General features: G+C 48.9%; 92 protein-coding genes, 2 rRNA genes and 1 pseudogene (1 of these 95 running past the window's edge). 16 read left to right on the top strand and 79 right to left on the bottom strand.

The window, feature by feature from the left end; all coding sequences use genetic code 11:
- Positions 1-1886: the 3' portion of a 5'-nucleotidase C-terminal domain-containing protein gene (locus ABRS97_RS23815; RefSeq protein ID WP_367817999.1), read on the top strand. 265 nt of this gene lie to the left of the window's left edge; the window shows 1886 of its 2151 coding nt (coding positions 266-2151); its start codon lies beyond the left edge, outside the window; its stop codon occupies positions 1884-1886.
- Positions 1887-2011: 125 nt separating this feature from the next.
- Here ABRS97_RS23815 and ABRS97_RS23810 read toward each other — a convergent pair whose 3' ends face one another.
- Complete coding sequence (locus ABRS97_RS23810; protein ID WP_367817997.1) at positions 2012-2878, bottom strand: CheR family methyltransferase; 867 nt, start codon at positions 2876-2878, stop codon at positions 2012-2014.
- 14 nt (positions 2879-2892) lie between these two features.
- Entirely contained in the window at positions 2893-5601 is a 2709-nt protein-coding gene (locus tag ABRS97_RS23805; protein ID WP_367817995.1) for a CHASE3 domain-containing protein, read from the bottom strand.
- Between the two features lie 161 nt (positions 5602-5762).
- Between ABRS97_RS23805 and hisC the strand changes: the two genes are divergently transcribed.
- Positions 5763-6890, top strand: a complete 1128-nt coding sequence (gene hisC, locus ABRS97_RS23800; RefSeq protein WP_367817993.1) for a histidinol-phosphate transaminase — start codon at positions 5763-5765, stop codon at positions 6888-6890.
- A 260-nt stretch (positions 6891-7150) separates the two neighbouring features.
- Here hisC and ABRS97_RS23795 read toward each other — a convergent pair whose 3' ends face one another.
- The gene (locus ABRS97_RS23795) at positions 7151-8260 is read right to left on the bottom strand and encodes a LacI family DNA-binding transcriptional regulator (protein ID WP_367817991.1); all 1110 of its coding nucleotides are present in this window, start codon (positions 8258-8260) and stop codon (positions 7151-7153) included.
- A 138-nt stretch (positions 8261-8398) separates the two neighbouring features.
- Between ABRS97_RS23795 and ABRS97_RS23790 the strand changes: the two genes are divergently transcribed.
- Positions 8399-9607: an AGE family epimerase/isomerase gene (locus ABRS97_RS23790; protein WP_367817989.1), complete on the top strand. Its 1209-nt coding sequence runs from the start codon at positions 8399-8401 to the stop codon at positions 9605-9607.
- 106 nt (positions 9608-9713) lie between these two features.
- Here ABRS97_RS23790 and ABRS97_RS23785 read toward each other — a convergent pair whose 3' ends face one another.
- The 7 genes from ABRS97_RS23785 to ABRS97_RS23755 form a co-directional block, all read right to left on the bottom strand.
- Positions 9714-10109, bottom strand: coding sequence for a winged helix-turn-helix transcriptional regulator (locus ABRS97_RS23785; RefSeq protein WP_483312493.1), 396 nt, complete (start codon positions 10107-10109; stop codon positions 9714-9716).
- 719 nt (positions 10110-10828) lie between these two features.
- A complete protein-coding gene (locus tag ABRS97_RS23780; RefSeq protein WP_367817985.1) occupies positions 10829-11755 on the bottom strand; it encodes a glycoside hydrolase family 113 in 927 nt (308 codons plus the stop codon).
- 81 nt (positions 11756-11836) lie between these two features.
- The gene (locus ABRS97_RS23775; RefSeq protein ID WP_367817983.1) at positions 11837-12676 is read right to left on the bottom strand and encodes a carbohydrate ABC transporter permease; all 840 of its coding nucleotides are present in this window, start codon (positions 12674-12676) and stop codon (positions 11837-11839) included.
- Between the two features lie 2 nt (positions 12677-12678).
- Positions 12679-13557: a carbohydrate ABC transporter permease gene (locus ABRS97_RS23770; RefSeq protein ID WP_367817981.1), complete on the bottom strand. Its 879-nt coding sequence runs from the start codon at positions 13555-13557 to the stop codon at positions 12679-12681.
- A gap of 90 nt (positions 13558-13647) precedes the next feature.
- Complete coding sequence (locus ABRS97_RS23765) at positions 13648-14955, bottom strand: ABC transporter substrate-binding protein (protein ID WP_367817979.1); 1308 nt, start codon at positions 14953-14955, stop codon at positions 13648-13650.
- Positions 14956-15098: 143 nt separating this feature from the next.
- A complete protein-coding gene (locus tag ABRS97_RS23760; protein WP_367817977.1) occupies positions 15099-16613 on the bottom strand; it encodes a response regulator in 1515 nt (504 codons plus the stop codon).
- 31 nt (positions 16614-16644) lie between these two features.
- Positions 16645-18441 (bottom strand): sensor histidine kinase, encoded by a 1797-nt coding sequence (locus ABRS97_RS23755; protein WP_367817975.1) that lies wholly within the window; start codon positions 18439-18441, stop codon positions 16645-16647.
- A gap of 157 nt (positions 18442-18598) precedes the next feature.
- Between ABRS97_RS23755 and mscL the strand changes: the two genes are divergently transcribed.
- Together mscL and ABRS97_RS23745 are read left to right on the top strand one after the other, a co-directional pair.
- Positions 18599-19066, top strand: coding sequence for a large-conductance mechanosensitive channel protein MscL (mscL, locus tag ABRS97_RS23750; protein WP_367817973.1), 468 nt, complete (start codon positions 18599-18601; stop codon positions 19064-19066).
- Between the two features lie 146 nt (positions 19067-19212).
- On the top strand, positions 19213-20373 hold the full coding sequence (locus ABRS97_RS23745; RefSeq protein WP_367817971.1) for an FtsW/RodA/SpoVE family cell cycle protein: 1161 nt from the start codon (positions 19213-19215) through the stop codon (positions 20371-20373).
- A 113-nt stretch (positions 20374-20486) separates the two neighbouring features.
- On the opposite strand, the gene ABRS97_RS23740 is transcribed toward ABRS97_RS23745, so the two are convergent.
- A complete protein-coding gene (locus ABRS97_RS23740) occupies positions 20487-21245 on the bottom strand; it encodes a (S)-benzoin forming benzil reductase (protein ID WP_367817969.1) in 759 nt (252 codons plus the stop codon).
- Positions 21246-21375: 130 nt separating this feature from the next.
- Here ABRS97_RS23740 and ABRS97_RS23735 point away from each other — a divergent pair, with 130 nt between their 5' ends.
- Positions 21376-21810 (top strand): FixH family protein, encoded by a 435-nt coding sequence (locus ABRS97_RS23735; protein ID WP_367817967.1) that lies wholly within the window; start codon positions 21376-21378, stop codon positions 21808-21810.
- A gap of 10 nt (positions 21811-21820) precedes the next feature.
- Here ABRS97_RS23735 and ABRS97_RS23730 read toward each other — a convergent pair whose 3' ends face one another.
- The 8 genes from ABRS97_RS23730 to ABRS97_RS23695 form a co-directional block, all read right to left on the bottom strand.
- Complete coding sequence (locus ABRS97_RS23730) at positions 21821-22501, bottom strand: sulfite exporter TauE/SafE family protein (protein ID WP_367817965.1); 681 nt, start codon at positions 22499-22501, stop codon at positions 21821-21823.
- Positions 22502-22520: 19 nt separating this feature from the next.
- Positions 22521-24743: a heavy metal translocating P-type ATPase gene (locus tag ABRS97_RS23725; RefSeq protein ID WP_367817963.1), complete on the bottom strand. Its 2223-nt coding sequence runs from the start codon at positions 24741-24743 to the stop codon at positions 22521-22523.
- A gap of 133 nt (positions 24744-24876) precedes the next feature.
- Entirely contained in the window at positions 24877-25698 is an 822-nt protein-coding gene (locus ABRS97_RS23720) for a hypothetical protein (RefSeq protein ID WP_367817961.1), read from the bottom strand.
- Positions 25699-25711: 13 nt separating this feature from the next.
- Entirely contained in the window at positions 25712-25915 is a 204-nt protein-coding gene (locus ABRS97_RS23715) for a copper ion binding protein (protein ID WP_367817959.1), read from the bottom strand.
- 27 nt (positions 25916-25942) lie between these two features.
- Complete coding sequence (locus tag ABRS97_RS23710) at positions 25943-26266, bottom strand: metal-sensitive transcriptional regulator (protein WP_367817957.1); 324 nt, start codon at positions 26264-26266, stop codon at positions 25943-25945.
- Positions 26267-26336: 70 nt separating this feature from the next.
- Positions 26337-28553 (bottom strand): heavy metal translocating P-type ATPase, encoded by a 2217-nt coding sequence (locus ABRS97_RS23705; protein ID WP_367817955.1) that lies wholly within the window; start codon positions 28551-28553, stop codon positions 26337-26339.
- A 481-nt stretch (positions 28554-29034) separates the two neighbouring features.
- Positions 29035-30081, bottom strand: coding sequence for an adenosine deaminase (add, locus tag ABRS97_RS23700; protein WP_367817953.1), 1047 nt, complete (start codon positions 30079-30081; stop codon positions 29035-29037).
- Between the two features lie 219 nt (positions 30082-30300).
- Entirely contained in the window at positions 30301-30990 is a 690-nt protein-coding gene (locus ABRS97_RS23695; RefSeq protein WP_367817951.1) for a DNA alkylation repair protein, read from the bottom strand.
- 123 nt (positions 30991-31113) lie between these two features.
- Between ABRS97_RS23695 and ABRS97_RS23690 the strand changes: the two genes are divergently transcribed.
- The gene (locus ABRS97_RS23690; protein ID WP_367817949.1) at positions 31114-31911 is read left to right on the top strand and encodes a Cof-type HAD-IIB family hydrolase; all 798 of its coding nucleotides are present in this window, start codon (positions 31114-31116) and stop codon (positions 31909-31911) included.
- A 58-nt stretch (positions 31912-31969) separates the two neighbouring features.
- On the opposite strand, the gene ABRS97_RS23685 is transcribed toward ABRS97_RS23690, so the two are convergent.
- The 3 genes from ABRS97_RS23685 to ABRS97_RS23675 all read right to left on the bottom strand — a co-directional run bounded on the left by ABRS97_RS23685 (position 31970) and on the right by ABRS97_RS23675 (position 33158).
- On the bottom strand, positions 31970-32320 hold the full coding sequence (locus ABRS97_RS23685) for a DUF805 domain-containing protein (RefSeq protein ID WP_367817947.1): 351 nt from the start codon (positions 32318-32320) through the stop codon (positions 31970-31972).
- A 194-nt stretch (positions 32321-32514) separates the two neighbouring features.
- A complete protein-coding gene (locus ABRS97_RS23680; protein ID WP_367817945.1) occupies positions 32515-32958 on the bottom strand; it encodes a HEAT repeat domain-containing protein in 444 nt (147 codons plus the stop codon).
- Between the two features lie 14 nt (positions 32959-32972).
- Positions 32973-33158: a DUF3934 family protein gene (locus ABRS97_RS23675; RefSeq protein ID WP_367817943.1), complete on the bottom strand. Its 186-nt coding sequence runs from the start codon at positions 33156-33158 to the stop codon at positions 32973-32975.
- A gap of 243 nt (positions 33159-33401) precedes the next feature.
- On the opposite strand from ABRS97_RS23675, the gene ABRS97_RS23670 reads away from it, so the two are divergent.
- On the top strand, positions 33402-34253 hold the full coding sequence (locus ABRS97_RS23670) for an SDR family oxidoreductase (protein ID WP_367817941.1): 852 nt from the start codon (positions 33402-33404) through the stop codon (positions 34251-34253).
- A gap of 203 nt (positions 34254-34456) precedes the next feature.
- Here ABRS97_RS23670 and ABRS97_RS23665 read toward each other — a convergent pair whose 3' ends face one another.
- From ABRS97_RS23665 to ABRS97_RS23575, 19 genes and pseudogenes are all read right to left on the bottom strand, one after another.
- The gene (locus ABRS97_RS23665; RefSeq protein ID WP_367817939.1) at positions 34457-34777 is read right to left on the bottom strand and encodes a DUF2653 family protein; all 321 of its coding nucleotides are present in this window, start codon (positions 34775-34777) and stop codon (positions 34457-34459) included.
- 3 nt (positions 34778-34780) lie between these two features.
- Positions 34781-35410: a hypothetical protein gene (locus tag ABRS97_RS23660; protein ID WP_367817937.1), complete on the bottom strand. Its 630-nt coding sequence runs from the start codon at positions 35408-35410 to the stop codon at positions 34781-34783.
- Between the two features lie 148 nt (positions 35411-35558).
- Positions 35559-35684, bottom strand: a pseudogene (locus ABRS97_RS23655) (GntR family transcriptional regulator); the annotation flags it as partial.
- A gap of 83 nt (positions 35685-35767) precedes the next feature.
- The gene (locus tag ABRS97_RS23650; RefSeq protein ID WP_367817935.1) at positions 35768-36784 is read right to left on the bottom strand and encodes a sugar kinase; all 1017 of its coding nucleotides are present in this window, start codon (positions 36782-36784) and stop codon (positions 35768-35770) included.
- Positions 36777-37532, bottom strand: coding sequence for a 2-dehydro-3-deoxy-phosphogluconate aldolase (gene dagF / locus ABRS97_RS23645; protein ID WP_367817933.1), 756 nt, complete (start codon positions 37530-37532; stop codon positions 36777-36779). The genes ABRS97_RS23650 and dagF overlap by 8 nt, the downstream gene beginning before the upstream one ends.
- Position 37533: 1 nt before the next feature.
- Positions 37534-38637 carry a DgaE family pyridoxal phosphate-dependent ammonia lyase gene (locus tag ABRS97_RS23640; protein ID WP_367817931.1) on the bottom strand — a complete coding sequence of 368 codons (1104 nt, stop codon included), beginning with the start codon at positions 38635-38637 and terminating at the stop codon, positions 37534-37536.
- The gene (locus ABRS97_RS23635) at positions 38615-39715 is read right to left on the bottom strand and encodes an amidohydrolase/deacetylase family metallohydrolase (RefSeq protein WP_367817929.1); all 1101 of its coding nucleotides are present in this window, start codon (positions 39713-39715) and stop codon (positions 38615-38617) included. The genes ABRS97_RS23640 and ABRS97_RS23635 overlap by 23 nt, the downstream gene beginning before the upstream one ends.
- A gap of 83 nt (positions 39716-39798) precedes the next feature.
- Positions 39799-40650, bottom strand: a complete 852-nt coding sequence (locus ABRS97_RS23630) for a carbohydrate ABC transporter permease (RefSeq protein ID WP_367818014.1) — start codon at positions 40648-40650, stop codon at positions 39799-39801.
- Positions 40651-40689: 39 nt separating this feature from the next.
- Complete coding sequence (locus tag ABRS97_RS23625; protein WP_367817927.1) at positions 40690-41565, bottom strand: carbohydrate ABC transporter permease; 876 nt, start codon at positions 41563-41565, stop codon at positions 40690-40692.
- An 83-nt stretch (positions 41566-41648) separates the two neighbouring features.
- Complete coding sequence (locus ABRS97_RS23620) at positions 41649-42992, bottom strand: extracellular solute-binding protein (RefSeq protein ID WP_367817925.1); 1344 nt, start codon at positions 42990-42992, stop codon at positions 41649-41651.
- A gap of 97 nt (positions 42993-43089) precedes the next feature.
- Positions 43090-44649 carry a response regulator gene (locus ABRS97_RS23615; RefSeq protein WP_367817923.1) on the bottom strand — a complete coding sequence of 520 codons (1560 nt, stop codon included), beginning with the start codon at positions 44647-44649 and terminating at the stop codon, positions 43090-43092.
- The gene (locus tag ABRS97_RS23610; protein ID WP_367817921.1) at positions 44646-46442 is read right to left on the bottom strand and encodes a sensor histidine kinase; all 1797 of its coding nucleotides are present in this window, start codon (positions 46440-46442) and stop codon (positions 44646-44648) included. Before ABRS97_RS23610 ends, ABRS97_RS23615 begins: the two co-directional genes overlap by 4 nt.
- 151 nt (positions 46443-46593) lie before the next feature.
- Positions 46594-48324: a methyl-accepting chemotaxis protein gene (locus ABRS97_RS23605; protein ID WP_367817919.1), complete on the bottom strand. Its 1731-nt coding sequence runs from the start codon at positions 48322-48324 to the stop codon at positions 46594-46596.
- A gap of 139 nt (positions 48325-48463) precedes the next feature.
- Positions 48464-49495 carry a galactose/methyl galactoside ABC transporter permease MglC gene (gene mglC, locus ABRS97_RS23600; RefSeq protein ID WP_367817918.1) on the bottom strand — a complete coding sequence of 344 codons (1032 nt, stop codon included), beginning with the start codon at positions 49493-49495 and terminating at the stop codon, positions 48464-48466.
- Between the two features lie 19 nt (positions 49496-49514).
- The gene (locus tag ABRS97_RS23595; RefSeq protein WP_367817917.1) at positions 49515-51032 is read right to left on the bottom strand and encodes a sugar ABC transporter ATP-binding protein; all 1518 of its coding nucleotides are present in this window, start codon (positions 51030-51032) and stop codon (positions 49515-49517) included.
- A 147-nt stretch (positions 51033-51179) separates the two neighbouring features.
- Positions 51180-52262, bottom strand: a complete 1083-nt coding sequence (locus ABRS97_RS23590; RefSeq protein ID WP_367817916.1) for a galactose ABC transporter substrate-binding protein — start codon at positions 52260-52262, stop codon at positions 51180-51182.
- A 108-nt stretch (positions 52263-52370) separates the two neighbouring features.
- The gene (locus tag ABRS97_RS23585; protein WP_367817915.1) at positions 52371-53351 is read right to left on the bottom strand and encodes a substrate-binding domain-containing protein; all 981 of its coding nucleotides are present in this window, start codon (positions 53349-53351) and stop codon (positions 52371-52373) included.
- 12 nt (positions 53352-53363) lie between these two features.
- The gene (locus ABRS97_RS23580) at positions 53364-55091 is read right to left on the bottom strand and encodes a histidine kinase (protein WP_367818012.1); all 1728 of its coding nucleotides are present in this window, start codon (positions 55089-55091) and stop codon (positions 53364-53366) included.
- Positions 55092-55148: 57 nt separating this feature from the next.
- Complete coding sequence (locus ABRS97_RS23575) at positions 55149-56804, bottom strand: response regulator (RefSeq protein WP_367817913.1); 1656 nt, start codon at positions 56802-56804, stop codon at positions 55149-55151.
- A 338-nt stretch (positions 56805-57142) separates the two neighbouring features.
- Between ABRS97_RS23575 and ABRS97_RS23570 the strand changes: the two genes are divergently transcribed.
- Positions 57143-57313: a hypothetical protein gene (locus ABRS97_RS23570; protein WP_367817911.1), complete on the top strand. Its 171-nt coding sequence runs from the start codon at positions 57143-57145 to the stop codon at positions 57311-57313.
- 108 nt (positions 57314-57421) lie between these two features.
- Here ABRS97_RS23570 and ABRS97_RS23565 read toward each other — a convergent pair whose 3' ends face one another.
- From ABRS97_RS23565 to ABRS97_RS23555, 3 genes are all read right to left on the bottom strand, one after another.
- Positions 57422-57685: a zinc ribbon domain-containing protein gene (locus tag ABRS97_RS23565; protein WP_367817910.1), complete on the bottom strand. Its 264-nt coding sequence runs from the start codon at positions 57683-57685 to the stop codon at positions 57422-57424.
- Positions 57686-57719: 34 nt separating this feature from the next.
- A complete protein-coding gene (locus ABRS97_RS23560) occupies positions 57720-59573 on the bottom strand; it encodes a bifunctional diguanylate cyclase/phosphohydrolase (RefSeq protein ID WP_367817908.1) in 1854 nt (617 codons plus the stop codon).
- Between the two features lie 258 nt (positions 59574-59831).
- Positions 59832-60413: a DUF5317 domain-containing protein gene (locus ABRS97_RS23555; RefSeq protein WP_367817906.1), complete on the bottom strand. Its 582-nt coding sequence runs from the start codon at positions 60411-60413 to the stop codon at positions 59832-59834.
- Between the two features lie 273 nt (positions 60414-60686).
- Between ABRS97_RS23555 and hprK the strand changes: the two genes are divergently transcribed.
- From hprK to ABRS97_RS23540, 3 genes are all read left to right on the top strand, one after another.
- Positions 60687-61601 (top strand): HPr(Ser) kinase/phosphatase, encoded by a 915-nt coding sequence (hprK, locus tag ABRS97_RS23550; protein ID WP_367817904.1) that lies wholly within the window; start codon positions 60687-60689, stop codon positions 61599-61601.
- A gap of 217 nt (positions 61602-61818) precedes the next feature.
- A complete protein-coding gene (locus ABRS97_RS23545) occupies positions 61819-64842 on the top strand; it encodes an EAL domain-containing protein (RefSeq protein ID WP_367817902.1) in 3024 nt (1007 codons plus the stop codon).
- 84 nt (positions 64843-64926) lie between these two features.
- Positions 64927-65931 (top strand): hypothetical protein, encoded by a 1005-nt coding sequence (locus ABRS97_RS23540; RefSeq protein WP_367817901.1) that lies wholly within the window; start codon positions 64927-64929, stop codon positions 65929-65931.
- 186 nt (positions 65932-66117) lie between these two features.
- Here the strand turns inward: ABRS97_RS23540 and ABRS97_RS23535 are convergent, their stop codons facing one another.
- Together ABRS97_RS23535 and ABRS97_RS23530 are read right to left on the bottom strand one after the other, a co-directional pair.
- A complete protein-coding gene (locus tag ABRS97_RS23535; RefSeq protein ID WP_367817900.1) occupies positions 66118-66426 on the bottom strand; it encodes a hypothetical protein in 309 nt (102 codons plus the stop codon).
- Between the two features lie 681 nt (positions 66427-67107).
- Positions 67108-67278, bottom strand: a complete 171-nt coding sequence (locus ABRS97_RS23530) for a hypothetical protein (protein ID WP_367817899.1) — start codon at positions 67276-67278, stop codon at positions 67108-67110.
- Between the two features lie 268 nt (positions 67279-67546).
- Here ABRS97_RS23530 and ABRS97_RS23525 point away from each other — a divergent pair, with 268 nt between their 5' ends.
- A complete protein-coding gene (locus ABRS97_RS23525) occupies positions 67547-68302 on the top strand; it encodes a YheC/YheD family protein (RefSeq protein ID WP_367817897.1) in 756 nt (251 codons plus the stop codon).
- A 70-nt stretch (positions 68303-68372) separates the two neighbouring features.
- Here the strand turns inward: ABRS97_RS23525 and ABRS97_RS23520 are convergent, their stop codons facing one another.
- From ABRS97_RS23520 to ilvN, 5 genes are all read right to left on the bottom strand, one after another.
- Positions 68373-69893 carry a MerR family transcriptional regulator gene (locus ABRS97_RS23520; protein ID WP_367817895.1) on the bottom strand — a complete coding sequence of 507 codons (1521 nt, stop codon included), beginning with the start codon at positions 69891-69893 and terminating at the stop codon, positions 68373-68375.
- 977 nt (positions 69894-70870) lie between these two features.
- The gene (locus ABRS97_RS23515; RefSeq protein ID WP_367817894.1) at positions 70871-72853 is read right to left on the bottom strand and encodes a transglycosylase domain-containing protein; all 1983 of its coding nucleotides are present in this window, start codon (positions 72851-72853) and stop codon (positions 70871-70873) included.
- 139 nt (positions 72854-72992) lie between these two features.
- Positions 72993-76967, bottom strand: coding sequence for an exonuclease/endonuclease/phosphatase family protein (locus tag ABRS97_RS23510; protein WP_367817892.1), 3975 nt, complete (start codon positions 76965-76967; stop codon positions 72993-72995).
- A gap of 1 nt (position 76968) precedes the next feature.
- Positions 76969-79890: a hypothetical protein gene (locus tag ABRS97_RS23505; protein WP_367817890.1), complete on the bottom strand. Its 2922-nt coding sequence runs from the start codon at positions 79888-79890 to the stop codon at positions 76969-76971.
- Positions 79891-79996: 106 nt separating this feature from the next.
- On the bottom strand, positions 79997-80380 hold the full coding sequence (gene ilvN, locus ABRS97_RS23500; RefSeq protein WP_367818011.1) for an acetolactate synthase small subunit: 384 nt from the start codon (positions 80378-80380) through the stop codon (positions 79997-79999).
- Between the two features lie 49 nt (positions 80381-80429).
- On the opposite strand from ilvN, the gene ABRS97_RS23495 reads away from it, so the two are divergent.
- Positions 80430-80666, top strand: a complete 237-nt coding sequence (locus ABRS97_RS23495) for a response regulator transcription factor (protein WP_367817888.1) — start codon at positions 80430-80432, stop codon at positions 80664-80666.
- 578 nt (positions 80667-81244) lie between these two features.
- Here ABRS97_RS23495 and ABRS97_RS23490 read toward each other — a convergent pair.
- From ABRS97_RS23490 to ABRS97_RS23440, 10 genes are all read right to left on the bottom strand, one after another.
- Positions 81245-82069, bottom strand: coding sequence for a carbohydrate ABC transporter permease (locus ABRS97_RS23490; protein ID WP_367817886.1), 825 nt, complete (start codon positions 82067-82069; stop codon positions 81245-81247).
- 14 nt (positions 82070-82083) lie between these two features.
- Positions 82084-82971 (bottom strand): carbohydrate ABC transporter permease, encoded by an 888-nt coding sequence (locus tag ABRS97_RS23485; protein ID WP_367817884.1) that lies wholly within the window; start codon positions 82969-82971, stop codon positions 82084-82086.
- A complete protein-coding gene (locus ABRS97_RS23480; RefSeq protein ID WP_367817882.1) occupies positions 82968-84338 on the bottom strand; it encodes a sugar ABC transporter substrate-binding protein in 1371 nt (456 codons plus the stop codon). Before ABRS97_RS23480 ends, ABRS97_RS23485 begins: the two co-directional genes overlap by 4 nt.
- Positions 84335-85270: an amidohydrolase family protein gene (locus tag ABRS97_RS23475; RefSeq protein WP_367817880.1), complete on the bottom strand. Its 936-nt coding sequence runs from the start codon at positions 85268-85270 to the stop codon at positions 84335-84337. The genes ABRS97_RS23480 and ABRS97_RS23475 overlap by 4 nt, the downstream gene beginning before the upstream one ends.
- Positions 85251-85937 carry a PIG-L family deacetylase gene (locus ABRS97_RS23470; RefSeq protein WP_367817878.1) on the bottom strand — a complete coding sequence of 229 codons (687 nt, stop codon included), beginning with the start codon at positions 85935-85937 and terminating at the stop codon, positions 85251-85253. The genes ABRS97_RS23475 and ABRS97_RS23470 overlap by 20 nt, the downstream gene beginning before the upstream one ends.
- Position 85938: 1 nt before the next feature.
- On the bottom strand, positions 85939-86265 hold the full coding sequence (locus ABRS97_RS23465; RefSeq protein WP_367817876.1) for a DUF1806 family protein: 327 nt from the start codon (positions 86263-86265) through the stop codon (positions 85939-85941).
- 36 nt (positions 86266-86301) lie between these two features.
- A complete protein-coding gene (gene argH / locus ABRS97_RS23460) occupies positions 86302-87810 on the bottom strand; it encodes an argininosuccinate lyase (RefSeq protein ID WP_367817875.1) in 1509 nt (502 codons plus the stop codon).
- A 106-nt stretch (positions 87811-87916) separates the two neighbouring features.
- Complete coding sequence (locus ABRS97_RS23455; protein ID WP_367817874.1) at positions 87917-88471, bottom strand: OsmC family protein; 555 nt, start codon at positions 88469-88471, stop codon at positions 87917-87919.
- Positions 88472-88606: 135 nt separating this feature from the next.
- Positions 88607-89779, bottom strand: a complete 1173-nt coding sequence (locus ABRS97_RS23450; RefSeq protein WP_367817872.1) for an acyl-CoA dehydrogenase family protein — start codon at positions 89777-89779, stop codon at positions 88607-88609.
- A 479-nt stretch (positions 89780-90258) separates the two neighbouring features.
- Positions 90259-90735, bottom strand: a complete 477-nt coding sequence (locus ABRS97_RS23440) for a ferritin family protein (RefSeq protein ID WP_367817871.1) — start codon at positions 90733-90735, stop codon at positions 90259-90261.
- Positions 90736-91061: 326 nt separating this feature from the next.
- On the opposite strand from ABRS97_RS23440, the gene hcp reads away from it, so the two are divergent.
- A complete protein-coding gene (hcp, locus tag ABRS97_RS23435) occupies positions 91062-92354 on the top strand; it encodes a hydroxylamine reductase (protein ID WP_367817869.1) in 1293 nt (430 codons plus the stop codon).
- A 157-nt stretch (positions 92355-92511) separates the two neighbouring features.
- Here the strand turns inward: hcp and ABRS97_RS23430 are convergent, their stop codons facing one another.
- The 12 genes from ABRS97_RS23430 to ABRS97_RS23375 form a co-directional block, all read right to left on the bottom strand.
- Positions 92512-93948 (bottom strand): stalk domain-containing protein, encoded by a 1437-nt coding sequence (locus tag ABRS97_RS23430; RefSeq protein WP_367817867.1) that lies wholly within the window; start codon positions 93946-93948, stop codon positions 92512-92514.
- 126 nt (positions 93949-94074) lie between these two features.
- Positions 94075-94461, bottom strand: coding sequence for a carboxymuconolactone decarboxylase family protein (locus ABRS97_RS23425; protein WP_367817865.1), 387 nt, complete (start codon positions 94459-94461; stop codon positions 94075-94077).
- Between the two features lie 18 nt (positions 94462-94479).
- Positions 94480-96129 (bottom strand): thiamine pyrophosphate-binding protein, encoded by a 1650-nt coding sequence (locus ABRS97_RS23420; RefSeq protein WP_367817863.1) that lies wholly within the window; start codon positions 96127-96129, stop codon positions 94480-94482.
- A gap of 10 nt (positions 96130-96139) precedes the next feature.
- Positions 96140-98377: an EAL domain-containing protein gene (locus tag ABRS97_RS23415; protein WP_367817861.1), complete on the bottom strand. Its 2238-nt coding sequence runs from the start codon at positions 98375-98377 to the stop codon at positions 96140-96142.
- A 240-nt stretch (positions 98378-98617) separates the two neighbouring features.
- On the bottom strand, positions 98618-99820 hold the full coding sequence (locus ABRS97_RS23410) for an MFS transporter (RefSeq protein WP_367817859.1): 1203 nt from the start codon (positions 99818-99820) through the stop codon (positions 98618-98620).
- 21 nt (positions 99821-99841) lie between these two features.
- Positions 99842-100579, bottom strand: a complete 738-nt coding sequence (locus ABRS97_RS23405) for a gamma-glutamyl-gamma-aminobutyrate hydrolase family protein (RefSeq protein WP_367817857.1) — start codon at positions 100577-100579, stop codon at positions 99842-99844.
- A gap of 23 nt (positions 100580-100602) precedes the next feature.
- Complete coding sequence (gene opp4C / locus ABRS97_RS23400) at positions 100603-101451, bottom strand: oligopeptide ABC transporter permease (RefSeq protein ID WP_367818009.1); 849 nt, start codon at positions 101449-101451, stop codon at positions 100603-100605.
- Between the two features lie 84 nt (positions 101452-101535).
- The gene (locus ABRS97_RS23395) at positions 101536-102486 is read right to left on the bottom strand and encodes an ABC transporter permease (protein ID WP_367818007.1); all 951 of its coding nucleotides are present in this window, start codon (positions 102484-102486) and stop codon (positions 101536-101538) included.
- Between the two features lie 341 nt (positions 102487-102827).
- On the bottom strand, positions 102828-103835 hold the full coding sequence (locus ABRS97_RS23390) for an ABC transporter ATP-binding protein (protein WP_367817855.1): 1008 nt from the start codon (positions 103833-103835) through the stop codon (positions 102828-102830).
- Entirely contained in the window at positions 103832-104842 is a 1011-nt protein-coding gene (locus ABRS97_RS23385) for an ABC transporter ATP-binding protein (protein WP_367817853.1), read from the bottom strand. The genes ABRS97_RS23390 and ABRS97_RS23385 overlap by 4 nt, the downstream gene beginning before the upstream one ends.
- Positions 104843-104860: 18 nt before the next feature.
- Positions 104861-106273: an amidohydrolase gene (locus ABRS97_RS23380; protein ID WP_367817851.1), complete on the bottom strand. Its 1413-nt coding sequence runs from the start codon at positions 106271-106273 to the stop codon at positions 104861-104863.
- Positions 106274-106306: 33 nt separating this feature from the next.
- Entirely contained in the window at positions 106307-107965 is a 1659-nt protein-coding gene (locus ABRS97_RS23375) for an ABC transporter substrate-binding protein (RefSeq protein WP_367817849.1), read from the bottom strand.
- A 705-nt stretch (positions 107966-108670) separates the two neighbouring features.
- On the opposite strand from ABRS97_RS23375, the gene ABRS97_RS23370 reads away from it, so the two are divergent.
- On the top strand, positions 108671-110023 hold the full coding sequence (locus tag ABRS97_RS23370) for a cytochrome P450 (protein ID WP_367817847.1): 1353 nt from the start codon (positions 108671-108673) through the stop codon (positions 110021-110023).
- 4 nt (positions 110024-110027) lie between these two features.
- Here the strand turns inward: ABRS97_RS23370 and ABRS97_RS23365 are convergent, their stop codons facing one another.
- The 6 genes from ABRS97_RS23365 to ABRS97_RS23340 form a co-directional block, all read right to left on the bottom strand.
- The gene (locus ABRS97_RS23365; RefSeq protein ID WP_367817845.1) at positions 110028-110594 is read right to left on the bottom strand and encodes a response regulator transcription factor; all 567 of its coding nucleotides are present in this window, start codon (positions 110592-110594) and stop codon (positions 110028-110030) included.
- Between the two features lie 6 nt (positions 110595-110600).
- Complete coding sequence (locus ABRS97_RS23360) at positions 110601-112088, bottom strand: ATP-binding protein (protein WP_367817843.1); 1488 nt, start codon at positions 112086-112088, stop codon at positions 110601-110603.
- Positions 112089-112355: 267 nt separating this feature from the next.
- Entirely contained in the window at positions 112356-113564 is a 1209-nt protein-coding gene (locus tag ABRS97_RS23355; RefSeq protein ID WP_367817841.1) for an SEC-C metal-binding domain-containing protein, read from the bottom strand.
- Positions 113565-113673: 109 nt separating this feature from the next.
- Complete coding sequence (locus ABRS97_RS23350) at positions 113674-114741, bottom strand: FUSC family protein (protein WP_367817839.1); 1068 nt, start codon at positions 114739-114741, stop codon at positions 113674-113676.
- Between the two features lie 190 nt (positions 114742-114931).
- Positions 114932-115048 (bottom strand): 5S ribosomal RNA (gene rrf / locus ABRS97_RS23345).
- Between the two features lie 186 nt (positions 115049-115234).
- Positions 115235-115343: ribosomal RNA gene (locus ABRS97_RS23340) — 23S ribosomal RNA — on the bottom strand; the annotation flags it as partial.

The following is a 115343-nucleotide window of genomic DNA, read 5'->3' as shown; positions in this document are numbered from 1 at the left end:
CAGCCGCATTCCGCGATCTGGCCGATTGGCAAAAGCAAGCTGTTGCCAACGCGGTTGCAGCTAAACTCATCAGCGGCTTCGCGGACGGCTCTTTCCATCCGAATGCACCTGTAACGCGTCAAGAACTAGCAGAATTAATTGTTAAAGCCATAACTGGCGGCCAATTGCCCAAAGTGAACGAGAATGTGCTTAACTATTTTAAAGATAACCTCTCCATTGCTAAAGAATCTCGCCCTTATGTTGCTTATGCGGTTATTAGCGGTATTTTCTCTCCGACATTGGATGGAAACTTCAATCCAACTGCGGAAGTAACTCGCGATGAAGTGGCCAAAGCACTGAAACCGATTCTCTTTAAAGTTGTAGATATTTTGACGACTAACGATATTCACGGAAAAATCGAAGTCGGCTTCGATAAGAAACGAAACCAAGGTCAAGGGGGGATTGAGACGCTGGGCGGGATTGTAACTGATTTCCGTGCGGTAAATCCGGAAGGAACGGTTGTTGTTGACGGCGGAGATGCTTGGCAAGGCACGTTGATTTCCAATACAACCAATGGTCAATCCGTGATGGACACGATGGCGCAAGTTCAATACGATGCAGCTGCAATCGGCAACCACGAATTCGACTTCGGGCGCGACGTTCTGATCGGCAACATCAAGAAAGCCAAATTTCCTATTCTAGGCGCAAACATTATTGAAGATAAAACCGGTAAACGCGTGGATTGGACGCAACCATACGTAATCGTAGAAAAGGAAGGTCTCAAAATCGGCATTATCGGTTTCGCAACACCACAAACGACGACGACAACGAAATCTACGAATATTGAGGGCCTTACTTTCGCAAATCCGATTCCTTTAGCCAAAGAATTGTCCAAGGAATTGCGTGCAAAGGGCGTAGACATCATCATGGTGACCTCCCATTTGCCAGGTGAACAAAACCAAAAATCGCAAGAAATCATTAGCGAGCTGGCTGATCTGGCGAACGGGACAGGAAACGGCACTCTCGATGCTATCGTTGGCGGGCACTCCCATATGCGCGTTTCCGGCATTGTGAATGGCATCCCGGTTGTCGAGGCGCAAAGCTGGCTGTACGCAGTAGGTCACATCCAATTATTCGTTGATAAAACCACAAAGAAAGTGGTTTCCTCCAATGCCAGCCTGCTTGAAACTTACACGAACTTAACGACGGCTGACGAGAAGATTCATCAAACCGTTGAGGACTACAAAGCAAAAATCGCTGTAAAATCCGGTGAGGTTGAAGTCGTGGTTGCAGAGCCGCTTACACGTAAATCGTTCCGTTTCGCAGCAAATGGCGGTGTTGAACGCGATGGCGCTTCCCAGCTTGGAAACAGCATTACCGATGCCATGCGCGCTTCTGAGAAATCGGATGTTGCATTCACCAACATTGGCGGTGTTCGCGCTGATCTGGACAAAGGCGATTTGACTTACGGTAAAATGTTCGAAGTATTCCCTTTCGGCAACTACAATGTAACGGGCACGATGACGGCTGAGCAGATCAAAACAGCGATGGAAGTAACAGATAAATACTCGAAACTTCCGGCGATTCAGTTCTCCGGTTTGAAAGTAGAGTGGGATGCAACAAAGCCTGATGGTCAAAAATATGCTACAATTACGCTCTTGGACGGCACGCCGGTTTATGTGGATGGCAAGTTCAACACAAGCCGTACGTTCAAAGTGACAACCAACGATTTCATGGCAACAGGCAACGGCGACGGTTTCACCGTTTTTGGTCAAGTCAAAGACTGGAAAGATGGCGCCATCATGTTGGATGCATGGGTTAATTATGCGAAATCATTGAAAGCTGCCGGCAAAACATTATCGATCCCCGATGATGGCCGTGATGTGCGCTTGGATTTGAAGAAATAAATACTGTGAATCATTCATGGCACTAAATCGAAAGCCGGGCAATTTCACTATTCGCCGACCCTCGGGTAATCCACTCCAGCACTTCCCGTTTTCGCCCTCTTCGCTCGAAGAGGGCTGTTTGTCCATTATCTTTTTCTATAGATCTTCTCGCAGGCATCGAAAACATCATATTGCTGAAATGAATCGACATAAGTGAGAGACTCCTTGCTGCCCAGTCCCAAAAAGCCGTTAGAGCTGAGACTTTCACGGAAAAGCTCATGCACGCTATTTTGCAACCATAAATTAAAATAGATAAGTACATTCCGGCATAAAATGACGTGAAATTCGTTAAAGGAACGATCTGTAACAAGATTGTGTTGAAAAAAAGTGACATGCCTCATTAACGAAGCATCAAAATAGGCATGCTCATCATCGGTTACATAATAGCCGGAGAATTCACGGTTTCCCCCAGCTTGCAAGTAATTTTTCGTATAACACTGCATCCGCCCTAGCGGGTACGCTCGCGTTCTTGCTTTTTCAATGATGCCCTCATTCATATCCGTTGCAAAAATGCGCGCTTTATGAAGCACCCCCTCCTCTTCAAGCAAAATCGCCATGGACAGCACTTCTTCACCTGATGAGCAGCCGGCATGCCAAATTCGGATATCGGAAAGCTCCCTCAAATGGGGGACTACTTTGGCGCGGAAGGCTCGAAAAAAACTGGGATCCCGGAACATTTCAGTCACATTGATCGAGAAATCTTTCATTAATCGCCCGGCTACCTGCTCATCGTGCAGCGTTTTTTCCAATAGGGCCGTAATCGTCGGCAGCTTCTCTAAACGCATGCGATTCTGAATGCGGCGACGGATCGATGTTCGCACATAGCTCCGAAAATCATAGCCATACATCCGATGAATGCCCTCTAGCAGCAGATCGATTTCTAACGATTCTCTTTCCAGCTCCGCTGCCTCCTCGAATTCCACTGAAAACTCCGGGTTACTTGAAATCACCATTGCTCCGCCTTCCCCTACTTGGTTAACCATACCCTCATCAATGAAAACAACTGGTTTAGATGAAGCGGTTTGCTAATGTAATCGGAGGCCCCTGCCTCGAGGCAAATTTCCCGATCCTGTTTCATCGCTTTGGCGGTGAGCGCAATGATAGGGATTTCGGCATACCGGGCATCTTTCCTGATCAACCGCATGGCTGCATACCCATCCATCACTGGCATCATGACATCCATGAGCACCAGATCTATCGCCTCATCCTCTTGTAAAATGTCCATGCACTCTTGACCATCATGCGCCACGACGACCGAAATCCCTTCATTCTCCAGCGCATTAGTCAGGGCAAACACATTCCTCACATCATCATCAACTACGAGCACTTTTTTTCCCTTAAAAGCGTTGGTTTCTCCCGGACGGTCTGAATCGTCTACAGGTTGATCCTCATGAATTAGCGATTTCGTGTAGGCTGCTGCCGCTTCCTTCCGAACAGCGTAAAATTCGCTTATTTCCCTATCCAGCGAAGGCACGTAAAGTGTGAAGGTACTTCCTACGCCTTCCTCACTTTCCATATGCACACAGCCGCCAAGCAAGGCAGCAAGCTCACGGCTAATCGATAAACCAAGACCGGTCCCGCCGTACTTGCGATTCGTCGTGCCGTCTGCTTGACGGAACGGCTCGAAAATGAATTCGCTCTTTTCCTTGGCGATTCCAATGCCCGTATCGCTTACAGAGATAACCAGTACCGGTATGCCGACCGTGCTGGGCAGAAGTATAGCTGCTTGCATTGGATCACACATCGCCAGCTGGAGACGCACATAGCCCTCATGTGTAAACTTGAAAGCGTTGGACAACAAATTTTTTATAATTTGATAAAGCCTCCGCTCATCCGTATGAAAGATTTCAGGCACAAGCGGGTCGCTTTCGATTGTAAAAGCAATCGCCCTTTGGTCGGCTACTTTCTCAAACTGATTTCTTAGAATATTAGGCAGCTCCGTCAAATCCACACCGCTAATATGAACTTCCAATTTGCCTGCTTCAACCTTGGTCAGATCGAGGATATCATTAATCAATAGCAAAAGGTCATTGCCCGCTGAGTGAATGACTTGCGCGTATTTCTTCTCTTCATCTGTTAATGTGCCGCGTCCATTCTCCGCTAACATTTGGGACAAGACCAATACGCTGTTAAGCGGCGTTCGAAGTTCGTGCGACATATTCGCTAGAAACTCCGACTTATATTTCGAGCTCATCTCCAATTGCTTTGCATGCTCTTCCAGCGATATTTTCGCCAATTGCAACTCCTTCGATTTCACTTCTGCACATCGATTCTGCTCTTCCAATTGCTCATTGGTGATGCGCAATTCTTCTTGCTGAGTCTGCAGTTCTTCCGCCTGTGTTTGCAATTCTTCGGTCATCATTTGCGATTCTCTAAGCAGCCGCTCCACTTCGACCCGTGTCTGAACACTGTGGATGATCGTGCCCAGAACTTCGAGTATATCGTCAAGCAAATCCAGTTGAAGCGGTGTAAATACATCTAGACTGGCAAATTCCATAACTGCGATGACCTCATTGTTGTACAGAACCGGTACGATGAGAATGCTTTGCGGCTGCGCAGAGCCTAACCCCGACGAGATGGAAATATAATTATCCGGCACTTTGGTCATATGATACATCCGTTTTGTAACGGCGCTTTGACCAACCAAGCCCTCACCGATCCGGAACCGATAAACCCCTAGGTCTTCGCTATCCCCCATTGCCGCATACGAAGCCAGCTTCTGCATGAATATACTTCTCTCTTGTTGCATACGAAGATAGAAGATCCCATAGGAGGCAGCCAACAGATCCGCCGCTTTGCAAATAAAGGCTTTGCCCAAAGATTCCAAATCAGCGATTCCCTGCAGCATGCTGACAAGTTCCGTTAATTTCGTCTGCTGCCACTGGATCTCTTCATGACTCTCCAGCAGGATATTGGTCGCATCGGCAAGATCTTTCACTTCATCATTACGATTAACATGGACACGATGTGACATGTCCCCCTTGGATGAGGCCATCTTGAGAATTGCCCGTGACACCTGCCTCATCGTTCCAACGATTGATTGTGAAATCAATAAAGCAAGGGTCAAAGAGAAAATCGACACAATTGCCAGTATAGCAATTAAGGAGTTGCTTAACTCTTTATGTTGAGCATCCAGGTTTTCGGCTCTTTGCTTCGTAAGCCCTTTCTCAATCGTGCGGAATGTCTCGAATTGGGAACGGATTTCTTCGATATCATCTTTGCCGGGATTAGCCTGATACAGATTCAAAATATCTGCCGCCATATTTTTCTTTTTCATAGTAATGGAGGGCTCGCTAACCTGCTTGATCCAGTGCTCGATTGATACTTTAATGAGCTCAAGATTCCGCTGTTGACTAGAATTATCAGCAATAAGAACATTAAGACTGTTGTAGGATTCTCTCCATTTCAACTCGCTATTTTTATAGGGTTCCAGGTAGGCGGTGTCTCCGGTGAGCAAGTAACCTCGTAGCGCACTTTCCATATCCATGACAAATTTCTCGATGCGATTGGCCTCATCATGTACGGCAAAATCATGCTCCATAATGAAATTGCGATCTTCCATCATGGATCTGACCTGATTGCTAATTAAAGTAAAAGAGATCGCCAAACACATGATAATGAACACATAACCGAGCACTATTTTCAAGCGAATACCGAACCTTATTTTACCCAACATGCGGCGATCCTTCTCTCTATTAATTCTCATTATTTTCCTATTATACTATGCCCGTTAAAAGCGAGAATAGGGAATTATTCACATTTATCTTTACTATGTTAACGCGTTAATGTATTATTTAATTATCGCACTAAAGAATTAAACGAATAAGGAGACTACCCATGAAAAATACTGATTTCAAAACCATTCAACCCCGCCAGGTCCTATCGGTCATGAAGCCGTACTCTCCGGGCAAGCCGATCTGGGAAGTCCAACGAGAGCTCGGCATCGACAAAGTTACCAAACTTGCCTCAAACGAGAATCCGTTAGGCCCTTCTCCCAAAGCCATCGCGGCCATCCAATCCTATCTTGGAGAGATCCATCGCTATCCGGATGCAGACACTGTCGATCTGCGGCTTGCGCTTGCCAATCAATTGAAGGTTACTGCCGATCACGTGATCGTGACGAATGGCGCTGACGAGCTTATTACCCTGTTGTCAGAAACGTTTCTGGAACCCGAGGATGAAATTATCGTGCCCGCCCCCACATTCAGCGAATACGAATTCGGCGCCAATCTCATGGGAACCCGCGTCATCACAGTGCCTCTACGAGATGGCTATGCTTACAACGTTGAGGATTTGCTCGCCGTTGTGACCAAGAAAACCAAGCTGCTCTATATTTGCTCGCCGAACAATCCAACGGGCACTTACTTGAAGCGCGATGATTTACACCGGCTGCTGGATGCATTGCCGCCTCGTATTCTTGTCATTTTCGACGCAGCTTACAGCCATTTCGTAACTTCGGACGATTACTCGGACGGCTTGGAATTCGTTCGCTCGGGATACCCAATCATGGTCACACAAACCTTTTCCAAAATTTATGGTTTAGCCGGCATTCGGGTTGGCTATGGCATTGCAGCACCTTCGCTTATTCAGAGCATCCGTCAGGTCAAGGAGCCTTTCAATGTAAATGTCTTGGCGCAAGTCGGGGCGGTGGCTGCCCTGGAAGACGATGCTCACCTTGAAGCAACACGCAGCATGAATACGCAGGTCCGAGAACAGTTGTATGCAACCTTGGCGAAGTTAGGTATTCCTTTTACGAGGAGCATGAGCAATTTCGTCTTGGCGAAATTCGGTCGGAATGCCAAAAACGTGTATGACGAGTTAATGAAAAAAGGGGTTATCGTTCGCTATGGCGGCGGCTGGAATTTGCCTGAGCATTTGCGGATATCGATTGGAAGTCCTGAGGATCATGAGGCTTTGAGCGAAGCATTGGAAACTGTTATGGGCAAAATAAAAATTCTCGATTAAGTCATGTAAATTGGATATTTTAGCTATTTGTTAGTATATCTTGTGTTTGTTATGAAAATTATTGATTCAGTTATCTGATTATGTTAGCATCAGGACATTGGAAACTCATCCTCTAGAAGGAAGGTTCTTATGTGCCGATGGTTGACATGCGTTTCGGATAGCATCATGCAATTCATGCTGGAGCTATATAGCATTCGTCAAAACGAAGAACCCCTTTCTTGCCGTTATCGTTTACGGCAAAGCAAGGGGTTCATTGTCGGTTATACATTCGCCGGGTTGTTCACGTACGGCAAGTCATGAATGCGCGGCGAGAGCGCGGATTTCCTTACAATAATATCGCCGCGGATGAGAATTGTCTCGGCAGGCAAGTCGCGGTTGGCCATGCGCCAAAACAGCACATCCACGCCGCGCTTGCCGATCGTCTCTTTCGTTACGTTCACCGTGGTCAGCTCGGCGGTGTTCGGATATTCGGGTTCGATATTATCGAACCCTGTAACGGACACTTCGTCCGGCACCGAAACCCCTAGTGAACGGAGCGCATTCACGGCCGAGTACGCAATGCGGTCGTTCGCGCACACCAACGCGGATGGCAGCGACGTACGCCCGAGATGAGGCCTTATCGCTTCGCGAATCTGTTCTTCCTGGATCTGGGCTTCCAGATCCTCAAGATGCAGCAGCTTCTGGAACGGCTCTGGGTTATAAGCGATGCCGGCCTCCTCCAGCGCTTCGCGAAATCCGTGCCACCGCTCCCGAAAGCTTTTGGAGAAAGCGGTGTTCCCTACGAATTGGATGGCGCGATGGTCGAGGCCGAGCAAATACTGGACGACGCGATACGCGCTGTCGCGATTGTTCGCAAACACCTGATCCGCAGAAATGAACGGATCATCATGATCCAGCAGCACCAGGGGCAGACCAAGCCGATGCACTTCCAGCAGCAGCGGGCGGGATATCTCCCCGACGCCGATAACGCCGGCCAAGCTTTGCGGCCGCAAACTGCCATTCAGCCCCTCCGCTGAATTCAACGTTAGTGTCAGCATATCGGCGCCTTTGCTCTCGAGCTCCTTGGAGATGCCATCGAGAATTTTGCCCCAGTACATGGATTCTTTCGTCTGGTGCCTTATGTTGGGCATAAGCACAAGCACCGTGCTCCGCCCCTCTTCGGTCCCTTTGAAGTTCCATCGTTTATCCTGATCCAATTCAATAAGGGCCGGCTTCTTCTGGGCCAAATATCCGAGTTGCCCCGCCATTTGCATGACGCGCTGCCGGGTTGCGGCACTCACGCCAGATTTACCGGAAAGCGCCTTGGATACAACATATTTGGACACACCAAGTCGATCCGCGATATCTTGCATCGTAATTTTTTGCGACACGATCGTTCACTCATTTCGTTAGCATGGAGTTTATAATTTGGTTACATAATAACTGTTAGTATAATATTATCATAGCACAACAAGAATACACTATACCATTCGCGTACCTACCAAAAAAGATTGGAGACATGCCCCATTATGACCGATATTTTGACCCTAAAAACTTCCTTATCCGACAATATGCAAAAAGAACTTATCTCCATCCTTGCGTTCTGGGGAGACCATACCATTGATCACAAGCACGGCGGCTTTCTAGGCGCTATTGACAGCGATATGACTATTCAAGCCGAGGCTCCCAAAGGACTCGTTCTTAACGCCCGCATCCTGTGGACATTCGCCAAAGGTTATCGCTTGTTTAAAGATGAGCGTTATTTGCAATTGGCGGAGCGCGCTTATACGTACTTAACCACTTATTTCTACGACCCTGTCTACGGCGGTTATTATTGGTCTGTCGACTATACCGGGCAGCCACTGGAGCCGCGCAAACATATCTACGGTCAAGCTTTCACGTTGTATGGCTTGTCGGAGTATTACCTGGCATCGGGTTCAGCCGAAGCGCTCGAACGGTCAAAAAAGCTATACGCCGAGATGGAAGCCTATTGCTATGATCCCGTTCATAAAGGCTATCTGGAAGCATTCGCTCAAGATTGGTCTGTTCAAACAGGCGATGCCCGATTTAACATTTACACACAAAATGATGCCAAAACCATGAACTCCCATCTGCATATTATGGAGGCTTATACCAATCTGCTTCGCGCATGGGACTTCCCGCATCTGCGCGGCAAGCTGAAGGAAATTATCGAAGTGACGGTCGAACGGATTATCGACCATTCGAAAAGCAGCTTCGCGCTTTATTTCGACGCAGCATGGCATGTGAACTCGCATGAAATCTCTTACGGTCACGACATCGAGGGCAGCTGGCTGCTTGATGAGGCTGCTCACATTCTGGGCGATAAGGATGTCATCACAGCCGTCAAGCAAGTGGCCTTGGACATGGCTGAAGCCGTGTACCAGCATGGCCTGGACACAGACGGAGCCGTATGGAACGAAGCTGACGGCGACGGCAACATCATCGATACCGACAAGGATTGGTGGCCGCAAGCCGAGGCCGTGGTCGGGTTCGTGAACGCCTACACATTGTCAGGCGATGCAAAATTTCTTGAAGCAGCGGTGAAGGCATGGAACTTCATTGAGACGGCCGTCATTGATCGCGAACACGGCGAGTGGTTCGGCAAACTTTCCAAGGATCGCGTTCCTTACGCCGACCACCAGAAGGTGAACGCATGGAAATGCCCCTATCATAACAGCCGTGCGTGTTTTGAAGTAATTGAACGGTTTCAGGGGTAAGCGAAGACCCCTGCCGGTTATTTGAAAGAGGCTGCCTTTCGTAGGCGGCCTTTTCCTTATTTGACCGCATCAGCCATGACTCACGCTCCCACTACTCATGAAACTTCTACATGTGCAGCGTTTCGTTGTCCTCGAAACTTCCTTGATCGTATTCGTTTCTCGCTTGTAAAACCGAATCATAATTAGCCTCGGTCCATCGGTGCAGAACTCTCATTGGCTCAGTAAGCGTTGCACCCAAGGGGGTCAACGAATATTCAACTGTCGGGGGAACGGTTGGATACACGACACGTTTGACTAATCCGTCCCTCTCCAGCTGTCGTAACGTTTGAGTTAGCATTTTCTGCGACACGCCTTCGATTTGCCTCTTTAAATCGCTGTATCGTTTTATTCCGCTCTCCAGCCCATAGAAAATCAGAACTGTCCATTTATTAGCAACCAATTCAAGCGCGCGCCGATAATGGCAAGGCGATTCGTTGGGATCCGGCAGTATTCTATTACTCATTGTCCGCATTGCTCCTTTGTCGTCAAGGTTGCTAAACCGCTATAAAGTGCCTTCTTATAGCGGGACTCATTAGTAAAATATACCATAATTTAGGGCGTGTTGAATAATAAAAGCTTATGAAACTCGATTCGGAATTCATATCCATGAATGCCTTTGTTAGATTCCGGGTACATTTCGCCTCCGCAAGCTTCGCAAGAAAACCGAGGAGATACTGCCGGACCGCCAATTCCCCATGCACAGCGATATCCACGGAACTACAATGCCTTATTCCACGGCAACGTCCCTTTTCTCCCCCTGAAACGGAACTACCGTGCGTTAAATGAGTGAGACTGTGCCTAAGGCCCAGCATTTCCCGCTCATAACACACGGTAGTTCCGCAAAATGTCCCTACAACCGAAAATACCGCCGCATAACGCACCTACGTTCCGCTCACCCGTGCAAAAAGGCGATCTATCGCAGATCGATCGAGGCAGTATTTCAATGCTCCAAACCGCTGTGGCACTTCCGGATCTTCTACGTCCATCCTGTCAAATGCTCGTACCCCACGATGCGTGCGGAATCTCTCCGCTCTGCGCGCTCGTCACACGCAACCTGACGACACATGCTTTCCGGCGTGTTAGAATGGGTATCCCTAACGCTTTAGTTCTGTAAAGGATTTAACACACATTCTGTAAAAAAAAGAAACGGGCGCGCACAGCGCACACCCGTTTCTTCAATGATTAACGACGATAGAAGGCTTCAATCGTCTTCGCAGCCGACTTCTTGTACATGCAATAATCGTCGTTGCTTGCAGCCTCGGCCTCGCTGTACAGCTGAGCCGGCCAGTCCCACAGCATGAAACCGTGGAACCACGGCTTGCTGCCGATCTTCTCGAACATGACGCGGTAGTACGCGTCCTGCTCTTCCATGTTCGGTGCGCCTTCAAGCCCCCAGTCATTCGGCAGATCAGCCGAACCTGTACGGCTTGGGCAGCCTGCTTCCATGAAGAAGAACGGTTTGTCGTGCTTCGCGGTGAAGGCTTCCAGTTCCGCAACACGCTCATCCCATGAGCCAATAGGATAATAGCCGCTAGAGGTGATCACATCGACGGCGTCCCACCACGTGACATTCTCTTCTTGGTATTTGTCGCAGTTGTACGCCACGACACCTGTGTATACTTCGCGCACTTTGCCGATAAGCGCTCTCCATTCGTCTGCGCGACGGTCGGTTTGCACCATCTCGCAGCCAACACATAACATTTCGCATCCGGTTTCCTGAGCAATTCGCGCGTAATGAACAATGAATTCCGTGTAGCTCGCGAACCATTCGCTCCATTTTGGCTCACAAGGCACATCGACATCAAAGAAGTTGATATGCGCGCGCCAAACGCCGTTCGCACAGTTCACGACAGGTTTCAAACACACTTTGAGCCCTAAACCATGCGCTTTCTTAATGGCCCATACGACTTCTTCATCAGTAACCGTAGGTTCATTTTTATAGTTAATGCTAGTTGCTTGCGGATGATCTTGAAACGCCGAAAGCGCGATGGCTGTCCAGTTCACCCCAAGCTTAGCCATTTCTTCCATCGAAAAGTCAGCAGTTTCGCTTTTCCATGTGCCGCGTGTTCCTACCCAGCCCCATGTCATGCCATTGATATAATCCAACATCCACACGTCCTGTCCGTATTTTATCTTTATCTCTATTTGATCACTTTTGTCTTTTGGTCTCTGTGGTATCCTGATAAGTCTCTACTCTTTAACCGATCCGCTTACAATGCCGGAGAAAATAAATCGCTGCAAAATCAAATAAACGATAATCGTAGGCAGCATAACAATTAATATGGCCGCGCAAATGAGCTCCCAATGAGCGCTATTCGGACCAGCAAAACGCATCAGCGACGTTGAAACGACACCTAACTTCTGAGAAGGCATATACAGGTAAGGAATGTACATATCGTTGTAAATATTGATCGTTTTCAAAATAACGGCTGTAGCCGTAGCAGGTCCCAGCAAAGGGAAAATAATCGAACGATAAATCTTGAACAGCGAAGCACCTTCCATCATTGCGCTTTCATCCAGCGAATACGGAATTTTGTTAATGAACTGCAGATACAAGTAGATTTGAACCGCGTCCGTGCTCGCATATAACAAGATAGCCGCTCTCTTCGTATTAAATAAATCCAAGCCTTGAATAATGCTGAAAGTAGCTACTTGCGTCGTAATGAGCGGAATGAAAGTCGCGATTAAATAAGCGCCCAGGATCAAACCTTTTCCTCTAAAGTTGAAACGCCCTAACGCATAAGCAACCATCGTGCCTAATATAATGTTAATGGCAAGTGAAGAAACGACAATGATGCCTGTATTCGTGAAAGCTTGGCCCAATCTTCCTACTTCAAGCACTTTGGCGAAGTTTGCGAAATACACGAAGCTTTCCGGCAAGCTAAACGGGCTGGAGGCTGCGTATTCCTTGGCGCTTTTGAACGCGTTGACAACCACAACATAAGGTGGAACCAGAACAGTAAGCAGAGCAATCACAAGCGAAAGATACTTCAATATGCTTAAAATAGCAGCAGAGAGTGTATGTCTCATTCCTATTCCTCCCCGCGCAAAATAAATTTACGTTGAACTGTAATGACAACCGTTACAATGATCAAGAGGACAATGGCCATCGCCGATGCCAAGCCGATGTTATTAAACCTGAAGGCCACATCGTTTACCTTCGTGACGAACGTATCGCTTCCCGCCGCCGCTCCAGTAATAACATATGGAATATCGAAAACTTCAAGTGCGCCAGAAACTGTCAGCAACATATTCAGCTCGATAATTTTTCGAATATTCGGAAGCGTAATGTAAATCAAGGTTTTCCAAGAATTCGCACCGTCAATTTTAGCTGCTTCATACAGGTCACCGGGTATGGATTGTAAAACACCCAAATAAATAACCATATTAAAGCCCATGAATTTCCACAAGGAAACAGAAGCCAAAGAGATGTTCACAAGATCCGTGTTTCCGAGCCAGCTTTGCTTGTAGGCACCCAATCCAACCACATCGAGCAGCGTGTTTAAGGTACCGTGATCTGTATTGAAAATAAATTGGAACATGTAAGCTGTCGCTACGCTGTTAAGAATGTACGGCAGAAACAGGAAGGCCCGGAATATGTTACGTCCTTTTATCTTGGTGTTCAAAATAATGGCAAAATAAAGCGCAAGGATATTCTGGATAATACCTCCGATGAAATAGTACACATTGTGGCTAAACACGCCGAAAATATCTTTGTTCGAGAAGATTTCCTTGTAATTGGCTATCCCAATCCATTTGTACGACTGACTGATGCCGTCCCAATCCGTGAAGCTAAGCTGAATTAATCGAAGAGCCGGGTAGAACGTGAATGTCGCAAGCAGAATCAGCGGGATGGTCAAAAACGTAGACAAGATGATCAAACGCTGCGTTTTGTAATTTAGATTTAGCATAACAATCCCTTCTTTAATAAATGATTGGAATAAACCTCTATCGCGGCCAAACATCTCTGTTCGGTCGCGATAGAGGTATTGTCATTAGATTTACTGACCTACTGCCTTCTTAGCGTCTGCCCATTTTTTGTTCAGATCATCTAATCCTGCTTTGAAATCTTTTGAAAGAATTACCTTTTGGATATAAGCGCCAGCGAAGAAATCAATTTGCGCTTTATTCGCGATATTTCCGTAAAGATCCGGATCTGGTTTGCTTTCGAAAGTTTTTGGTTTTGTAGCCATAAAGTCTTTCAATTGCGCCAGTTTCGGTTCTTGTGTTTTGATTGGCGGGATGCTTCCGGCATAATCGGCAAAGTCGGATTCTTCAACCATGAATTTGACAAATGCTTTTGCTGTATCGATATTTTTACTGTTTTTTGCTACACCGTAAGTGTAATCAGCTCCCAAGTTTACATTCGGAGTTCCGCTATTGTCATAAGGAAGTGGAGCGAAGCCGATGTCTTCAGGTTTAGCGCCGTTTTCAATGATTTGCTTGATAACCCAGTTACCCAGGAAGTACATCGCAATTTTTCCGCTAGCAACATCTTTCTTGGAAGACTCCCAGTCTGTGGACATCAGGTCTTTTTCTGTATATCCTTTATCAATCAACGTTTTCAGGATTGTCAGGGATTTTTCATAAGGAGTGCCTGGACCGAATGGCGTATCTGTCTGTGGCAATTTCGCACGGAATTCAGAATCACCAGAAATTTCTGTTGCGATAGTATCCCACTCTTGCAACGGCCATTTATCTTTGAAGTTTGTAGCTACTGGAACAATGCCTGCCGCTTTCAGCTTTTCGCAAGCCGCCAAGAACTCGTCCATTGTTTTCGGGAAGGATGTAATGCCCGCTTTAGCAAACGCTTGCTTATTATACGCTACACCGTGAGTATTCACAGCGCTTGGAAGGCCGTATGTTTGTCCCTTATCTGATTTCCAATCGGAGTAGTATATCTTGTCATTTAGACCAAGATCATTCAGCGGCGCGTAGTACTCGCTCAATTTACCGTTGGGAACGCCATCAGGAATCATGTTTACGTCGCCAAGCTCACCTGTGGAAAGACGAACTTTCATTGTTGGGGTGTAATCCTTAATCCCTTCAACTTCAACATCCGTAACGGCAGGATATTTTTTCTTAAATTGATCTTTCCATTCTTTGAACTTCGTATCTACTAAATCTGTGCGATTGGTTACGACTGTAATTTTGCCTTTGATGTTTGCATTGCCGCTTGCAGTTGCAGCCGCACCGCTTGTTGCCGCTGGAGAAGCCGTCGATCCATTATCTGTCGAAGTTTTACCGCATGCTGCTGTTACGGACATAGCGAGTACTAACGCCATACCAGATGTTAGCCATTTCTTCAATTGAAATACCCCCTCTAAATGTTGAAAATCTAATTGATATCGCTTTCATATTTATTATATTGCGCAGAAGAGGAGATTGATATGCACTTTTTTTGTTTTTATTGTACTATTTTATGCCTTGTACATTTATTCATGCTAACAAATCAGCTAACAATATCGCGATATTCTTTTGGAGTGAGACCTACCACCTTTTTGAATTGCTTATTGAAGTAGGCCGGGTCCTTGTAACCGACAAGCTCTCCCACCTGATAGGTTTTCAAATGCAGATGATCCTTCAGCAGTTCCTTCGCTTTGTTCATCCTTACGGAAATGATGTATTCGATAACCGTTGTATCCGTCTCTTGTTTGAATAGCTTGCTTAAATAACTTGGCGTCAGAAAGACACGCTTGGCGAGGCTGTTCAGATCAAGGGATTCGGCATATTCCTGCTCGATGATTTTTTTAATCTGATAAATCATCGTGTTGCCTTGGTTGCTTCTCCCGGTCATTAGCAGTACAAGCCCCTCTATGAGCCTGAGTTCAATCAAAGCCTTGGCTTCTGTAAAGGTGAAGCATTTCTTGAGTTCCGCCCCCCAATCTATGGAGAAAACGTTCTGACTCACATTTTCCTGCCGCTTTCCGGCTTCCTTGTTTAGGGCATAAAACAACGTTTCCACCAATTCCACCAAATGGTGAATCCGAATCTTGATAAGCGCGATTTCACGAAACATTTCCCGCAAATGCCGCTCCACGCCGGGCACATCGAAGATTTCCATGCTTTCCAGCACCCGTTTCCGATAGGACTCCACCTTATGAAGCGTGCCAAACTGAACATGCTCTGCTAGGGAAAGCGGAGAACGCTCCAAACTGTAAAAATTATATTCAATCGCTTCCTGCGCTTCCCGATAACCGTCCGTCCAATCTTGAACCTGAGAAAGCAGACGACTGATTCCTACGGAGGCATGAAACGTCCTCTCTAAAGCTAGTATGTGGATTAACTGGCCTTCCAATACATGAACGGAAGACTCTTCCCTCTCGTCGAAAGCAGCGATCAGCGCTGTCGACCGGGCATCCAGTTCAATCATCTCCAACTGTTGAACTCCGCTGCCCTTCAACCAATTCCGGAATGCGGTGCGCGGCATTCCGGTATCTGTGACGAGGACAATGACTGCATAGGCCGCCGCATAAGCAAAATCGGGATGCTGCTCGCACACAGCGGCAGCTCCTGCTTGCTTATCTACTTTGCCCATGAGCAAATTTTTGATAGCTACAGGATCTCTGGTTATCGGCCCCGAAGTGGCTTTCTCGCTGGGTAGACTGGCTTGAAGCTCTTCAAGCAGCGTATAGAGCTCTTGTTTATCCACAGGCTTTAGCAGGTAGGCAGCAACACCGGACGCTATGGCCGCCCTTGCATACTCGAACTCGCCGAAACCGCTCAAAATGACACATTTAATATCCTCATAGCGCTGCTTAATGACTTTAGCCAATTCCAGACCTGTCATCCCCGGCATCTTAATATCGGTAATCACAACATCCGGCTTCTGACTGCCAAGCGCCTCCAGACAGTCTGCGGCATTCGCGTAAATGCCGATGATCTCATAGTGGCGAGAAGCTTTTTCGATCAATTTGGATAAGCCTAATCTAATTTTCTCTTCGTCGTCTACGATCATTATTCTCATGCAAGGCCCTCCACTCCACAAAAATAAACTTTTACAGATTATAAGGTAACGTCATGATCACCTGCGTGCCTTCACCTGGCTGGCTGAGCAGTTGAAGCCCGTATGCAGGCCCATACTGCAGCTTGATTCTTTCATCCACATTCAAAAGTCCAATGCCGCCCTGCGAGTCCGCTTTCTCCCGCGGAATCCCCGTCGACAACTCCTCATTTAATCGTGCCAAAACATCCGGTTCCATGCCTGCTCCGTTATCTTGGATGAGAAAGATTAGCATATGCCCTGTGATCTCGTAGGACACTAGAATCTCGATCACTTTGCTCTCATCCTCCGATTGAGCGTGGACAACAGAATTTTCTACAATCGGCTGAAACAACAGCGGAATGGCGGGATAGTGTTCAATAGGCCAAAAATCGTCCAGTATCAAGTGAAATTTATTGTGGTACCGATAATTGATAATCTGAATGTACGTCTCCAAATGCTCGAACTCCTGTTTCAGGCTAACGATTCGGTTCGCTTTCTGGATACTGTGGCGAAACAGCTTGCCCAGCGCTGCAATCATCTCAGCCGCCTCTTCGTCATCGTTGATCTCCGCCGTCATTCGAATCGTTTCCAGCGTGTTGTATAAGAAATGCGGGTTGATCTGATTTTGCAGGGCCGCGAGCTCCGCTTCTTTTTTGCGTCCCTCGATTACATAGACCTGCTGAATGAGCTCCTTGATGCGCTCCAGCATGGAGTTGAAATGCAGTCCAAGGCGTCCCGCTTCATCCCGCGTCTGCACATTGAAGCTGACATCAAGATCGCCAAGCTCGGCCTTTTTCATTAAGCGCATTAATCTCTTCATGGGCTTCGTCAAAGCGAAGGACAACAGGATCGAGATAAACAGCGCGAACACCATAATACTGCACGTAACAAGCAAAGTAATGTTCTGTGTCTGAAGCGCATCCTTCATAATCTCGCCCAGCGGGATGCGGATAATCGTCTTCCAGCCGGTTTTAAGGGATTGCGAATAGATGCATAAATAACTAACGCCATCAATTTTTGTTATAAAATCACCGGACTTGCCTACCGCCTGCAAGACAAGCGGATCGTTCGTAATTTGTTCCGTAATCCGTTTCTGTTCGGTATCATAGATAACATGGTTGTTAGCATCAATCATCAGCACCTTGCCGCCACCCGCAGTCTCCAAATCATGAACCAAATTCTGAATCACGCTGATATTCGCATCGACGGCGATCGTGCCAATCGGCTCCTGGGTAAAGAAGTCGCGAATTTGCCGGATAACCGTAAAAGCAAACTTGCCTGACTGCCAATTCGCCAGCTGCTGGGTGCTGAGAAAGACAGACCGCCCCCCTGCTTCATGCGCCAACTGCTTCCATTCATCCGCTCGCGCCTCCAAATCCGTTCGAACGCCGCCGGAGCTAACCGTATAGTATTTGTTATTATGAATATCGAAAATATAAATGGAATTCGTTCCCCGCTTAATGTTGTTCAAAATGCGAATATAGTTCTCCATCTCAACCTGTTTCTGGGTCAAGCTTTGCGACCTGTCCTCCAGCAGCTGCTGAAGAGACGTCAAATAGAGCGGAATTTGCGAAATTTGTTCCATATCGCCGATATAATCATCAAGCCGGTTCGTAATGTTATCCGTTAATTGGGTCGCATAAAGACTTGTATTTTTCTTAATCGATTTGGAATAATTCTGATAAGAGACGTAACCCGTTAGTGTAATCGGCAAAATAATCAAAAATACGAACACGACGATCAATTTTCTCGCCATAGACATGTTGGACAGCAGCAGCAAATCTTTCAACCCGGACAATCGTTTGAACATAAGAACCCCCTCTTGGTTCCATTACTCGTTATATTTCTTGATGTTCATTATAGACAGAAGCTAGTAAAATGAAAATGAATACTAGCAGGCTTATATTTGGTAGACACCAGACATGTATGCTACAATGCTAACAATTCGAGTTTTCTGGAGGGTTACCATGCTAAAAGAATTTAAAGATTTTGCATTCAAAGGAAATATGGTGGATTTAGCGGTCGGGGTTATTATCGGAGGTGCCTTCGGCAAGGTCATTACGTCGATTGTGAACGATTTGATTATGCCGCCTCTGGGTTTATTGTTGGGCAAAGTGAATTTCAATGAATTGTTTATCGCTTTAGACGGCGGTCATTATGCAACTCTGGAAAAAGCTAAAGAAGCTCATGCCGCCACCTTTAACTACGGCCAATTCATATCGACTTTCCTGGACTTCCTGATCGTCGCCTTTGTCATTTTCCTTGTCGTCAAACAACTTTCCAAGTTCCGCAAAAAAGAAGAGCCCAAGGAAAAAGCGCCCACAACCAAAGCATGTCCGCACTGCTTGTCAGATATTCCTGTACAGGCCACACGCTGCAAGTACTGTACATCTGAGCTCACGACGGGTTCCGTTGTGTCCGGCAGCATTCAATAGCAAAAAGCCCAAATCGTTCTTGCGATTTGGGCTTTTTTTATACGAACCGGCAGGCTCTTGGAGAAATGGACTTTATCGCCTTCCTTATACTATATTAACAGTATATGCCATTAATGAATCCGTCTATCCGGATTGGGAAGGATATTATGCTGCTCAAAAACATAAGAAAATTCGATCCCATCATCATTGTTCTTATGGTCGCTTTTTTAGCCATAAGCACTTTGCTCACGTACAGCGCCACCTTAAACGATGAAAAGATCCAAATCGGCGCAATCAAAATCATTATCATCTATACGGCAAGCTTCCTTGCCTTCTTCGCAGCAGGACTTTTCGACTACCGAACGCTGCTTAAGACATCTTTTTATCTGTATGGCCTGGGAATACTGTTGCTTGTTGGCATTTTTGCTTTTGGCGCTGTCCAGAATGGAGCTAAGGGATGGTATAAGATTCCAGGCGGGTTGGATTTACAACCTGCAGAAATAATGAAACTGTTCCTCATTATCGCCATCACGTATGTCATCTCCCAGAAAAATAAAAACACCTTGCGATTAACAAAGGACGTCCTTCCGATCTTCGGTCTCGTTTTCGTCCCTTTCCTGCTCGTCATCATGCAGCCGGATCTCGGCAATGCCGTCATCTATGTCGCTATATTACTAGGCATGCTGTGGATCGGCAATATGAAATACACGCACACCTTGCTGGGTACCGTTATTTTTGTCGGAGGCTTGACCCTGTTTTTACTCGTGTATACCAGTTATCACGACGCCATTATCCCTCTTCTCGACAAATGGGGGGTCGGGCATTGGGCGAGCCGATTAGACGCTTATATCGATCCGAGCAAAGCAACCAAAGATCAAATTTATCACGTCAAGCAGGCCAAAATGGCCGTTGCATCCGGAGGTTTATATGGGGAAGGATTTCTGAGAGGCACCTCCGTTCATGCCGGCTTCATCCCTTACTCCTACTCGGACTCCATTTTCGTTGTGGTCGCCGAAGAATTTGGATTTATGGGATCGGCTGCGTTGCTGCTGTTGTATTTCACACTTATCTACAGAATGATCCTTATCGCCATCAACTGCCGAACCATGAGCGGCTCTCTGATTGTTACCGGCATTCTATCTATGTTTATTTTTCAAATTTTTGAAAATGTCGGCATGATGCTGGGCATCCTTCCGCTCACCGGCATTACCCTGCCCTTTATCAGCTATGGAGGCACCTCCCTGCTCATCAACATGATCTCCATGGGACTGGCGATGAGCGTGAAAGTTCACAGCGCGGAATCGGATAGCGCTTATCCATCCGTTTAATCACAAGGCAAATAAACCTGATCCCCGTTCCCGACCACAAGAAAAAAAGCCTGATTGCCACCTCCATGGAGCGGTGTGATCAGGCTTTTTGCTTTGGATAAAGGGATGCTGCTTTATCTGGTTTTCGTTCTGAGATCGGCGATCTCGCCTTGCACGAAGGCGTTCGTTCGCAGCAGATGAATCAGCTGCTCCGCCGTCGCTTCGGGCGTTTGCAGTTCGCCCTGCTCCTTCAGCTGAATGAACCGGCTCACCTGCGGGAAGTCCGCCTCCGCAGCAGCGCGAATCTCCTGCTGCATCCCGGTATCAATGACGCCCGGGGCTACGGAATAGATCTCCACCGGGTGTTCCAGCCCTGCCTGCTCGACGCCGACACAGTGTGTCAGCATGTCGAGCCCCGCTTTGGCGGTGCAGTACGCCCCCCAGCCAGGATAGGGCTTCCTGCCCGCGCCGGAGGAGATATTGACGACCCGCTTCACGACCGGCAGCGACTGCGTCTGCCGGATGAAGCTGTTCGTCAGCACCGTCGGCGCGACGAGATTGACCTGCAAGCTGCGCTGCAGGTCTTCGTTATTTGCTCGGCCGATCGAAGTCATCGGCTCGAGCATGCCCGCGTTGTTGATGAGCGTGACGGAATCCGCTGCATCGGGGTTGAGCGTGCCGAGGATTCGCGCCAGGAGCGAATCCAGGCCGTCCGTTTGCGCCAAGTCGTAAGCATGGAAGGTCAGCGACCCTTCCATGCGCAGCGCCTCTTGGCGCAAACGCTCGTTCTCGCTGCGAGCGATGCAGTGAATCGCAGCGCCTTGCGTTAAGAGCCGCGAGATGATCGCGGCTCCGAGGCCTTTGGAGCCTCCTGTGATGATATATGTATCCATTGCGGCTGGAACCTCTTTTCGTAAAATCATTCACTTTATTTTACCATATCTGCATTTGCTTTTTCATGAGGCTGAGCAGCCCCGCATACAATGCCGTAAGCCCCTTGCTTACGGAAAGGCTGTGATAATTTTGAGAAAACTAACTCTGTTAAAGCTGTTGTTCACAACTGCGCTCTTTCTCGCCCTTCTCTCTATATGGCTCTTTGACTGGAGCCCTAGCTCTGCCATAAGCGCAGCTCCTACTGCAACTGAAGTCGACGGTGTTGTTGTTGAAGTCCTTATGGCGAATGCGCCAGCCCTCATTTTGAAACCGAACCCTCTGAAAATCGGCTTGCATCGGACAGACGGGCAGCCTGTAACGAATGCCGAAGTGGACTTCGAGCTGATCATGCCCAGCATGTTCTGCGGCAAGGTCAGCGGGCAAGCGATGCCCGCAGCTTTGGAGCCTGGCACCTATACGGCCGAAGCCATTCCGCTCATGGCCGGGGTCTGGTCAGCGAACATCACAATCAAGCTGGAAGGAAGTGTTATCCGGGTGGAGCACCCTTTTGATGCTATCCGATAACTTGGGTACTTCACCATAACCATGGATGCAGGGAAGGAATCCATCCGTTGGCGGCCAGCCCACGCATGATCGCTAATACGCCGATGAGCGATGCCGCGCATTGACCGAAAAATAAAATTCGGGCGCGGAACGATTTTTTCATCCAACCCGCGAGCAGCCCGGTTATCGCTAGAGCTGGCCATGTAGACAGACCAAACACGAGCATGATGATGCCCCCTTGCCATACACTGGCGCTTGCGACCGCATTAATTTCCATCGCGTAAGTAAGCCCGCACGGCAGGAAGCCAAGCAGCACGCCAGTGAAGAAAACAGCCCACGAGCTCTGGCTATTTCGCAAGCGCGCTAGAAAAGCTTGCACCGGAGCTAATCGGAGCGGTCCGAGCGCTGCCAATGGAATGGCATATTTGCGATAAATCCACAGCAAAATAAACAAGCCGCCGAGCAGGCTGGCTGCCCCCTGCAGGCCTGTTAACCGGCCAGCTCCCTCGACAAAGGAACCTGCGCCGCCCATGAAAGCTCCAATGCCCGTGTAAGTCAATATGCGGCCGCTGTTGTAGGAGAGAATCGTAGCAAGCATGCTTCTTCTCGCATGCAGCGTAAGGGATGACATCGTTCCTCCGCACATGGCGATACAATGCGGAGCGCCCAATAAGCCTGTAATGGCTACCAACCATAACGTATGCGGCGTCATCCGATACCCCCTCCCGTATCTAGCTTCGCCACTTCGCACGCTGTAAGCGGAGGGCGTTCGCAACTACGGATACGGAACTTAGCGCCATAGCCGTCCCTGCAATCCAAGGCGCCATCCATCCCATAAAAGCAAGCGGGATAGCCAGCACATTGTACATCAGAGCAAACCCTAAATTTTTCCTGATGTTGCGCATCGTGGCCCGGCTGATCACAATGGCGTCCGCCACGCCACCTAGATCGCTGTGCAACAAGTTCACATCTGCCGCCTCTTTGGCAACATCCGCTCCGGTTCCAACGGCAATCCCGATATCCGCCGCGGCAAGCGCCGGAGCGTCGTTCACGCCGTCGCCCACCATTACGACCCGCATCCCTTTGCGCTGTAACGATCTAACCAATTGCACTTTATCCTCTGGCAGCATTTCCGCATAAAAGGCGGATATCCCCGCCTTAGACGCAATCGCTTGTGCCGTCCGCCGCTGATCACCCGTCACCATGATGACTTCGGTACGCAGCCTTTTCAAACGTCGGATGGCTTGAGGACTGCTTGCCTTCATTGCGTCTGCTACGGCTAACAGACCGGCAAGTGTACCGTCAACAGCGGCGTAAAGAACCGTTTTGCCCTCTCCGGCCAGCCGTTCGCTAACTTCAATATATCGCATTATATGGATGCCCTCCTGCTCCAGAAACAATTTGGAGCCAATTGCGACATCCCTTCCTTCCACGCGAGCCTTCACACCGAATCCTGCCGCGAATTCCGACCATTCAGGCTCCTTTATGCTCAAATTTCTACGCACGGCCTCTCGGACGATTGCTTTCGCAAAAGGGTGCTCCGCCTGTTGTTCAGCGGCAGCCGCTAATCGCAGCAACCGATGCTCCTGCCCGGCTTCAGTAATAATATCCGTAACACGAGGAGTGCCGTGGGTTAGCGTTCCCGTTTTATCAAGCAAAACGGCATCTACCTGCTGGAGCAGCTCGACGTACTTGCCCTCCTTGAACAAAATCCCCGCCTCCGCAGCCCGACTGGTCCCGACCAGAATCGAGGTCGGCGTGGCAAGGCCAAGCGCGCAGGGACAAGCAATGACCAAAACAGCAATCGCCTTGAACAGCGCTCCGCTAAAATCGCCGGGGCTGAGCCACAGCGTCCACGTACAGAGCGTCAATATCGAAAGCGCAAGCACAGCTGGCACGAACACAGATGCGATCCGATCTACCGCGCGGCCGATTTCAGCCTTAGATCCCTGCGCTTCTTCCATAAGGGAGATCATTTTGGCTAACGACGTATTCGGCCCAACAGCTGTTACCCTCATCACTAACATGCCGTCGATGTTCCGCGAACCGCCAATAAGCCGCTCCTGCTGACGCTTTACCGCTGGAGCGGCTTCCCCCGTGACGAAGGCCTCATCTACGGCCGACCGCCCTTCCAGCACGAGGCCATCGAGCGGCACCCTCTCCCCGGGAAGTATGAGCAAACGGTCCCCGACTTGCACTTCGTCAACGCGAACCGTTGACCTGCCGCCATTGTGGAGAAGTGTTACATGCTCAGGCCTAAGCTGTTCAAGCCCTTGAATCGCCCGCAGTGTCCGTTTCTTCGCAGAGGCCTCGAGCCATTTCCCAAGCAGAACGACTGTAATAATCATGGCGCTTGTCTCAAAATAAACCGCATGCGGATTCGAATGGCCATCCCGCAGCATCTGTATCGTCATATAATGGCTGTACATATAAGCGCATGTTGTGCTTAGCGCGACCAGGACGTCCATATTGGCGCTCCTCCCTCTCAGTGCCTTGTAAGCATTGAAATAGAAGGGAGCCCCGATCACAAACTGGACAGGGGTTGCCAGAACCCACTGAAACCATGGCTGCAAAAACAACTCTGGAATCCAGATCCCCGATGTAAACGTATAGTGCCGAACCATGGCCCATAATAGAGGTATTGTCAGAAAGGCCGCAACCGTCAGCCTGATGCCGAGTCCGGTTAGCTCCTGCTCCTGTCCCCGTTTGCTGCCTTCTTCCAGCCTTTTCGCCTTGTAACCCAGTTGCTCGATCCGTTCGATTATCCGGCTGTTTGCCACTAATCCCGGCTCGATCACAAGCGCGGCGCGGCCCATCGCCAAATTGACGGCGATTTCGCGCACGCCCTCAATTTTGCCGACCACCTTCTCAATCCTTGTCGAGCATGCCGCGCAGGTCATCCCTCCAATTTCCAGCCTGACCTCTTCCAACTGATGCTCTTGAGCAGGATTCATCTCACGCACCTCCCCACCTCATAACCTCGCTTACTTGCAACTATATGGGCAATGAGACAAGAACATGCGTATCCCTGCAAAAAAGATCGTTCAAGCCCTCTTGCTGGGCCTAAACGATCTTCCTCTTCATAAATTATGGTACCTTCACAACGAAAGGCGCTGTAAATACTTTCCCGTTTTGCTGAAATTGACCCCAGATTTTGAAGACGCCGCTATGCGGGAAGGTCGCCATAAACTTGGCGTCGGGTCCAGAGGACTTCTCCTCTAAAGGATGGACGTGCAGGTATTCCCCCGCGTCTTCATTCAGAATAACCACATGCCCGATCGCCCCGAGATATGGCTGCAGGTCTTTCACGGGCTGTTTCGTTTGCGCGTCCTTGATCGTGAAATTCAGGGTGAGCTCTTTACCTGCCATGAGATGATCGATTGCAAGAGACACTTCTTTCCCGTCTACGATTTTCATTAAAGTAGAATCAGGGACAATCGCTTGCTGTTGCGGAACACTTCCCCCAACCGATATCCACTGGGTTTTGGTCATTGCCCCCATTCCCGAAGGCATGAAGTCTGCAATGAGTTCAAATTCGCCCGCACTTGGAAATTGCGTGGAGACTTTGAATTCCCCTTTCCCTTTATACTCGGGATGTATGTGATTAAAGAAAGATAAATCTTTGCTCACAACAATGAAATGCATCTGCTTCTCATGCTGGACATCAAAGTTGTCGATCGGCTTCCCGTCCTTGTCCCGGATTTGAACAGTTATAGTTGTATCTTGGTTGGGCTCAGGCTTATCTGCCGACACGGTGAACGCAGCCTTTACAAGATCCGCCTTCGCTTTATCCGCTTCCGAAACCATCTCTGTATGATCCATACCGGGCATCTTATCGTTATGAGCCGGTTTGCCGCAAGCCGTTAGTAATACCGCTGTCAGCACTAGCGAAACTGCTATTTTCCTCATATGCTCCGCATCCTTATTTGACAACGTCATATCCTTGCTCTTCAATCGCCTCTTTAATCGCATCGATGCTGAGCTTGGTTTCGTCGAACTGGATCTCTACTTTCTTGCCTGCTAAATCCACCTTGCCCGTTGCCCCCAGCTCCTTTACCGCTTTCTCTACGGAATTCACACAATGATTACATGACATACCTTCTACTTTTAAAGTAATGTTAGACATTTTCATCGCTCCTTTTTTCTTATCTATTTATTTTATCAATGTATTCATGGTCTTCAGCAACTCGTCAACGACATCCATGTCTCCCTCTTGAATGCGCTCAACCACGCAGCTCTTGAGGTGGCCCGCAAGCAATAGCTTCCCTACGCCATTGAGCGCAGATTGAATTGCCGCTATTTGGTGCAGGACGTCATCGCAATACGTATCTTTCTCGATAAGTCCCTTCACACCCCGAACTTGACCTTCAATCCGGTTCAAGCGTTTGACTAAATCACCTTTCAATTTATCCGAATGATGACTCTTCCGTTCTTGATCATCGTGATGGCAGTGATTGGCGCTCGTTTCTGTGTCCATGCGATCACTCCTTTTTTTCTATATCATACCCCCAGGCCGTATCTTGTCAAGCGCTCTGAATTCGAGTAAATCACAACTTGACCCGCTGCAATCGAAGCGCATTGAGTACAACCGATACCGAGCTTAACGCCATCGCGGCTCCCGCCACCCAAGGTGCTAACAAGCCCAATGCGGCAATCGGAATGCCTAATGTGTTATAGCCTAGCGCCCAGAACAAATTCTGTTTAATATTGCTCATCGTTTTTCTGCTCATCAGGATCGCATCCGGAATGCTGTTCAAGTCGCCGCGCATCAAGGTGACATCCGCGGCTTCCATCGCCACATCCGTCCCAGTACCTATGGCCATGCCGATATCCGCCATCGCCAGTGCTGGCGCATCGTTAATCCCGTCGCCGACCATGACAACCCTGAGGCCCTGCGCTTTCAGCTTCTTCACTTCTTCCGCTTTCCCCTCAGGAAGCACCTCGGCCAGCACGCGTTCAATGCCGACTTGGCTGGCAATAGCCTCAGCTGTTCGCTGATTATCACCCGTCATCATGACCACTTGAATCCCCATTTCTTTCAAGCGGGCAATCGCGGCTTTAGACGTTTCTTTGACCGTATCGGCTACAGCCACCATACCTGCGTAGCTGCCATCAACGGCAACAAGCATCACTGTTTTGCCCTCGTGTTCCAGCGTATTCATATGTGAAAGGGCGACTTCGATGTCAACTTCGGATCTAGCCATGAGCTTCCGTGTTCCTACGATCACCTCCCTTCCTTCTACTTTAGCGCGAACACCATAGCCAGGTATCGCTTCGAACTGCTCTGAGTCTGGTAGGGCTATGCCTCTAGCGCGGATACCTTGCACGATAGCTTCAGCCAAAGGATGCTCCGAGCTCCGTTCGACCGCTCCTACCCATCTAAGGAACATAGCTTCATCTACTCCTGTATGAACGTCAGTTAGTTCCGGCTTGCCTTTGGTCACAGTTCCTGTTTTGTCCAATAAAACAACATCGACACGGTGTGTAGATTCAAGATGCTCCCCGCCTTTGAACAATACCCCCAGTTCTGCCGCACGGCCAGAACCCGCCATGATGGAGGTCGGCGTCGCCAAGCCTAGGGCACATGGGCAAGCAATGACGAGAATGGCAATCGCTTTTTCCAAAGCGCCCGCGAAATCTCCCGGCGTAACCCAGAAATACCACACAGCGAAGGCAATAAGCGCTATACCCACGACAATCGGTACAAACACACCCGAAATACTGTCGGCAACTCGCTGAATAGGCGCTTTCGAACCTTGGGCCTCCTCAACGACTTTAATAATTTGTGAGAGGGCTGTGTCTCGTCCGACTTTCGTTGCTTGCATGCGAAGCATGCCATTTTTGTTCACAGTTGCGCCAATTACCGGATCGCCAGCACGTTTCTCAACAGGCAGACTTTCCCCGGTTAACATAGACTCATCCACAGAAGATTGGCCATCCAGCACAGTCCCGTCGACAGGCACCTTCTCGCCCGGCTTTACTATAACGACATCGCCCACGACGACGTCTTCCAAGGGGATATTCATTTCCACTTCGTCACGAATGACTAAAGCTGTTTTCGCCTGCAGGCCCATAAGCGTCTTGATCGCTTCCGAAGTTCTTCCTTTGGCCAAGGACTCGAACAATTTCCCCAGAATTACCAGCGTAATTAACACAGCACTTGTTTCAAAATACATCTCTGGCGCATGATGATGGCCCGACTGGGTCGCCCAGTTGATCGTCAGATACAGGCTGTAAAAGTAAGCAGCCGAGGTGCCCAGAGAAACCAGCACATCCATATTCGCGCTTTTGTTGCGAAGCGCCTTATAGGCGGCGATATAGAACTGTCTTCCGATGTAGAACTGAACCGGGGTTGCCAGAGCAAGCTGCACCCATGGGTTCATCAACAGCTCCGGCAGCCAAATCCAGGATGTAAACGAAAAGTGGCTGACCATCGCCCACAGCAGCGGTAAAGAGAGAACTCCCGAAATCCACAGCTTCCGCTTTTGCTTCTTGATCTCAACTTCACGATGGTCGCCTGCGCCTTGTTTTTCCTGTTTGCGGGCAGCCCCGTAGCCGAGCTTAGCCACCTTTTGTTCCATATCAGCGGGTGTAACCTCCGCCGGATTATAGAGCACACGCGCCGTTTCCATGGCAAAATTGACGGATGCTTCCGCAACGCCTGGCATTTTGCTTAGCCCTTTCTCGATTCTGGCGGCACACGCCGCGCACGTCATGCCTGTGATTTGAAAACTTGTATGTTGTTCATTCATGTTAGCATTCATTGGCTATCCACCTCGTTTGGGATCGTTTCTTCGTTATTAACATAGTATACCCCCCTATGGTATATTGTCAATAAAAATGTAAACTTTTTAATTAACTTAGTCATTTTTTCTCAGTTTGTCATGATCGGAGTCATTTTATGAGCAGTTGCTGCGTAAAACATGAAGCTTGACCAGCCAGCAAAATTTCGGCTACCGCATTCCTGTACTATACTGCCCGGCCCTGACCGTCTGTATTGTCACTCAACATTCCCCCTCACCGAAAATAAGATAAGATCATCATAGTCCCTATCGTGCCGTTCATCACCGAATAATAGACTGGGATTTCCCTCAAATCCATTGCGGTGTCTTATTCGAAAATCACGAAATGGTTTCTCATGGGGACACCAATCGGCATCCCCTATAAATAAAACAAAAAATATGCCGTCACCCGCGGCACGCTAACGCGCGAATCGGGCAACGGCATATTTAAACTTCATCCTTATTAATTGAGCAAGCCTAAGCCGCTTATCTCTTCTTCCATTTCACGTCTAAGCGATAGCTTGTCGTCCTCATCCAGAAATGCAGCATCGACACCGTTCATAATCAGCTTCACCAGCTCTGGCGCCGTAAAACCGAAACGATCCGCAAGCTCTCGATATTCTTTCGTAATGTTCGTCCCGGACACGCTTGGATTATCCGTGTTAACCGTCACGACCAGCCCTTGCTCCAAATATTCGCGAATCGGATAGGCATCCCACCCTGATACAGCTTTCGTTTGTATGTTGGAAATGGGGCACATCTCCAAAGGAATGCGGAGGTCTTTGACCATTTCCAAAATCGAAGTATTCTCTTTCAGCCTGACGCCATGACCGATACGAACAGCGCCAAGATGCGCCACAGCTTCGTATACATTCACAGCTCCGGCCGCCTCACCCGCATGAATCGTAACAGGAATACCTAATCTTCGCGACTCGGCGAATACTTCACGAAAAAACTCCGGTGGATACGATGCTTCGTCCCCTGCCAAATCAACAGCTACAACACCTTTACCAACGTACTTGGCTGCTGCTTGAACAACCTCCAGATTGTTCGAGCAGGAATGGTTTCTCATACAAATCGCAATCACGCCAGCTCGCACGCCGAAATCACGGTACCCCCGTTTCAAGCCTTCGACTACGTGATGCATCGTTTCTTCAACACTTAATCCGTTATTCCGGTGCAGTTGCGGGGCGAAACGCACCTCCACATATTTGCAGTTATGTTCAATCGATTGCTCAATCACTTCATAGGCAACACGTTCCAACGCCTCAGCGGATTGCAGAAACCGGGTTGTGAAATCAAACTTGCTTAAGTATTCAGTCAGACTGCCACATTCCTCATTTACACGCATATGCGGAATGAGCTCCTCCTTGTCGTATACGGGTAAATCAATGCCTTGCATAAGGGCAAGCTCCAGAATCGTCTCCGGCTTTACACTTCCATCCAAGTGCAAATGAAGATCGACTTTGGGCAATCGCGATAACAGGTCATGCGTCCGAATAGGTTCCATCTTCCATCTCCCCTTCTTTCAGTATAGGTAAGCCGTTTTTAATAATTTTAATAACTTTAAATCATTGTAATCAATATGTCAATATATATAACATAAAATAACGAAAAAGTAATTTATGTAATATTTATTAACATTAAAATGACATTAAAAAATCCACTTAGTCATTATATGACTCCTGTGGATGTGCTGTTACTTACTCTAAACCGTTCCTTATCCAAGCTATTCCTTAGACGCCGTGCGTTGTATTACTTTCAAAGCCTCCCGCACGCTTAGGGGCGAAAGCTCCGTTTGGGACACGAAGGTACGGACCGTTTCCGCATCCGTCTTGGAATACTCGCGAAGCGCCCAGCCTATCGCTTTTCGAATAAAAAACTCCTTGGATTCCGCCATCCGCCGAATACAATCGAAGAGCAGCGTCACATCCGTCTTCTCCTTGTATTTGAGTTGGAACAGAATGGCTGTCCGCTGCAGCCACATGTTCCCTCCGCCAAGCCATTGCTCCACACAGGCGGGAATCAGCTCCGGAAAGCGCTGCAAATGATAGCCGATCAGATGGTCGGCTATCATATCCACGGTGTCCCACCACGACTTCGTAACAACGAAATGCTCCAGCACTTCAATATGTGATCGCTCGGCTTCCTTGCGCAAGTGGGTAAGCAGCATAAGGGCTGTGTAAGCATACTCCCTCTCTGGAAGTTCCCACAGCTCCAGCGCGGCCTTCACGCCATCCGCCCCTTTCGGGACACCGTTTTCTTTCAAAAAAAGCTTCGTCACTGCCACGCGTTCCGGATTTTTGATCCCTAAAAAAAGGAACTGATCGCGCATGTACGCCTCCATAGCAGGCGCGTTAGCAGGGTTCGCATGCTGGCGCAGCCAAGCCTCCAGCTTGTCCGTATAAGGGGATGCCACCTTGGTAAAGCCTCCTTTTTACTGAATCCATAGTCGTCTTATTGTAGCAATTCTACCCTAATTCGGGTATGCTTATAGCAGAATTTTTCATAGATAACTAACTTATCGATCGGAGAGGACTTCATGACTTACAAACTAGTAGCTACGGATTTAGATGATACGCTTTTACGCGATGACTTGACCATTTCTCAAGAAACGATTGACGCGATGCATCAAGCTGTTGCCAAAGGGGTCACTGTCACAATTGCCACAGGCAGAAGCTTCCCATCCGCCGCGAAAATTGCCAATCAAATCGGACTTAACGTCCCCATCATTACTTATCAAGGCGCCCTAATCAAAAATTTACTGGACGAAGAAATTCTCTACGAGCGGACGGTTCCTGTGGAATGCGCCCGTTTCCTGCTAGATTTCTGCGAGAAACGCGATCTTCACCTTCAACTGTATCACGGCGACGAACTGTATGCAGGCGAAGACAACGACAAAATCAAAAATTACGTTCGCAACTCCAAAACGCCTTACATCATCGGCGACTTGCGCCAATGGATCGATATTCCGCAGCCAAAGCTGCTGATCGTCGACAAACCGGAGGTTTGCGACCAGCTTCGCGATGAGCTGCTGCCTCTGCTCGGCGACAAGCTGCATATTACCAAATCCAAGCCGCACTATTTGGAATTCATGCACAAAGAAGGCACCAAAGGCCATGCCATCGCATTCCTCGCTGCTCATATCGGCTGCTCCTTGGCTCAAACGATTGCGGTCGGCGACGCATGGAACGACCGGGAAATGCTCGAAGTTGCCGGGCTCGGCGCTGCGGTCGAAAATGCGCTGCCTGAGCTTAAGAAGCTGGCAAACTATGTTACGCGCAGCAACAACGATGATGGCGTTCGTCATGTCATCGAGAAATTTGTTTTGGAGAACTAAAAGAAAAAAACCGATTCCTGGTTGCAAGAAAGCTTGCATCAGGATCGGTTTTTTTGTTCTAGCCGAACAATTTAGGGTTAGGACCGTGTTGATTTTCGCCCTCTTGGCTATCTTGGCTGAAAAACACGATGAGAATAATAGCGCCAACAAGAGGAATCAAGCCAAGCAGAAGCATCCATCCGCTTCTTCCCGTATCATGCAATCTCCGAGCGCCAACAGCCAAAGACGGTAATAAAATAGCCAAAGAATACAGGTAAGATAAAACCGACAACGGCTTTACGATTGCCACCAAGATGCTCAGTACGATAGAGACGATAACATTGAAAAGAACAAACATCCAATATTCCTTGCGTCTCGCTCTTCCTTGAAAACCTACATAATTTTTTAGTACCTTCAAATACCATTCCATTTGTGTTCCTCCTAGATAGGATAATTGATATGTTTACACCGAATATGTAAACATCTTCCTATGGGATATTCTACATTACAACAATAAATTCCTTTTTTCGACATAAAAATCCTTTGAATGACAAAAAATAATCCCGCCATGGCGCATTGTTAAGAGGCGTGGCGGGAACTTTGGGTTCGTTGCATAGTATAGACTTACTTTTTCGAAATTGATGCCCAGGTGGTTTCAAGCCATTTTTCAAAATCATCGCCCTTTTCACCTTCGTACGTATCATAGACATCGAGTCTCATTTTCTGTAACTTCTCTTTGAACGCTTCAAATGTATGGCCTTCCGGCAAGCTTTTCTTCACCCTTACCAGGATTTTGGCAGCACCCTTGATCAAATCGCCTTTTTTCCTTGACGGTAATTGAACGTCTTCGCCAAATTGTTTGAGCTTGCGATAAGCAACCTCTTGAACGGTATAGACGGTATCACTTTTCATTCTATGCTTAAGCAGATTGATAATTTGATCGTGATTCCACTGACCTAACTCTTCAACAGCCGCCAGACGTTCTCTCCAATTAGATGCCCGATTAAGCGATTTTTTTAATTCCTCGTAATTTGCAGGCAAGTCACTTTTTATTTCTATATAATCCAAAGAAATTCAACCCCTTATTTTTTAACGGATTTATCCGCTTTGTTACTGCTGGCACCCTTGGTGCCGTCTGCTTTTTTAGTGCCTTTACTTACATACGGTTTTGGAGAGTTCTTTGCTTTGTTAGCACTAGCTTTCCATCGGTTCCAGCCTTTACTGTCTGTTCCTCTTCCCGTTCCGCCTTTACCCTTAGCTTTACTCAAAACATCACTCCATTATTTATAAGTTGAGCTCCCTGCCCCTATTTAGTCATATCCATCGTGCTTAGTTATTTAACCAAGCATGTTGAATATTACATCACAAGCTCCAATATGTACAGGAAAAGTCATTGCAACCTCTGTATTACTCATAGAGCAAGCGTCATAAGATAGAATGGGGTTCCATACTCAATTTTGAAAATGCACGAATGGCGCATTCGAATTTATTTAACGAAGGGTGCGAGGCTTATGTTCGATAAGACGCTGTTACAGGATAAAGTTATTCTCATTACGGGCGGCGGTACCGGTCTTGGCCGCGCCATGGGTGAAAAATTCCTTGCTTTAGGCGCAAAGCTGGCGATCACGAGCCGCAGCGATGATGTTTTGGCCAAAGCCGCTGCGGAAATGAGCATCGATGGCCGCGAGGTCTTCTATACGAGCTGCGATGTGAGGGACCCGCTTCAAGTTCAGCGAATGGCAAGCGCAGTTGAACAGCATTTCGGGCGCATAGATGTGCTGATTAATAATGCGGCAGGCAACTTCGCCAGCCCGACGGAGCATCTATCCCCGCGAGCGGTAGATGCCGTACTGAACATCGTGCTGCATGGCACGTTCTATACGACACTCGAAGTCGGCAAAAGGTGGATCGAGCAAGGTACCGGAGGCACGATGCTCAACATCGTCACATCCTACGCCTCCACCGGCTCAGGCTTCGTTGTCCCTTCCGCTGCCGCAAAGGCCGGTGTGCTTGCATTAACGCGCTCGCTTGCTGTCGAGTGGGCCCGATACGGCATCCGGCAGGTAGCGATCGCTCCCGGCCTGTTCCCCACCGAAGGCGCATGGAGCCGGTTGGCTCCGACACCGGAGTTGTCGGAGAAGCTGCTGAACCGCGTACCGTTGAGGCGGGTCGGGGATAAAGATGAGCTGGCGAACCTCGCCGCCTATCTCATTTCAGACTACGCCGCCTATATTAACGGCGAAGTCGTCACAATCGACGGCGGCGAATGGCTTCAAGGCGCCGGGCAGTTCAATGATCTGCTCGAAGTGACGGGCGAGCAATGGGTTAATCTTGCGGAGTTGACACGCAAGGGCAAGTCATAACGAGCGGCGCTGCAATGCAGTTCCTGATTTATGATACGAAGCTAGCTGCCCCTGCAGATCCCTGTTGATACGCTCTTACTTGCATTCATTAATCGATTGTCGGTCGTCCGCTTGCGAAGAGCACGAAACTAAAAAAATCGCCAATCCTTGCGGCTCCGATCGGAGTCCGGTGGATGGCGATTTTTATTTGAGAAACGTTTTGCTTACCGTTCTACGATGACGTCTGCGCTGAAGCTTTGGGACGACTCATCCCAGTTCATCTTCACCAGTAAACAATCGGCACGGAATGAATAGTACGAAGACAAGTAAACGGATACGGCGTCAATCACTTCTTGCTGATTCAAGCGGTGTTGTCTGCCATACAGTACGCCGCTTGCTGAGAATCCATAACGCTCATCGAACGAAATCTGAACCTCGTGAACGTTCTGAGGCGCACTTCCTTCTACACGTCCATGATTGTCTTGAGAAGCAATATAAACATGAACAGAATCTACCACGTCTTGTTGATCCAGAAATATGTTCATGAATTAGTAGCTCCTTCTTCTAAACGATCTGACAATACTCATTACGACTCCAATGACCACAATGATCAAAATAATATCGATCAACATGGAGAAAAAGGAGAATGACTGATGAACGAAACCACCGCCGTAGGAAGGATAATAGCCTCCCCATGGGTGAAGCATGGAACCTAGAAATGTACCTGCGGCGAACGCTCCGACCATCGGCCACATGCTGCTGCCCATTCGCGCTCCAGTTGGAACGCTTGATTGGTACGTACTTTTATTATAGTAAGTACGGCCCGTATTCGGGTTAACCGTACTGCCGCTCGTTACGTTGGCAGAAGGACGCTGGTAACCCGTGCTGTTCGTTGCTCCGCTGCTCGTGCTGCCACCGGAATTCGACATGCTCGGCACTGTCGATTTGCTCGATGATCCACCGCTAAAGCCGGAAGAGCTGCCGCTGTTAGACGTACTTGGCGATGTCTTGCTGCTCGACCCGCCGCTGAAATTCGAGTTAGATTTGGAGCCTGTCGAGAAAGAGCCTGATCGAGACGATGTGCTTGGCGAGCTTCCTTTCGCATCTGCTACGGAAAGGTTCACCGTATTAGCCAATAATAGAATGGCTGTCATAATGGCGAATATTTTTGTTTTCATTTTACTTTCCACCTTATCTGTAAGTCGTTTGAACTTTTATACCAAGTAATACGTTGGCGCGCTTCGGGAAGTTTCACTTTCCTTCGACAGAAATCAGAGAATAGGAGAAAGACCCCTTCCCAAACGGAAGAAGTCTTGCGCAAGATGCTTATATATCATAATTCACTATATAATTATGCAGTTCAGTATTGTAGTACCCTTTGCTGAATTCAATCGAATCACCCTTCTCATCGTAAGAATAGCGCGATCTCATTAATAAGGGAGTGCCCTCTTTGACTAGAACCTCCGTGAACCGTTTCCACTTGCATTGCGATATAAAGGCCTGTTATTTCTAGACAAGCTCACGAAAATCATCCACTACCTTTCTACATCGCCCACAGCTTCCGTCATCGCCCGGAGAATTTCACTTTCCGATGACATTGGCGTATCGCCTACAATCGTATGCGCCAGCATGCCTGCAGCCGCGGCAAATCCGACTGTCTGATCCGGCGAAAATCCTGAGATTTCCCCGTGTACGATACCGCTTGTGAAAGCGTCGCCTGCACCAATTCTATCGTATATAGAAAATGTGAATAGCTTCGAAAAGGTAAAAGCTCCATTTTTGTATATAAAACCGCGTATAGAATGCGTGTTATCTCCATTAATCGTACGGTGCGTACCGGCTATGACGGAAATATCATAGGTTTGCGCAACAGTAGGCATAAGAGCTGTCAGTTGATCTTGCCGTTCTTCTTTATCAGTATGCATGCCTAGGATGAGCATTGCGTCTTTTTCGTTCATCATGACAATGTCCGCCAGCTGCAGCATTTCTTCGTAATGAGGTTTAGCTTTCGCGTAGCCTCCTTCGCCCCAATGAGCTGAACGGTAGTTGCAGTCAAATACAACGGTACCGCCATTTGCTTTAACGGCTCGTGCCAAAGCCTTCATATGCTGCCGCACGTCATCATTCATGGCAAGCGTAATTCCGCAGAAATGGATCATATCCAGTTGCTGTGCGATGCCTGTATAATCATACGTGCCTTCAGGCGCGGTATTGAAGCTGCTTTCCTGTCGATTGGAATATGTCACGCGGCTGGGCCGGACGCCGAATCCATTTTCAAGAAAATACATGCCTAAATAGCTGCCGCCTCGGATAAGGAACGTTTGCGCAATGCCAAGCTTTCGCAGATAAGATTCCGCTGCATCGCCGATGAGATTAGCAGGTAATCTGGAGATCAGAGCGCCTGTATGTCCAAAGCGCGACAGTGCAGAGCTTACATTCACGCCAGTGCCGGAGAACGAATAATTCAGTGAGCTTGACTGGGATAAGAGCTCATAGCCCGGAACCTGCAAGCGCATCATGACCTCTCCAAAAGCCGCAATTCTCTTAGGCATGGTGATCGACCCATTTTTTCATTGTTGCCAACAGCTCGCGCACATCCTCGACGTTCGTCTTTCCTGTAGCTTTATCGATAATCGATGAGTACACGTGCGGGATGACTTGCGGAACGTTCGCTTCAAGCGCTATGCGCAAGATGGCCTCAAAGTTCTCTTTATCGATACCACCCGTCGGCTCAAGCGCAAATCCTTCTTCTCCGCAAGCCTTGGCGACTGCACGCAGCTCATCTTCACACTTCAAGCCATTCATCGGGAAGTATTTCAAGGCGTTGCCCCCCATATCGCGAACAAGCGCGATGGCGGTTTTAACGGGAACGATGGCATGCTCGCTTAGCGCAGTACTCACAGGTCCTGTTGAAATGTTGACAAAGCCTGCTCGGCCCGTAGGCGACACTAGGCTGTTAATCCAGCTATCTCGCTCGCCCAAGTTAGCGCGGGTTGCGCCTACAGCGGGGAATACTTGATTAATATGGCTGCCAGAGTAATGTTTTGCAATGGCCGCAACAACGGCCGCTTGACGGTTATCGCCAGCGCCTAATCCGATGGATACGGCTTCGTCGATCGCTTTCCCGTACTCCTGCATAGCGGCTACTGCCTTTTCTACAGTTGGATAATCCTTAGAAAGAACGCCTACCAGTACGTAGCCTTCTGCGGCTTCGAATACTTCTTTCGCATTCTCTACGCTGTTCGCCAATACATTTAATGCCGCACGGCCTTTATAGAAACGTTTCGCAATGTTGGACATCTTATTTGCCTCCTGCCAATTTACGAATTTGGGCGAAAATCACTTCGATATCATCGCCTTGGAGCGGACGAGGGTCGATATCAAAATAGCCTTGTCTTACGCCATAGTCCCGCGTATAGATGGCAATTTCGCCATCGCGAAGTCCGGTTACGACATCCTTAGCGGAGGTTCCAGCTTGCTCCGGGTCGATTTGAATGCGCGCACGGAATATGGCACGACCCGCTTCATCCTGAACGGTGGTCACCTTCACACCGCTCATTTCATTTAACGGCATTAAGGCTAGCAGCGTTTGTTTTTCTTGCTCGCTTTTGTCTTCTTTGACGCCGTATTCATCCAGCGCTTGAAGCAAGCCAAACGTGGTTTCTTTGCCTACTTTCATACTCCTGCCAATACCGTGCAATTGAACTTTGACCCACTCGATATAGGTGCGTTTACCGCCGATGATTCCCGAAGTCGGCCCTTCAATTGCCTTAGAGCCGCTATAGATCGCGAGATCCGAGTATTTCACATACTTCTGAATATCTTCCTCTGCTGCAGCATCCACAATGAGAGGAACGCCGTTGCGCTGCGCGATCTGCCAGGCTTCTTCGACGGAAATCATATTTTTCTGGACTGTATGGTGTGACTTCACATAAAGAATCGCTGCCGTGTTATCCGTCATCGCATCCTCGATGTGCTCAGCTTTGCCTTCATTCGCATAGCCGACTTCGACGAGCTTCCCGCCGCCAAGATAAACCATCGTCTCAACAGGCGCTCCATACTGCACATTGTGACCTTTCAGCATGATGATTTCGCTTTTGGCGATAGGATCTTGGTGCAGACGCTCGCTTTTGCGCCGATTCCCACGGGTCACAATCGCCGCAACGGAGAGCGCGATACCACTTGAAGCCGAATTTACAATAACTGCCGCTTCAGAACCTAGGATACGAGCCACATAGTCGCCTGCTTTATCTACTAGATCGGCAATTTCCACATAGCTTTGTCCTCCATGCTTCATGGCATCCATAACGGTATCTGTCGGAGCTGATACCCCCAAGATACTCATCCGCCCACTGGCGTTAATTACACGTTTGAGACCATATTTAGCATTCAATGAGTCCGCCATTCACAAACACCCCTCTGGTTTCTATAATTTGGTCGCCTACCCGCTCATCCCCTTCGGAATCAACAAACGCAATCGACTCCTTACGAACAGTGAAAAGCGTGAGATTAGCCGAGTCGCCCACTTGAATTCGTCCAAGCTCCGGCTTCTGAAGCCAGCTCGCTGCATGTGTCGTAACCGCCGCAATCACTTCTTCGAGCGAATAGCCAAGATAAAGAAACTTCGACAGGACATGAGCCATACTGTATACAGGGCCATTCAATCGGTTGCCGCGATAGATATCGGTGGAAATCGTGTTCAGCCCGATGCGATGCTTTTTGGCTGCTTCAGCCACCTTGAAGGAGAAGCTTGCCGTGCCATGGCCGACATCCAAGTGTACGCCCTTGTGGACAGCATCTTTTAATACTTGAAGCGGTCTGCCTTCAGGATCAAAAAGATTATTCGCTTTTCCATTCAGATAATGCGTAATCACATCTCTTTTCTCTAAAAGCGGGACAATCTCCTCGATACTTGGCGGTCCGGAACCGATATGAACCATTAAGGGCAGCGATGTTTGGTTCGAAAGCGCCCGCGCTATGCGCAGCGGCTCAATTCCGCTGCCGCGAACAACGCTGGAGCTGATTCGAGCTTTTAAACCAACGATTAAATCTTGATACACGTGAACCGCACGAACAACTTGCTCGCGATCGATCCATTCCAGATTGGACAGCTCGTCAATTCTTTTCAAACCGATACGCGATATGTTCAAAAACGCAAGCAAGTTGGTTCGCGCATGCTCACGGCTAGCTGCCAAATCGGCAATCCGATCCGCACCGCAGCTTCCCGCATCGATGATGGTCGTTACTCCTTGCTTCACGCCGATTTCATCGATTTCATCGCCATAAGGATCAAAATCGGGAAACGCATGAACATGCAAATCAATCCAGCCGCTCGACACATAAAAACCGGAGCAGTCGAAGATGTGATCGCCGCTTCCGCGTCCCGCTTCCGTCAGCTCCGCAATGATGCCGTCTTCGATCACAATATCGATGACTTCGTTATTCACTCGTTTGATATGGCGCAGAACGATACGCTCATTCATTCTTTTCACCTTTTTCTTGATAAAGTCAGAGGGCCAGCGGCCATCTGACTTTTCGGTTTTTTACATATGGAGTAACGGATCCTTTAGCCTTTAACCGCTCCAGCCGTCATACCCTTCATAATTTGTTCCTGGAATAACAGGAACACGACGATCGTTGGCACCACGGCTATCGCGAGCGCAGCCATCGTCAGCTCGTAATCCGTCATGTAGCCGGTTGCAAATGCGGATAAGCTGAGCGGCACCGTCTTCATCGAAGGCTTGCTAATAAAGACAAGCGCGAAGGCGAAATCATTCCAGAATCGCAGGAAGCCCAGGATCGCGACTGTCGATAGCGCCGGCATGCTCAGCGGCAGCATCATGCGGAAGAAAATTCCCCAATAGCCTGTGCCGTCAATCAAAGCGGCCTCTTCGATTTCTTTCGGAATCGAGACCAAATAGGCAGCTAGCACGAAAATGGCAAGCGGCAATTCAAATGCTGCATACGGAAAAATAAGCGCCCCATACGTATTCAAAAGGCCGATTTTTTTCATCAAAATGAACAGCGGCACTAGTGTACTGTGAATCGGGATGAGCATGCCCAGCAAAAACAACCCCATGAAAAACGGCTTCAACCGGAATTCGAACCGGGACAGCACATACGCGGCAAGCGCGCCGATGACCAGAGTGAGCACGAGAGCTGCTACCGTCACAATGGCCGAGTTCATCAGCGAAAGCCCCATGCCGGATACCTTCCACGCCCGGACGAGGTTATCCCATTTCCAAACGGAAGGCAGTAAAAAAGGCCGCGAATAAAACTCTTCATTCGATTTAAAAGCACTAATAAACAACCAGATCAGCGGATACAACGTAACCAACGCGTAGAGGGTCAATAGGACATTGGTTACGCCCTGCGTCCAGCCTCCCCGCTTCTTACTATCATTTGCGAAATTCCCCATTGGTGTAGATACAGTCTGCTTCATAGGTGCCCCTCCCTCCTAGCGATAGTCCCGCTTCATTAGATACTGACTGCCGACAATCAAAATCAGGCTTAGAATAATGATCGCCGTTGAGATGGCGCTTCCAAATCCAAAGCGATATACGTTAAATGTGCTATTGTACATATAAGATGCAAGCAGCTCAGTTGAATGCGCCGGGCCTCCGCCCGTCATCACATAAATCAGATCGAACGCCTTCAAGCTGCCCGAAATGCAAAGCACGACCGCAACCTTCACGGTATCCCAAATCATCGGCAGCGTAATTGCGAATAGCTTCCTTGCCGGGCCAACTCCGTCCAGCTGAGCGGCATCATCAATTTCAGGAGAAATATTTTGCAGCGCGGCAATAAACATAATCATGTAAGGACCTATATAGTTCCAGATGATCGGCACCATCAGTGCGTACATCGAAAATTTCGGATCTGAGAGCCAAGCTTTTTTCCAACCTTCGAGTCCAACTCCATCTAGCAAAAAGTTCAAAATACCAATCTGCGGGTGATAAATGTATCCCCAGATAATCCCGACAACGACAGATGACAGTACCATCGGCATAAACACCGACGCGCGAATAATTCTTTGAAACAAGGTGCTTCGCATAAGCAAAATCGCTAAAATCATGGCAATCGGCACCTGACCGAAGACGGAGGCAACGACGATAAGCATGTTATTTTTAAAAGACTTCCAGAAGATCGGATCTTTGAATACTTCTACATAGTTGTCAAATCCAATGAATTTGGCCGCTCCTATGCCCTTCCAATCGAAGAATCCGTAGTAGGCCGACCAGAAGATAGGTACGATAACGAAAAAGAGATAGAGCACCAGAGCCGGAATCAGCCCTATCGTGATGAACCCTTTGATGCGTGCGGCTGCGTTCATGACTTCCCTCCTAAACATGTTCTGAAAACTCGTTTTAAAAAAGGGCTCCAGCCGGGATGTGGCTGGAGTCCTGGGGCCATACGTTATTTGCCGACGGCTTTAGCCTGCGCGTCTTGGATTTTCTTGGCGATATCCTCTGGCTTACCGCCCATGAGGAGTTCTTGAAGGCCGTTGTTCACTACATCGGCGCTAGCGGAGCTAAGTCTGCCGTCGTAAACCGGTGTTCTCTTCACGTTGCCCATCATTTTGTAAACCTCAGCGAAGATGGAAGATACTTTTGTCGTATCCAGCTCCGCTTTATAGCTAACCAGGTTATTGCTGTCCAGGATTGCTTTCTGTGCTTCCGGACCCGCAAGTGCGTAGATCAGTTCCTGAGCCGCAGCTTTTTGAGCGCCAGTTACTTTTTTGCTCATACCCAGACCCGTTCCAACTACGCCTGAAAGGGTATTCGGATCGCCTTTGCCGTTCGGCACGGAAGGCAGTACAGTTACAGCCATGTTCGCCAGCGCTTCCTTGGATGCGTTAGCCGCCAAGTTCGTCAGTGCCCAACCGCCGTCAATCATCATAGCGGATTTGCCTTGAGCGAACATTTGTTCCATTTGCGTATTGTCGATACTGTTGAAGCCCTCTTGGAAAGCGCCTGCTTTGCCAAGCTGCTGCAGATAGGTCAACGCTTGCACGAATTCAGGATCGGTAAATTTCGCACCGTTTTGGTCAACGGCTTTCAAGAACCACTCCGTACCCGTTACACGATCGGCAAGGGAACTAAGAATGCTTGATTGCGCAACCCAAGCTGCTTTATTTCCAAGTGCGATTGGCGTGACGTTATTCTTTTTGAACGTGCCGACCAGATTCATGAGATCATCCCATGTTTTCGGCGGTTGTACGTTATATTTATTGAAAATTTCTTTGTTGTAATAAAGAATTGAAGTAGGAGAAAGAGCCATAGGCGCACTGTACGTTTTGCCATCGATGGTGAAATCATCGAACGAACCTGGCAAAAAGCCATTTTTCCAATCTGGTTTGCTGTCCAGCAAGTCGTTAATCGGTTGAATCAAATCGCCACCGACGAATTCTTTCGTCATAACACCTGGCCACATGACGAACAGGTCCGGCATTTCATTAGCCGCGGCAACCGTTTTCAGACGCGGACGGTAGCCATCGGGCGGGATGCCTTGAACGTCCAATTCGACGTTCGGGTGGTCTTTTTTATATTGATCCATGAAAGCACGCATCGTTTTGGCGCGAAGATCTTCACCTGTGTAGTTGTGCCATATGGATAGTTTTATTTTCTCACCTGGTTTAGCTGCATCTGTTGCTTTGGGAGTCGTTGTCGTTGTATGGCCAGCTTCTTCTTTGGCGCCGCAACCAGCTAGCAGAGACAGTGATAGAGCTGCTGCCATTGTGACAATAAATGATTTTTTCATGTTATTGAACCCTCCTCATCTCTAGTTACAACCTTAGTATAGGGGACATTGTCAGGGGAGGGTACGGGAGAGGCTTCGGAGCAAGGGGGGACATTTTTCAGTCTTTATTCCCCTGCCGAAACTCGGATGGCGTTTTGCCCGTATACTTTTTGAACTGCTGTGTGAAGTATTTAATGTCTTCATAACCGACACGTCCGGCAATATCACTAACCTTGGTCTGCGAGCCTTGCAAAATATCCATCGCGCGTTTCATTCGTTCCTGCGTAACAAATTCAATATACGTACAGCCTGTCTCGCGCTTGAATACTTCACTGAAATGATTCGGGTTCACATGGACGAATCCCGCTACCTGCTGTAGCGATATCGGTTGATCCAAATTGTCCCGTATGTAGGCGATGGACTTGTGAATATAGGCGTAGCGGCTCTGGCCGAGGCCTTGGTGAAAGCTTGTCATCACCGCGGACAAAGCCTTGAACACATCTTCTTCGGGATGTCTCTCTCCCTCGAAAGCGGGCAACCCGCCAAGAGCCAGCAATTCCTCCTGCGAGGTGCCGGCTCGCTCTAACCAGCGATGACCCGCGATAATCATCGAGTGCAAATACGCCTGCATCGTAGCCGGCGTAGCAGCGGAATCTTCCAACACAGCGCGTACCTTCTGATTGACCCAGTGGCGCAGTTCTGTCATGTTCCCGCTCGTTAAGATGGCCGTAAGCTCCGCTTCCTCTTTCTCTGAGCATACCGCACGGCTGCCGCTGCGATCCCGAATATCATCCTCTGTATAGAGCCCCTGCGTGCCAATTAGCCCTCGATAAGCAAATATTTCTTTCGCCATTAGATAAGATGTCTTTAAGTTCTCGTAGTCATTCGCAATGCTGCCGAGCGCTGCAAAGGCGGAGCATTTAAGCGTGTCTGTCACGCGCTTTAGCGCCCGCTGCAGCCCGGCCTGATCCGTTAAGCCAGCCTCAGCTCGCATGACGAGCAGCAGATGATCCTTGTTCACCAGTGTTACACAGGGCAGAAGCTCGATGAGGATATTCTCGGCGGCTCCAAGCAGAAGCTCGGCGAAAGGCGCTTCCCCCCAGCCTGATGGCATGAGCAGCATGACCTGCATAGAAGCAGGTTGATTCGAATGCGACTGAACATCCACACCCGTTCTGCGAAACCAATCGCGCAACTGCTCTTGCGCCGCTGGATCATCCTGCAAGCCTTTTTGCAGGGCACGATTCAGCAGTTGATTGCGCAGCGCCGCTTGCTGGAGATTGTCCTGTTTGATCGATTCCCATTTATCCATAATGTTCATCTTGGCTTTCATCGCCGCTTTAATAATCTCTTCCGGACGGCTCGTCTTCAGCAAATAATCCGTCACGCCTTCGCGGAGCGCTTGCTGCGCATAGCCGAAATCATCATATCCGGTCAGGATCACGATCTCTGTATCCGGCAGCACCTCCTTTACCTTATGGGCAAGTTCGATGCCATCCATCCCGGACATGCGGATATCCGTAAGAATGATGTGGGGCTTCTCCACAGGAATGCGCTCAAGCGCCTCTTCCGCTGAAGATGCAGGCGGGATTAACTCCAGCCCTAGTTCCTTCCAATCAATCACGGTACACAGCCCCGTGCGGATAATGACCTCGTCATCCACGATCATAATTCTCATATCGCCGTCTCCCTTATGGTCAATGGAATTGCAAATGTAATCCGGGTACCTACCCCCGCTGTGCTCTCAACCTGCAGTCCCGACTGGGCTCCGTAATGCAGAAGAAGCCTACGGTGAACGTTGATAAGCCCATAGCTTGTCACCTTCTTATTCGCTTCCCTGGCCGCTTCACCCAGCATGCCTAATTGCCGGTCGGCCATAGCCAATTGCTGAAGAATATCGCGGAGCCTCGCTTCATCCATTCCGATTCCCGTGTCCTCCACGACGAATTTCATCCGGTCTCCGAGCAGTTCCCCATGGATGTATACATGCCCTTTGGCCTTTTTCTTCGGAATGCCATGAATCAGGCTATTCTCAATGAGAGGTTGAAGCAGCAGCTTCAGCATCGGAATTTGCAGCATGGCCGGATCCATAAAAAACTCGATTTCAAATTGTTCCGGAAAACGGATAGCCTGAATATACGCATAATTTTGCGCATGCGACACTTCCTGCTGAACGCTGCAAAATTCTTCTCCCTTGTTCAGGCTGAATCGCAAGAAATCGCTGAGCGCCCCTACCATTTCAGCAATTTGCCGGTCTTTATTCATCAGCGCAATCCAGTGAATCGAAGATAAAGTATTGTAAAGAAAGTGAGGATTTATTTGCGCCTGCAGCGCTAATATATCGGCTTCCTTTTTCATCGCTTCGTTCATCTGCACCTGGTCTTTCAACCTGCCGATCCGTTCGCTGAGCTTGTTATAACTGTGAACGAGCAGTCCGACTTCGTCGCCGCTTTTCACTTCATAGGTCGGGATCGTATCATCCGGGTTCAAATCTTTGAGGTACTTCGTCAATTTGATAAGCGGCTTCGTCACCCACTGCAGGAAGTAAAGCACCATTCCCGTCGCGATCAGCAGGGCCAGTCCAATGGCGACAGCCGTTACGGTGAGAACATAACCATTTTGTGCCTGATAAATATGAGTCGGAATAAAACCGACCAGCTTCCAATTCAAGCTAGGAATCGCATTATACAAGATTGTATGCATCTGATCCCGATGCGTGAGGCTCATAATGCCGCTGCTCCCTTGCAGCTCGCCCAAACTCGGAAAGATTTCCGCCACAGAGTGCCCAAGCCAAGCCGTTTCCCCGCCGGATATAATATGATTATACTGATCCAGCAGCAGCACGAATCCGCTCTGCTCCCAACCCGCTTCCGTCACATACCGTTCGATCTCCGTTTGATCCATAGAGATCGCCAGCGTGCCGATCGACTTGAAAGAGTTGACATCGCGAATCGGTCGAACAAGCGAAATGACCCGTTTCGGACCATCCGATGTCTGATTCACATAAAGCGGCGACCACCATTTCACGGATGATTTGTAGACGGATTCATTTTGCTGTAGAAGCGGATAAAGGCCTGAGCTAGTAATCGTCGTTGTGTACAAAACAGGGTTTCCGTTCCGCGGCGTAATCGTCATGTTGGAAATATATTTCTTTGCATAAGATAGGTTCCATAGCGTGCCGACGATCTGCGAGTAGCTGTTGACATCCCCTTCTACGCTCGTAAGATAGGTTTGAATATCTTTTTGGCCGATTAGGAAAATCGACATCATTTCCACGTCTTGAATAATAAAATCAAGCTTGTCCGTCATTTGCTTCAGCGTGTTCATCCCCGCCTGCTTCGCCTTTTCCTCTGTAACCGAGGTAGCAATCCGGTAGGAAACGACGCCAGTTGACAACAGGGGCAACACGACTGCGAGTAAAATAAGCAAAGACAGCTTGCGCTTCAGGGATTTGGCAAACCAGCGTCTCATGATGTTACCTTCCTCACTCTTTGAAGTTTTTGTCATAGTACCATAAGCATTCGTTCATACTTATATTTTTTTGGGATGTGTTAAAAAAGCCGACCTCGAAGCTCCCGGTAGGGTTCGAAGTCGGCTTTATTTTATTCGCTATTGCGTGTTTTCACACATGGAATCGGCCGATAAGCACTTTTAAGTTATCCGCCATTGCGTTCAGCAGCGTAGCCGAGGAAACAATTTCCTCCATGCTGGCATACTGGCTTTCCACATTCGATGAGACGACTTTCGTGCCTGAGGCGGTCTGACCGGCTACTTCATCAATGGAACGGATGACATCCACAGCTGAGCGTGTCTTCTCGGCGATAGCTGCCGAGCGCCCGGTTACTTCCTCAATCTGCTGCGCTAATTCGTCCATCGCGCTTTGAATGCGCATGAAGGTATCCCGCGCTTCGCTTACGACTTCAAGGCCCGTTGCCACCTCTCTGCTTCCAGCCTCCGTGGAGTCAATGACCCCCTGCGTTTCGGCCTGAATGCTTTCAACCAGCTCAGCGACCTCGCTCGCCGCAGTCCCGGTTTGCATCGACAGCTTGCGGATTTCATCCGCTACTACGGCAAACCCTTTGCCTGCTCCGCCCGCGCGCGCAGCCTCAATGGAGGCATTGAGCGCAAGCATATTCGTCTGCCTGGCGATATTCGCAATCATGCCGTTCGCCTGAACGATTTGTTCAGACCTCTGGCCCAATCGTTGTACGGATACAGTAAGCTCTTTCATTTTGAGATGGATGGAATTCATCTGTGTAATTGCCGTATCGACTGCATTGTTGCCTGCACCTGCTTCTTGCTGAGCGTGGGAGGATTTATGATTAGCAGCCTGTGTCACACTCGCAATCTGATCGACCGCAGCTGACATTTCTTCCATTATCGAGACGCCTCTATGTACGCTTTGCACTTGCACATCCGTGCCGACCGAAATCTCCTGCACAATGCTCGTAATCCGCTCCGAAGACTCGCTGACTTGCCCTGAATTGTTGCTTAGCGCTTCTGATGCGGCAGCTACTTGGCTTGCGCTGTCGCCGACCTGGCTGATCAAGCTGTGCAGATTCGCTTTCATTTGATTAAAGGCCGTCGCCAGATCTCTGATCTCATCGCGATTCTTTACTTTAATATCGCTCACCGTCAAGTCGCAGGCGGCGATCCGTTCCGCTGCGCGCACCATAGATCGCATAGGAGTTACAATCATGCGCGATAACACGAGACCTATCGCTAAAGCGAAAATAAAAGCTGCAACGCTTACCCAGATCAGGGTGTGAATGGTTGAAGCAACCGCGTCATGATTGCGCACAGAAGCTTCCTCCTGCACCGCCTTCTCCAGCTCTTCGATCTTTTCCGCCGCTTGGGTCAACGTCTCCGTAGTCGGAATCGCCCACTGCGTTGCTTCTGCTTTCGCAAGCGCCACGTTTCCCTTGTCTCCGTAATCAACGACTTTTTTGACAAGTCGTGCAAATGTTTGATTGGAATCCATCATAGATTGGATAGCGCTCTGTTCCTCTTCATTCCCGGAGTGCTTTCCCAGTTCTGCAATCGTCGATGACAAGGCTACATTCATCTCCGTTAAATGTTTCTCCTTGTCCTTCGTTGGGTCCAAAACGTATCCAAACAGCATACTGTTTTGCATTTGTGTTTTTTCTTTAACATCTGAAACTTGTTTAAGAATGGATGCATTGTCGTTAAGCAGCTTAGAATAAGAACCATCCACTTTGTTTAAATAGGTGTACGACATTCCGCTGGTCACGCCAACGAGCAGTGATACAATTACGAACATACCGACAATTTTGGCTCTTAACGAAACCGTTAGCAGTCTCTTCTTCCATCCATTCGATGAATTGGCTGTCATTTTCAGTGCCCCCCTGAGTTATCGGTAATCGTTTTCATCTATTTACGTGATAATGGGCTGTCGTATAATTCGACAGCCCGATTCACCTTTTTTCATCATACCATATGGATTACGATTCTAGGTGTCATTTATTCATTTTTTATTTAGAGTTCATGTATTTACGCATATCGAAGGCTACAGCCGCCACGATGATCAAGCCTTTGATAATCAACTGCCAGTAAGGGCTGATGCCGATAAAGGTCAAACCATAGTTGATTACGCTGAAAATCAATACCCCTGCCAGAACGCCGGGAACTGTACCGATACCGCCTGATGTGGATACGCCGCCGACTACGCAAGCCGCAATCGCATCAAGTTCGTACATGTTACCATAGTTATTCGTTGCACCGCCAGTTCTTGCTGCTTCCAATACCCCAGCCAAACCGTACAGTGCACCGGCAATAGCATAGATGTAGATCAGGTAACGGTTTACGTTAATCCCCGAAACCGTAGCTGCATGAATGTTGCCGCCGATCGCATACATATACTTGCCGAGCTTCGTTTTGTTAAACACAACCCACACAATCAGAGCAACGACAATCGCGAAAATAACAATGTATGGAATGGAATACGTTGCATCTTTCCCGATAAAGCCCGTACCCAGCTTGCTGAAATCAGGTCTCAGACCGCCAATTGGCTGCGACTGATTCGGTTTCATGTCGAAATAAAGCGAGTTAGCTCCGTACACGGCAACCATCGTACCGAGTGTTGCGATAAATGGCGGAACCCGCAGCTTTGCGACGATAATGCCGTTGATCAAACCGATCAAAAGACCAGCAATGATCGCAATCAAGATCGGAACAAACAGCGGCAGAGCAGGTAAATCCGGGAAGAATCTTCTTCCATAATCTTGCGTCTGCAGCATAGAAGCCGAGATGACCGCTGTCAGACCTACAATCCGTCCTGTGGAAAGGTCAGTTCCTCCAGTAATCAGGATGAACGCCGCACCCAGCGCAATGATGACGCGTGTCGATGATTGCAGCAAAATATCGCGTAAAATGTTCACGGACAAGAATCGCGGATCATAAATCGAGATACCGATAACCAGCACGACGAGCACGATGTAAATGGCATATTTAGTAATAAAGCTGCTTATATCTCTTGATTTCAAAGTTTCTGTATTGGTACTCATGGTTTTTGGGCCCCCTCCATTATGCCATATGCTGTGCAGCAAGGCGCATAATCTCTTCTTCTGTTGCTTTATTTCCTTCTACAATACCGGTGAGACGTCCTTCGCACATGACCATGATTCGGTCTGACATACCAAGTAGCTCAGGCATTTCAGAAGAGATCATGATAATACTTTTGCCTTGCTTGGCCAGATCCGCGATGATGGAGTAGATCTCGAATTTCGCTCCTACGTCAATCCCCCGAGTCGGTTCATCCAGCAAGAGCACATCAGGTTCCGTGAGCAGCCATCTGGCAAGCAGCACCTTTTGTTGGTTACCGCCTGAGAGATTTTTGATCAGCGCGTACATGTTCGGCGTTTTCACGCGAAGCATTTCGATGCTTCTCTTTACTTCTTCTCTGCGCTTCGACTCATTGATTAATCCCAGCGGATTCATATATCTGGACAAATTCGCGATCACGGTGTTCTCCAGTACCGAGAGTACCGGGAAAATACCGGTCACGCGGCGCTCTTCCGTAAGCAACGCGATTTTCTGCTTGATCGCATCGATCGGCGATTTTAGCTTCACCCTTTTGCCGTGCATGGAAATCTCGCCCGAAGCAATACTCCGAAGTCCGAACAAAGCTTCCATTAACTCAGTCCGCTGTGCTCCGACAAGACCGCCGATACCAAGGATTTCCCCTTTTCGCAGCTCGAAGGATACATTTTTGAACGATTTCGGGATAACGGAAGTAAGTCCCTCCACTTTCATAAGCACACCGTTTGGCACATTGAAGCGTTCAGGGAAGCGCTCCTTCAGATCACGTCCAACCATCTTCGAGATGATCATGTCCGTCGTAAGCTCTGAGGAAGCCCACGTGCCAATCTTTGTACCGTCGCGCATAATCGTAACTTCATCCGAAATCTCTAGAATTTCTTCCATTTTATGTGAAATATAGATGATCGAAACGCCCCGACTTTTCAGGTCGCGAATGATTCGAAACAACTGCTCGACTTCATTGCCCGTAAGCGATGAAGTTGGCTCATCCATAACAATAACTTTCGAATTGAATGAAACAGCCTTAGCGATTTCTATGGATTGCACTTTGGATACCGATAAGGTTCCAACGAGTGTATCCGGCTTAATGTCCATTTGGAGCTGGTCGAATAAGCTCTCTGTATCTTTACGCATTTTCTTGTGATCCACTAATTTCAAAGGTCCGATCCCTTTGAGCGGAAATCTGCCAAGCCAAATGTTCTCCATTACATTGCGATGCGGTACAGGATGCAGCTCTTGATGGATCATCGAGATGCCGCTTGCCAAAGCATCTTTGGAATTCAGAATGGACGCCGTTTCTCCATTCAGCTTAATTTCTCCGCCATCTGGCTTATAAATGCCGAACAAGCATTTCATCAAGGTCGATTTGCCTGCACCATTCTCTCCCATCAGCGCATGAACGCTTCCTGGACGAACCTTGAGGGTAACGTTATCCAGCGCTTTAACGCCTGGGAATTCTTTGGAGATTTGATTCATTTCCAGTAAATATTCATGTACAGTCATGGTAACTCCCCCTACCAGCTCACAGTAATCCCCACAAAGTGAAGCCATCCTTCGAAGCCGATTCTTTATCGTTGCGAGGGTCTCCAAATAAGGAGGGCAAGGGCGCAACATAAGCATACATTGCTTCCTTGCCCACTGCTATTCGGATTACTTCGCTTCGTTCATGTTCTCTTTAGTAATCTTTTTGTAGGAAATCCAAACGTATTTGCCGTCAGTTACATCATAGCCTGTTGTTTCTTTGCTAGGCGTTTGGCCGTTAGCCAGTGCTGTTGCTACGCTTGTTGTTGCTGCGCCTTGGTTTTTCGCATCGTTCAGTACAGTTCCAAGCAACGTTCCGTCAGACAGAGCTTGCAGAGCAGGAGCTGTTGCGTCAACGCCTACAACCGGTAAGAATTTGTTGTCTTTGAAGTAGCCTTTTGCTTTCAGTGCTTCGATCGCACCAAGTGCCATATCGTCGTTGTTTGCAAGAACCGCTTCAATTTTGCTTTCGCTGGAAGCCAAGAAGGCAGCCATTTTCTCTTGACCTTTAACGCGATCCCACATAGCTGTATCTTCTGCAACTTTTTCTACGCCTAGACCAGCATCTGTGATTGCTTGAATGGAGAACTTCGTGCGAAGCTCAGCATCTTGGTGACCCGGCTCGCCTTTGAGCATGACGTATTGGATTTTACCGTCTTTGTTTTTGTCAGCTTCTGGATGAGCTTTGAAGTAGTCAACCAGCAGTTGGCCTTCCATCGTACCGGATTGCTCTGCTTTAGCGCCTACGTAGTAAACTTTATCCCATTTTTTCATGTCATCAGCCATTGGCTCACGGTTCAAGAATACAACTGGAATGTTAGCTGTTTTAGCTTTGTCGATAATAACGCCTGCCGCTGTACGGTCAACTGCGTTGATCGCCAGAGCGTTTACTTTTTTCGTGATGAAAAGGTCTACTTTATCGTTTTGAGTCGGCTGCGAGTTCTGGCTGTCTACGATATCTACAGTTGCTTTATCTTTAGCAGCATCAGCAATCGCGGCACGAACACCGGACATGAACGTATCGTCAAATTTGTAAATCGCAACACCGATTGTCGGTTTTTTGCCAGCATCCGCTTTCGGAGCTGTTGTTGCTGCTGCAGTTGCGCCGGCAGTTGCTGCTGGAGCTGGTGTTGCTTCCTTTTTCGTGCTAGAACAGCCAACTACGGATGCAACAAGTGCACCTGCTACGGCAATCGTTAGAAGTTTTTTCAAGGTAAGACCCTCCCTAAAAGGTTGTGTTTGTGTTTTACACTTCTTACTATACTGGATCAAATTGTTGAAACAAATGCAAAATCCTCACATGTTCTATCGAAATTCTCATCACTTTATAAACGGAAACAACAGTTTCTGATTATCCGGCCAGAACATGTTATTGAGGTCGATGGCCTTGATCCCGGTGTCCACGCGGCTTGGAATTTTGCTCCCTTTGATGGCCGCTACTGCATTTTTAATGCCCAAATAGCCGATGCTGAAAGGATTTTGGATAACGGTTGCTTGAATGACCCCTTCCTGCAGAAGTTCCAGTTCCTCCGAAGTGCTGTCAAAAGTAATAATCTTCACTTTACCCTGAAGCTCCATTTGCTCAATGGCATCCGCCACGCCAATCGACGAATTTTCATTCAAAGCGACAATACCGTCTATCTCGGGAAAACGCTCGATGATTGAACTGGTTAATTTACCTGCGAGATCGCGATCCGTCAAACTGTACACTTTATCCAGCACTTTCATCTCCGGGTACTTGGATAACTCATCCAGAAGTCCCTGCTCTCTCTGCTCCGTATTCCGCTCCCCTTCTTTGAAACCGACAATAGCGATGCTGCCTTTATTCCCTGCGAGCTGAATTAACTGCTTTCCGGCCAATTGTCCCGCTACATAATTATTTGCGCCGATAAAGCTCTTCGCCTTACTAGTATTCACTTCGGAATCAATCGTAATCACTGGTATGTTTAAATTTGCGGCTTCATCCACAACTTCGCTCAAATCTTTATAATCATTAGCCGCCAGAACGATCGCGTCAGGGTTTAAGGAGATGGATTGTTCCATCAGGGCGATTTGCCCTTTCACATCGGCTTCATCCCCAGGCGCACGGAAGTCCAGCGTTACATCGAATTCCTTGGCTGCGATTTCTGCGCCCATCTTTATCGTCTTCCAGTAATCGCCGTTCTGGCTTCTAAGCACGACTTCCAAGTGCTTCTTCTGTTCCGTCGGCAGCATTTCGCTTTGTCTCGTACAAGAGGACATGGAAACAACAGCTACCGCTACGGCAAAGAGCAGGGGGCCAATCCTGATTGACTTGTCCATGGTTTCACCTCTCTATTCCTCTTCCAGCATCATTGGAATCCATATGTTGACTGTCGTTCCTTCTTCAAGCTCACTTTCAACCGCTATCCCATAACTGTCTCCGAAATAGAGCTGAATCCGCTCATGTACATTTCGCAACCCAACCCCGGAGCCCTTCTCGCTTTTTACTTGGTTAGACAAAATGCCTTTGAGCTTTTCCTCGGATATGCCCACGCCGTTATCGCGAATCTGCAGACAGATCCTTTCGCCTACGATAGCAACGGATATTTGAATAAAGCCCTCATCCGCCATGTATTCGATGCCATGATAGAGCGCATTTTCTACGATGGGCTGAAGAATCAGCTTCAATGTCTTATAGGGCAGCACTTCTTCCTGCGCATGAATGTCATAATCAAACTTCTCTTTATAGCGCATTTTTTGAATGATCAAATAGTTGCGGATATGTTCGAGCTCTTCCTGCACCGTAATAATATTTTTCCCTTTGCTTAAGGAAATCCTGAAAAACTTGGACAAGGAAGTTATCGTCTTGATGACGTCCTCATTTTTGCCGCTGCCGACCATCCGGACGACAGAATTGAGCGTATTATAGAGAAAGTGCGGATTAATCTGCGACTGCAGCACTTCCAGCTCGTTCTTCCGCTTCACTTCCTGCTCATGAATGCTTTGGTCCATCAATTCGCGAACCCTGGAAACCATGAGATTGAATCGCCGCGAAAGCTGTTCGACCTCATCAGCTCCGCGAACATGTATATACGTGTCAAAATGGCCCTTCTCGACCATTTCCATCGACTTCTTAAGCCGCTTGATCGGATTTGAAATACGCGCCGACATAAAAGCGGAAATCAATAAAATAAAGACAAGGACAATGACCAGGAGCCAGATCATAAAGCCACTGATTTCCTTGCGTGTCGTCATCATTTCATCCAGATAGGAGACGCCGATAATTTTCCAGCCGATATTGTTGACCGTCCGCACAACGTTAAGCCGCGATTCTCCATCGCTAATATCCATGTATTTGCCGTAGGAGAACTTAAGCGCCTGCTCCACGTTCTCATATTTCAATCCAATATAAATCAGCTGCTGCTGGGGATGGTACACAATGTTGCCAGCCGAGTCGTCGATAATGTAGACGTAGCCCTTCTTGCCCAGCGAAACCGTCCGGAACACATCATCCAGCGTCTTGAAATTCACATCCACAAGCAGAACCGCGTCTATCCATACGCCGCCCCGTTCGATTCTAACCCCTTTACTCATGGAGACCACCCACTTGTAGGGATCTTTGAACAGATTCTGAATGTGCGGCAGCGAAAAGGTTAAATGATTCGGATTCTCCATCGCCGATTTGAACCAGGACTGCTCGGTCAATCTGGTATTATTGCGCATCTCTGTCGAATGAACGCCGGTCACATGCTGCCCATCCGCCGTGAATAAATCAATAGAAACGATATCCTCCCGCGTGCTTGCAATCGTTTCTAACTGCTCAAGCAGCTTGTCCGAGGGGATGCCGCGGCTCTTCGCAATCTTGGCATCCACGACCTCGAAGGTGTCAGACATGCCCTTGATGTAATTTTCCAGGTTAAACTGTACCTGTTCGATGATTTGCTGCGTATTCAGAAAGGCATTCTCTTCCGCCGTTCTTGAAAATTTGTTATACAGCACCAGCGAAACGATCAGCATAACGGTCACCGTAATAAAAATAAAAGACATTGTAATCGTAAACTGAATGCTCTTGACCCTCATCGTGTCAAGCAGTACGGTATACAATGCCTTAAGTAAGGATTTTATTTTATTCAACCTTTACACCCCTTTGGAACTATTTCTGTACTCTTTAGGGGAAACACCTACATTTTTGCGAAAGGAGAAGGAAAAATAATTCGCATCGGAATAGCCGACCTTCTCCGCGATCTCAAGCGCTTTCATGTCCGTCGAACGCAGCAGCTCTTTAGCCGCTTCCATGCGAATATGGTTTAAGTAATTCACAAACGTCATCTTCGCTTCTTTCTTGAAAATGCTGCTGAAATAACCGGCGCTAATATGCAAATGCCCGCACACCTTGTTAATCGTAATGTCGCCTTCATGAAAATGGCTTTTCGTGTAATCCTTGGCCATGTCCACCAAGTTTTTGTACGTGTACTGACGATCTGTAGCGATATGATTCATCATGCTCACACATAGCTCGACCAGCCAGTGCTTGGCCTCTTCGAGCGAAGTAAATTTATTGATTTCCGTAAAAGGGATGAAATTTTCGCCGAATACCTCGTCGATGTTAAGGTTGGAGTCTTTGGCCGCCTTCAAAATGCAGGTCAAAATTTCAAGCAAATAAATTTGATAATCCTTGACGGAAAAACCAGCCTCTACCCCGTGAAAAAGCTCGTCAATCGTATCCTTGATCTCTTGATTCGTTCCCACCTTAATACAGCGCGTCAGCTCATGTTCTTTGACATCGTCAAAGCGAACTCTCTCTACATTTCTTTTCTCCACATCGTCGATGCAAATCATGCGATTGTTGCCAAGAATTAGCCGGTAATCAAGCGCCAGCACGGCATCTTCGTACGAATAGCTAACCTTCGTCACGTCCTTCATGGTTGTCCCGATGCCTACCGTCACAGAAAATTTGAGATACTTCTCCACATTTTGACGAACTTCTTCCAGCACCTTCATGGTTTGCTGAAGGGCGGCTCCCCGGTCGCTGGTCTCATGAACAGCGAGCACGACCACCTGATCGTTGTGCATGAACACGAGGCCCAAACCGCGTTTTTCGACTATTTCCTCGGAAATATTCAACAGCGCAAAATATTTTAGCGCCTGGTCTTCCGAGTATTTCAACGATACGGACTTCGCCAGCTCGCTCCGGTTCTCGACATCATCCTCATGGATCAGCACGCCATCGATGCTCATTACCGCCACCACGAAGTTACTCCCATCCAGTCGAATGCCGTAGTTTGCTGCTTTTTCGAAGACCTCATCGCGCGGAAGCTTACGGTTCATGAGCGCTGCCAGGAAATTCTCCTTCAGCACAGGCATACTCTTGCGGTAATGCTCCTTCAACAACTGCAAATTATCCCGATGCGCCACTTCCTCTTGAATCTTCTCCTTCACCTTGAGCAGCGTGTCAATCAGCTCTTGCGAGGAAAAAGGCTTCAGCACATACTCGTCGATATGGAGCTTAATGGCCTTCTGGGCATATTCGAACTCGTCATGTCCCGTGAGGATAATGATTTTAATCGTTGGATAGCGTTCCCTGACAAGCTCCGCAAACTCCAGGCCATTCATGAAAGGCATCTGGATGTCGGTTACGACGACGTCAGGCTGCAGCCGCTCCACCATTTCAAGCGCTTCTCTTCCGTTCTCCGCTTTGTCGATGACCTCGAAGCCGATCGATTCCCAGTTCACCTCGCGGACGACGCCTTCCCGCACATCTTCCTCGTCATCCACCAATATCAGCTTATACATGTGTATCCTCCTTAGAAAGAACGCTTCATATGCCCAAGCTTTTTTTACCATAATTGTACTAAGTGCCTTTGCAATTAACAACTAGGCAACTAAAAAAGGATCCGTCCCAGTTGGCAACCGCGAACGCATCCGTTTCTTCTCTATCTGCTTTTGAGTGGGCAAGTCCAAGGTAAAGGTTAATCATTTTACGGATATATCGAAATGGACGATACTGAGCTGGGGCGCTTGCTGGAGACAGCCAAACCTATTCTTCCGAGGAATTTGAAATAAGTGGAACTTATTTTCAAAGTATCGCATATACATAATTGTTTGATTACAAATGATTGAGGTGGTTTGCGATGTTAGCAACAAATGCAGGTTGCGAAAAAGAAGAAGTATTGAACACATTGTGTGAAATGGGCCTGGATCAAATCGCGAAATGGATTCGGGTATTGCCTGAGGACAGGTGGGAAAACATGTTTGTCTCGACATGGCCGACACTTGCGAAAAAATGCGGCGTCATCAGATAGCTGCATCTACATAAACACAAGAAATAGATTGGAAACTAAACGCTCCGCGCGAAACTGGCGCTGGGCGTTCTTTGTCTTTGCGAGCGCAGGGAGACGTTTATTTTACTTTCATTTAGACCATCTTTTGAGCTTGGGAATATTCCTTGTAAAAAGGCCTGTCAGAAATCGCGGAAAACCAAACTCGACCAGTTTTTGCTTTACCGTGATCTTCATTTGATCAACGGTCAGATCCGGCATCGTAAACTCACCATTCTGATAGCAGTGACTGCAATACATGTTGCTTTTGGTTCCATCTTGCTCACTGCCGCCTCCTTGCTCATCACGAGCTAAGGGCATCCCGCAGCTTTGACAATTTTTATAAGCAGTTTCCATCCAGATTCAGTCCTTTTCTGTAATTTGGTTTGGTCTAGATCGCTTCCGTCCCCCCGGGATCTCGCGCCAAACCGGTTCTCATCTTGTACTGAATGTACAGAATGAAAGGTTCAACCAGCTCAGGATCGAATTGCACGCCCGCGAACCGTCTCAATTCTTCAACTGCTTCCTCCAGTGACTTCGTCACCTGATAAGGCCGTTCGGTCGTCATCGCATCAAAAGAATCGATAATGCACAGCATCCGGGCCAGCTTAGGAATTTCATCGCTTTTTAGCCCGTAAGGGTAGCCTTTCCCGTCGAATCGCTCATGATGCAGTTCAACCAGAGGGACCAAATCCTTATATTTGCCGGTTGCGAGTACGATCTCTTTTCCCCACAACACGTGCTTTTTAACCATTTCCCATTCGTCCGTCGTTAACTTCGTCTTCTTGTTGAGAACGTCCCTCGGGATTTCCAGCTTGCCAATATCATGCACAAGCGCGCCTAGAATAAGCAGACGGCGATCATCCTCATGCAACCCAAGCACATCCGCCATGTCGGCCGCATACGAAAAGACACGCTTGGAATGTTTAAACGTGTAAACATCTTTCGATAAAAATATTTTCAGCTGTTGCTCCAAATCGTGAATTTCCTGCTCGATGCTTTGCGGAAGCTGGCTCTGCTCGCCATAGATCGAAACCAAGTTCTTTCCCTTATCCTTGGCTGCAGACAGGGCACGATCTGCCAAATCGACCAACTGCGATTTATAGTAGTTTTCCTTCGTCACTTCATAGATGCCAGCCGAGAACGAAATGCATCCATGCGGGAAAACCTCTACGCCTTCAAACGGCGTATCATTGATCTTCTTCCTCAGCTCATTGAGAAATGCAAAAGCCTTCGCCTTCGAAAACTCCGGCATAATAATCGCGAATTCCTCACCGCCATAGCGCGCTGCGAGAAGTTTCCTTGATTCGCACTCCTCTTTCAGGATTTTGCCGAAAAGACTCAAGAGCTTGTCCCCTTGCGGGTGGCCGAAGGCATCATTATATTTTTTGAAATCGTCCAAATCCAGCAAGGCCAGGGAGAAGGAGCGATCTTTTTCACGATATTGATGTATCTTTTCTTCCAGCTTTTCTTCGAAATAACTATGGTTAAACAGCCCTGTACGGCTGTCCTTATTCGCCTTCTCGCTTACCTCGTTGTACATCAGGAACAGGCGCCGGAATGCATGCGAAAGCAGCATGGCTATCGCCAGAAATAAGAACAATCCAATAAACCGGCTATTTGTAATTAACACAACTAAAACCATAGAAAGTAAAAGTGTACTAAAGTAAGCAAAAAGAGAATCTTTAATAAAGCTTTTAATAATTTCAAATAGTTTTCCTTTATGTAACCAAAAGAAGTATAACCCGATCAAGAGCACATTGATTAAAAAATATACAGCCAAGGCGAACAAATAGGCATACGAATGTTCCGCATCAAATTTCCCGAGTTTCCCGCCCGACAAATAATAAGTCAAACTAGCCCCGGAAATCATTAAGGAATATGCGGCAAAATTAAATATGTGCTTCCACCAAACCGTATTTTTGTTACATAGCAATATAATAAACGAGCTTAACAACAGAACGGCCAGTGCCATGTTTCCGCCAAAGGCAAAAATCGTTGCGAGAAAAACCGATGAATCCATCGATTGATAATTGCCTTCCGGCGGCAGCTGAAAGATGAAGTATTCAAGGATAATGACCGCTGCAACCAAAGAGTAAATCATAACCCAATCAGATAGCGAATAACCGTTGAAAGATAATTTAAAATTCACCGCAAATATGACCGCACCGGTAAATATCACTAGCAATGAGTAGAGTTTGCTAGATTGTCTCAGCTGTGTAGAAACTTTTTGTGCGACCTTCATGAACGCCTACGACCTTTCCACGATAATATCCAGCTAAAAATAGTAAAGAGGAAACAGATATTCTGTTTCCCCTAATACTAACACAAATATAAAGAGAGTTTAATATGATGATTAAGGCCCACCAATTTTGTATCCAGAAGAAAGAGCGATAATAACGGACGCAACGATGATTGCATTAATAATAACGCGGCTGTATTTAATATCTTGTAATTTTTTCATCACGGTCTCTCCTTTCACAAATTATGTAGTATGTAAAACTTACTTTATTTCTACAAGTGCTGCTTGTACTTTGTGTACTAGCAGTGCTTTTTGTAGATAAATGAAAATTCCGAAGTTCATAATCACATCGCCGATGCTGATGGCCTGTCTTCTTGGATAAGGAGCGGACAGCGAAATAATATCGCCAAGAAACGGAAGTCGTGTCGCATCTGTCATCAATATGTGCTTATACACGACAGGATCTTCTTTGAGCATCTTTACATAAATGGGATCCAGTACGGATGCTGCTTCCTCAGATACAGGCATTCGGCCGCCATTCACCAACATGACAAGCGTATTCAGCGCGACACCGGCAAAAATGAACCAGAAGCCTCTTTCATGACGATTCAACCATAACAGATAAAGCCCGACGATATAAGCAACAAGAAATAAATAACCGTTGTTTTGCGCCAGAAAGGGGATGTAATCTTGTAAAAATATGAATCCAAGCTGAACTAGCAGCAAGACCGGGAATATCAATCCGCCTCGGATGCGAAGCTGGGACAGGGCAAGGATGCCATTTTTGAAACCGGCCCGAATGAAGCCAACGATCAAACCTATTAAGATGCCATCATAAACCATGAAATAAGCTCCTTTTGAACCTCTTGTGACCCCCGAAAATTTTTCTGAATTTTCAGAGCAAACCTTATTAAAATTATAGAACTTCCCCTAGTAAGCGTCAATATTTTTGTCCTTTTTATACCATATTTTATAACTAGCTTACATAGGGTGAGAGCATATCTTAGCCCAGTCCGTATTTAGAGCCAGAAATTTCAGTAAAAGCGTTTCCATCGCAGGAATTACGTCGACTTCTGGCGAATCTATGAAACATGTTTGAGCAAGGAGGAACGATGATTGAAACCTATCACTGTTAAAGATCTGGTTGAACGCTTCTCATTGGAAGTGCTTGCCGGACATTCAGAGCTGCATCGCACGATTTCCAAGACTCGGGCGCACCGCCCTGGCCTAGAGTTTGTCGGCTACTTCGAATATTTTCCGCAAGAACATGTCCAACTGCTGGGCAGGAAAGAAATTACGTATTTGCACAAACTAAGCGAGCATGAAAGAAATCTGCATATCGGGAATATTGTCAAGTACCACCCTCCCTGTTTTGTCGTCACACGCAATCAGGAAGGCTTGAAATATTTAACCAAATACTGCGAGGAGGAAAATATCCCTCTTCTTCGCACTCCCGCTTCGACGACGAAATTCCAAGAGCTGGTCGATATGTATTTAAGCAAATCGCTTGCCCAGGAAATAGCCGTGCACGGGGTCTGCGTCAACGTGTCGGGCATCGGCATCCTGTTGCGGGGCAATTCCGGCGTCGGCAAAAGCGAAACCGCTCACACGCTGATCCGTCGGGGGCACCGGCTAGTCGCAGATGACATCGTCGTGCTGAAGAAGATCAGTCCCGAGACGATTCTCGGCACGCACAACGGGAAAACGAAGGAATTCCTTGCGCTGCGCAGCATAGGCCTAATTAATGTGTCGCGCTTGTATGGCCGAAAGGCGTTCCAGGATGAAACCCGCATCGTTCTGGACATCGAACTGACCAAATGGCAGGAGCATGCCTTGAACAACGATTTGGAACTGGAGCCCAAATTCACCGAATACATGGATATTCGGATTCCTCATATCGAAATTCAGCTCCAGCCCGGTCGAGATGTCGCCGGACTTGTCGAAGCCGCGGCCAACAACTGGTATTTGCGCCAGCAAGGTTATAGTGCCGCTGAAGAATTCATGCAGCGTCTACAGAGCGAGACGGACTAAACGCCTTACCAAAAAAAAAGCAGTCCTCCGTTCTGAAGCATATGAACGGGGGACTGTTTTTCTTTTGGTAACCATTAGAATGTATAGAAGGATCTTCAATTAGAGGATTTCACGCGATATTTGTCGAATGTATACTCCGCATTTCTCCTTACTAAAAAATTCCTTTATTTTCAACATCGATTGTTTTCGCATCTTGACCAAAGGCAGGTGATTGCATTTGAAATCGAATACAAAAACCGTCCGAATCGCCGTGTACACCCCCCACATCGATGGTGAATATTTCGGCAAAATTTTAGCTGCGATTTCTAAGGAAATTCAACATAAAAAGGCCCAATTAACCGTTATTCAAACACAGTTGAAGCACCCTTTCGATAAACCGATCGAAACTTCGGTATTTGTCAATCATTGTGATGCATGTATTTTAATCTTGGATGGGGCCAGCGAGTCCACCTTGCATGCTATGGAGCAACTCGGAAAGCCCATTGTTTCCATAGCAAATGCCATATCGAACAGCAACAGCCACTCTGTCGTCGTAGATAACCGGGCAGGCGCCAAAGAAGCCGTTCTGCATTTAATTGATCATGGACATACTGAAATTGCCTTTGTGGGCATGGTCAAACAATATGATCAGATGGAACGGTACGAAGCCTATAAAGAAGCGCTGTCGGAACGGAACCTTGCGTTTCATCCAGACCTGGTTTGCCTTGTGTCCGATAACATGCAGCAAGGCGGCATCGATGGCGTTCAGCTGCTTGCCGAGCGGAGGCAGAGCTTTACAGCAGCGGTTGCGGCTACAGACCGCAATGCAATCGGATTCATCTCCGCATGGCGGGAGCGGAATCCCCATGCCGCCAAGGACATAGCCGTTGTCGGCTTCGATGATATCGAGCAAGCCTCCTACGATGATATTGCTCTTACAACGGTCAAACAATCGCATACTGACCTCGCGATAGCCGCTTGTTCGACATTGTTTGACATGCTGGAGGGCAGAATGCCCAAGGAGCCTCGCACGCTGGTTCCAACCCAGCTCATAATACGAGCTTCCTGCGGGTGTACGCAGCCGGTGAGAGCGCTAAACGAAAGTCTTCTCCGCAGCCAACAAATCGCGGAAGAACTCAGCGCCTCCCTCCGCAAGATGGAGTTCAGCAACTACGAGCTGATCCAGGGTTTGATACGCGTAACATCGGATGAAGAGATCGAATTATCCAACCTGTTTGTGAACTCCTCCCATTGGGGGTATCTGGCCCTGTGGGATCATGCTCTGGCCGCCGATCGGAAGCTGGTCATCGATCGCGTTTTTAGCAAAAAAGGCGATCCCGTCCCCCTTATTGGGGAGCGGATGGCTGCCGAAGACTTCCCCTCAGTTGCAAATCTTCCCGCTTCCATAAGTTCAGGAAGCTCTGATCTCGTCTACGTCCATCCGATTCTGAGCGAGAAGCATGATTGGGGCTATCTGGTACTGGTTGGCCCGCTTGAAACGCTGCACTATTTATTCGTGAATCAAGTGGGCCGGCATACCTATATGATCCTTGCAGCTGCCCTGGAAAGAGAGTCGCTCCTTCAACGAATACGAACGATCGCGGAGCGCTTGCAAATCGTATCAGAGACGACGAATGACGGGATTTGGGATTGGAATCTTGTTAAAAATACCATTGAATACAACATCAGCACCTATAAAATTTTAGGAAGCATTGCCGAAGGCTTAACGGAGGATCCTCAAACTCTAGTAGACATCATTCATCCGGATGATCTTGTGACGTTCCGGGCCGTACTTTACGGGCATTTGAGAGAAGGAACGCCTTATCAGGCCGAATTCCGAATTCGCAAGGACGAGAATACGTATCTGTGGCTGTATTCCACAGGCGATGCGATTCGCGACCATACCGGCACTCCCCTCCGGATGATCGGATCGATCTCTGATATTACGAAAAAGAAGGAAGATGAGGCGCGGATCGTCAGGCTTGCTTATCATGACACGCTTACAGGATTACCGAACCGCCGGCTTTTCATGGAACGCCTGGAAGCCAGCATGAAGCAGTGCGACCTGAACGGAAGCAAGCTTGCCGTTATCCTGATCGACTTGGATCGCTTCAAATTCATTAACGACACCCTCGGCCATCAAGCCGGCGACAAATTGCTTCAGCATATCGCTGAAGTACTGTCGAGCAGCATCCGCCCTGGCGATACTATCGCTAGATTAGGCGGCGACGAGTTCATTATTCTTCTATCCGCTATCAAGGATAATGATGAACTTGAACACATGGTCGCCACCTTGATCGAGAATATCAGCGCACCTCTCATTCTGGAAGGGCAACCGACCGTCACTTCTGCGAGTTTAGGCGCATGCGTGTACCCAGATCAAGGGATCGATTCCGAATCCCTGATCAAATACGCGGATATGGCCATGTATAAAGCCAAGGAAAATGGCCGTAATCAAATGTTTCATTATACGCAGGAGCTGAGCTCCAAGGTGAAGCGCCATTTCAATTTGAGCATGAATTTGCGCCGAGCCATTGAAAATGATGAATTCATTTTGCATTATCAGCCGCAAATCGATTTACGCTGTGGTACCATCATTGGCATTGAAGCGCTTTTACGCTGGAATTCGCCGGAGCACGGGCTCATTTATCCAGCGGATTTCATCCCTTTTGCCGAGGAAACCGGATTGATCATCCCCATTAGCAACTGGGTGCTGAGAGCAGCTTGCTTGCAGTTGAACGCGTGGCAAGCCAAAGGATTGCCTACTTTATCCATGTCCATTAATATTTCTGCACAGCACTTCCGTCTAGCAACCTTCTCCGATTGGATTAAATCCGTGCTGGAGGAGACGGGAACGGACCCGAACCTGCTATGCCTTGAATTAACCGAGACTACCGCCGTACAAGACATTGAACACAGCGTGCAGATGCTTAAAGAAGTCGTCAGTCTCGGACTGTATATCGCCATTGATGATTTCGGAACAGGCCATTCCTCACTACTATTGCTGAAGAGACTTCCCATTCATATGGTGAAAATCGATAAATCCTTTATCCAGGATATCGCGTCAGAACAAAGTGATGCTTCTATTGTCAAAGCGGTCATCGCCATGTCGCATAGCCTAGGCCTGTCTGTCATCGCTGAAGGCGTGGAAGGCGGCGAGCAACTGGAGCTTTTGAAACTGCTTGATTGTGATTACGTGCAGGGCTACTATACCGGGAAGCCCATGCAGGCTGATCAATTCGAGTCATATTTGAATTACTGAAATTTCTTTTAACCTTGATTTTCCGTTCCAGACCGTCATAAAACGCCCACATCTGCCGAAAGTTGTTGGTGGAGGTGCATCACCATGAACAAGAAATTACGGATCATAATTCTCGCACTTACAGTGGCAGCTCTATTGTTTGGCGGATGGACAGCCTTTGCAGCGACCACATCCAACCCACCGATCTCGGTATCCGTTCAAGGTACACTCAAAGCAATTGCCGCTGACGGCACTCAAGTGACTGTAACGACAAACGGGAGCGATCAAACGATTCCGCTAGCCAAATCAGTTTGGGTGTATCGGAATGAACAAAAAGCGCTGCTGCCTGACTTGAAGCCTGGCGATACAGTGGAATTGATTCTCAACAATAAGCAGCAAGCGGCTTATGTCAAGGCTTCAACTGGAGAGATAGCGAACTCGGAGCCTGCTTCGTCAACAGCGGCGGCATCACCAGTTCCTTCGCCTACACCCGCTTCTACAGAAGCAAGCGAGCCTCAAGCAAGTACGCAAGCTACTATATCGCCATCACCATCTGCGAGTGCCGTTCCTCCCTCATCATCCCAGCAAGTGAAGGAAGTTTATCCAGGGTTGGATGGCATGGACCTGAAGATCGATGGCAAGCACTTTAAACTGCATATGCAGCAAGTCCCCGGCAATAGTGGCATGAACTATGACTTGAACATCAAGCCCGAAGGAGCTGGCATGGTTCATTTGAAAGGTGATGAAGCTGCGGCATGGATCAAAGAGCTGCTCTCTTCGGTTAATCTGAAGTCCTCGGACGCAGAACAGCAGCTGCTTAAAGAACTTGCCGAGCATTACCAGCTCGATGCGAAAAAGCTGAATATCCAGATGAAAGCGTCTTGGAAACAAGGCGAGAATTCGAAGCAAGAGAAGGGTCAGGGGCGAGGTCAAGATCAAGATCAGGATCAAAATCAAGACCAGGGTCAAGACCACAACCAAAACCAGGGCCAAACCAATACCGATAAAGAAGAACACACTAATAGTGCTAAAAAGGGCGATAAGCTAGAGAAGAGCGAAAGCCATAAAAAGAACGAGAAGCAACAACATCGGGACAAACACGATGATTGAATGAACGTAGTAAACTGAGCAGCAAAAAGTGCAACGGTAGCCTAGGACTGGGAAACAAAGTCTTAGACTGCCGTTGTTTTGTTGAATAGACATTGGCTTCTTCAATGATGAGTTCAAGGAGTCGCTTTGCAACACCCTTTTCTATTCTGTTGTTCACTGGTCTTCCTCATACGAGTATTGAATAAATTACCCTTCCAATACATCCGCTCCTAATTCGCTTGCAACCTCAATCATCTTGGGGATCACTGCTTCATTGGTGCCGGATACGTAAATATCTCCCTGATAATGCCGGAATGGGATCTTTATATTGTCGCAGCTCCACATGAAAAAATCTCCCTCAATGGACATGCTGGTAGAGCCTGTCACTGTGAAAACCGATGTATAGGAAAAATCAGGTTTGGATGTAAAATACGTTTTGCACTCTTCCAAAGATATTGTTTTCACCGAATGATCATTTTCCTGTAATGCTCTTGTAATTCGATAGCGTTGACTCATTGAGATTCCTCCATCATCGTACAGTTTCGATTGAACCCTATTTGACCATTCTATCATATGCATTCTTAGTTGCGCTCTACGGCCTCTATGGAGAATCGCTTCCCCCCATACCCATTCCTGTGCTACTCTGTGCTGCCTTCCACTTCTCTTTTCCCGAACGTGTCTTCCATCCGGTATTCCTATCTATAAACACCCCTGCAAGAGTAAGATTCCGGGTTCATTTCGCCTCCGCAAGCTTCACAAGAAAACCGAGGAGTTACTGCCGGACCGCCTATTCCCCATGCACAGCGTTATCGACGGAACTACGATGCCTTATTCCACGGTAACGTCCCTTTTCTCCCCCTGAAGCGGAACTAGGGTGCGTTAAATGAGCGAAAACGTGCCTGAAACCCGGCATTTCCTGCTCATAACGCACGGTAGTTCCGCGAAATGTCCCTACAACCGAAAATACCCACTCATAACGCACCCACGTTCCGCTCACCCGTGCAATCAGACGATCTATCGCAGACCAAGGCGGTATGGGGCAATCCAAACCGCTATGCCACTTCCGGATCTTCCACGTCCATCCTGTCAAATACGCGTACCACGATGCGTGCGGAACCTCTCCGCTCTGCGCACTCGATTTAACCATTTTTATTTGCTCAAAAAAAAGCCGCTTTAAAAGCAGCTCCCAGAAAAGTTTCAATTCCAGCCTTTCGCGGTAACCGGCTTCTTTTTGCTCAGTAACCTGCCAAAAAAACTCAATTCTTTTTTCCGTTTCAGCGTACGTTTAACACCTTCAATCAGTAGTCTTGATCTCAATTCGTCGCGACGGTTGAGCGTATGCAGCCTCTCTATGAACTGCTTGTCCATGTAGACCAATCCTCCCAAGTGTCTGTAAAAGAGAAACAGGAATCATGCTTCTGATATATACAGTATAAGCTTACACAAGACAAAAGTTTGTCACATTATGGACGCGTACAACGCATTTTTGTCGACATGAATCAGGGACAAAAGGTCGAAGCAACTTGCCGATATTTTGAACCAAACGATGCCTGAACGCCTTGTTAATCACGCCTAGGCAAATGTTGTGACAAGTATGTAGCATAAAACGTATTCTGAGATATGGGAGGTTATCATTATGAGGTACAGGAGCCAATCAATCAAAAGCAAATGGATTAAAACCAAATGGTTAATTAAGCATAGAAAGCTAAAAAAATATGTCCCGCGTACTGAGCTATTCAGCAATAGAACTCTTCATTTAATGCTGTCGGCTTTTCCAACCCTATATTTCAAACCTACTGGCGGTACAGGCGGAGCAGGCATCATTCGGATCAAAACAATAGATGGCGGGTATCAAATTCAACATAAATCAGCTAAATCATTCTACACAAGCAAGAAAGGTTTATACAATAAGCTTCGCCGCTTCTCAAAAAATAGATCGTTTTTGCTGCAACAAGGTATACGCTTGGCCACAACGAAAGGTAAACCTTTTGACATTCGTGTTATGGTTCAGAAGAGGTCAAATGGAACATGGGAAAGCAGCGCTATTTTCACAAAAATAGGCAAGCCAGGTACAGTTGCAACGAACTATCATCAAGGCGGAAAAATTGATTATTTCCCCCAAACAATGGCCGGAGCTGGCTATAAAAACGCATTGATTCGAAGAAAGAAAACAAAACTGGAATGGTTGGGATCTGCCGTCGGAAACCATTTCGATCGTTATAAGAAGGGCTTTAGAGAGTTAGGTTTGGATGTTGCCTTAGATGTTAAAGGGGCACCTTGGATCCTTGAGGTTAACACAAGACCCCAGTTTTATCCTTTAAAGCACTTGAAGGACAAAAGAATGTATCGTCGTATCTTATCTATTTCCAAGCAGTATGGAAGGTTGAAATAACCGTTCCCATCTCTTCATTCTATCCTGAAGCCGCCAACCTATTTTTTTAGTGATGGCGGCTTCTTTATCATTAATTACCAGGTATATTTAAAAACTTGGTAATCTTGCCAAGCAATTGTTGCTGAGATTTCAATTGTAGAGCTATGTCGTTATATCGTCTATTTAATGACTCTTCTTTTGAAGATATCTTGCTGTTGATGTCATTTGCTAAAAGCTCCAGCACTTCGCTTCGAACGTCTTGCTCCGCCATTTCACTCACCTTATGAGTGAGAAGCTGGACTACATTTCTCAATTCGCTTACTTCTTCGTTTGTGGCTTCATACCGCTGGTTCAGCAACTCCGTTGTGGCAGCAAGTATCTCACCTTTAAAATCTTGCTCCGAAGCCTCATTTACCTTGTGTTGAACGCTTTGGATCACATTTTGCAGCCCTTTTACTTCTACTGAAACACTCTCAAATTGACTGTTCAGTATTTCTATTGTCTCTGTAATTTCATTTCTGATGTCTTGTTCGAACAACTCAGCTACCATTTGGGTAAGGACCTGGATCACGCTGCGAAGTTCCGTTACTTCTTCGGACATAGCATCATAACGTGCGCTCAGCGAGCCTGCAGTGACATCCAGCTCACCTCGGATTTCTTGCTCCAATACTTTAGCTACCTTTTGTGTGTGGAGAAAAATCACATCTTTCACTTCTTTTATATCTTCTGAAAAGCCTTCATCTCGTTGATTCAACAGCTCCGTTGTAGCAGTAAGTATTTCACCTTTGAGATCTTGTTCTAAAACTTCAGTTACCTTTTGCTGGACGGTTTCAGCCGTTTTTTGCAGCTTTTTTACTTCTACCGAAACACCCTCGTATTGTCTGTTGAGTAATTCTATGTGGGCAGAAAATTCACTTCTGATGTTTTCTTCGGCCACGTCATCTTCCTTTTGGGTAAGAAGCTGGAGCACATTACGACGCAGTTCCAATACTTCTTCCGAAACTTCTACAAATTTCTGCGTGAGGTCTTGATTTATTTCTCGAAGTTCCGTTACTTGATTAGTTAACTGAATAAACGGAGAATTGGAGTGATCCTTACTGGAGGATTGATAAGTACTGCCCGCTAAAGAAGATATTCCAACCCTTTGACTCAGGTCATCTATATGGTCATTCATCTTCCTTGGCGCTTTACTTGCATCTATCTTCTGAGTGAGAAGCTGTATGATATTCCGTAATTCAATTAAATCTTTAGTCGGCAAGTTAGATTTGTTTACAGTTGAATCTAAGTTTGATTTGTTTATGGCAAGAGGTAAATTGGAGTCAGGATCAATAATAGATGAAGGAGGGAAAGGCTTTTCTTCTATTTTAAGCGCGATAATTGATTTCTGACGCATTTCATATAAATGTTCTTTGATAAGCTTTGGCGGTTTATTGGCATCTGTTAATTTAGAAATAATCTGAAAAACTTTGACGGCTTCATCTGTGTATCTTAGGGAGCTGCCAACAACTACTGTCGGGAGAAATTCGCGAAAATGATTTGACCATTCCACCACAGTTGCTCTCGTTTTTCCGATTTTACCAGCAATCTCCGTGACCTTATATGTCCTTTTCATTGTTATCAATCGTCATCCTTTCTTTTAATGTCCGTTATGCTTAGGCATTTGCTGTATATTATTCAGGACATCAAACAAATGACAATGAATAAGGGAATAGTTAGGGCGTATTTTAATGATTAAAAACACTGCTGCTTAAGAGGCATATCCATGATGCCCTGGATCAATGCCACTAAAAGCATAAAACCTCCTGACCTGATGAGAAAAACCTACCTGCTGCAAGATCCTTAACTAAACCCACACGTCCAGGCATGGGGAGGGAATTGGGAATGGGGTTCCGACCGTTTCTTGAAATCGTCTTTTCATTGAATTTAATTAGCGGTAATAAGACGATTTCAAATACGGGCGCTAACGCTTCTCCACCCCATACCCATCCCCTCTTCTGTTCTACTTTGTGCTGCCTTCTTCTTCTCTTTTAACTAATCGATCCTCGATTCGGTATTCCTATCCAATAACCCTGTAAGATTCCGGGGACATTCTGCCTCAGCAAGTTTCGCATGAAAACGGAGGAGGTACTGCCGGATCTCCCATGCCCCATGCACAGCGATATCGGCGGAACTACGATGCCTTATTCCACGGTAACATCCCTTTTCTCCCCCTGTAGCGGAACTAGGGTGCGTTAAATGAGCGAAAACGTGCCCAAAACCCAGCATTTCTTGCTCATAAGGTACGGTAGTTCCGCGAAATGTCCCTACAACCGAAAATACCGCCGCATAACGCACCTACGTTCCGCTCACCCGTGCAAAAAGACGATTTACCGCAGATCGAGGCGGTATCGGGTGATCCAACCTGCCCAGCTGCGGCACTCCGGATCGTCTACGTTCATCCTGTCAAATGCTCGCACAACACGATGCGTGCGGAATCTCCGCTCTGCAAGCTCGTCACACACACATATCTGACGACGTATGCTGTCTTATCTACGAAGAAAGCCGTCCAACATCCACCCGGATGCCGACGGCTTTTTCAGTTCGTCCAGCTTACTTTTTCTTGCCTTTGCCATGCCCGTGCTGGGTTGCCTTCTTCTCCTGCGGAGCCTCGTCTGACACAGCGCCTAACTCTGATGGGGCAGCCGCCCAGCCGATGTTTGGCATATCAAAGGCGGCTACTGGCGTTTGGGCCAAGGCGCGGCTCATCATCTCTCTAAACAAGACTGCCGGGACGGCACCGCCGGATGTCGTCAAGTAATGATTCCGGTCCGTATGATCGTAGCCCACCCATATCGCTGCCGTCAATTCAGGGGTATACCCCACAAACCATGCATCTTTGGCGCTGTTTGCGCCCAAACCCTTGTATTCGTCCGCTTCTGGCAATTGCGTCGTGCCGGATTTTCCCGCGACGGGGCGGTTCATTGCGGCATTCTTGCCGGTTCCGCTCGCCACAGCCTGCTGCAGCATCGCCGTCATGGCATAGGCCGTCTCCGCCTTCATGACTTGCTCACCCTTTGTGCCGGCTTGAATAAGCAGATGCCCGTCGCTAGTTTCGATTTTCGAGATTGTATGCGCCTGATGCAGTACTCCCTTGGCAGGAAAGGCGCTAAACGCTTGCGCCATCTGAAGCGGCGACACCCCCTCTGACAGTCCGCCAAGCGCAATCCCTAGCTGGCGATCCTTCGCTGGCAGTTCAATGCCAAGAGACTGAAGAAATTGCAGGCCCTTGTCGATGCCAATCTCATGAAGAAGCCAGACGGCAGGTACGTTCCATGAGGATACGATAGCCTCCTGCATCGTCACTTGGCCCCGGGATTGATGGTCCCAATCCTCCGGCTGATAGCCGTCAATATCTAGCGGGCCGTCATACAGGGCAGAGGACGGGGAGTACCCCTTCTCAAGCGCAGGAGCGTAGACGGCGAGGGGTTTAAAGGTAGACCCCGGCTGCCGCCGCAGCTGTGTCGCACGGCTAAATCCGCGGAAAACGCCATCCCCCCGTCCTCCCGCCAGCGCACGAATGCCACCTGTTCGCTGATCCAGGATCACCGCGCCGCTTTGAATGAGCTGATCCGGTTTACTTGCCGGAAAGAGGCTTTCATTGCTGTACACATCTGAAACCGCCTCTTGCACGGAGGTGTCCAGTTCCGTCGTAATCCTTAGCCCGCCGGTTAGTAACTGCTCTTCTGTAAAACCGTATCGTTGCACGGCTTCATTGATAACCACGTCCACATAAGCAGCGTAGCGTCCCTTCAGATCATCTCCTTTATGCTGTTTGACAACACCAAGCGAAGACGCCTTCGCTAGTTCGTACGCTTCCTGCGTGATTTTACCCGTATCGCGCATGAGTAAAAGAACCGTATTTCGCCGTTCGAGTGCCTGAGCCTCGTCTTGAAAAGGGGAATATTTGCTAGGGGCCTTAGGGAGCGCAGCCAGAACGGCTGCCTCAGGCAGCGTTAAGTCCTGCACATTTTTACCAAAATAGGTTTTAGCTGCCCCCTGCACCCCCCAGCTCCCTTCCCCGAAATAAATGCTGTTCAAGTACATGTCCAGCACTTCGTTTTTGCTGTACGTCATATCTATTTTCATCGCGTACGCGGCTTCTCTCAGCTTGCGGCCAAGTGTTTTGTCCGCATTCAGGAACAGATTTCGCGCCAGCTGCTGCGTGATCGTACTTGCTCCCTCCGAGTAACCGCCCCGAAGGACATCCCGCATGACGGCACGGAAAATCGATTTTAGATCGATACCGGCATGCTCGTAAAATCTCCGATCTTCTACCGCTACTACCGCATCGGTCAGCGCCTTTGGCATTTGCGACAGCGGCACGGGATCGATCTTCGACGAAGAGAGCTGCGAAGCCGGTTTCCCATTTTTATCCAGAACAAGGGTCGCCTCTGGAAGCGGCTGATTGAGCTTGCTTACATCAAGTCCTCGAATATATGAGTAGCATACGAAGCATAGTGCAGCACTGCCTAACAGCCCGCCAACAGCCAGAACCTTCCAAACCTTAGGTTTTTTCCAAAATGACTTGCTCATTCTACTTCCTCCTGCTTTTCCTTACTATCGCTTATAGTGTTCGTGATGCCTATGCATTTAGCGACGATTTCTAGGAACGAAGCAAGCAGAACCAAGCAAAAAAGAGCAGATGAGCCGCTCTGAAAGGAAACACTTTCGGCTATCGAACGGTAATTTCCGCCTCCAGCCAATAGGTAGATCCATCCCCTGTTAGAGGTGGAAATATGCGCCGTGTCGTTGTACCGATCATCCTGAGCAGTTCTTTCCTGTAGAGCCAAAAGGTCGACGAACCCAGACTGTCATCCGCGCTGGTCCAATTATCGATCTCCTTGCCGCTCACCATCATAATAAAATATTCTCCGGGGTCGCCGAACTCTAGAATCGTAGTCTCCAGCGGCTTTTCTGTGCCAATGTCAACATCCTCAAACCTTGGAGTCGTGACGGACAGCTGCTTGCCGCCAAATGTGACCCCCTGCAGCGTAAATTCTACCTCGTCGTCCCCAGGGCCGTCCGTTGTATTTTGACACCAGAAATAAGTTAGCCGGATAACAATAGAACGAATGGGTGCTGATAAAGCAGGAAAAAATTGTTTCAGCACGGCCAGATTAGCTTCCAATCCGTAGTGACCGGAAAGATCGCGCCCGTCCGAAGACTGGCGAACCGTCACCTTCCGATCCGTGTAGCCCGGTTCAAACAACGTGCCTTGCCAGGACAATACATAGTCAGTCCGCATGGCCGCACTTCCGAACCTCTGGTCATCGTCAGCCGCCCTCCATTCACTACCTTCGTAAAAGGAAGAAATCGATGAGAACCGATTCTCTTCCGTCGCTTCAGGATGCATCGGGATGTTCTTTCCCTCGGAAGGCGTATATAACGGCTTTAAATCTTCAAAGGGCTGCAAGATGTCAAATGCTTGTCCATAGAGCTCCTCACTGCCCAACGCGTCCATCGTAAAGCTGCCCATCAACAGCGCAGGAGTCGTATAATCACGATAACTACGGATAAAAGTGGACAGCAGACGAAGCTGATTCATATAGGTATCGAGCGGAGCCTGCTGTTGATCAGGATCATAAGCAAACGGTGTCGTATCTGCCAGAAACACATCGATATCGCAAGGCTGGCCTGCGAGTTGAACGCGAGCATACAGAAATCCTTTGGAACCATAGGCATCATTCAGGTTCACATTAGCTTTGATCGGCTTTCGGCTCAGCAGCAGAAGTCCATTGCTAACTTCATCCATGTGCGGGTAGCCATTGAATGTAAGGATCGGCATCCCCACTTGATAAGGGTACACTTCTTTCAGTGCTTCCCCAATCCTCATGCGCTCTCCGCTATCCATGATTTCGGACAGCCCAATGATGTCCCATGGCTCGGACGCAAGCTTTTCAATCAGAACCTCTATCGCTTGTTCCCGCTCCGTTCCCTCATACGTGATCTTTAGCCCCGTATTATGGTAGTAAATCCTTACATTAGGGCTGTGTTCCAGCTCCTGCAATGCCCCTCCCGTACTGCGCTGAAGGTGGCGAACGTCGTGAACAACCGAGTGTCCGCCATGTTGAATCGCGTATCTTTGCTGCAACCAGGAGATCCGGGCATAAGCATTGTCAATGCGCGGAAAATCATCATCGCTAAACCGCGCGCCCGCATACCTGACTTGATCGTCATCGTCATGATCGAAGTGCAGTTCAAGCCTCGATCCCCCAGGGATGTCGTAGCTGCATTCGAAATCGTTCGGAGTCCAGTTCAAACCGTTGATGTGAATCCGCGCTCTCAGAACACGGTCGATAAACTGTTCATAGCTGCCGAACTCGTCCTCATTGCCGATTTGGATAATAAATATATTGCGTCCGCTCTCGACCATGATTTCTCTAAAAGCTTCGTCGCCTTCAACGGTCCATTTAGGCTCTTGTGCGGAGAAAAGCCCAATGAATCCGCGCCCAACGCGTCCAAATACCCAGCGGCCCGTTGATATATTGCAGGAGAGCGATTTCCGGAAGGGGAAATAGCTGGATTTGCCTTTCCCTAGTGCCTTCGTCGTCTTCTCCCCGTCGGGAACGTTATCGAATGCGGCCTGCGGGAAAAAAGCGTGCACCCGATCCTCGAATTTAATGAGAGAAGCTTTCGGATTGAATCCAATGATGGCGGCGTTTTTCATCTGTACGACCCGTGGCTGCGAAGTGCTGCCAGTCCACCAATCGGGTCCGTCCGAATCGGCGGGCAGCACATCGGTCAGTGCAAAACTGGCTAATCCGCCCACCACAAAACCGATAGCCCCGCCAATTACCGTACCTATCCCGGGTGCAATAATGGTCCCTACTCCAGCGCCAACACCAGCTCCGACGCCTGCTGTGGCTAATGCATTCACATCGCCGCCCGCTGAAGGGCTGTTCACGAAAACGGTAGCCCCCATGCTCAAAGTAGCTTGGCAGGTATGTCCTTGGAAACTAACCTGACCCGCGTGATGGTTCTGCGTACTCGACAGCATGGCATCCCGGTTTCTATATGTGTAAATATTGGCGCGGGTGTAAGCGGACCCTTCCGTTAAGATGGAGAATTGATCTGCCGCCTCTTTTTCCCCGTCCCATTTACCGGCAAATAGTCTGTATATGCCGAAGATAGATCCGGCAGCGCTCAGTTTCCCTAATAATTTGAAAGCACTTGACTCGCCCAACTTGTATGCTTCCACAACACGCTCGCTTGCATCAATAACATACTTGGTGAACCAGGAAGCTCGGCTCCACCAGCGCATAACATCCTCATCTTTATCGAAGCCGATGCCGTATTCATGCGCCTCATTAAAATTAATAGAGGATCGGGAACGGTCGATCGACCGATTCGGGCGTTCCTTGCCAATGTGAAGAATCGCTTCCGGGATCATGTATCGGCGTGATGAAGCCATTGCGCAGGCAGAGAGCATATCTGCATCTACATACACCCCGTCCCGCGTGCCAAAAGCGATCTCAATTAAATCGCCGACGGATTGGTGCCAGCCGCAATTCTTGTGTTTGAAATGTGCACGGGCGGCGGCAATGCTGAAACTTCCCTCATGGCTGCTCCGGGCCACATCGAACAGCAGCAGGTCGAGTACCATGCTGGCGCGCGTCTGAATGGATTCATCCAAGGCAAAATCGGCCAAATTGAACATCGCCAATATATGCTCGTCATAGTAACCGGGCGCGTTGCATTCGCTCATGCCGAATCTTAGGCGGTCATCGAGCCATAGGTCCAGCCGTACCTTCGCCCGGCGCATTCTCTCCGACCCCAGTATGGCAACGGTTTTGCTGTTATGCAGGAGGCCAGGACGAAATTCGGTTCCCTGCATCCACTGCCCGGCCAAATATTCGGCCGTCGCAAACAAAATTTGATGATTCTCCGACCAATACTCCATCTCGTACTTATACTGATCATCGTCGGGATCTTCGTCCTCATCACTTACTTCTTTGTTCTCTTTTCTCAGCCTCTCGACGTTATATTTGCTCCGGGCTTCTCGGAGCCCCCTCTCGCTTATCGCATAGAAAGGCTCATCGTGCCAGAACTTGAAGCGAAGGAGACTTCTCTCCACTTCCAATTGGAACTCCAGATCCCAATGAGGGGAAGCGTTGTACCCATTCCATTTCGAAGAAAATTCCCAATTCGGCTTCCAAGGAGCCTCCAGGCCCTCTGGCGTCTGACCGTGCAGATACAACAGGCGAAGCAGAACATTGAGTCCGAAATCAGAGTTGCTATGCAGACAATGCAGATCCATCCGGACATTTCCACTAACTCTGAACCAGTACTTTTTTCTATCAAAATCCCTGTCTGAATCTGCTGTCCATGGGAAAATTTCCTTTTCCCGCTCCGGAAACCGCACACTGAATTCCATGCGTGCCAGCGCATCGAAAAGATTAGTGTCCGCATCGAGCGGTGCAATCGGCTTCGTCTTCCGAAGTGCCTCCATACTCAGGACGCTCGGCTTACGATACTTCAACGCATCGCTAATCGTTGGCCCTGCGAAATAGAACCGAGCCGCTTCTTCATCGCTCCATCCAAGCTCTTGCGCCCATCTGTCATGCCGCAGAAAAGCCCGCCGGACTAACGTTTCATGATAGATCGCTTTACGGTTCTCAGCCTCCTGCTGCAAAGGATGAACGGTCATCTCAGCCGTTCACCCACTCCCCACCCTGCTTTTTCCACGTGGGCAATTGACCGTCAGTTCGCAGTTTAACCAGCGATGTCGGTAGCTTGATTCTCCAGGGTTCCCCATAGGGAGTCCCTGCATCCTTACCGTCCGTCTGTCCATGGATTTCTTTCAGCAGAGGTACATATAACTCATCGTGAATGTCAGGCAGCCCTTGTTCATTCCAAATTTTCCCTGTCTCCATGAAATGGATAACTGCTTCTTCAAACCCCGGCCTGACTGGCACTACGACGCGTGCCGCGCCTGCCCGCAGAAACTTGGCGAACTCGGAATCCCGCTCTTCGAGCGACATTTTATTCAACCAATGATTTTTACGGCCCCAGAAATAAGAATACAGGGAATGCATCATCTGCTCCCATTCGAAGGCCTGCTCGAAGAAACGGATATACGAACCTTGCAAGTCCGCGCCAGACACACTGATTTGCGGGATTGGCAGTGTTTTCCCGGAAACAGGATCCTTCTGGTTTGAATAATTAATGCCATTAAATCCATCATAGTTTTGCTGAGTAATCAGAGAAATGCAGTTCTTTTTCAATTCCTCCAAGCTGAGCCTGATCTTCTCAGGCGGGGATAGCCCAATAACGCCCACGCGCAATGCAGCTTGCAAATTGGCAAGCCTTTCCTCGTAGTCCGCTTTCCTGCGCTGGTAAGCGGTTACCAGTATATCGTAGGTTCTTTGCTGCCACTTTTTATAAAGCTCGGGCGTTCGCGTGCAAGTAATGCCTACCCCTAGCGCGTATTCAATGATGTGGAAGGATAAAATCGACACGGGGACATGGCCTGCGCCTTGATCAGGGAGGTCGGGGAACGTAAATGTTAAGACATTGTAGGTTGACCCATTATAAGTGTTCACTTTATCCCCAACCGTTACATCAATACTTGCCCTTTCATCGGCATCGCTGCTCCAACTTGCCAAGTTGACATATCCCTTGCTTGCCTTGTATCCGGGGGGCACTTGGAGGACTTCGCTTTGAACCACGCCCTGATTGGCGTCTTTGCTGTATCCCTTGCTAATGAACACATATTTGGCTGGCGGAGGCTCGATGCCCGTTGCCTGATATTTCGCAGCCAATAAGCGGTAGTTGCCCTCCTTTACGCCCTCCGGCGTATTGTAGAAAGGATCCGGCTCGATCAACTCGCGACCATCGAACTGCCCGAGTGCCATCGCCTGCAGCAAAAAGGCTCCTGGTTCAGGAATAACCATGTCATACAAAAGCCTCTTCCCGTACTGATACGTTTGCGCCTCATACACCTTATCAATCCATTGGTAAACGCCTACAACAGGCCCGGCCCCGGTATTGTTATCAATCTGATGGTTGGATGTTTCTTGAAACTCCTGCAGCGTGCGGCGTGTGATCTGCGTGCGGGAACGCTCTGTAATTTTGGATACTGCACGGCTGGTCACTTCTTTACCAAATGTTGAAGCTTGCCTTTCGGTGTTTTCCTTAGACGTATTCGTCGTCTCTTGTAAGCCGCCATAGGCTGAAGATTGCATGTTCGCGCTCGTGCTGGCAACCTGTTCACTTTCCCGGCGAACCTCAAACCGTTCCGTGGATTGCAGGTCTCTCTCCTCTTCATTCATGGTCTCATTTTCGGTTATGGTTACATATTCTGTCGTTTCTTTCCGACTAACCGTTCGGACGAAGGATTCTCCCTGCAATACATTTTCAATAAAAGCTACTTCGCCTGCTTCGTAGCCGACAATCTGCTGCTTGACGACAAGGAGGTCGGCTACACCTACAGGTTTAAGCTTTCCATAGGTCTCCGGCAGCTGCTTCATTGGAACAGGATCGTAGCGGCCATCCTGCAGTGAAACCTCCTTCTGATAAGTTTCTCCGTTACCGGTTAGCCATGAGCCGATATCAATTGCTGGCTTGAAAACTTCCAATTCTGCACTTACCTTTTTAAGGGCATATGGCACAGAGTGACGTGCAAGATCCAGATCTACAGATTCCAGCGCAGCACGTATCTGCGTATTTACCAGTGCAAGTTTCCCCCTCTTCACCATCAACGGCAACTCTCTCGCTTCAATGGCTTTTTTTCTAGAGGCTAATACTTGATCCAGCCCTTTATGTTCAAGGTTCAATAGCGAACTGCTCAGCACATCCAGCCGGCGTAAAATTTTTTCGCTATCTCTAGGCTCTTGCGGCTCAGGCGTTGGGATAGGAGAATCATTCGTTTCCTCATATTCGAGATCATCAGGCTCCAAACCGCTCAAGAAGGATTGCGCCAACAGCAGGTTATCCAACTGCTTGTTCTGCTCTTGCTCCGGCCTGTTCTCTTCCTCAATCGTTCTGTTAGCGCTTTCATGTTTGGTATCTATATGCCTGGTTAGCGTGAGTAAGCCCTGCGGAAAAGCAATCGGTTTGCTCATTGCCTGTGTCCAAGCCGCTTTCGTATTCAGCACCTCATCCTTGGCGGCAATTCGTTCCGCAAGATCGATAAGACGCAGGTTGCGGGAGAGCATGCCCATGTCGATCCCCGCCTGAGAATCTGCTAGCTTCAGAGCTAGCAGGCTGTCGAATAAACGCTGCTTATCCTGTTGCCACTCTGCATGATCGGCCAATTGTCCGGGCTGCAGGTCAAATGCGCGAATCAAAGCCGCCTGCAGACCCGCTAGATCTCCTGGAGGATCGTTCTTAAGCAGCCTTTCAAACTGCTCCAACGCCACACCGAACTTCAAGTCCGAAGCATGGCGGATAAATGGCGAATCCGATATAAAATGATCGGCAATGCGCTTTCGCTCGCGATCCGGATCTTCGCTCTTTTTTGCCTCTTCCAACTGGGACAACAATCGTGAGTCCCCACTCCTGATGATCGAATCCTTATCATTGCCATACTCAGTCGGTCGAAGCATGATGAAACGAAACAGATCAAACACTAGAATCCCCCCTATTAAAAGTTGGTATATCCATCTTCGGAAGACTGCCTGCAATCAGGTAAGCTCTATTCTAGTTTATCTTTTATTTCCAAATAATTCCTGATTACTAGTGCCCATCCTGCTCATTAAACTGTATCGTTCGTTGTCGAAATGCCTCCCCTCGATTCATGGCCGTTTCCCCTGTCCGGGTGAGTTCTATAATTCCATAGGCATCTAACACTTTTAGAAAAGCGTTATTTTTATCCGTATCCCCCACAACTTGGATAATCACAGAGTTCATCCCGACGTCAATGACGGAGGAGCGGAATGTTTCCACAATGCCGAATAATTCAGGGCGTGTGGCAGGTTCTACCGCACACTTAACAAGCATAAGCTCCCGCGAAATCCACGGATTCTTGTTCAGGTGAATGACTTCTGCCACATCAATCAGCTTGGATAGCTGTTTACAAATCTGCTCCAAGATAGACTCGTCGCCTTGAATCACCATAATAACGCGTGACAGTCCTATTGCTTCCGTCCTTCCTACCGAAATGCTTTCGATGTTAGCTGAACACGCTGTCCCTAAAGCAAAAGGAGCCGTTTCCTACCCTGGCTTCACGGCTAGAGAACAGGAAGTCGCCGCTTTATTAGTGCGCGGAGATACGAATTCGGAGATTGCAGCCGCTTTATTCATCAGCGATGCCTCGGTGAAAAAGCATGTGAATGCCATGCTGAGCAAAACAGGCCTTCGCAACAGAACCCAGTTGACGAAGACCATTTTGGAATATGGTGGGTAAACAAGGGTAAACGGCTACGCCGTCCTTCCATGACGAGTGCGTTTACCCAGAAATATAAGCATCATATAAAGTGGAATACGGGCGCTAACGATCCTCCAGACCAATCCCATCCCCTCTTCTGCTCTACTCTGAGCTACCTTCCACTTCTCTTTTCCATCACCGGTTATCGCCCAGCTGTAACGACGGAACTACGGTGCGCTATTTCTTTAAATTTCCTGTTTTTTTACCATGGAGAGGAACTATGATGCGTTAAACAGGTAAATGCTAGCGAGAAATCCAAAATCTCAGATGCATAGAGTACTGTAGTTCCGCTAACCGCCCATTTAAGCCGATATGACTAGCCATAACGCACCATAGTTCCGCTAGCCCGCTCATAATAGCGTCTCTGAAAGAATCCAATGGTTCGGTGAACCGCTTACAACACCATCTCTCCAAACCAAGCTTGCCCCCTTAAAACAAAAGATCCTCCCTCGTCAGATGGACTGACTGGGGGCGGATCTTTTGTTCTAGCTGCTCACCACTTGCGGCCTGATCGCTACCGGATCGATAGCCTCGTGCGGAAGAGCCGCATGTCCCCTTCATTTGATCCCGCTCAGCGCAATACCGCGAACAATCTGCTTCTGGAAGATCAGGAACAATACAATGAGCGGCAGAACAGAAATCCATGCGCCCGTCATCGTTTGTACCCAATTGCTGGCTGTACTTGTCTCGCTGGAGAAATACGAGAGCCCGACAGGAATCGTGTAATTTTCCGGCGTCATCGTTACAATTAACGGCCAAATATAGGCATTCCAGCTCGTCAGGAACGTCAGCAAGCTAAGCGTAACCAACGCCCCTCGGACCTGCGGCAGCACGATATGAAACCAAATTCCGAACTCGCCCCGGCCATCGATTCTAGCCGCATCCAGCAAATCCTGAGGCACAAGCTCCATAAACTGCCGCATCAGAAAGATCCCAAACGCCGTAATCACTGTCGGAAACAACACGCCAATATAATTGTCCACCCAACCGATCCCATTCGCCAGCAAGTACCATGGAATAATGAGCATCTCGGTAGGCACCATTAACGTGCTGAGAATCAGGATGAAGATCGCCCCTTTGCCCCGGAACGAGAACTTCGCCAAGATATACCCCGCTAAGGTATCGAAAAAGGCAACCGTTAGCGTGGAAACGACCCCGACGACGGCACTGTTCAGAAACCATTTATTGAACACCGTCTTCTGCCAAATATCCGACACATTGCTCCAAGTAAAATGCTTGGGAATGAGCGAGAGGGAATACACTTCCGTAGGCTGCTTGAAGGCTGTAGAAAGCATCCAAAGAAAAGGAAACAGCATGATGACGGTGCCGATCAGCAAGAGCGCATAACTGATGCCTTGCGTGGCCAGTTGTTTCTTTGCCATTTTTGCCAATCCCCCTAATACTCGACTTTCTTGCTGAGCACTTTCAATTGGATAAGCGAAAGCACGAGGATAATCGCGAACAGAATCACCGTCGCCGCAGCCGCTTCGCCCATTTTATAGCTCTTGAAGGCAAGCTGATAAATATAAAGCACCAGCGTATTCGTGGAATTGAGCGGGCCGCCGGTGCCTCCCGGACTCATATTTTTCACCTGCGTAAAAGTTTGCAGGAAGGAAATGCTCGCAATGACGACCGAAAACACAATCGTCGAATTGAGCAAAGGCAGCGTGATTTTCCTGAACTTCTGCCAAGAACCCGCGCCATCGATATCCGCCGCTTCATAATAGAGCTTCGGGATTCCCTCCAGGCCTGTGAGAAAGACAAGCATTTGGAAGCCGATCGCCTGCCATATCATCGTGCCGATAATGACGTAAATCGCTTGATCCGGTGTACCCAAGAATAATTGCGGCGGGAGGCCGATTTGCAGCAAAATACTGTTGACTGCCCCGTTAGGCATCAGTATCCAGCGGAACACCCAACTGACCGCGACAATGCTCGTCACATAAGGAATGAAATAAATCGTGCGGAACAACCCGCGAAACCGGGTTATTCGCTGCAGCAGCAGGGCGACGATCAGGCCAACAAGCAGTTGGCCCGGCACGCCCAGGACGACATAAATGAACGTATTTCGCAGTGAAGCCAGAAATTTCTCATCATGAAGGACGAACGCAAAGTTCGTGAATCCAACGTAAGGCTTGGTTTCGGACAATAAGTCCCACTCATGAAAACTGACGTTGAACGAATAAAATATCGGCAGAATCCGTACAAGAAGGAAGAAAAGAAGAGGTATCAACAGGCATCCGTAAATAAATACATACCGCTGATGACGATACTTCAGCCTCATTTTTGTTTGCTCCAGTACTCATCGTACAGTTGCTGATTTTTCTTCACGAGCTCTTCGAACGCGGTCTTCGCATCGGCTTTGTTCAGCACAACCTTATCCGTCGCTTCCACGAAATTGTCGCGCTCCTTCACCTCGTCTACGAAGAAATGCGCGTGCGCGTCAGGCAATTGCGAAATAAACGGCCCCAGAATAGGGTCTTTCACGTATTTGTCTTGACTCGCAACCTCCTTCTTCGCCGGCAGCTCCCCTACTTTATCAACCCATTTCTCTTCCACTTCTTTGCTCGTCAGGAATTTCAGGAACTCGGTCGCAGCTTCCAGCTTTTTGCCGGATACGCCCTTGGTAATCGCATTGGCCCAATAGGAGGATTGCGTCGCCTTCCCTTTATACGACGGCAGCGGTGCTGTGCCGAAATTGATCGTCGGCGCATCCTTCCGAATGCTGGCAAGCACGTTCGAGCCATCGATGGTAATGGCCGCAAAACCTTTCTTGAATGCATTAATGTCCGATTCATAAAAATCCTTCTGCCCCACTTTATGCACAGTCGGAATGTCCGTCAGGAATTTAAAGGCTTCCAGCCCAGCGGGCGTGTCATTCCACAAATATTTCTTATGATCGTCAGACGTGTCCTTACCCCCGGCTTGATAGATCAGCGCATCCCTGTACCAGTGGTGAATCTGTGAGTTCGGCTGCCACGTTAAGCCTTCCACAACAAGCTGGTCTTTCGCATCGCGCTGCGTCAGCTTTTTGGCATAATCGATCAATTCATCCCAAGTCGCCGGTGCTTTGTTCGGATCGAGGCCCGCCGCTTTGAATAAATCCTTATTATAGTAAAGCGCAAGTGTCCGGACAGCAGTCGGAACCGCCCAGTATTTCCCGTTCAGCTTGCCCGCTTCCACCACCGGGAAGAAATCTTTCTTCAAGTCAGCCTCGGAAAATCCTTGCTCAGGGAGCGGCTGCAAATAGCCGGACTGTACGTATTTAGGAATCCAGCCATAGTACAGATTGATAATATCTGGACCTTTGCCGGCAGGCACGAGCGTTGCTACCTTCTCATTGTATTGGTCGTATGGGAAATTCGTTTGTTTCACCGTAATGTTCGGATGGAGCTTCTGGAATTCTGCGATCAGCTCATTGACCAAATCCACCTTCGTTTGAAACGCGTACTGCCAATATTCAATGGTGACGGGCTCATCGCTTTTGGCTGCTGCCGCTGGAGCTGCACTTCCGCTAGGACTCGCAGGAGCTGCGGACGATGTAGTCGTCTGTGTGCCCCCGTTGGAGCATCCCGTTAAAGCTAAGGCCGCTGCCAGCACCGCAGCGGATACTCCTTTTATGTTGCCAATTCCCGTTAACTTCCTTCTCATTGTTCATTCGCCCCTTCACTAGGTATCTGTATGTTTAGCAACCGTCTCGCATTATTGCCGAAAATCAGTTCAATATCTTGCTCGCTCAAATTCAAATCGCGGCAAACCCTCACCTGGTCTTGCAAATAGCGGTACACGTAGCCTCTTGGGAAACCGAACGAATCGGTCCCGTAGATGATATGCTCAGGGCCCAGCAGCTCGTAGGTTTTGCGGAACAGCGTCTCCAGCGTCAGCTCATAAGGCATCCAGCGGATCCACTGATTCGAGCCTGACGTGTCAATGTACACATTCGGGCAGCTCCAGCAAAGCTGCAGCAGCTCTTTGAAATATCCCGCGCCGAAATGCGGAATGATGAACGGAATCTCCGGGTACGCGCGCGCTACATTGAAAATCGCAAGGGGGTTAATGTTCTGATGCTCGACAATTCCCCCGGAATGGCCCAGCACTCCGAAATGTATGAGTACGGGCAGCTTCCGGCTTGCCGCAACCTCCCACACCGGCGTCAATTTCGGATCGTGAAATGGCACATTGACCAGAGGGCCGAACAGCTTATACCCCCGGAGCCCAAGCTCATCAACCGCCCGCCGCAGCTCCTCGGCCGCATTCTCGCTTTCGATCGAATGATGGGCGAAGCCTGTGAAGCGATCCGGATACTTCTTGATTTGCTCCGCCAAATCATCATTGTTCTGAGCTGTCAGGAAATTCAAACCGCCAATGTTATACTTGTCCAGCTCATCGACCCAACGCTCGATCAGCGGTTTATCCGTGTCGGCATTCCCCGCTTGGTTAGGATGAGGGAAATCCCAGGTTAAGCGCATCCGTTCAGAACGGGCGCGACCGTAGCGGCTTGTAAGCTCATTTCGCTCAATAAAGGGAATCGGATAGGGAAGATGACCGTGAATATCAAATACTTTAAAGTGCTCCGAGAACATCCTCGCCGCCTCCTCGAATGAAGTATTCGGTCGGGTGAATGGATTGAATAGCGCGCTCGTCGCTTTGCCATACCCATTCGACAATGTCCGTCTGCGTCCGATGGGCGCGATAGGTCAGCAGCTTCTCCTGTAAGCTATCGCGAATATCGACGGCCGTAATCTGTTCGGAAGGGATGCTAAAACTCTTGATCTCTTCCCCAAAGGTAATGAAATAAAGATGCTTCGCTTCCCCCTGCCCTCTGTCCACCGCTTCCTGATAAGCGCGGGTCGCCGCTTTGCCAATCGCCAGATGATCGGGATGCCCGCCCAATACCTCATGGAACGTCAGCAGCACATCCGGCTTAATTTCTTGAATAAGCCCTGCAATGCGATCCTTCAATCTCAACTCATCTTCGAATTCAACCGTTTTATCCAAAATATCAAGAAACTCCAAACGCTGAACTCCTATCGCCTGACAAGCCTCCCGCAGTTCGCGTTCGCGCACGCCGCGCAAGGCTTCCCTCGACAGGTATGGAGACTGTCCGACTCTTCGGCCCAGCTCCCCTTTCGTGGCGCTAACAACCGTTACTTCTGCCCCTTGCTTGGCATATTTCGCAATCGTTCCGCCGCAAATGAAGCTCTCATCGTCGGGATGAGCAACCACAACCAATATGCGTTCTATCCCCATATCAAACTGCCTCCCCGTCAAAATCAAAAGGATAGAGTCCGACCTGCAGCACCGCTGCAATCCGGTTCCTATCGTCGTAACCGGCGGTTAACAGCCGCCCTCTATGGTCAATATGGAAGTGTGTAATGCCTTCCACCCGAATCCAGCCTTCCTCTTCAATCCGAAGCGCAATCCGATAAGCCCCGGTTCCCGCCAAATGAGCCTGGCGGACCTTCACGCGAACGTTGCGGAGCAGCGCCCCCGGATTGACCTCCACGTGTACGTATACGTCCTTGCCTTCAAACCCTTGCAAAATCTGCCGAAGCTTATCTGCCTCTATAAGCTGCATGACTCGCCAGCCCCTTTCTTGTGCCTGTTTTGTCGATTACTGTTGGCTCCGCTGTGCAATGTAAGTATCCAGCGCCGTCAATTTCGCGCGAACCGCTTCGCCTGCTTGCTCAGCCCAGCGCGCATGCTGTGCATGCAGCGCCTCACGCTCCCGCAATGCGCGCCGGGTTTCATCCGGGTCAGGACCTCCCGGATGCTTGCGGATGCGCACGAATTGCTCGGGATCGAGCGCCCGGCGCAGCTCGCTCTCCTGCAAGCGCAGCGCCTTGCCGCTGATCGCGCCAGCCGCCTCGGCGACTAGCGCCAGCGGGATCTCGCTGGCAGCAAGCCCTTGCGCCTGTGCGGCGGATACGACGCTGCCCACCACGTGATGCGCTGTGCGGAACGAATAGCCTTCGCTGCGAACCAGCGTATCCGCCAGCTCCGTCACAACGGCGAAGCTCGCTTCCGTGCGCCGCCGAAGCTTATCTTTGTTAATCTTCAGCGTGCCGATCACCACAGCCAGCAAACGATAGACGTGATCAAGCGTCTCTATGCTTTTCCATAAATAGGGCTGCATATCGTCCTCCGTATCCACAATATCGCCGAACGGCGTGTTGTGGATCATGGTCAGCACGGTCTGCGCATTGCCAACGACCGAGGACAACAAAGATCGTGCGTGCTCAATGGACACGGGATTGCGCTTCTGCGGCATAATGGAGCTTACCTGCACGTAGGGATTCGCAACGCGGATAGCGTCGAACTCCTGTGTGCACCACAGCAACAGCTCCTGTGTGAAGCGCCCAAGATGGATAGCCGCGAGCTGCACGGCCGCTGCCGCTTCCGAGGCATAATCAACACCTGCAACGGCATCGTACGCATTTTCCACCAACGCGTCAAAGGCCAGCAGCTCGCGCACGCGCTCTCTGCTAATGTTGAAGCCCGACGTCGTCAATGCCGCTGCCCCCATCGGGCTGCGGTTATTGTTCGCATAAGCGGCTTCCAACCGATGGATATCCCGGCCCAGCACATCGATGACAGCGACCAAATAATGCGCAAGCGTGGTCGGCTGCGCCTGCTGGGTGTGCGTATACCCGATCATCAGCGTCTCTTTATTCTCCCCGGCCACTTCGATTAAACTCCGCTGCAAGCTCAGTGCGGATTCGATCACCGTTAGCAGTTTTTCCCGCAGCACCATCCGATAGATGGCAATCCCCATATCATTGCGGCTTCTGGCAATATGCAGATTGCCTGCGACATCCCCGGCAAGTTCGAGCAATTCATGCTCCACCTGGAAAAACAAATCCTCGAAACGCCCCGTATACTCAGCTTTCCTGAACTTCTCTACATCAAGCTGCTGCAGCGCAGATGCAATCTGGTGAACATCCGCTTCAGCAATAAGCGCTTGCTCCTGAAGCATGATGAGATGTGCCTTATGAATCGCCATCATCGCAGGCAGCAATTCCTTTTTCGCCTGATCGAAAGCGGGAGCCAACACAGCCTCTGCGTACGTTTTTCCAGGAAAAAGATGCCCTTCCTCCTTGAAAATGTGTTCTCGGTTTCCCATAGCAGCGTCTCCTCTTCGACTGTATACATCAAAAAAAACCCGAGATTCGCATCCTAATGTGCGGTCTCCGGTTTACCGGTCAACGTAAGCGTATAAGTGGTGCCATTTATCCATTTGAGGCTAACGCAGCCTGCGGTTTTGTAAGAACAATGTCCCCTTGTATGTTTTGGGGATTTTTCAACAAATTATAAATCGGGCATACCCGTTCAATTTCTTCATGAAGAGCAGCGATCGTTTCCTGCGATTCATTCGAGACAATATGAATTTGATAACTAATATTATGAGGGTAGACGGGAATATCTTCATAACCTGGCTTTCCTGCTAATGGATGCAGATCGCCTCCGATTTCAACTTCGAGCGACTCCAGCGTGACACCGCGAATGGCCGCTTGAATAAGAGTAATATGCGTTAAGCAGCTTCCCAGCACGCCTAGCTGCAATTCAGCAGAATTCGGCCCCAGATTATAGCCGGCAAAATCCGTCGGGCTGTCGCTAATCACTTGAAAATCCCGAATGCGGATTTCCCTTACCCCGCTGCGTCCAAGCGCTTTAGCCCGTGCATAGAAACGCTCCGCTTTTAGATCCGTTTGCTGCTGCGCCTTTTCCTGCCTGGCAAGAGCAGCTTCTCTCTTTTGAACCAAGTACTCATTCAGTGTAGACATTGTGCAACCCCTCCTAATTAATAAAATCCTATAGACATACTTGGAATTAGATGATGAATTCATGTTAACACCATTTGCAGGTTCGAGTCAATAACTTTCAATAGCTATATTCTATTTACATTTTTCCGCAAAATTCTACAATTCCACTTCTTTTATCGCACTCTGGCTTAACAAGCGGATCGTATGATCATCCATAGGCGGATTATGCAAACCAAAACGCACATCGCGATACAACCGCTGCAGAGGATGCGATTGCGCCAAACCTTGAGCGCCTACGATTCGCATCGCTTTGTCGACCACGGACAGCGCGGTCTGCACAGCAAACGTTTTGACCGCTGCCAGTTCAGGAATGAATGCCTCTGACTCTCGGGTAGGCTCATCCCAACGTGCAGCTGCGCTATAAAGGAAGTGCCTGGCAGCCAACAACTCCAGGTCAATCTGACCGAGCAACTGCCCCACGTTAGGCGTGTAAAGAATGGGCCGATCCAACGAGTTCGGCTGGTAGGAAGCAGCGAAGGCCAGCGCCTCTTTCCTTGCCGCGAGCGCAATCCCTAAATAACAGGCCGGAATTTGCAGCATGAAAGGATTCGCAGTCTGATGATCTGCCTCGCTATACGTATGGACAAGCGCCTCCCTCGGCACCTCCACGCCATCCAGCACCAGGTCATGGCTCCCCGTACCGCGCATGCCGAGCATGTTCCACGTCTCTTCGACTGTCACTCCCTTGGTTGACATTGGAATCAGATACTCGCCTTGACGGTTCGTATCCTGTTCCGTAGCTGTTACAATGGCATAACCCAGCACAGGCGCCATTGTTGTAAACGTCTTACGTCCGTAAAGCCGATAGCCGTTGCCCGCTGGAATGGCTGTCGTCAGTGGCTTGCCGCCTCTGGACGGGCTTCCTGTGGCAGCTTCGCTCGCAGCGCGGTTCACGATGGCGCCAGAAGCCACCACCTCTTTGCATAACCGGGCGAAAATCTCCTCCTGCCAGGATCGCTTATCTCCCAAATCATACATGACCCCAAGATGCCAGCCCATCCCCAGCGCAATCGAAGGGTCTCCCTGTGCAAGCCGCTCCTGATAGAGCACGAGCTCATAGATCGATATGCCTTCTCCCCCATACTCGCGAGGCACCGTATACGCCGTGTAACCGGCTTGGCGCAGCTTCTCTATATGCGTATAAGAGAATCCGTTCACTTCATCTGCTGCATGTGCGCCTTGCACAAAACTATCCGCCAAATCGCCAATCCTGGAAAGCCTCTCACGCTGTTCATCCGTCTTCGCAAAGCTGCTTAAAACATGTGCCATTCTCCACCAACCTTTATCATATAATTCCTATGAATTTAGTTTGTTTTAGATCATAGCACTTCCTTTTTGTGGCGTCAATCCCCGTTATATCCTTTTCAGGAACGACTCGACTCCTTGCTCCAACGGCAAAAAATGCCTACTATCCTGCGAAAATAAAGTATTAGACACCCATGCCGCTAACGCGGCACCATCAGATGATCAGAATGGCAGTCATGAGATATAGGCTGGCGAAGACAGGCCGGCAGTCAATGGTGCTTCGAGCCCGAGTTTTAGACTGACCCTAACGATCTCTAAGTGTGCCGCTGCGTCTCTGTAGAAGCCAATGGCCAAGTTCTTGCATGGGCTTCCTCCGCTGCATGTTAGGCAAGGTAGTGCTTCAGTTTATGGTCTTGCCATAATGTTTGAAGGATCTGCTCAGGAATGTCTTCTCCTGCTTCGCTTTCTTGCTCATTGCCGTTAAGATCTATCCGAGTAGTGTGCTAGAACCTAGTTTTTATATTACTTAGAAGCAGGTTGTTATACTTTGCGGCATGCTTCTGTTCATCCACAATGATGCCGTATACGGTGTCCTTATAGATGCCGTTCGGGAGCCCGAACCAGATCTTTCTGTACTTTTCAACCGCGGCCAATTCGCCTTCGAACGCTTGCTGCAAGCCGTCCATGTACGAGTTCACGATTGGATTCTCTTCGCTCGCTGACCCTGTGATTTCATAGCCGGTTAAGTCCTTGTACATTTGCCGAAACATACGATTATGGCTCCGTTCATCATCTCGTATCGATGCAATGACGGCAGCATGCTGCGCATTCGGGGCTATCTTGATCAGTTGATCGTAAAACAGTTCGTCACTTCGTTCTCCTTGCACAGACTCCTTGATCAGTTCAACAGCTTGCTGGGGCGCAATTTGCCAAACGGGAACAAGAGTAGGAGTCCTCCAGTAAGAATTGACATAATACATAAGCTTCCTCCAATGTTGGAAATAGTAGGCACACGCCATTATATTCGTTAATCTCATGAGATGAGAATAAAAAAGTCCTCTTTGAGCAAATATTTCCAAAATCGTTTTCGGTTGGAGGTATACCAATGTTAGAGCATCCCCTTAACTGGATCACAGCATATATTCCAATGAAGCAGGTTCGAACAGCCTCACCTCGCGAAGTGCGTAACCCCCCTGTCACCATTTCGCAAACATGTTTGTGACTTCCGTCACATTAGCCTCCTCCCGCTTCTGATAAGCTAATCGTTGTAAGAGATCATAGTGAATCACCGAATGGAGGGCACTTCATGTTTTGTTACCAATGTGAACAAACGCCGGAAGGCGGCTGCCAGGTAATCGGAGTATGCGGAAAAGACGAGACAATCGCAAGCCTGCAGGATACGATCATTTTTGCACTAAAGGGAATTGCCGCTTATGCGACGCACGCCAGACAGCTTGGATACACCGACCCAGAAGTGGATAAAATCACGCACGAAGCACTTTATTTGACATTAACCAACTCCAATTTCAATCTGCAGGAGCACCTGGATATGGCCATGAAGGTCGGCAATGCCGCAGTGCGGATTATGGATGTGCTCGACCGTGCGCATACGACGCACTTCGGTATTCCGCAGCCGGTCACGGTAACGCAGAACAAGATCCAGGGCAAGTGCATCGTCGTGACGGGACACAACCTCTATGCGCTGGAAGAACTGCTTAAGCAGACGGAAGGCAAAGGCATCCATATCTACACCCACTCCGAAATGCTGCCGGCGCACGGGTACCCGAAGCTGAAGCAATATGCGCACTTAAAAGGAAACATCGGGAAAGCCTGGTACGACCAACGCCGGCTGTTCGAGCAGTTCCCTGGAGCGATTCTCGCGACGACAAACTGTGTGATGCCGATCAAAGGCACGTATGCGGATCGTTTCTTCTCCTATGAGGTAGCCGGGCTTGAGAACGTTACGAAAATCGTCGGCGAGGATTTCTCGCCGCTCATCGAGCGGGCGCTCGAGCTGCCGGAGGCGAATATCGACTCTGAGCTGGTGCTGACCACCGGCTACCACCACGAAACCGTCATCGGGCTTGCGCCAGAAATCATTCAAGCGGTCAAAGACGGCCTGATCAAGCGTTTCTTCGTCATCGCCGGCTGCGACGCCCCGGGCAAGGGCGGCGAGTATTACCGCGAGCTGGCGACATCTCTCCCGAACGACACCGTCATCTTGACAACGTCCTGCGGCAAGTTCCGCTTTAATGATGTAGATTATGGCACGGTTGCTGGCACCGGCATCCCGCGTTACATCGATTTGGGCCAATGCAACAACTCCGGCTCCACGGTCAAAATCGCGCTGGCGCTAGCCGACGCCTTTGACTGCAGTGTCAACGAACTGCCAGTGAGCATCGTGCTGTCGTGGTTCGAACAGAAGGCCGTCGCCATTCTGTTAGGCTTGTTCAGCCTCGGCATCCAGGATATCCGTATCGGTCCGAAGGCACCGGAGTTCATTAACGAAGGTGTCATGAACGTACTCGTCGAGAAATTCGGCCTGAAGCTGATCGGCGATGCGCAAGAGGACATGGCGGCCATGCTTTCGCTGCACTAGTCTGAATCTGCCATTGCACAACGAAAATCCCCCCGCTCCGGCAAATGTACATGGGAACGGGGGGATTTTAAGTTCAATACAAAGCGGCAGTCCAAGACTTCTTCATCCAAGGCTGCCGATTCTCTTTTCAACAAGCCGTCTACTCCTTTATTGCCCCTTACTGACCCTCGCCGAACTGCACATTCGCCCGGTACAAGCGAGCGTCCCACTCGACTTTAGCGCCTAACGACTCCGCAATAAACCGGAGCGGCACAAACATCCTTCCCTCTACAATCTGCGGTTCCGAATCCATTGTGACGGACTTTCCATTAACAACGGCTATCGCGCTGCCTAGTTTCAGATCGATCTTCAGCTTTCCCTTCGAAATGTGCAGACTCGAATCCTCTGCATGCCACTGATACTCGGCTTTCATTCGATTCAACAGCACGCGAAACGGCACCATCGTCAGCTCATTCGCCATATAGCCGGTTTTGTTGCCTGTCAGCTGTCCATTCACGTTTAACTGCACCCGCGGTTTGTCCGACTGCTGGACTATCAGCGCATTACTAAGCAGCCTTCCGGGCTTCCGCAGCACGTTGCCTTTGTAGTAAAGAGCGGAACTCGCCCCGCCATCCAGATTGATGGCATCCGTCATGCCTGCTTGTTGCAGGACGTTCGCCATTTGCTCAATGGTACTGTATGAAATCGTCCCCATCACCAATCGGCCATTCTCATCGACACCGGCAAAACTCCTCACATTCGCTTGTGACGTGACAAGCGGATCGACGAACCGGTCTCTTTCGAAATCGATGTCGACATTGCCGCCTGTCAGCAGCTTCGGTCCAGCGCCGATAGCAAGCTGAAAGTCAGCTAGAGGAGACGTCACCTTCGTGTCCAGATTGGTAACTGATTGATTCATGCTGAACGTATCGCCCGGTTTAATCTGCTTCTTCACTTGCTCCAAGCTATGATCAGCGGAGAGCAGCAACACCTTCCCGCTTGAAGGAATCAAGACTGCTTCACTGGAGATCGCCTTTACCTTGGAATCCTCCCCGATGGTAATCTTGATCCCCGGTTCATCGGCTACGTCGCCATAATCCTTACTGAATACCCAAGCTCCATTCGCTTGATCGCCGTAATAGAGATCCACCCCGTTTAACTGGGCGCTGAACCTGCCGGCTTGCACGGAACTGCCGATGCCCAAGCGCTGTACGGAAGCTAGCTTATCCGAGGAAACGGTAATCGAAGTTTCTTTATCCCCGCCGTAAAATAAATCGTTGTTATTCAATAGAACGCCATACGGCGTCCGGTAATCGATTCCGTCCGTAAAGGCATCGAAAAAAGTGCCATTGATCCCGACCACAGCGTCATTCTCCGACATCATGCCGGCAAAATCCTGCACGCTGCCCAGTTCATGATTCGCGGCAATCGCCTTCACCTGAATCGTCGGATTCGTCACGTCCACCCGAATCAGATCAAGCGTATACGTGCTGCCATTGTAGGCCACCTTCCGTTGCTCATGGACGATCGCATCGTCCGCTGCAAATGCAGCGCTTGTGCTGCAAGCCAATAGAAATAGGGTACATGCCAGTGTTGGATACAAGCTCAGTTTCATGTCAGTTATCTCCCCGATGACAAAACCCCTATCATCGTGGGGGCGGATGCCCCTCTCGAAGATAGGGATTTAAATGTTTTGAACTTCATTTATTGTACTATATGAATTACTGCATTAATTACCACATTAATCAAGTGTAATGTCACGTTCTTTGAATACTTTCATCGTTACACCCACAGCATCGACAGCTTTAGGAAACCCTGAATAAGGAATCGTATGGATGATAGCCTCAATGACTTCCTGTGGCGTAAGTCCAACATTAAGAGCTCCGTGGATATGGAAATCAAGCTGGTTTGAAGCGCCTGTCGTAATCAAAGCGACAATCGTCATCAAGCTTCTTTGCTGCAAAGCAAGTCCTGGACGAGAGTAAATCGTGCCGAAAGGGAATTCAACGATGAGCTTGGCGATGTCCGGACTAAATTGTTTAACCCGGTTAATCGTTTCGTTGATGATGTCCTCATCGACCATTTTTCCTAGAACTTCCAAACCTTTATCATAAGGATTCGCTTCCATAAGGTACCTCCGCCTAAATTAGTCCAAGCTAAGCAATCGTGTTAATATCGGTGGGATTTCTAGCGGATCTACCATGACTTCAATGACAGTAGTCTCGTTGGACTGTAAAGCGGCTCCCACCGCAGCTGTAATGTCATCCGCTTGCTCACAGCGGTAGGCCTTCGCCCCCATAGACTGAGCAAAAAGGCTGACATCCAGAGGTCTATCATAGATAGCGCCCACAGATCGGCCTGTATTGTACGACATGCCTTTGTCTACCATATCTAATCGCCCGTTATTCAGTACGAAGAAAATGACAGGAGCGCCATGGTTCACAGCCGTGGAAATCTCTGTCCCATGCATCATCATGCACCCATCGCCAGTTACGCAGACGATAGGTCTGCCAGGATTTGCAATACTGGCTCCAATCGAATAGCCAATCGCCGCTCCCATCGCAATGAACACTTCATCCATAAAGAACGTTCCAGGCTCGATAATTTCAAAATTTTGTACAGCATGAAAGGAGTGGCTTCCTGCATCGCCGAATAAAATTGCATCGTTCGGAAGCACAGAGCGGAGTGCTCTAAATGCCGTTCCTGCCGACAACAACGTCCCCGAAGTAGAAGGTGTTGCAGCAGCGGCCACTTGCTCCAAACCCGTGAGCGGCTCATGATCTTTGCCTGTTGCACCGCTGCGCTTGACGACCTGCCTCAGGTTATACCTGATATCGCCAAGAATCACTTGCGTCGGTGCCTGGATCGATTTGCCCGCAAACGTAAGATCATATTCGAATTGCAGCACTTGACCTGGCGCCATATCGGCCGTATAACCGGACAATGACATATCACACAGTTTACTTCCTACTACAATCATGAGATCAATATCGGATTTCATATATTCGGTCGCATACTTGGAACCGCCAAGCCCATATCCGCCTAAGTAGAGCGGGTGCTTGGTCGGAAAGGCTCCCTTTCCGCCTGGTGTGGTCACAATGGGAATTCCCCAGTGCTCCGCGATCATACGTAATTCGTCGTAAACCTCCGACATGACAGCGCCTTTGCCAAGGAAAAGCACCGGATGCTTCGCCTCGTTAATTAAAGCGATCGCCTTATCGATATCGGGCGACACGACAGGCGATGCATAGTCTGGCAACGGCAGCTCAAATGCCTCTATTTCCTCCATCAACACATCAAACGGGATACATAAATGAACAGGGCCCTGCTCCCCGGAGCAAGCTCTCTCCAAAGCATGCTTCAAGTACAAGGGAAGCAGATCCCCTCGCTCGATCCGTGCACTGAATAAGGTTACAGGTTCGAACATTTTGACCAGATCCGTACCGAATTGGCTTGAATCCTGGCTTAGTGCTCGTCCCGTCTCCTGCATCGAAGGCTGGCCGGTAATGAACAGCACAGGCAACTGGAACTCTTTCGCCTGACCGGCTGCCGTAATGAGGTTCGTCCCCCCCGGACCCGACGTGCCGATGGCGACACCTATCGATTTCTTCGCAAGCGCGTAGCCGGATGCTTCGAACCCGCTGCCTGTTTCATGGCGACCTAACACATATTCGATGCCGAAATTGTCCAACTCCAACATAAGCGGGGAAATCGATTTGCCAGGGATACCAAATACATGAGTAACCCCCCATTTTTTAAAATGCTCCACCAGTATGGTATATACTCTCTTTTTCATCGTTTCACCTTTATGAATTAGTTTTCATTGCCGTTGTTCTTGTGAATAATTGCTCAATTTGCTCAGTAGGCAAAGGTCGATGATAGTAGAAGCCCTGTACTTCATGGCAGTTCTGGCTGCTTAAAAAGTCTAATTGGTCTTTGGTCTCCACACCTTCTGCTATCACATCGATTCCAAGCTTATGGGCCATAGCTATGATCGTCGCTACAATGTCTGCGTCATTCGTATCGGTCATAATATCCCTAACGAAAGACTGGTCGATCTTAAGACGATCAATAGAAAATAGTTTAAGGTAATAGAGATTGCTGTAGCCTGTCCCGAAATCGTCAATGCAAATGCGGATGCCGAGTTCCTTCAGTTTACCGAGAACTTCAATCGCAATGTCCACATTCATGGTCATCGATTCTGTAATTTCGAGCTCCAAATACTGAGGATCCAGCTGAGTTTCCTGTAAAATTTTTTTGACCGTGTCGACTAGATTCTGTCTGGCGAATTGACGCGTAGAAAGATTTACGGACACTTTCAAAGGAACGTAGCCCTGCTCTCTCCATATTTGGTTTTGCCGACATGCCGTTCGAAGCACCCATTCCCCGAGAGGAACAATAAGTCCAGTCTCTTCCGCTATCGGAATAAACTTGCCAGGCGAAATTAACCCAAGGGTCGGATGCTGCCAGCGGACAAGCGCTTCGGTGCCGATGATCACACCGGTTTGTATATCAATTTGGGGCTGGTAATACAAGACAAACTCATTTAGCTGCAAGGCTTTGCGAATGGAATTTTCTAAGGTGAGACGTTCGAGGCCACCGCCGTTTTGGGTAGGCTTGAAGATCGCGTAGTTGTTCTTTCCTTCGTCTTTTGCCCGGTATAGGGCGATGTCGGCGTTCTTCATGAGGGTTTCGGCACTTGTGCCATCGTGGGGGTAGAACGCGATTCCGATGCTGGCGGTAATATAAAATTCATAGCCATCCACAGCAAACGGTTTCTCAAAAGCTTTAATGATTTCTTCTGCGACATGAATGGCATCTATATGATCAGTAATCTCTTGCAAAAGGATGGTGAATTCATCTCCACCCATTCTGGAAACCAAATGATTCGGGGCATAACAGCATATTCGCAGTCGATCCGCCACCAGCTTGAGTAGCGCATCCCCGTTATTGTGTCCCAGCGTGTCATTGATTTTCTTGAAGCTGTCCAAATCCAGAAACATGATTGCGAAGATACTGCTGTCTTGTGCGTTTCGCTTTAGCAAATTCTCAACATGCTGGGCAAAGTATCTCCGATTCGTAAGTCCCGTTAAATCGTCGTGATAGGCCAAGTAGTTGATTTGCTTCTGGGTATGATACCGTTCTGTGATATCCCGAAACTGCGCGAATGCACCCATGATCTGCATATTTTCGTCGTGGATAGGAAAAGCGTCAAACAGGCAAACCATCTCTTCTTCTTTGCCGAAATTCAACATCAATTCAATATCCTCATATTCTTTTCCCTTATGCAGAACCTCATTGATAAAATGTTTGGTTTTATTGTCGGGAATCGCTTTATGGATGACATCTTGTTTCATCGAACCGGTTATAATGCCGGCGAACTTGTTGAACTCCGTTATCGTGCCTTCGCGATCGGTAATGATGATCCCATTTCTGGTTGTTTCAATAACCACTTGGTTCAAAATATGCAGCCTTCTGTTTTGCTTTCTGAGAAGCAGTTCTCTTTCGATGGAGTCAACGACTGTACACAGCATAGCTAACAGAAATGGATTATGCTGATCAATAGCTGTCATGATGGTAATGGTGCCCAAGAGGTTAGAAATATCTGTGTACTGGAAAGGAACGGAGTAGCAGGCAGAGGATGTCAGGAATTTGAAGTAGTGATCATTTCCAATAAGCTGGAAAGGTTCGCGATGCTCTAAGGCCAAATTAATACTGTTGGTTCCCGCTTCATGCTCTTTAAAAACAAGGCCGACCTGAATGCCGGATTCATTCACCACACTTTTGATCGCCTCGTCGCCGGCCATTTCCAGAACGCAGCCTTTCTCGTCGGAAATCATAATCAGCAGCGGAATCCCTTTCATGAGTTCCAGCATTTTATGAACAAAAAAGTTAATGACGGACAAAATCTCTTCGTAGTCGTCTCGCTTCTGACTCATCTCCATTTCTGACAAGACCGTGGAAAATGAGGGGACTGCGCAAGGATTAATACCTAACTTTACGCATTTCAACTTTGATTCCGTGATCCAAAATTCGTTATTCACCTGATCCCCCTTCTCTGCTATGAATGAGTTAAAAGTTCCGTATTCTATCGTTTCTTTTTTATTATGTCAATGAATATCAAATTTTGTCAATTTAATTCTACCTAATTATAGTAACAAAAGTTAACATTCGGCAAAATTTAGCAAATTATATGAACGGATAGATGAAATCGGAAAGACCAACCATTTCTTTAAGAAATTGGCTGGTCTCTATGTGACTGGATCGACTTGTGAAGAGAGCTTTCACCCAGGAAGCGTCTGGTTGACCCGCTTTTTTGAGCTAATCATCTTCATCGTTAGGGCCGCTCCTAACAGCGCTAAGCCAGTAATGAGGAACACGAATTGTATGCCGATCCATCCGCCTAGCAGACCGCCAAGTAAAGGCCCCACCACAATGCCAAACTGATTCGACGATTGATTGAGGCTTACCGCTCTTCCCCGGAAATCCGCTTCTGCGTATTGGATAATAAGTGCATTTAAAGCCGGATATACAGCGGCAAAAAACAGTCCGTAGCTGAAACGCAGGATGCCAAAGCCGATCAAATTATGTACGCTAAGCTGCAGCAGATTGCCGACTGCCCCGCCGATTAGCCCGATAAACAGGATTTTGCCATAGCCGATTCGTCCGCCGATCAAACCCCAGCGGGGTCCCATGATGACGGTCGCAACGCCTACAGCCGAGAATACGATGCCTGAACTGAGCGATGCGCTGTCCAAGCTGCCTCCGATCTGCACCACGTAGATCGTCAGCAGCGGCTCCAGAATCATGACGGATGTTGAGACCAGCAGGGATAGCCCAAATATGCTCATCAATCGTGTGTTTGCAGCGGCGTGCTTAAGGTCCTTCCTCACACTCGAACGAGCTCCCTCACGCCTCTCATGCACTTCTTTCACGCCTACAAGAACGATGATGGCCGAAATTAACGTAATCACGCCCGAGGCCAAGAAGCACTCCCTTAGTCCCATCCAATGACTCATCACGCCTCCCGCGAGCGGGCCAAGAATGCCTCCTGCAGCTGTCGCTGTCGATATGACGCCCAGTGCATAGCCGACATGCTTCTCAGGCGTATTCGTGCCAACCAAGGCGATAGACGCAGGACTAAAGCCTGCCATAAGTCCCTGGAAGATCCGCACAACAACAAAGGAGAACAGGTCGTATACGAAAAAATTAGCGAAATGAGCTAAAGCTAAGCCTATGCCTGAACGAATTAGCATAGGTTTTCTGCCGAATTTGTCGGCGAGCGATCCCCAGAAAGGTGCGCATAATCCGCTGATCAGAAAGCTGATCGAAATTGAAATGCCCGACCAAGCTTCCAGACCGTGCTGAATGCCGAGGTCGTTTTGCAAAAAAATAGGAAAAAATGGCACTGAGAGCGTATAGGCCATGTGGTTAAAAAATAAGCCGAGCCATAACATGTATAGGTTTCGTTTCCAGTAGAGCTCCATGCATTCACTGCCTTTCGTGTGTCAGGTCCGAGGCCGGCTTGCCGCCCGTTCTTTGCTTTTGGCAACGAATGCTTGGAACAGCTTCTGCATATTCGTGTCAGTTTCGTACATGGATTCGGGATGCCACTGCACGCCAATGGCAAAAGCCGAGCCTTGGTGCTCGACGGCTTCCACCACGCCGTCCGGCGAGAAGGCCGTAACAACAAGTTTAGCGCCGATTGTGCGCAGCGCTTGGTGGTGGAGACTATTGACACGAACCTGATTATAGCCAAAAATTCGGCCTAATTCGCTATCCTCCTCTACGTGGACCGCATGCGAGTCCTTCCCCCTCGCCACTCCGCGCTGCACATGCTCCAGCGTTCCCGGATACTCACTCGGCAGATCCTGATACAGGGTTCCTCCGCAGGCGACATTGAGCACCTGCACCCCCCGACAGATCGCAAACAGCGGCTTATCCGCTTCGATCGTGCGGCGAATCGCTTCCAGCTCGATGCGGTCCCGCTCCGGGAAAATCGTCCCTAACTGGGGAGAAGGTTCCTCCCCGTAAGCGGAAGGATCTACATCTTCGCCCCCTGTGAAAATGACCCCGTCGCATAAGTCGAGCAGCTGCTTGAAGGTTTCCGGCGAGGTAAGCGGAAGAACAATGGGCAAGCCCCCGCTGGCTTCGACGGACTGATGATAATCCCGGTGAACATAAGCGCCCTCGCTGTATTCGTGCAATTTAACAATTGTGCTTGTAATGCCAATAATGGGTTTCATGACTCGCTCCTTTCCCCGCCCGACTACTGCCTGGCGTCCAATGCGTCGCGCAGGCCATCCCCAACGAAGTTAATAGCCAGCACTGTGATCAAAATCATCGCTCCTGGCGGGACCCACAGCCATGGTTGATCAGTCAGCACCGTCAGGGACTGGGCGTCCGTCAGCATGTTGCCCCAGCTCGCCGTCGGAGGCTGCACCCCCATGCCGAGAAAGCTGAGCCCGGCTTCGCTCATAATGGCTGAAGCAATGCCGAAAGTGGCATTGACGATAATCGGGCCAATCGCATTCGGACATATATGCTGAAACAAAATACGAGGAGTGCTCAGCCCCAGCGCTACACCCGCTTTCACATAATCAAGCTGTTTAATCGCCAACACGCTGCCCCTGACCAGCCGGGCGACACCCGGCCATGAAAACAAGGCGAGCACAAGGATGATGGTCGTCATATTCGAGCCGAGCACGCTGATGATGACCAAAATCACCATAAGAAACGGGAACGCCATGAACATATCCGTCACGCGCATTACCGCCATGTCGAGCCAACCGCCGAAATAAGCGGAAACGATGCCGATCAGCGTGCCGAAGGTCACATAAAGCGCTACCGTCGCAAAGCCGACGATTAGCGAAATCCGCGTGGCGTAGATAAGACGGCTCACCACGTCCCGCCCGACTTGGTCAGTGCCAAGCCAGTGCTTGGCGCTCGGCGCAGCGGAGAAGACGCCCGTTACCTCCTTCGGATCGTTGGGGGCCAGCAGCGGAGCGAGCAGCGCAACGAGAATCAGCAGCACAGTAATAACTAAGCCTGCTACAGCTAATTTATGACGGAGAAATCGGCCCCACACCTGCCGAGTCGCGTTTTCCGCTTGATACACGTCCCCACTCTCGACAAAAGCCTGCTGCAGGGGTCCCTTATTCAACTGATATTCGGATAATGCCACGCTGCTCACCTCGCTTTTTTAGTTATATTTGATGCGCGGATCTGCCGCCGAATAGAGAAGGTCTGTGAACAAATTCGTGACCAGCACGATGAAGGCAGCGACCAGATTCAATCCCATCAAGGTCGGGTAGTCTCTGGAAAGAATCGATTGAATCGTGAGCTGGCCAATGCCAGGCCACTGAAAAATCTGCTCGATCAAAATACTGCCGCCGAGCAGCAGCGGGATCTCCATCCCGACCACCGTGATGATCGGAATAAGCGCATTGCGCAGCGCATGCTTATTTGTCACGATAAACCGGTGAAGACCTTTGGCCTGAGCGGTGCGGAGATAGTCCTGTTTCAGCACATCGAGCATGCTGGCCCGCACGTATCGCACCTTTTTGCCCGCGATGACGATGCCAAGTACGAATACAGGCAGAATCAAATGGCTAATGCGATCCCAGCCCCCGCCGTGACCTCCGAGTGTAAGCATTCCGCCCGTTGGCAGCCATTTGAATTGAACAGCGAATATATAAATCAAACCAAGGCCCAGAAAAAATTGCGGAATCGACGTACCGATAAAGGACAGGCCCGTCATGATATAGTCAAATTTGGTGTTTTGCTTAACGGCACTTAGGATGCCGATCGGGATCGCAATAAGCAGCCCGAACACGAGTGCTGCCGATGACAGTAGCAAAGTGGGGCCCAGTCTTTCGCCGATCATTTTGGTCACGGGCGCGTAGGAACTGAACGAGTAGCCAAGTCCGCCATGGAGCAAATTCAAAAGCCATTTGAAGTATTGCAGAAAAAATGGATCGTTCAGCCCAAGCAGCTGCTTCCGCGCTTCCAGCAGTTCCTTCGGCGTATTTGGATCGATGAACATATCTACGGGGTTCCCTGGTGCTAATTTAATGATAAAGAAATTAATGATCGTAATCCCGAATAAGACAGGGATCGCAATCAGCACACGCCGAACGATATAGTGAAGGATCGTAATCCCCCCTTCCAAGCCTTCTATAATTCAAGCTAACCATAAGGTACATCCTCATCCTTATCCTCCATTCCCGCGCGCGGCCTTCCCCCCGGAGTTGCTGCACTAGCCATACGTAAATAGGGCCTTCCGAGGAACATGAGTGCGTTATTTCGCCAAAACCATCTGGTTGAAATAGGTTAACGGAACGAAGATGCCTTATTTCCTCGTTTGTACCGCATAAAAGCCCAATTCCCCATAAATAACGCACTCACAATCCGCTTAAATCTATTTGAGAACGATATTCACACAATAGCGGATTGGAGTTCCTTCAGAGGACTTGAGAACCAGCGCCGCACCTTCTAGTTGATTGGGAAATGGCAAGCAGCCGCATGGGTGCCGCCTGTCAGCGGCGGTTCCTCCAGCCGGCAGCGCTCCTGCACATAAGGGCAGCGGGTATGAAACCGGCAGCCTTGCGGAGGATTGGCCGGACTTGGCACATCCCCTTGAATAATGATCCGCTTGTTGGAACGCTGCGTCGGATCAGGCGAAGGATAGGCATTCAGCAGAATCCGCGTATAGGGATGCTTAGGATGCCTAAATAATTCATCCTTATCTCCGATTTCAACGATTTTGCCCAGATACATCACCGCGATTCGCGTGCTGATATATTTGACAGCCCCGATGCCGTGAGCGATGAACAAATAGGTCAGATTCAGCTCTTTTTGCAAATCCGCAAGCAAATTCAGAATTTGCGCTTGAATCGAGACATCAAGTGCCGACACCGGTTCGTCGCACACGATCAGCTTGGGCTCAAAGGAAATGGCCCGAGCGATTCCGATACGCTGGCGCTGCCCCCCGGAAAACTCATGCGGATACCTGTTCTTGTAAGCGCGGGGAAGACCGACCATATCCAGCAGCCGGTCCACTCTGCCCTGCACTTCATTGCGCGGAACCAATCGATGCGCAATAAACGGTTCCGCCAAAATATCATTTATCCGTTTGCGCGGATTCAGCGACGAATATGGGTCTTGGAAAATGATTTGCAGCTGTGTTCGGATCGGCTTCAGCTCTTTTTGCGTGAGGCGTGTGATATCCTCGTTCTGAAAAAGGATCCGGCCTTCGGCCGGATCTTCAAGCCGTACGATGGAACGGCCGATCGTCGATTTGCCGCAGCCGGATTCGCCAACGAGCCCGACGGTTTCGCCTTCAAAGATATTCAGGCTAATATCGTCGACTGCTTTGACGTGACCGACCGTGCGCGATAAAATGCCTTTGCGGATCGGGTAATACGTTTTCAACCGATCAATTTCCAGCAAGGGCGATTCCGCCGGAAGACCATGCGGGTTAAGATGAGTTGGAGTCGTCATATTCCAGCCTCCTGAAGCTGAGGAATCGGGGATAACGCCGCTTGCTCTTGCGTGACCCAGCATCTCACCTGATGATCGGTTCCTACGGCCTTTAGCTCGGGCTGTTCCTCGCGGCAGCGATCCGTCGCCAGGGCGCAGCGGCTATGGAAACGGCAGCCCTTGGGCATGTGCTGGATTGAGGGAACTGCCCCGGGAATTGCAGTAAGGCGGTCACCGTCTCCCTCCACTCGCGGAATAGAGCTTAGCAATCCCTGCGTGTAGGGATGCAGCGGTTCACGGAACAGTGTGAACACGTCTGCCTCTTCTACGATTTGACCTGCATACATGACAACGACTTTATCAGCCATCTCGGCAACGACGCCCAGATCATGCGTGATGAGCATGATGGCTGCGCCGCTTTCCTCGCGGAGCTGCTTCATCAGCTCCAGGATTTGCGCTTGAATCGTCACATCGAGCGCTGTCGTTGGCTCGTCTGCGATAAGCAGCTTGGGCTTGCAGGACAGCGCCATCGCAATCATGATCCGCTGGCGCATCCCGCCAGACAACGTATGGGGATATACGTTCATGATCGCTTCAGCCTGGGGAAGGCCAACCTTGCGGAGCATTTCGATCGCATAAGCCTTCGCTGCCTTGCGCGATAGGCTCGTATGCTGCCGGATCATCTCCAGCAGTTGATTTCCGATGGTAAAAACAGGGTTCAAGGAGCTCATCGGCTCCTGGAAAATCATTGAGATGTCTTTTCCTCTCAGACGCCTGAGCTCATCCTCCGACCATGTCGTCAGATCCGATCCGTTGAAGCGGATTTCTCCCTGCTTGATACGACCATGCTGACCGAGGAGTCTCATGACCGACAGCGACGTTACACTTTTGCCGCAACCGGATTCACCGACAATCCCGATCGTTTCACCTGGCTTCAGCTTAAAGCTAATTTCATCGACCGAGGTCACTTCTTCCCTTCCCGTCCAAAAGACGGTTTGCAGCCGGTCAATTTCCAGCAAATACGTCATGTGCGTACACCCCACAGTTTATACGAGAACCGGCGCTTGCACGTCCTTCGGAATGGCCGGCTGATAAGGTTTCCCTTGCGTTTTTTGCAGGAATTCCGCCCGTGCCTGCGACAGCAAAATGCCGCCATCCGTCAGCAGGTCATAGGTCGAAAGCGCCAGCAGCTTGGCTGCGTGATGCATGCCCTTCAGTCCGATAGGCGAGCCGAAAGCCGCCGTCGCCTGCCAGGTATGCACCTGAACGCCAAACGGAGCGCAGGTCGTCGTGATTTGTCCGACTGGCGTAATCCACGACACATCGCCTACATCGGTTGAGCCGCCGCCTGTAATTTTGCCGGTTGGCTTGAAGTCAACGAACGCCGTTGGCAGCAAATCGTCTTCGGAGAGGCCGAGCTCTTGCTGGCGTTTCTTCGCGTACTGTAAGAGGGACGGATCCAGCGTAGCGGCCAAAGAAGCAGCTAGCTCCTGATCTTCTTCCGTAAAGACAAGCGGACCCGCTGCGTCCTTTTGTTCAAAAAGCAGCCCGTTCAGCGTTTCGTTAATATTGAGATCGTAAGCGCCTGCTTTAATTTCCCAGCTGACTTCGGTTTCCGTCATTAACGCTCCGCCCTGGGCGATCTTAATCAATCGTTCCAGCAGCTCGTCGACATGCGCCCGGCTGGCTCCGCGAAGGTAGTACCAGACGCTCGCTTTGTCAGGCACCACATTAGGGGCTTCGCCCCCATTCGTGATCGTGTAATGAATGCGCGAACCGTCAACCACATGCTCACGCAAATAGTTCGCGCCGATATTCGTCAGCTCGACCGCATCCAGTGCGCTGCGCCCCAAGTGAGGAGCTGCGCCCGCATGGGCGGCGCGGCCTTTGAAGTAAAATTCAACCGACGTGAGCGCTGAGGTTGGCACGTTCCACGGAGTATTGGAATTGCCGGGATGCCACGTGAGGGCGGCATCCAAATCATCGAAAACACCGGCGCGGGCCATGAACGTTTTGCCGGACAGCACTTCTTCGGCTGGGCAGCCGTAGTAGCGGATCGTTCCCGGCAAATGCTCCGCATCGATGCGCTGCTTGAGCGCAAGGACGGCTTCGACGCCCGCCGTTCCGAGAAGATTGTGCCCGCAGCCGTGTCCGGGCCCATTCGGCGTAATCGCCTCCCGAATGGGGCTTACCTTCTGCGATAGTCCTGGCAGGGCATCAAATTCGCCCAGGATGCCGATAATCGGCTTGCCGGAGCCGTATTCGGCTACGAAGGCCGTTGGCGCGCCGCCTACACCGGCAACGACAGTAAATCCTGCTTCCTGAAACACAGACTGTTGCAATTGCGAGGCGAATGCTTCCGTATAGGCGACTTCGGGGCGTTCCCAAATTTGCAGCGCATGCTCCTCAAAAGTTCTCTTGTTTTCATCCAGCCATTCGACCAAATGCTTCTTCCCCATGGCATCCACCTCAACCTCATCATTTTAGCTAGCTTATTTTTTCAAATCCCATTGATTAATGTTGTTAAACATACCGATGTCCTTAGGCTTGCCGACAAGCACATTCTTGGAAACAGCGAGCAATCGCTTCTCCGAATAGACAGCGAGCGAAGGCACATCTTCATGCAGAGCTGCTTGCAACTTATTGTAGATGTCGTGGCGTTTGGCCGGATCCGACTCAGTTTCCCCCTTCGTGATGAGCTCATCCACCAGCGGGTTTTTATACTTCAAGAAATTTCCGGAATTGTCGCTTTTGAATAAGGTGAAATACGAGCTCGGTTCGATATAGAAATCACGTGTGAAAATCGTAATGTCGTACTCGCCTTTCTTCACTTTTTGAATCAACGTCGCGAAATCGAACTTCTGCACATCGATTTTTAGGCCGATCGCCGTTAAATTTTGCACTAAAATATCTGCGGCTTGCTCCCGAATCTTATTGCCGACCGGAATAAGGAACGAAATCGGCTTGCTTGTATCCCATTTTGCTTCCTGCAGCAGCTTTTTTGCTTTCTCCGGGTCATACGTGTACTTCGCAATATCTTTGTTATAGTAAGGATGATAGCTCGGAATGCCGCCATCGATGACCTCGCCTTGTCCTTTGAGCAACTGCTCCACAATCAGATTCCGGTTCAGCGCGTAAGCAATCGCCTGACGTACCTTCGGATCGGCAATTTTCTCCGTGTTGAAGAAGATTTCAGGCGGAACGGAGGGGTTCCCTGAGGCCAACTCAACATTTGGAAAGCCTTTAACCTTCTCGTAATCCGTAATCGGAATCAGACCGACAGGCAGGGAATTCAACTGAATTTCGCCAGTTTGCAGCTGCGCTACCAGGTTCGTCGCAGGCAGCACCTTGATGAAAATTTTGTCGAGCTTAGCCACTTCGCGATAGTAGTTCGTGTTTTTAACCACTTCGGCATATTGGCCTTTCGCGAAATTGGCAAATTTGAAAGCGCCAATCGTTACATCCGGCTTTTGGAAATAGGGATGTGTAGCCAGTTGATCCGGCGCCACATCTTTCAAAATGTGCTCCGGCAGGAAGAACACTTTGGTCCCGAAGCGCTCTTTGAAGATGAGCGGATCCACAGGCGTCTTCGTTTTCACTTCAAACGTTTTATCATCCACAATTTTAAGCCCGCTAATTTCCGTCTTCCCTTCATCCAGCTTGCCGGCTGCATTTAATCCCTCGATGAAATTCAGTTTGAAATTGGTCTCAACCTTAGGATTCAGAGCCGTTTTCAGCGTAAACGCCACGTCAGCCGTAGTGAAAGGCTTTCCGTCATTCCATTTGGCTCCCGGATTTAATTTCACGACAAACGTCTGGTTATCTTTCGTTTCCACCGATTGGGCAATTTTCGGCTCGAATTCGAATTTCTCGTTCAAGTCGAGCAGCGAATCATTAATCAGCGCGATAACATTATCGGAGGCTGAGTCGCCCTGATCATTAATTTGGTTTAGTGTTATTGGCGCATTCACAATCCCGACATAGACAGCTTTATCCCCTTGGGGCGCTTCGGAAGCCTTCGCCTTTTCTGTTGCAGCTGGAGCTTGGCTCTGCGAAGCCGTCGGCGCTGAATCCGTTTTTCCGCAAGCGGAAAGGATCAGCATAAGCGCTGTAATTACATAGAGCATCTTGTTGCGAACATGGTGTTTCATTTGAATGTATCCCCCTCTAATTTCAATTAATCCTATAGACTAAGTAAGATATATGCCTTAATTTACCACTGGGCTCTAAAAATTGTCTAATAGATTTATTCAATTAAGTATTGATAATCTCTATACAAAGAGGAGTGGAGTCGTCTTGAGATCGTTCTGCATAGTACTGCCGGGCCGCTTATCCCCCATGCACAGCGATATTGACGGAACTACGATGCCTTATTTCGCGGTAACGTCCCTCTCCTCCCCCCGAGGCGGAACTAGGGTGCGTTAAATGAGTGAAACTATGCTTACAACCCAGCATTTCCTGCTCATAACGCACTGTAGTTCCGCCAAATGTCCCTACAACCGAAAATAACGCCTCTTAACGTACCTACGTTCCGCTCCCCGTGCAAAAAGACGACCTATCGCAGTTTGAGGCGACATTTCAATGCTCCAAACCGCTGTGGCACTTCCGGATCTTCTACGTCCATCATCTCAGATACGCGTACCACCCGATGCATGCGAAATCTCTCAACATTCTAAAAAAAGAACGCCCTGCGGCGTCCTTGGTGTGAAACTTATACTCGCCAACTCGAAAACCTATCCTTACGGATACTAGTCCTTGCATCGACAGCCATGGCATAATGGCGTTGCAGCGAACTCCGGCTTCCTGTAATCATCCCCGTCGGACCTGCACTTACTATGAAGGAGAGGTACTCTATCATGCTGCAAACCAGTCCAACTGAAGCATCGCTCCTGCCCAAAGAAACGATGATTGGCGGATCTTTGAAGACATTCCGCGATGACCCGCTGGATTTCTTCACCCGTCTTCATCGCCAGTTCGGGGCAGTAGCCCAATTCCGTCTCGGCCCACAACGCTTCTACGCGGTATTCGATCCCGAGAAGCTCAAAGAGATTATGATTACGAAAGCCGACGCTTTCATTAAAAGTGCAGCATTCAGCGAAATTAAACGATTTACAGGAGAGGGCCTCGTCATGAGCGAAGGCGATCTTCATAAGCGGCAGCGCCGGATGATGCAGCCGCGTTTTACCAAGAACCATGTGCAGCTGTATGCCGAGCAAATGGCAAAAATCGCTCTCGACAACACAGATCGATGGGAGGATGGTCAATCTCGCGAGTTAACGGATGACCTGTTTGCCATCACGTTTGACATTATTGCCCTAACGATGTTCAGCTTCGATTCCAAAAAACAGCTGGATCAGATCGGCCGCGCCTATGAATCGATTAATCGGATAGCAACGGAAAAAATCCGTTCATTGATCCGCTTGCCACTCCTCATTCCAACCAAACAAAATCGGGAATACACCAACGCCATTGAAACTCTGAACCAGGTCGTTTTCAAAGTGATCGCTGAGCGGCGTGCCAATCCAGACCTTGAACAGCAGGATTTGCTGGGGATCCTCCTATCCGCCGTTGATGAAGTGGATCAAGCCGGGATGTCCGATCAGCAGCTGCGCGATGAGCTCATGGCTGTTTTTCTAGCCGGACACGAAACGACCGCCAATACGCTTGCTTTTGCATTCGACTATATCATGCGGCATCCGGAAGTGGAGACGAAGCTTCTTCAGGAGTGGGGACGTGTCCTTGGCGGACGTGCGCCGAGCGCAGATGATTATAACGATCTCCCCTATACGCAAAATGTCCTGTGGGAAACGCTGCGCCTTCGCCCTGCAGGGTATCTGACAGGACGAACGGCGACGACTGACGTTCACATTGGCGACTTCTTCATGCGCAAAGGTGAAACCGTCATGATCACGCCCTATCCGCTTCATACAAGCGCTGATTATTTTGACGACCCGGAATCGTTTCGGCCGGAAAGGTTCGAGAACGATCTATTGAAAAAGCTTCCCCAGCTTGCTTATTTCCCTTTCGGAGCAGGACCGCGATCCTGTATCGGGAATCATTTTGCAATGCTGGAAATGGTCATCATCCTTAGCACGATAGGTCAACGATTCCGACTTCGGCACGTGCCAGGTCATCACGCCGTCACGCCGGAAGCGATGATCACACTACGCCCCAAGGGTGGTATCCGTGTAATTGCTGAGCACCGTTAACCCATTACTCGGTCAGCATTTTAGTTGCCAACTGCATCCTGGAATTAATACCCAGCTTGGTGTAAACCGCCTGAAGATGCTTTTTGACCGTCACTTCGCTAACGAACAGCTTCCCCGCCACTTCCACATTGGAGAATCCAGCCAAGACTAACTTAGCCACTTCCTGTTCACGCTTCGTTAATTGCTCCATCATCATCGCTTTTCTTACGATTTGTGCTTCCGCAGCGCCAATCTTTTCCTGCTCCGCTTGCTGCCACTTCATGCCCGCTTTATGAAATAAGTCCTCCATGAAGGCGCGTAATTTATCCCCCCGCGTATCAAGCGCATAGGTTGGCGTAGCCGTTTTTCCATCGTAGTTGTAATGCGTTGCGCTTTCTATAATACGGAAGCCGACACCCGGATATACTTTCTCGCTAATTTCCGTATGAAAAGGTGAACAGATGACAACGCCACCGGCGCATAAGTGTTCATAAATCAAATAGATTCCAGCATTGCGGATAGCCGGATTCATCACATCGGAATAATCCATAGCCCCTAAGAACCAACCTGCAGGCTTTTCACGAGGTACCATTAAGCGCTATTTCTCTTCAGGTGTCAGTGTTTTCATGTAAGGTCCGCAAAACGGATGGCTCTCCAGATACGCAAGTGTCCCCGAATGAAGCGGAACGGTAACTGCAAATGCAACCGTGCGCCCCGATTCGTCGCGCAGCAGCTTAATCGATTCAGGATCAAGCCGGAAAAGTGCCTCGACATCCACTTGAGAGGAATTATACCGCACCTCCTCCGGCGTGTATTCAATCCAAAACTGTTTGCCGGTTACGGGGTCAATACCTACACCTGATACCCCCTCCATGCAGTTCTTCCGCCACTCGAGATAAGCAATGGCATCTCCCAGTGAGGATTCCGTCATGGTTTCCCAATAATACGAACCGCGAGGCGTTTCGCTGGTCAGCGCTCTCATGACGTCAACTCCGGCGTAACGAAACAACTCGCCCACTTCCCAGCCCGTTCTGCTGCGGCCGGATAAGGCGATTATCGCTTCGGCGTGATAAGACGCGCTTCGCTCCATTAACCGCTGATACATCTTCGGAGCCCGTTCTTTCAATCGGGCGCTCGTCGATTCCCGCATCAAATCGTGAAGCTGCCAGCCCCGTTCTGATTTGCGTACAAAAGAAAGCTCCGTTAGCCGATCAAACACATCCGGAGGCACTTCCTCCTCCATGACATACGAGAGCTGCTCCTGGTTAAAATGCCGCAGCACAGATACCGCCTCAACCCGCTTTCTCAGCTCTTGATCCGGCACTTCCTTCAACCACAACGCAGCGACTTCCTCGAACCAATCCGCTCCTGTGAATAAGATCGCTCCTTCCTGGTAAGCGTTCGCAGCTGCAGCCAAAGAAAGCGTAAGCGGATGTCCCTGGGTTTGGACCCATACTTGCTCCATCCTGTTCTCCTCATGAATGCCGCATCGCTGTAAATAAAGCATGCTATCCGCCTTTTCCAAATGCTTCATGGGGATTTGCCGCAATCTCTCCCGCCATGCCGGCGACAACAACCAGCCGCCTTTAAGCGGATGTCTGCCTGCCAAGAGCACAATCGAGTTCTCCGGTAACCAAGGGAGTAATCGTTCGCGCAGCCACGCTTCCATATCCGTCATTTCTTCGAACGTATCGAAGGCTAATACAACACGCTGTTCCCGCGCTATTCGCGCAATCGCTTCCAAATATATATCCCTCAGATGGGTCTGAGTCCCCTCCTCCACCCCTGCATCCTTCGTATGCATCTGAAGCTGCAGAAGTAAAGCTTCGCCAATGCCATGCTCCGTATGAACAAAATCGCGGCTGTCCAATAGAATGAAGCATGCGCCAGCTTCCTTCGCCATATCGCGGCATAACCGAAGGAAAGTGGTTTTCCCCACGCCGCCCGTCCCATAGATATGTAAAACATCGGTTCGCCCCTCTTCATTTCGGCCAACCAACAATTGCTTGAAATGCTTCAATTCCTCATCGCGACCAACGATAAAATATCGTTCCCGCTCATCCATGCCGCTTCTTTCAATCGGCAACCCGATCACCTCCGTGCTTTACCTATGGATTCACTATATCAAAAATACGCGCCCAATCTTCCGCTATATTCGTTGATTTCCCGTTACTCTCCTTAACTTGATACTTACCGTATCAGTATATCGGAAGTACCCTTTTCATAAATAGGACTTTTGCCACACTTTAAAATATATTCCATCAAACAGGAAAACAGAAAAGCACCCGCATGTTTATGCAAGTGCCTTCTATCGAAAACGCAGAATACCCACGATTCCGCTTATCGTCTATCTTCACCCGCAGCATTTCTTATGCTTCTTGCCGCTGCCGCACGGACATGGGTCATTTCTGCCTACTTTGGTTCTAGTCGCAAAATCGATAACTTCCCCCTTAGCCCTTGGCTGCTGCGCAGGAACAGCGGGCTTGCTTGCAGAGGACAGCTCGTTTGGCGTATACCCTTTGAGAAACCATTGCCGTGTATGATTATTCAGGGATGTGATCTGATTCATAAATGCCTTCGTCAATTCCAGATCATTGATTTCCAGTGACTGCTGCAGCAACTGCAACAGTTTACCTGGTGATTGCCCCATCCGAATAGCATCCGCGCATTCTTCAACGATAAAATCCGCTTCTCCTCGAGAAATGCTGTAGCACTTGCAGATAAAATCGACAAACGCCTTATGGCTTGCATTTCTATCTACAAAGCCCGGCACGCCCGCTAAGAGAAGCTGATTCTTTGTGAATGGATAGAGGGCTAATTTCGCTCTGAATTCAATCTCACTTTTCACTAGTGCTATATCTGTAATCAAACTATTTGAGAACCCATATACTTCAGGATTTATTTTCCAATAAAACAAAGCAGCATCATAAATGACATCCGCATACTCATTAACATCCACACGCACTCCGGTATACTGCTCCATCAAGCTAATCAAATCTTTAAGATCGAGATACCCATAGTAAAACAACAAACCATGCGTAAGCTTGATCCATTCCGTATTTCTTTTGAGCGTTTCACGGTAAGCCGAATGGTCGATGTCTTGGAACCTCTTGAGAATTTCCTGCGGGATAATTACAGTATGCTTCCCCATGTGCTCCCCTTGGAAGATGAGCCCCTTCGACTCAAAATAGACAAGCTGTTCATAGTCAATTAGCGTATTCGAATAGCCGCCGCGGACGGCGATCTGTTTCATGATTTGAAAACGGGTCTCATCGAATTTCTGAAGAAGAGTGGAAAGCGCCGCAGGAATTGCCTGTTCCAAAGCTTGAATCAACTGCTGCTTATTCAGTGTACTCACGCCGGTTAGATTCAAATCCTTCCGGATTTCCGTCAATTCGCTTTTCGACAGATTAGACAGAGCGGCTGTGAGTGCTAACGGCACATCATACTCAGGCCATATCTTCGCCCCTGCTTTAGTCGTCATTTTCGACTGCTGCTCAACCAACGTTCCCACGCCATCGAGAAGCGCCTTCTGATCTTTTGCGCTCAAGCGCTTATTCATTTCCTTCATCCTTTCCAAAAAAGAAAAAAGTATCCATTGGTCTATTTTACAATTTATTCGGTATTTCCGATAGGACTTGCCACGAATTCCCTTGGCTACCTCGTCTAGATCACTTCAACTTCATGTTCTTTAGCAAAACGTCCAGAGGTTCCTTCTCCTCTGTATCGCCGCGATGAACATGCTCCACAAGCTTATCCAGTCTAGCTATCTGATGGCCGTAATCGTACAGAGCAGCGGCTACAACCGACAACCGCAGCATGTTGGCAGGCCACTCCTGATAACGCTCGATGAGCGTCGTCATGAACCGTTCGTTTTCCTCTTCCATTTCTATACCTTCAGAGCTGTCAGCCTTGAGCTTTTCATCGAATTTCAACAGCACATGCTCGTGAAACTTGATCAACCTCTCTACATGATGATCGAAATAAGCATCAATTTCTGCTGTCCGGGCGGTCTGAAAATAATGCTCCTCCACCGCTTCCAGAGCCTCAAACCCCTTGTTCATGACAAGCAGCTTCTGCTTGTAAATAACGAGATGGCGAATTCGGCTGAACCCCGCTCGCTTGAGCTTCTTCACCTCTTCTTCCATGAGCTTATACTTACCGCCCAAGGCGTGCAAGGCGCTCCGCAGCCCTTCCATCTCTTCCCGAAACACAGTCTCCTTGATCTCATTCGAGATTACCGTCCGCAAAAGAAGCGACATAATTCCAAAAGCGGTCTGTATTTGTGCGGCAAATTGCTCCTTAGGTTTCGGCGGAAAAAAGAGCACATTGATCAAAAAGGCGCAGCCGATGCCAATCAAGCTCAACAGAAATCGATTGACCGCAAACGTCCACTCCGCCGAAGCCTCCATAACCGCTACAACCGTAACCAGCGTCAGCCCAATCGTTTCTTCCATTCTCATCCGTAAACAAATGATAATTACCAGAATACAGACGATGCCGATCGCAATGATATTATTCGAGAAAAATGTGCCCGCCAGTAGCGCTAACGCCGCTCCCAGTATGTTCGTTTGCAGTTGTTCCAAGAAATAGCGCCAAGACCGGTAAATTGAAGGCTGCATCGCAAAGATAGCCGCTACCGCTGCAATGACCGGGGGCGTAAAATTGAGCCAAGCACTAATATATAAAGCCAAAGTAACCGCAATTCCTGTTTTCCATACGCGTGCACCAAAAACCACAAAGTTCCTCCTCAAACTTAAATAACCTGTCCATTCTTATCTTACACACGTGTGTGATTGGATGCAAAAGGAAATGCTGAACGGCTAAAGCACAACTACTTATTCTGACCCTAATACTCGAGAACAATTGCCCCTTGCCGAAAAATAAAAAATCAAAAAACCACCTGCAGGAGCAAGTGGTTCTGATTGTGCTTGGCAACGTTCTACTCTCCCAGAACCCTGCGGTTCAAGTACCATCGACGCTGGAGGGCTTAACGGTCGTGTTCGAGATGGGAACGCGTGGGTCCCCTCCGCCATCATCACCAAACTAAGAGTTTTGCGTAGCAAAACTTACTTCGAAAGCATAAGCTCTCGTCAAAGTGCATGTTGCACCCTGAAAACTAGATACGAAACTTGCGTAAAGTGGGTATTTGTTGAACCAGTTGTTTTCTGGCTCCAATCAAGTATTCGGCAATCGCTTCGTCAGCTTCTGCTTCACTTGCTTGGGATTGTTTTGGTTAAGCCCTCGACCGATTAGTATTCGTCAGCTGCATGCATTGCTGCACTTCCACCTCGAACCTATCAACCTCGTCGTCTACAAGGGGTCTTACATACTGGGAAAT

This window comes from Paenibacillus tabacirhizosphaerae, assembly GCF_040812395.1.
Classification (GTDB): Bacteria; Bacillota; Bacilli; order Paenibacillales; family NBRC-103111; genus Paenibacillus_E.
Note: the sequence above shows the minus strand (reverse complement) of the source record. Positions and strands in the feature narration are given on the sequence as shown.

What these genes read in the sequence shown, in the direction of transcription:
- ABRS97_RS23620 (WP_367817925.1), bottom strand. Translation starts at nt 42,992, where the DNA reads ATGAAAAAATCATTTATTGTCACAATGGCAGCAGCTCTATCACTGTCT.
- ABRS97_RS23375 (WP_367817849.1), bottom strand. Translation starts at nt 107,965, where the DNA reads ATGAAACACCATGTTCGCAACAAGATGCTCTATGTAATTACAGCGCTT.
- ABRS97_RS23640 (WP_367817931.1), bottom strand. Translation starts at nt 38,637, where the DNA reads ATGGCGGACTCATTGAATGCTAAATATGGTCTCAAACGTGTAATTAAC.
- hcp (WP_367817869.1), top strand. Translation starts at nt 91,062, where the DNA reads ATGTTTTGTTACCAATGTGAACAAACGCCGGAAGGCGGCTGCCAGGTA.
- ABRS97_RS23450 (WP_367817872.1), bottom strand. Translation starts at nt 89,779, where the DNA reads ATGGCACATGTTTTAAGCAGCTTTGCGAAGACGGATGAACAGCGTGAG.
- ABRS97_RS23755 (WP_367817975.1), bottom strand. Translation starts at nt 18,441, where the DNA reads ATGTTCAAACGATTGTCCGGGTTGAAAGATTTGCTGCTGCTGTCCAAC.
- ABRS97_RS23605 (WP_367817919.1), bottom strand. Translation starts at nt 48,324, where the DNA reads ATGACAGCCAATTCATCGAATGGATGGAAGAAGAGACTGCTAACGGTT.
- ABRS97_RS23660 (WP_367817937.1), bottom strand. Translation starts at nt 35,410, where the DNA reads ATGAAAACAAAAATATTCGCCATTATGACAGCCATTCTATTATTGGCT.
- ABRS97_RS23555 (WP_367817906.1), bottom strand. Translation starts at nt 60,413, where the DNA reads ATGGTTTATGATGGCATCTTAATAGGTTTGATCGTTGGCTTCATTCGG.
- ABRS97_RS23380 (WP_367817851.1), bottom strand. Translation starts at nt 106,273, where the DNA reads ATGGGGAAGAAGCATTTGGTCGAATGGCTGGATGAAAACAAGAGAACT.
- ABRS97_RS23745 (WP_367817971.1), top strand. Translation starts at nt 19,213, where the DNA reads ATGCTGCTCAAAAACATAAGAAAATTCGATCCCATCATCATTGTTCTT.
- ABRS97_RS23685 (WP_367817947.1), bottom strand. Translation starts at nt 32,320, where the DNA reads ATGGAATGGTATTTGAAGGTACTAAAAAATTATGTAGGTTTTCAAGGA.
- ABRS97_RS23515 (WP_367817894.1), bottom strand. Translation starts at nt 72,853, where the DNA reads ATGAGCAAGTCATTTTGGAAAAAACCTAAGGTTTGGAAGGTTCTGGCT.
- ABRS97_RS23430 (WP_367817867.1), bottom strand. Translation starts at nt 93,948, where the DNA reads ATGAAACTGAGCTTGTATCCAACACTGGCATGTACCCTATTTCTATTG.
- ABRS97_RS23810 (WP_367817997.1), bottom strand. Translation starts at nt 2,878, where the DNA reads ATGGTGATTTCAAGTAACCCGGAGTTTTCAGTGGAATTCGAGGAGGCA.
- ABRS97_RS23535 (WP_367817900.1), bottom strand. Translation starts at nt 66,426, where the DNA reads ATGAGTCAACGCTATCGAATTACAAGAGCATTACAGGAAAATGATCAT.
- ABRS97_RS23575 (WP_367817913.1), bottom strand. Translation starts at nt 56,804, where the DNA reads ATGTATAAGCTGATATTGGTGGATGACGAGGAAGATGTGCGGGAAGGC.
- add (WP_367817953.1), bottom strand. Translation starts at nt 30,081, where the DNA reads ATGGAACCTATTCGGACGCATGACCTGTTATCGCGATTGCCCAAAGTC.
- ABRS97_RS23725 (WP_367817963.1), bottom strand. Translation starts at nt 24,743, where the DNA reads ATGAATCCTGCTCAAGAGCATCAGTTGGAAGAGGTCAGGCTGGAAATT.
- ABRS97_RS23370 (WP_367817847.1), top strand. Translation starts at nt 108,671, where the DNA reads ATGCTGCAAACCAGTCCAACTGAAGCATCGCTCCTGCCCAAAGAAACG.
- ABRS97_RS23490 (WP_367817886.1), bottom strand. Translation starts at nt 82,069, where the DNA reads ATGGCAAAGAAACAACTGGCCACGCAAGGCATCAGTTATGCGCTCTTG.
- dagF (WP_367817933.1), bottom strand. Translation starts at nt 37,532, where the DNA reads ATGTCCAACATTGCGAAACGTTTCTATAAAGGCCGTGCGGCATTAAAT.
- ABRS97_RS23540 (WP_367817901.1), top strand. Translation starts at nt 64,927, where the DNA reads ATGAACAAGAAATTACGGATCATAATTCTCGCACTTACAGTGGCAGCT.
- ABRS97_RS23480 (WP_367817882.1), bottom strand. Translation starts at nt 84,338, where the DNA reads ATGAGAAGGAAGTTAACGGGAATTGGCAACATAAAAGGAGTATCCGCT.
- ABRS97_RS23670 (WP_367817941.1), top strand. Translation starts at nt 33,402, where the DNA reads ATGTTCGATAAGACGCTGTTACAGGATAAAGTTATTCTCATTACGGGC.
- ABRS97_RS23580 (WP_367818012.1), bottom strand. Translation starts at nt 55,091, where the DNA reads ATGAGGGTCAAGAGCATTCAGTTTACGATTACAATGTCTTTTATTTTT.
- mglC (WP_367817918.1), bottom strand. Translation starts at nt 49,495, where the DNA reads ATGAGTACCAATACAGAAACTTTGAAATCAAGAGATATAAGCAGCTTT.
- ABRS97_RS23465 (WP_367817876.1), bottom strand. Translation starts at nt 86,265, where the DNA reads ATGCAGCTTATAGAGGCAGATAAGCTTCGGCAGATTTTGCAAGGGTTT.
- ABRS97_RS23805 (WP_367817995.1), bottom strand. Translation starts at nt 5,601, where the DNA reads ATGTTGGGTAAAATAAGGTTCGGTATTCGCTTGAAAATAGTGCTCGGT.
- ABRS97_RS23560 (WP_367817908.1), bottom strand. Translation starts at nt 59,573, where the DNA reads ATGAAGGTCGCACAAAAAGTTTCTACACAGCTGAGACAATCTAGCAAA.
- ABRS97_RS23730 (WP_367817965.1), bottom strand. Translation starts at nt 22,501, where the DNA reads ATGACGCCGCATACGTTATGGTTGGTAGCCATTACAGGCTTATTGGGC.
- ABRS97_RS23525 (WP_367817897.1), top strand. Translation starts at nt 67,547, where the DNA reads ATGAGGTACAGGAGCCAATCAATCAAAAGCAAATGGATTAAAACCAAA.
- ABRS97_RS23775 (WP_367817983.1), bottom strand. Translation starts at nt 12,676, where the DNA reads ATGAGACATACACTCTCTGCTGCTATTTTAAGCATATTGAAGTATCTT.
- ABRS97_RS23440 (WP_367817871.1), bottom strand. Translation starts at nt 90,735, where the DNA reads ATGTATTATGTCAATTCTTACTGGAGGACTCCTACTCTTGTTCCCGTT.
- ABRS97_RS23495 (WP_367817888.1), top strand. Translation starts at nt 80,430, where the DNA reads ATGTTAGCTGAACACGCTGTCCCTAAAGCAAAAGGAGCCGTTTCCTAC.
- ABRS97_RS23385 (WP_367817853.1), bottom strand. Translation starts at nt 104,842, where the DNA reads ATGACGTATTTGCTGGAAATTGACCGGCTGCAAACCGTCTTTTGGACG.
- mscL (WP_367817973.1), top strand. Translation starts at nt 18,599, where the DNA reads ATGCTAAAAGAATTTAAAGATTTTGCATTCAAAGGAAATATGGTGGAT.
- ABRS97_RS23585 (WP_367817915.1), bottom strand. Translation starts at nt 53,351, where the DNA reads ATGGACAAGTCAATCAGGATTGGCCCCCTGCTCTTTGCCGTAGCGGTA.
- ABRS97_RS23635 (WP_367817929.1), bottom strand. Translation starts at nt 39,715, where the DNA reads ATGAATGAGCGTATCGTTCTGCGCCATATCAAACGAGTGAATAACGAA.
- ABRS97_RS23615 (WP_367817923.1), bottom strand. Translation starts at nt 44,649, where the DNA reads ATGAGAATTATGATCGTGGATGACGAGGTCATTATCCGCACGGGGCTG.
- argH (WP_367817875.1), bottom strand. Translation starts at nt 87,810, where the DNA reads ATGGGAAACCGAGAACACATTTTCAAGGAGGAAGGGCATCTTTTTCCT.
- ABRS97_RS23650 (WP_367817935.1), bottom strand. Translation starts at nt 36,784, where the DNA reads ATGCCTAAGAGAATTGCGGCTTTTGGAGAGGTCATGATGCGCTTGCAG.
- ABRS97_RS23705 (WP_367817955.1), bottom strand. Translation starts at nt 28,553, where the DNA reads ATGAATGCTAACATGAATGAACAACATACAAGTTTTCAAATCACAGGC.
- hisC (WP_367817993.1), top strand. Translation starts at nt 5,763, where the DNA reads ATGAAAAATACTGATTTCAAAACCATTCAACCCCGCCAGGTCCTATCG.
- ABRS97_RS23610 (WP_367817921.1), bottom strand. Translation starts at nt 46,442, where the DNA reads ATGAGACGCTGGTTTGCCAAATCCCTGAAGCGCAAGCTGTCTTTGCTT.
- ABRS97_RS23715 (WP_367817959.1), bottom strand. Translation starts at nt 25,915, where the DNA reads ATGTCTAACATTACTTTAAAAGTAGAAGGTATGTCATGTAATCATTGT.
- ABRS97_RS23485 (WP_367817884.1), bottom strand. Translation starts at nt 82,971, where the DNA reads ATGAGGCTGAAGTATCGTCATCAGCGGTATGTATTTATTTACGGATGC.
- ABRS97_RS23665 (WP_367817939.1), bottom strand. Translation starts at nt 34,777, where the DNA reads ATGAACATATTTCTGGATCAACAAGACGTGGTAGATTCTGTTCATGTT.
- ABRS97_RS23780 (WP_367817985.1), bottom strand. Translation starts at nt 11,755, where the DNA reads ATGTTGGATTATATCAATGGCATGACATGGGGCTGGGTAGGAACACGC.
- ABRS97_RS23520 (WP_367817895.1), bottom strand. Translation starts at nt 69,893, where the DNA reads ATGAAAAGGACATATAAGGTCACGGAGATTGCTGGTAAAATCGGAAAA.
- ABRS97_RS23790 (WP_367817989.1), top strand. Translation starts at nt 8,399, where the DNA reads ATGACCGATATTTTGACCCTAAAAACTTCCTTATCCGACAATATGCAA.
- ABRS97_RS23760 (WP_367817977.1), bottom strand. Translation starts at nt 16,613, where the DNA reads ATGAGAATAATGATCGTAGACGACGAAGAGAAAATTAGATTAGGCTTA.
- ABRS97_RS23710 (WP_367817957.1), bottom strand. Translation starts at nt 26,266, where the DNA reads ATGGACACAGAAACGAGCGCCAATCACTGCCATCACGATGATCAAGAA.
- ABRS97_RS23770 (WP_367817981.1), bottom strand. Translation starts at nt 13,557, where the DNA reads ATGCTAAATCTAAATTACAAAACGCAGCGTTTGATCATCTTGTCTACG.
- ABRS97_RS23390 (WP_367817855.1), bottom strand. Translation starts at nt 103,835, where the DNA reads ATGACGACTCCAACTCATCTTAACCCGCATGGTCTTCCGGCGGAATCG.
- ABRS97_RS23475 (WP_367817880.1), bottom strand. Translation starts at nt 85,270, where the DNA reads ATGTTCTCGGAGCACTTTAAAGTATTTGATATTCACGGTCATCTTCCC.
- ABRS97_RS23690 (WP_367817949.1), top strand. Translation starts at nt 31,114, where the DNA reads ATGACTTACAAACTAGTAGCTACGGATTTAGATGATACGCTTTTACGC.
- ABRS97_RS23530 (WP_367817899.1), bottom strand. Translation starts at nt 67,278, where the DNA reads ATGGACAAGCAGTTCATAGAGAGGCTGCATACGCTCAACCGTCGCGAC.
- ABRS97_RS23595 (WP_367817917.1), bottom strand. Translation starts at nt 51,032, where the DNA reads ATGACTGTACATGAATATTTACTGGAAATGAATCAAATCTCCAAAGAA.
- ABRS97_RS23425 (WP_367817865.1), bottom strand. Translation starts at nt 94,461, where the DNA reads ATGGAAGCGAATCCTTATGATAAAGGTTTGGAAGTTCTAGGAAAAATG.
- ABRS97_RS23420 (WP_367817863.1), bottom strand. Translation starts at nt 96,129, where the DNA reads ATGAAAAAGAGAGTATATACCATACTGGTGGAGCATTTTAAAAAATGG.
- ABRS97_RS23405 (WP_367817857.1), bottom strand. Translation starts at nt 100,579, where the DNA reads ATGAAACCCATTATTGGCATTACAAGCACAATTGTTAAATTGCACGAA.
- ABRS97_RS23630 (WP_367818014.1), bottom strand. Translation starts at nt 40,650, where the DNA reads ATGGGGAATTTCGCAAATGATAGTAAGAAGCGGGGAGGCTGGACGCAG.
- ABRS97_RS23785 (WP_483312493.1), bottom strand. Translation starts at nt 10,109, where the DNA reads ATGAGTAATAGAATACTGCCGGATCCCAACGAATCGCCTTGCCATTAT.
- ABRS97_RS23570 (WP_367817911.1), top strand. Translation starts at nt 57,143, where the DNA reads ATGTTAGCAACAAATGCAGGTTGCGAAAAAGAAGAAGTATTGAACACA.
- ABRS97_RS23410 (WP_367817859.1), bottom strand. Translation starts at nt 99,820, where the DNA reads ATGGAGCTCTACTGGAAACGAAACCTATACATGTTATGGCTCGGCTTA.
- ABRS97_RS23720 (WP_367817961.1), bottom strand. Translation starts at nt 25,698, where the DNA reads ATGAGGAAAATAGCAGTTTCGCTAGTGCTGACAGCGGTATTACTAACG.
- ABRS97_RS23365 (WP_367817845.1), bottom strand. Translation starts at nt 110,594, where the DNA reads ATGGTACCTCGTGAAAAGCCTGCAGGTTGGTTCTTAGGGGCTATGGAT.
- ABRS97_RS23510 (WP_367817892.1), bottom strand. Translation starts at nt 76,967, where the DNA reads ATGACCGTTCATCCTTTGCAGCAGGAGGCTGAGAACCGTAAAGCGATC.
- ABRS97_RS23625 (WP_367817927.1), bottom strand. Translation starts at nt 41,565, where the DNA reads ATGAACGCAGCCGCACGCATCAAAGGGTTCATCACGATAGGGCTGATT.
- ABRS97_RS23455 (WP_367817874.1), bottom strand. Translation starts at nt 88,471, where the DNA reads ATGTCTACACTGAATGAGTACTTGGTTCAAAAGAGAGAAGCTGCTCTT.
- ABRS97_RS23355 (WP_367817841.1), bottom strand. Translation starts at nt 113,564, where the DNA reads ATGAATAAGCGCTTGAGCGCAAAAGATCAGAAGGCGCTTCTCGATGGC.
- ABRS97_RS23740 (WP_367817969.1), bottom strand. Translation starts at nt 21,245, where the DNA reads ATGGATACATATATCATCACAGGAGGCTCCAAAGGCCTCGGAGCCGCG.
- ABRS97_RS23565 (WP_367817910.1), bottom strand. Translation starts at nt 57,685, where the DNA reads ATGGAAACTGCTTATAAAAATTGTCAAAGCTGCGGGATGCCCTTAGCT.
- ABRS97_RS23470 (WP_367817878.1), bottom strand. Translation starts at nt 85,937, where the DNA reads ATGGGGATAGAACGCATATTGGTTGTGGTTGCTCATCCCGACGATGAG.